General features: G+C 73.2%; 102 protein-coding genes and 2 pseudogenes (1 of these 104 only partly in view). 46 read left to right on the top strand and 58 right to left on the bottom strand.

Annotation, left to right across the window (positions count from 1 at the left end):
* Positions 1-33 precede the first annotated feature (33 nt).
* Positions 34-375, top strand: a complete 342-nt coding sequence (locus OG552_RS03605; protein WP_329129514.1) for an STAS domain-containing protein — start codon at positions 34-36, stop codon at positions 373-375.
* Between the two features lie 15 nt (positions 376-390).
* On the opposite strand, the gene OG552_RS03600 is transcribed toward OG552_RS03605, so the two are convergent.
* On the bottom strand, positions 391-1,632 hold the full coding sequence (locus OG552_RS03600; RefSeq protein ID WP_329129512.1) for an MFS transporter: 1,242 nt from the start codon (positions 1,630-1,632) through the stop codon (positions 391-393).
* Positions 1,633-1,728: 96 nt separating this feature from the next.
* Between OG552_RS03600 and OG552_RS03595 the strand changes: the two genes are divergently transcribed.
* Entirely contained in the window at positions 1,729-2,499 is a 771-nt protein-coding gene (locus tag OG552_RS03595) for a DeoR/GlpR family DNA-binding transcription regulator (protein WP_329129510.1), read from the top strand.
* 15 nt (positions 2,500-2,514) lie between these two features.
* Here OG552_RS03595 and OG552_RS03590 read toward each other — a convergent pair whose 3' ends face one another.
* Both OG552_RS03590 and OG552_RS03585 read right to left on the bottom strand, forming a co-directional pair.
* The gene (locus OG552_RS03590) at positions 2,515-3,396 is read right to left on the bottom strand and encodes a hypothetical protein (protein ID WP_329129508.1); all 882 of its coding nucleotides are present in this window, start codon (positions 3,394-3,396) and stop codon (positions 2,515-2,517) included.
* A 95-nt stretch (positions 3,397-3,491) separates the two neighbouring features.
* A complete protein-coding gene (locus OG552_RS03585; protein WP_329129506.1) occupies positions 3,492-5,267 on the bottom strand; it encodes a protein kinase domain-containing protein in 1,776 nt (591 codons plus the stop codon).
* A 305-nt stretch (positions 5,268-5,572) separates the two neighbouring features.
* Between OG552_RS03585 and OG552_RS03580 the strand changes: the two genes are divergently transcribed.
* Positions 5,573-5,797, top strand: coding sequence for a DUF5133 domain-containing protein (locus tag OG552_RS03580; RefSeq protein ID WP_329129504.1), 225 nt, complete (start codon positions 5,573-5,575; stop codon positions 5,795-5,797).
* Here OG552_RS03580 and OG552_RS03575 read toward each other — a convergent pair.
* Positions 5,706-7,100 carry an MFS transporter gene (locus OG552_RS03575; protein WP_329129502.1) on the bottom strand — a complete coding sequence of 465 codons (1,395 nt, stop codon included), beginning with the start codon at positions 7,098-7,100 and terminating at the stop codon, positions 5,706-5,708. The genes OG552_RS03580 and OG552_RS03575 overlap by 92 nt on opposite strands.
* 188 nt (positions 7,101-7,288) lie before the next feature.
* Between OG552_RS03575 and OG552_RS03570 the strand changes: the two genes are divergently transcribed.
* Together OG552_RS03570 and OG552_RS03565 are read left to right on the top strand one after the other, a co-directional pair.
* Complete coding sequence (locus tag OG552_RS03570) at positions 7,289-8,263, top strand: helix-turn-helix domain-containing protein (RefSeq protein ID WP_329129500.1); 975 nt, start codon at positions 7,289-7,291, stop codon at positions 8,261-8,263.
* Between the two features lie 413 nt (positions 8,264-8,676).
* Entirely contained in the window at positions 8,677-9,183 is a 507-nt protein-coding gene (locus OG552_RS03565) for a DoxX family protein (RefSeq protein ID WP_443071138.1), read from the top strand.
* A 61-nt stretch (positions 9,184-9,244) separates the two neighbouring features.
* Here the strand turns inward: OG552_RS03565 and OG552_RS03560 are convergent, their stop codons facing one another.
* Entirely contained in the window at positions 9,245-9,481 is a 237-nt protein-coding gene (locus OG552_RS03560; RefSeq protein ID WP_329129498.1) for a DUF5133 domain-containing protein, read from the bottom strand.
* 345 nt (positions 9,482-9,826) lie between these two features.
* Between OG552_RS03560 and OG552_RS03555 the strand changes: the two genes are divergently transcribed.
* Positions 9,827-10,495, top strand: coding sequence for a PhzF family phenazine biosynthesis protein (locus OG552_RS03555; protein WP_329129496.1), 669 nt, complete (start codon positions 9,827-9,829; stop codon positions 10,493-10,495).
* Positions 10,496-10,525: 30 nt separating this feature from the next.
* On the opposite strand, the gene OG552_RS03550 is transcribed toward OG552_RS03555, so the two are convergent.
* From OG552_RS03550 to OG552_RS36375, 6 genes and pseudogenes are all read right to left on the bottom strand, one after another.
* Complete coding sequence (locus OG552_RS03550; RefSeq protein ID WP_329129495.1) at positions 10,526-11,389, bottom strand: LLM class F420-dependent oxidoreductase; 864 nt, start codon at positions 11,387-11,389, stop codon at positions 10,526-10,528.
* A 137-nt stretch (positions 11,390-11,526) separates the two neighbouring features.
* Positions 11,527-13,275 carry an MOSC and FAD-binding oxidoreductase domain-containing protein gene (locus tag OG552_RS03545; protein WP_329129494.1) on the bottom strand — a complete coding sequence of 583 codons (1,749 nt, stop codon included), beginning with the start codon at positions 13,273-13,275 and terminating at the stop codon, positions 11,527-11,529.
* A 115-nt stretch (positions 13,276-13,390) separates the two neighbouring features.
* Entirely contained in the window at positions 13,391-14,302 is a 912-nt protein-coding gene (locus tag OG552_RS03540; RefSeq protein WP_329129492.1) for a pyridoxamine 5'-phosphate oxidase family protein, read from the bottom strand.
* A complete protein-coding gene (locus tag OG552_RS03535; protein WP_329129490.1) occupies positions 14,299-14,901 on the bottom strand; it encodes a CGNR zinc finger domain-containing protein in 603 nt (200 codons plus the stop codon). The genes OG552_RS03540 and OG552_RS03535 overlap by 4 nt, the downstream gene beginning before the upstream one ends.
* Before the next feature lie 124 nt (positions 14,902-15,025).
* Complete coding sequence (locus OG552_RS36380) at positions 15,026-16,276, bottom strand: FAD-binding oxidoreductase (protein ID WP_443071137.1); 1,251 nt, start codon at positions 16,274-16,276, stop codon at positions 15,026-15,028.
* 357 nt (positions 16,277-16,633) lie between these two features.
* Positions 16,634-17,311, bottom strand: a pseudogene (locus OG552_RS36375) (LLM class flavin-dependent oxidoreductase); the annotation flags it as partial.
* A 65-nt stretch (positions 17,312-17,376) separates the two neighbouring features.
* Between OG552_RS36375 and OG552_RS03525 the strand changes: the two are divergent.
* Complete coding sequence (locus OG552_RS03525; protein WP_329129487.1) at positions 17,377-17,727, top strand: winged helix-turn-helix transcriptional regulator; 351 nt, start codon at positions 17,377-17,379, stop codon at positions 17,725-17,727.
* A 43-nt stretch (positions 17,728-17,770) separates the two neighbouring features.
* On the opposite strand, the gene OG552_RS03520 is transcribed toward OG552_RS03525, so the two are convergent.
* Positions 17,771-18,352 (bottom strand): GNAT family N-acetyltransferase, encoded by a 582-nt coding sequence (locus tag OG552_RS03520; protein WP_329129486.1) that lies wholly within the window; start codon positions 18,350-18,352, stop codon positions 17,771-17,773.
* 296 nt (positions 18,353-18,648) lie between these two features.
* Between OG552_RS03520 and OG552_RS03515 the strand changes: the two genes are divergently transcribed.
* Positions 18,649-19,110 (top strand): DUF5709 domain-containing protein, encoded by a 462-nt coding sequence (locus OG552_RS03515; RefSeq protein WP_329129485.1) that lies wholly within the window; start codon positions 18,649-18,651, stop codon positions 19,108-19,110.
* 97 nt (positions 19,111-19,207) lie between these two features.
* Here the strand turns inward: OG552_RS03515 and OG552_RS03510 are convergent, their stop codons facing one another.
* The gene (locus OG552_RS03510) at positions 19,208-19,552 is read right to left on the bottom strand and encodes a GNAT family N-acetyltransferase (RefSeq protein WP_329129483.1); all 345 of its coding nucleotides are present in this window, start codon (positions 19,550-19,552) and stop codon (positions 19,208-19,210) included.
* Between the two features lie 79 nt (positions 19,553-19,631).
* Positions 19,632-21,584, bottom strand: coding sequence for a transglycosylase domain-containing protein (locus OG552_RS03505; RefSeq protein WP_329129481.1), 1,953 nt, complete (start codon positions 21,582-21,584; stop codon positions 19,632-19,634).
* A gap of 320 nt (positions 21,585-21,904) precedes the next feature.
* Between OG552_RS03505 and OG552_RS03500 the strand changes: the two genes are divergently transcribed.
* Positions 21,905-23,200, top strand: a complete 1,296-nt coding sequence (locus tag OG552_RS03500) for a hypothetical protein (protein ID WP_329129480.1) — start codon at positions 21,905-21,907, stop codon at positions 23,198-23,200.
* 94 nt (positions 23,201-23,294) lie between these two features.
* On the opposite strand, the gene OG552_RS03495 is transcribed toward OG552_RS03500, so the two are convergent.
* On the bottom strand, positions 23,295-25,493 hold the full coding sequence (locus tag OG552_RS03495; protein WP_329129479.1) for an alpha-L-rhamnosidase-related protein: 2,199 nt from the start codon (positions 25,491-25,493) through the stop codon (positions 23,295-23,297).
* A 403-nt stretch (positions 25,494-25,896) separates the two neighbouring features.
* Between OG552_RS03495 and OG552_RS03490 the strand changes: the two genes are divergently transcribed.
* The 3 genes from OG552_RS03490 (at position 25,897) to OG552_RS03480 (ending at position 31,778) form a co-directional block, all read left to right on the top strand.
* Positions 25,897-29,880: a family 78 glycoside hydrolase catalytic domain gene (locus OG552_RS03490; RefSeq protein ID WP_329129477.1), complete on the top strand. Its 3,984-nt coding sequence runs from the start codon at positions 25,897-25,899 to the stop codon at positions 29,878-29,880.
* A 177-nt stretch (positions 29,881-30,057) separates the two neighbouring features.
* On the top strand, positions 30,058-31,119 hold the full coding sequence (locus tag OG552_RS03485; protein WP_329129475.1) for an NAD(P)-dependent oxidoreductase: 1,062 nt from the start codon (positions 30,058-30,060) through the stop codon (positions 31,117-31,119).
* Positions 31,116-31,778 (top strand): HAD-IA family hydrolase, encoded by a 663-nt coding sequence (locus OG552_RS03480; protein WP_329129473.1) that lies wholly within the window; start codon positions 31,116-31,118, stop codon positions 31,776-31,778. Before OG552_RS03485 ends, OG552_RS03480 begins: the two co-directional genes overlap by 4 nt.
* Here the strand turns inward: OG552_RS03480 and OG552_RS03475 are convergent.
* The 8 genes from OG552_RS03475 to OG552_RS03440 form a co-directional block, all read right to left on the bottom strand.
* On the bottom strand, positions 31,762-32,001 hold the full coding sequence (locus OG552_RS03475; RefSeq protein ID WP_443071136.1) for a LutC/YkgG family protein: 240 nt from the start codon (positions 31,999-32,001) through the stop codon (positions 31,762-31,764). The two genes, OG552_RS03480 and OG552_RS03475, sit on opposite strands and share 17 nt — an antisense overlap.
* A 412-nt stretch (positions 32,002-32,413) precedes the next feature.
* Positions 32,414-34,060, bottom strand: coding sequence for a lactate utilization protein B (locus OG552_RS03470; RefSeq protein ID WP_329129471.1), 1,647 nt, complete (start codon positions 34,058-34,060; stop codon positions 32,414-32,416).
* Positions 34,057-34,872 (bottom strand): (Fe-S)-binding protein, encoded by an 816-nt coding sequence (locus OG552_RS03465; RefSeq protein ID WP_329129469.1) that lies wholly within the window; start codon positions 34,870-34,872, stop codon positions 34,057-34,059. Before OG552_RS03465 ends, OG552_RS03470 begins: the two co-directional genes overlap by 4 nt.
* Before the next feature lie 121 nt (positions 34,873-34,993).
* The gene (locus OG552_RS03460) at positions 34,994-35,221 is read right to left on the bottom strand and encodes a hypothetical protein (protein WP_329129468.1); all 228 of its coding nucleotides are present in this window, start codon (positions 35,219-35,221) and stop codon (positions 34,994-34,996) included.
* Positions 35,222-35,230: 9 nt separating this feature from the next.
* Positions 35,231-36,355, bottom strand: coding sequence for an NAD(P)-binding domain-containing protein (locus tag OG552_RS03455; RefSeq protein ID WP_329129466.1), 1,125 nt, complete (start codon positions 36,353-36,355; stop codon positions 35,231-35,233).
* A gap of 103 nt (positions 36,356-36,458) precedes the next feature.
* The gene (locus tag OG552_RS03450) at positions 36,459-40,445 is read right to left on the bottom strand and encodes an Ig-like domain-containing protein (protein WP_329129465.1); all 3,987 of its coding nucleotides are present in this window, start codon (positions 40,443-40,445) and stop codon (positions 36,459-36,461) included.
* Positions 40,446-40,861: 416 nt separating this feature from the next.
* Positions 40,862-41,677 (bottom strand): glycoside hydrolase family 3 N-terminal domain-containing protein, encoded by an 816-nt coding sequence (locus OG552_RS03445; protein WP_329129463.1) that lies wholly within the window; start codon positions 41,675-41,677, stop codon positions 40,862-40,864.
* A gap of 150 nt (positions 41,678-41,827) precedes the next feature.
* Complete coding sequence (locus OG552_RS03440) at positions 41,828-43,012, bottom strand: LLM class flavin-dependent oxidoreductase (RefSeq protein ID WP_329129462.1); 1,185 nt, start codon at positions 43,010-43,012, stop codon at positions 41,828-41,830.
* Between the two features lie 511 nt (positions 43,013-43,523).
* Here OG552_RS03440 and OG552_RS03435 point away from each other — a divergent pair.
* On the top strand, positions 43,524-43,946 hold the full coding sequence (locus OG552_RS03435) for a secondary thiamine-phosphate synthase enzyme YjbQ (protein ID WP_329129460.1): 423 nt from the start codon (positions 43,524-43,526) through the stop codon (positions 43,944-43,946).
* A 35-nt stretch (positions 43,947-43,981) separates the two neighbouring features.
* Here OG552_RS03435 and OG552_RS03430 read toward each other — a convergent pair whose 3' ends face one another.
* A complete protein-coding gene (locus tag OG552_RS03430; protein ID WP_329129459.1) occupies positions 43,982-45,046 on the bottom strand; it encodes an ATP-dependent DNA ligase in 1,065 nt (354 codons plus the stop codon).
* Positions 45,047-45,128: 82 nt separating this feature from the next.
* Between OG552_RS03430 and ligD the strand changes: the two genes are divergently transcribed.
* Positions 45,129-46,133 (top strand): non-homologous end-joining DNA ligase, encoded by a 1,005-nt coding sequence (gene ligD, locus OG552_RS03425; protein WP_329129458.1) that lies wholly within the window; start codon positions 45,129-45,131, stop codon positions 46,131-46,133.
* A 124-nt stretch (positions 46,134-46,257) separates the two neighbouring features.
* On the opposite strand, the gene OG552_RS03420 is transcribed toward ligD, so the two are convergent.
* Complete coding sequence (locus tag OG552_RS03420; RefSeq protein ID WP_329129457.1) at positions 46,258-46,755, bottom strand: Lrp/AsnC family transcriptional regulator; 498 nt, start codon at positions 46,753-46,755, stop codon at positions 46,258-46,260.
* 515 nt (positions 46,756-47,270) lie between these two features.
* On the opposite strand from OG552_RS03420, the gene OG552_RS03415 reads away from it, so the two are divergent.
* Positions 47,271-48,311, top strand: coding sequence for a lactonase family protein (locus tag OG552_RS03415; RefSeq protein ID WP_329129455.1), 1,041 nt, complete (start codon positions 47,271-47,273; stop codon positions 48,309-48,311).
* A gap of 84 nt (positions 48,312-48,395) precedes the next feature.
* On the opposite strand, the gene OG552_RS03410 is transcribed toward OG552_RS03415, so the two are convergent.
* From OG552_RS03410 to OG552_RS03390, 5 genes are all read right to left on the bottom strand, one after another.
* Positions 48,396-49,280, bottom strand: coding sequence for a sirohydrochlorin chelatase (locus OG552_RS03410; RefSeq protein WP_329129453.1), 885 nt, complete (start codon positions 49,278-49,280; stop codon positions 48,396-48,398).
* Between the two features lie 98 nt (positions 49,281-49,378).
* Positions 49,379-50,368, bottom strand: coding sequence for an N-acetylglucosamine kinase (locus OG552_RS03405; RefSeq protein WP_329129451.1), 990 nt, complete (start codon positions 50,366-50,368; stop codon positions 49,379-49,381).
* Positions 50,369-50,382: 14 nt separating this feature from the next.
* Positions 50,383-51,240: a phospholipid scramblase-related protein gene (locus OG552_RS03400; protein ID WP_329129450.1), complete on the bottom strand. Its 858-nt coding sequence runs from the start codon at positions 51,238-51,240 to the stop codon at positions 50,383-50,385.
* 26 nt (positions 51,241-51,266) lie between these two features.
* The gene (locus tag OG552_RS03395; protein WP_329129449.1) at positions 51,267-51,944 is read right to left on the bottom strand and encodes a uracil-DNA glycosylase; all 678 of its coding nucleotides are present in this window, start codon (positions 51,942-51,944) and stop codon (positions 51,267-51,269) included.
* Between the two features lie 70 nt (positions 51,945-52,014).
* A complete protein-coding gene (locus tag OG552_RS03390) occupies positions 52,015-53,115 on the bottom strand; it encodes an NADH:flavin oxidoreductase/NADH oxidase (RefSeq protein WP_329129447.1) in 1,101 nt (366 codons plus the stop codon).
* Positions 53,116-53,206: 91 nt separating this feature from the next.
* Between OG552_RS03390 and OG552_RS03385 the strand changes: the two genes are divergently transcribed.
* Positions 53,207-53,608, top strand: coding sequence for an ArsR/SmtB family transcription factor (locus OG552_RS03385; RefSeq protein ID WP_443070862.1), 402 nt, complete (start codon positions 53,207-53,209; stop codon positions 53,606-53,608).
* Between the two features lie 16 nt (positions 53,609-53,624).
* Here OG552_RS03385 and OG552_RS03380 read toward each other — a convergent pair whose 3' ends face one another.
* From OG552_RS03380 to OG552_RS03365, 4 genes are all read right to left on the bottom strand, one after another.
* Positions 53,625-54,296, bottom strand: a complete 672-nt coding sequence (locus OG552_RS03380; RefSeq protein WP_329129444.1) for a TetR/AcrR family transcriptional regulator — start codon at positions 54,294-54,296, stop codon at positions 53,625-53,627.
* A gap of 148 nt (positions 54,297-54,444) precedes the next feature.
* Positions 54,445-55,383: a M56 family metallopeptidase gene (locus OG552_RS03375; protein WP_329129442.1), complete on the bottom strand. Its 939-nt coding sequence runs from the start codon at positions 55,381-55,383 to the stop codon at positions 54,445-54,447.
* Positions 55,384-55,506: 123 nt separating this feature from the next.
* Positions 55,507-56,064 carry a DUF5134 domain-containing protein gene (locus OG552_RS03370; RefSeq protein ID WP_329129440.1) on the bottom strand — a complete coding sequence of 186 codons (558 nt, stop codon included), beginning with the start codon at positions 56,062-56,064 and terminating at the stop codon, positions 55,507-55,509.
* Between the two features lie 111 nt (positions 56,065-56,175).
* Positions 56,176-57,162, bottom strand: coding sequence for a DMT family transporter (locus tag OG552_RS03365; protein ID WP_329129439.1), 987 nt, complete (start codon positions 57,160-57,162; stop codon positions 56,176-56,178).
* On the opposite strand from OG552_RS03365, the gene OG552_RS03360 reads away from it, so the two are divergent.
* Together OG552_RS03360 and OG552_RS03355 are read left to right on the top strand one after the other, a co-directional pair.
* Complete coding sequence (locus OG552_RS03360) at positions 57,161-58,612, top strand: aminotransferase-like domain-containing protein (RefSeq protein WP_329129437.1); 1,452 nt, start codon at positions 57,161-57,163, stop codon at positions 58,610-58,612. The genes OG552_RS03365 and OG552_RS03360 overlap by 2 nt on opposite strands.
* A gap of 10 nt (positions 58,613-58,622) precedes the next feature.
* Positions 58,623-59,162: a GNAT family N-acetyltransferase gene (locus OG552_RS03355; protein ID WP_329129435.1), complete on the top strand. Its 540-nt coding sequence runs from the start codon at positions 58,623-58,625 to the stop codon at positions 59,160-59,162.
* Between the two features lie 30 nt (positions 59,163-59,192).
* Here OG552_RS03355 and OG552_RS03350 read toward each other — a convergent pair whose 3' ends face one another.
* The 4 genes from OG552_RS03350 to OG552_RS03335 form a co-directional block, all read right to left on the bottom strand.
* A complete protein-coding gene (locus OG552_RS03350; RefSeq protein WP_329129433.1) occupies positions 59,193-60,029 on the bottom strand; it encodes an amino acid ABC transporter ATP-binding protein in 837 nt (278 codons plus the stop codon).
* Complete coding sequence (locus OG552_RS03345) at positions 60,026-60,904, bottom strand: amino acid ABC transporter permease (RefSeq protein ID WP_329129432.1); 879 nt, start codon at positions 60,902-60,904, stop codon at positions 60,026-60,028. The genes OG552_RS03350 and OG552_RS03345 overlap by 4 nt, the downstream gene beginning before the upstream one ends.
* A gap of 31 nt (positions 60,905-60,935) precedes the next feature.
* On the bottom strand, positions 60,936-61,859 hold the full coding sequence (locus OG552_RS03340) for an ABC transporter substrate-binding protein (protein ID WP_329129430.1): 924 nt from the start codon (positions 61,857-61,859) through the stop codon (positions 60,936-60,938).
* Between the two features lie 230 nt (positions 61,860-62,089).
* On the bottom strand, positions 62,090-62,758 hold the full coding sequence (locus tag OG552_RS03335; RefSeq protein ID WP_329129428.1) for a glycerophosphodiester phosphodiesterase: 669 nt from the start codon (positions 62,756-62,758) through the stop codon (positions 62,090-62,092).
* A gap of 261 nt (positions 62,759-63,019) precedes the next feature.
* On the opposite strand from OG552_RS03335, the gene OG552_RS03330 reads away from it, so the two are divergent.
* The 3 genes from OG552_RS03330 to OG552_RS03320 are packed head-to-tail and all read left to right on the top strand — an operon-like array spanning position 63,020 to position 66,278.
* Complete coding sequence (locus OG552_RS03330; protein ID WP_329129426.1) at positions 63,020-64,417, top strand: DUF6421 family protein; 1,398 nt, start codon at positions 63,020-63,022, stop codon at positions 64,415-64,417.
* Between the two features lie 23 nt (positions 64,418-64,440).
* Positions 64,441-65,199 (top strand): SDR family oxidoreductase, encoded by a 759-nt coding sequence (locus OG552_RS03325; RefSeq protein ID WP_329129425.1) that lies wholly within the window; start codon positions 64,441-64,443, stop codon positions 65,197-65,199.
* Positions 65,178-66,278, top strand: a complete 1,101-nt coding sequence (locus OG552_RS03320) for a threonine aldolase family protein (protein WP_329129424.1) — start codon at positions 65,178-65,180, stop codon at positions 66,276-66,278. The genes OG552_RS03325 and OG552_RS03320 overlap by 22 nt, the downstream gene beginning before the upstream one ends.
* 97 nt (positions 66,279-66,375) lie before the next feature.
* On the opposite strand, the gene OG552_RS03315 is transcribed toward OG552_RS03320, so the two are convergent.
* Positions 66,376-66,783 (bottom strand): DUF4395 domain-containing protein, encoded by a 408-nt coding sequence (locus OG552_RS03315; protein ID WP_329129422.1) that lies wholly within the window; start codon positions 66,781-66,783, stop codon positions 66,376-66,378.
* 160 nt (positions 66,784-66,943) lie between these two features.
* On the opposite strand from OG552_RS03315, the gene OG552_RS03310 reads away from it, so the two are divergent.
* The 5 genes from OG552_RS03310 (at position 66,944) to OG552_RS03290 (ending at position 71,468) form a co-directional block, all read left to right on the top strand.
* Positions 66,944-67,366: a thioredoxin family protein gene (locus OG552_RS03310; RefSeq protein ID WP_329129420.1), complete on the top strand. Its 423-nt coding sequence runs from the start codon at positions 66,944-66,946 to the stop codon at positions 67,364-67,366.
* Between the two features lie 91 nt (positions 67,367-67,457).
* Positions 67,458-67,985, top strand: coding sequence for a flavin reductase family protein (locus OG552_RS03305; protein ID WP_443070861.1), 528 nt, complete (start codon positions 67,458-67,460; stop codon positions 67,983-67,985).
* Between the two features lie 236 nt (positions 67,986-68,221).
* A complete protein-coding gene (locus OG552_RS03300; protein WP_329129418.1) occupies positions 68,222-69,007 on the top strand; it encodes an electron transfer flavoprotein subunit beta/FixA family protein in 786 nt (261 codons plus the stop codon).
* Positions 69,008-69,112: 105 nt separating this feature from the next.
* Entirely contained in the window at positions 69,113-70,075 is a 963-nt protein-coding gene (locus OG552_RS03295) for an electron transfer flavoprotein subunit alpha/FixB family protein (RefSeq protein WP_329129416.1), read from the top strand.
* A 136-nt stretch (positions 70,076-70,211) separates the two neighbouring features.
* On the top strand, positions 70,212-71,468 hold the full coding sequence (locus OG552_RS03290) for a DUF6986 family protein (RefSeq protein WP_329129414.1): 1,257 nt from the start codon (positions 70,212-70,214) through the stop codon (positions 71,466-71,468).
* A 71-nt stretch (positions 71,469-71,539) separates the two neighbouring features.
* Here OG552_RS03290 and OG552_RS03285 read toward each other — a convergent pair whose 3' ends face one another.
* Entirely contained in the window at positions 71,540-72,529 is a 990-nt protein-coding gene (locus OG552_RS03285) for a LacI family DNA-binding transcriptional regulator (RefSeq protein ID WP_329140518.1), read from the bottom strand.
* Between the two features lie 198 nt (positions 72,530-72,727).
* Between OG552_RS03285 and OG552_RS03280 the strand changes: the two genes are divergently transcribed.
* Both OG552_RS03280 and OG552_RS03275 read left to right on the top strand, forming a co-directional pair.
* Positions 72,728-73,699: an ROK family protein gene (locus tag OG552_RS03280; RefSeq protein ID WP_329129412.1), complete on the top strand. Its 972-nt coding sequence runs from the start codon at positions 72,728-72,730 to the stop codon at positions 73,697-73,699.
* Between the two features lie 504 nt (positions 73,700-74,203).
* A complete protein-coding gene (locus tag OG552_RS03275; protein WP_329129410.1) occupies positions 74,204-75,355 on the top strand; it encodes an NUDIX domain-containing protein in 1,152 nt (383 codons plus the stop codon).
* 130 nt (positions 75,356-75,485) lie between these two features.
* Here OG552_RS03275 and OG552_RS03270 read toward each other — a convergent pair whose 3' ends face one another.
* Positions 75,486-76,865: a dipeptidase gene (locus tag OG552_RS03270; protein WP_443070860.1), complete on the bottom strand. Its 1,380-nt coding sequence runs from the start codon at positions 76,863-76,865 to the stop codon at positions 75,486-75,488.
* A 167-nt stretch (positions 76,866-77,032) separates the two neighbouring features.
* Here OG552_RS03270 and OG552_RS03265 point away from each other — a divergent pair, with 167 nt between their 5' ends.
* Positions 77,033-78,277 carry a geranylgeranyl reductase family protein gene (locus OG552_RS03265; RefSeq protein ID WP_329129409.1) on the top strand — a complete coding sequence of 415 codons (1,245 nt, stop codon included), beginning with the start codon at positions 77,033-77,035 and terminating at the stop codon, positions 78,275-78,277.
* Between the two features lie 84 nt (positions 78,278-78,361).
* Here OG552_RS03265 and OG552_RS03260 read toward each other — a convergent pair whose 3' ends face one another.
* A complete protein-coding gene (locus OG552_RS03260) occupies positions 78,362-78,826 on the bottom strand; it encodes a nitroreductase family deazaflavin-dependent oxidoreductase (RefSeq protein WP_329129407.1) in 465 nt (154 codons plus the stop codon).
* Between the two features lie 170 nt (positions 78,827-78,996).
* Between OG552_RS03260 and OG552_RS03255 the strand changes: the two genes are divergently transcribed.
* From OG552_RS03255 to OG552_RS03245, 3 genes are read left to right on the top strand one after another with little or no spacing between them, the layout of a single operon-like run.
* Positions 78,997-79,713, top strand: a complete 717-nt coding sequence (locus tag OG552_RS03255; protein WP_329129406.1) for a TetR/AcrR family transcriptional regulator — start codon at positions 78,997-78,999, stop codon at positions 79,711-79,713.
* A 58-nt stretch (positions 79,714-79,771) separates the two neighbouring features.
* On the top strand, positions 79,772-81,196 hold the full coding sequence (locus OG552_RS03250; RefSeq protein WP_329129405.1) for a sensor histidine kinase: 1,425 nt from the start codon (positions 79,772-79,774) through the stop codon (positions 81,194-81,196).
* The gene (locus tag OG552_RS03245; RefSeq protein ID WP_329129404.1) at positions 81,193-81,858 is read left to right on the top strand and encodes a response regulator transcription factor; all 666 of its coding nucleotides are present in this window, start codon (positions 81,193-81,195) and stop codon (positions 81,856-81,858) included. The genes OG552_RS03250 and OG552_RS03245 overlap by 4 nt, the downstream gene beginning before the upstream one ends.
* On the opposite strand, the gene OG552_RS03240 is transcribed toward OG552_RS03245, so the two are convergent.
* Both OG552_RS03240 and OG552_RS03235 read right to left on the bottom strand, forming a co-directional pair.
* The gene (locus OG552_RS03240) at positions 81,819-82,169 is read right to left on the bottom strand and encodes a DUF6332 family protein (RefSeq protein WP_329129402.1); all 351 of its coding nucleotides are present in this window, start codon (positions 82,167-82,169) and stop codon (positions 81,819-81,821) included. The genes OG552_RS03245 and OG552_RS03240 overlap by 40 nt on opposite strands.
* A gap of 118 nt (positions 82,170-82,287) precedes the next feature.
* Positions 82,288-83,856, bottom strand: coding sequence for an MFS transporter (locus OG552_RS03235; RefSeq protein ID WP_329129401.1), 1,569 nt, complete (start codon positions 83,854-83,856; stop codon positions 82,288-82,290).
* A gap of 86 nt (positions 83,857-83,942) precedes the next feature.
* Here OG552_RS03235 and OG552_RS03230 point away from each other — a divergent pair, with 86 nt between their 5' ends.
* Positions 83,943-84,338, top strand: a complete 396-nt coding sequence (locus tag OG552_RS03230; RefSeq protein ID WP_329129400.1) for a MarR family winged helix-turn-helix transcriptional regulator — start codon at positions 83,943-83,945, stop codon at positions 84,336-84,338.
* Positions 84,339-84,365: 27 nt separating this feature from the next.
* Here OG552_RS03230 and OG552_RS03225 read toward each other — a convergent pair whose 3' ends face one another.
* Positions 84,366-85,679: an MFS transporter gene (locus tag OG552_RS03225; protein ID WP_443070859.1), complete on the bottom strand. Its 1,314-nt coding sequence runs from the start codon at positions 85,677-85,679 to the stop codon at positions 84,366-84,368.
* A 17-nt stretch (positions 85,680-85,696) separates the two neighbouring features.
* Between OG552_RS03225 and OG552_RS03220 the strand changes: the two genes are divergently transcribed.
* Positions 85,697-86,920, top strand: coding sequence for an ROK family protein (locus OG552_RS03220; RefSeq protein ID WP_329129399.1), 1,224 nt, complete (start codon positions 85,697-85,699; stop codon positions 86,918-86,920).
* A 155-nt stretch (positions 86,921-87,075) separates the two neighbouring features.
* Here the strand turns inward: OG552_RS03220 and OG552_RS03215 are convergent, their stop codons facing one another.
* Positions 87,076-87,963, bottom strand: coding sequence for a DUF2797 domain-containing protein (locus OG552_RS03215; RefSeq protein ID WP_329129398.1), 888 nt, complete (start codon positions 87,961-87,963; stop codon positions 87,076-87,078).
* Between the two features lie 206 nt (positions 87,964-88,169).
* Between OG552_RS03215 and OG552_RS03210 the strand changes: the two are divergent.
* Positions 88,170-88,491, top strand: a pseudogene (locus OG552_RS03210) (SHOCT domain-containing protein).
* Between the two features lie 133 nt (positions 88,492-88,624).
* Here the strand turns inward: OG552_RS03210 and OG552_RS03205 are convergent.
* Both OG552_RS03205 and OG552_RS03200 read right to left on the bottom strand, forming a co-directional pair.
* Positions 88,625-89,128, bottom strand: coding sequence for an ATP-binding protein (locus OG552_RS03205; RefSeq protein WP_329129394.1), 504 nt, complete (start codon positions 89,126-89,128; stop codon positions 88,625-88,627).
* A 265-nt stretch (positions 89,129-89,393) separates the two neighbouring features.
* Positions 89,394-90,734 carry an aminotransferase-like domain-containing protein gene (locus OG552_RS03200; RefSeq protein WP_329129392.1) on the bottom strand — a complete coding sequence of 447 codons (1,341 nt, stop codon included), beginning with the start codon at positions 90,732-90,734 and terminating at the stop codon, positions 89,394-89,396.
* Between the two features lie 128 nt (positions 90,735-90,862).
* Here OG552_RS03200 and OG552_RS03195 point away from each other — a divergent pair, with 128 nt between their 5' ends.
* From OG552_RS03195 to OG552_RS03175, 5 genes are all read left to right on the top strand, one after another.
* Positions 90,863-91,711: an alpha/beta fold hydrolase gene (locus OG552_RS03195; RefSeq protein WP_329129390.1), complete on the top strand. Its 849-nt coding sequence runs from the start codon at positions 90,863-90,865 to the stop codon at positions 91,709-91,711.
* A 63-nt stretch (positions 91,712-91,774) separates the two neighbouring features.
* Positions 91,775-92,548, top strand: coding sequence for a molybdopterin-dependent oxidoreductase (locus tag OG552_RS03190; RefSeq protein WP_329129387.1), 774 nt, complete (start codon positions 91,775-91,777; stop codon positions 92,546-92,548).
* Entirely contained in the window at positions 92,532-93,227 is a 696-nt protein-coding gene (locus OG552_RS03185) for a cytochrome b/b6 domain-containing protein (RefSeq protein WP_329129386.1), read from the top strand. The genes OG552_RS03190 and OG552_RS03185 overlap by 17 nt, the downstream gene beginning before the upstream one ends.
* A 108-nt stretch (positions 93,228-93,335) precedes the next feature.
* Positions 93,336-94,745: a hypothetical protein gene (locus OG552_RS03180; RefSeq protein WP_329129384.1), complete on the top strand. Its 1,410-nt coding sequence runs from the start codon at positions 93,336-93,338 to the stop codon at positions 94,743-94,745.
* A 237-nt stretch (positions 94,746-94,982) separates the two neighbouring features.
* Positions 94,983-95,444 (top strand): hypothetical protein, encoded by a 462-nt coding sequence (locus OG552_RS03175; protein WP_329129382.1) that lies wholly within the window; start codon positions 94,983-94,985, stop codon positions 95,442-95,444.
* A gap of 29 nt (positions 95,445-95,473) precedes the next feature.
* Here the strand turns inward: OG552_RS03175 and OG552_RS03170 are convergent, their stop codons facing one another.
* A complete protein-coding gene (locus OG552_RS03170; protein WP_329129381.1) occupies positions 95,474-96,316 on the bottom strand; it encodes a DeoR/GlpR family DNA-binding transcription regulator in 843 nt (280 codons plus the stop codon).
* A 116-nt stretch (positions 96,317-96,432) separates the two neighbouring features.
* Here OG552_RS03170 and OG552_RS03165 point away from each other — a divergent pair, with 116 nt between their 5' ends.
* Complete coding sequence (locus OG552_RS03165; RefSeq protein WP_329129379.1) at positions 96,433-98,793, top strand: hypothetical protein; 2,361 nt, start codon at positions 96,433-96,435, stop codon at positions 98,791-98,793.
* Here OG552_RS03165 and OG552_RS03160 read toward each other — a convergent pair.
* From OG552_RS03160 to OG552_RS03145, 4 genes are all read right to left on the bottom strand, one after another.
* Positions 98,763-101,180 (bottom strand): right-handed parallel beta-helix repeat-containing protein, encoded by a 2,418-nt coding sequence (locus OG552_RS03160; protein WP_329129378.1) that lies wholly within the window; start codon positions 101,178-101,180, stop codon positions 98,763-98,765. The genes OG552_RS03165 and OG552_RS03160 overlap by 31 nt on opposite strands.
* Positions 101,181-101,285: 105 nt before the next feature.
* On the bottom strand, positions 101,286-101,873 hold the full coding sequence (locus OG552_RS03155) for an Rv1733c family protein (RefSeq protein ID WP_329129376.1): 588 nt from the start codon (positions 101,871-101,873) through the stop codon (positions 101,286-101,288).
* 114 nt (positions 101,874-101,987) lie between these two features.
* Positions 101,988-102,845, bottom strand: a complete 858-nt coding sequence (locus OG552_RS03150) for an MOSC domain-containing protein (RefSeq protein ID WP_329129374.1) — start codon at positions 102,843-102,845, stop codon at positions 101,988-101,990.
* 33 nt (positions 102,846-102,878) lie between these two features.
* Positions 102,879-103,475 (bottom strand): DUF6643 family protein, encoded by a 597-nt coding sequence (locus tag OG552_RS03145; RefSeq protein WP_329129372.1) that lies wholly within the window; start codon positions 103,473-103,475, stop codon positions 102,879-102,881.
* 194 nt (positions 103,476-103,669) lie between these two features.
* Here OG552_RS03145 and OG552_RS03140 point away from each other — a divergent pair, with 194 nt between their 5' ends.
* A complete protein-coding gene (locus OG552_RS03140; protein WP_329129371.1) occupies positions 103,670-104,896 on the top strand; it encodes a TerD family protein in 1,227 nt (408 codons plus the stop codon).
* 2 nt (positions 104,897-104,898) lie between these two features.
* Here OG552_RS03140 and OG552_RS03135 read toward each other — a convergent pair whose 3' ends face one another.
* Positions 104,899-106,059 carry a glycosyltransferase gene (locus OG552_RS03135; RefSeq protein WP_443071135.1) on the bottom strand — a complete coding sequence of 387 codons (1,161 nt, stop codon included), beginning with the start codon at positions 106,057-106,059 and terminating at the stop codon, positions 104,899-104,901.
* Positions 106,060-106,451: 392 nt separating this feature from the next.
* On the opposite strand from OG552_RS03135, the gene OG552_RS03130 reads away from it, so the two are divergent.
* Entirely contained in the window at positions 106,452-107,258 is an 807-nt protein-coding gene (locus OG552_RS03130) for a glutamate racemase (RefSeq protein WP_329129370.1), read from the top strand.
* Positions 107,259-107,271: 13 nt separating this feature from the next.
* The gene (locus tag OG552_RS03125) at positions 107,272-107,826 is read left to right on the top strand and encodes a hypothetical protein (RefSeq protein WP_329129369.1); all 555 of its coding nucleotides are present in this window, start codon (positions 107,272-107,274) and stop codon (positions 107,824-107,826) included.
* A 30-nt stretch (positions 107,827-107,856) separates the two neighbouring features.
* On the opposite strand, the gene OG552_RS03120 is transcribed toward OG552_RS03125, so the two are convergent.
* On the bottom strand, positions 107,857-108,954 hold the full coding sequence (locus OG552_RS03120; protein WP_329129367.1) for an O-antigen ligase family protein: 1,098 nt from the start codon (positions 108,952-108,954) through the stop codon (positions 107,857-107,859).
* Between the two features lie 192 nt (positions 108,955-109,146).
* Between OG552_RS03120 and OG552_RS03115 the strand changes: the two genes are divergently transcribed.
* Together OG552_RS03115 and OG552_RS03110 are read left to right on the top strand one after the other, a co-directional pair.
* Complete coding sequence (locus tag OG552_RS03115; RefSeq protein WP_329129365.1) at positions 109,147-109,656, top strand: NUDIX hydrolase; 510 nt, start codon at positions 109,147-109,149, stop codon at positions 109,654-109,656.
* A gap of 363 nt (positions 109,657-110,019) precedes the next feature.
* A complete protein-coding gene (locus tag OG552_RS03110; protein ID WP_443070858.1) occupies positions 110,020-110,319 on the top strand; it encodes a hypothetical protein in 300 nt (99 codons plus the stop codon).
* Between the two features lie 132 nt (positions 110,320-110,451).
* Here the strand turns inward: OG552_RS03110 and OG552_RS03105 are convergent, their stop codons facing one another.
* The 3 genes from OG552_RS03105 to dhaK all read right to left on the bottom strand — a co-directional run.
* Positions 110,452-110,862 (bottom strand): PTS-dependent dihydroxyacetone kinase phosphotransferase subunit DhaM, encoded by a 411-nt coding sequence (locus OG552_RS03105; RefSeq protein ID WP_329129362.1) that lies wholly within the window; start codon positions 110,860-110,862, stop codon positions 110,452-110,454.
* 183 nt (positions 110,863-111,045) lie between these two features.
* Positions 111,046-111,711 carry a dihydroxyacetone kinase subunit DhaL gene (gene dhaL / locus OG552_RS03100; RefSeq protein ID WP_329129360.1) on the bottom strand — a complete coding sequence of 222 codons (666 nt, stop codon included), beginning with the start codon at positions 111,709-111,711 and terminating at the stop codon, positions 111,046-111,048.
* A gap of 55 nt (positions 111,712-111,766) precedes the next feature.
* On the bottom strand, positions 111,767-112,531 hold the 3' portion of the coding sequence (gene dhaK / locus OG552_RS03095) for a dihydroxyacetone kinase subunit DhaK (RefSeq protein ID WP_329129358.1). It continues 228 nt past the right edge of the window; the window shows 765 of its 993 coding nt (coding positions 229-993); the start codon falls outside the window, past its right edge; the stop codon is at positions 111,767-111,769.

Genomic DNA, 112,531 nt, shown 5'->3' with positions numbered 1-112,531 from the left:
TTGAACTCCCGGTCCCGGGGCAGACTCCCGCGCATGACGATCAACGAGGGTGCCGGCGCGTCGCAGACCGCCGCCACCGACATCGAGGTAATTGTTCCCCAGGGCGAACTCGACCTGGACAACCTCCTGCCGCTCACCCTCCAGCTGGAGCGGGCCGCCCTCGCCGGACCGGCCGTGGTGCTCGACGCGAGCGGCATCACCTTCGGCGACTCCAGCTTCCTGCGCGTGCTGCTCTCCGTCGGCCGCCAGACCGATCTGCGGATCGCCGCGCCGCGTCCGGTACTGGAGCGGCTGATCCGCATCGTGGGCATGGACCAGGTGCTGAAGGTCTATCCGACGGTCGAGGCGGCCAAGGCGGCGCCGGTCCCGGTCTGACCGCCCGGTGGCCGGTCAGGAGGTGGTCGGTGCGGTCCGCGCCCGCTCCGGCCGGTCGAGGTCGTGGACGGGGGAGGGCACACCGACCAGACCGGAGGCCGCGGCGGCGATGACGCAGAAGCCCAGCGGGAGCAGGAACGTCACATTGAGCGGCATCAGACGGGTCAGGGCGCCGATGATCGCGGGGCCGGCCAGCATGCCGAGGTAGCCGAGCCCCGCCACCCGGGAGACATGGGCGCCCGCCGCGTCCTTGTCGGTGTGCCCGGCCGCGCTGAACAACTGCGGCACACAGCCGGACAGGCCGATGCCGAAGACGGTCCAGCCGGCCAGCGCCAGCGGGATCCAGGGCGAGCAGACCACCGCGGCCATGCCGGCCGCCGCCGTCGAGGCTCCGTAGCGGACCACGGCGACCGGGCCGAAGCGGGCCGCCACCCGGTCGGTGACGAACCGGCCCGCGGTCATCGCGGTCGAGAAGGCGCCGTAGGCGAGGGCGGCGGTGGCCGCGGACGCGTCCAGCACGTCGCGCACCGACAGCACGCTCCAGTCGTTGGCGACGCCCTCGCAGAGCATGACCATCAGCGCGATCGCGGCCAGCCCCCAGATCCGCGGCGGGGTGCGGCGCCGGGCCGTCCGCGGCGCACCCTCCGCGGCGGTGCCCTCGCCGGCCTCGCCGGGCTTGCCGGGCTTGCCGGGCGACGACGCGCGGGGCAGCAACGCCGGTGCGGCTGCCGCGGCAGCCGCGATGCCCACCAGCGCGGTGCCGCCCAGCGTCACTGGCGCGCTCCATCCCCAGCTCAGGGTCCGGGCGCCGACGAGGGACGCGGCGACCGCGCCCAGCGAGTAGACGGCGTGGAAGGAGGACATCACCGGCCGGCGGTAGCCGTGTTCCACCTGGACGGCGTGCGCGTTCATGCTCACGTCGAGGCAGCCGTTGCCGAGGCCCAGGGCGAGCAGCGCCGCACCGAGGGTCCAGCCGCTGCGCGCGAGGCCGGGCAGGACCACCGCCGCCGAGCAGAGCGCGGCGCTGAGCGGCACCACCGTACGGGCGCCGAAGCGGTCGGCGAGCGGCCCCACCAGCTGCATGCCCGCGAAGGCCCCGCCGCCGAGCAGCAGCAGGAGCGAGCCGAGGACCGCGTGACTGATCCCGGCCCGGTGCTCGATGGTGGGGATGTGGACCACCCACATGCCGAGCACGAGCCCGTTGAGGGCGAAGTAGGCGAAGGTGGCGATCCGCGCGGCACGGAGGGATCTCTGCATGCCGGCGAACATAACAAACACTGGTGCTGTTCGTTAAGGCTCTTTTTGAACAATCCTGGTGTTTGGTCGGGCGCATTCGGTGCTTCAATGGGCGGCATGGTGAGCACCGAACGACACCGGCGGATCGCCGAGGCCGTGGGCGAGGCGGGCCGGCTCAGCGTCACGGAGCTGGCCGCCATGACCGGCGCTTCGGAGATGACCGTCCGCCGCGACCTGGAACTCCTCGCCGACCAGGGCGTGCTGGAGCGCTACCGCGGTGGCGCCCGCAGCCTGATGCTGCGCGGCGAGGAACCGCCCTTCGCCCTGCGTGCCACCGAGGGACTGGCGGCCAAGCGCCGGATCGCCGCCGAGGTGGCCGGGCTGATCGGCGACGGCGAGACCGTCCTCATCGACAGCGGCACCACCTGCCTGGAGGTCGCCCGCGCGCTGGAACACCGCCGGCTGACCGTCATGCCGCTCTCCCTGCACGCCCTCAACGCCCTCACCGGCGCCCCCCGGATGCGGCTGCTGGTCCCCGGCGGCGAGCCCCGCCCCGGGGAACTCGCGCTGACCGGACCCCTCACCGAGGCGTCGCTCGCGGCGCTGCGCTTCGACACCGCGGTCCTCGGCTGCTGCGGCCTGACCGCTGCCGACGGCCTGACCGCCTACGACCTGGCCGAGGCCGCCACGAAGCGGGCAGCCATCACCTCGGCCCGCCGGGTGATCGCCGTCGCGGAGGCGGCCAAGCTCTCCCGCACCGCCCTCGCCTTCGTCGCGCCGGCCACCGCCCTGCACACCGTGGTCACCGAGGAGGGCGCGCCACAGGAGGAGACCGAGGCGCTGGCCGCGGCCGGGGTGACCGTACGGACGGTGCGGGTCACCGGATAGCCGCGGCCCTCCGGTTCACGCCGTGGGCTCCTCGGTGAACCACCCCGCCAGCGAGGCCCACTGGAAGGACTCGCGCCAGGCCACCTCGCCCGCCACCCAGCCGGTGAGCGCGGCGATGACCTCCTCCACGGAGCCGGTCCGGGTCCAGTAGTGCTCGGCGGGGCTGCGGTCCCGGTACTCCAGCTGGTACGTCCCGTCCGGCCGCAGCCAGACCTGGGCGTAGCACTGCAGGTCGGTGGCGCACTCCAGCACCAGGTGCCGGTCGTGTGCCAGCCGCAGCACGGCCGCCTCCAGCGCGGCGCCCCGCGGGACGCGCGGGTCGGCGCGGTGACCCGGGTGGGCGGGTACGTCCGGCTCGCCGGCAGCCGCCGGGCCCGGGCCGGCCGGGGGCAGCCCGCAGGCGTCGACCAGCTCGCGGAACAGGTCCGCCGCGAACGGATCGGCCCGCCTGGTCAGGACCGACAGCAGGGCGCCGTGATCAGCGGCGCACCCCGCCTCCGCGGCCCAGGCGGCGATCCGCCGCGCGGTGCGGGGCACTTCGGCCGCGTCCGGGACGGGTATGCCGTGCCGCGCGGCCAGCACCGGATCGAGGAAGGTGGTCCAGGAAGCCCCGGAGACCGCCGTCCCCCAGACCTGGCACAGGCCGCTGTCCGCCACCCGGCCCAGCAGGGCGGGGGCGCCGGTGGCCGCCGCCAGCGTGTCCAGCCAGGCCGGCACGTCGTCCGTCATCGGTCCGTGCTGGATCCGGAGGGTCTGCCAGCCTCCCGGCCGGACCTCGTACGGACCTGAGCAGTCGTCGCCTCCGCACGTCCCGCACACGGCGCCCGCGGCGAACGGCGGCAGCTCCAGCAGCGGCTGGTCGCTGCGGGCCACGACGAAGTCACCGGAAAACCCCATGTCCCCTCCCCGGGTCGGTGGTTCCCACGCTAGCGCCGCCCACCGACAACGGCCCCTGAAATACCCGCACCCTGCGGCCCCCGGCCGCTCGGGGGTCACTCCGCCTGGAAGGTGCCCCGGGCGATGGCGAAGGTGTTCCGGGCCCGCCCGGCATTCGCCGCCGGTCCCGACAGGGCGATGTCGTACATCCGGCCGTGCTCGGTCCAGCACAGCTCGAAGGTGCGGCGCGCCCCGGCGTCGGTGGAGGTGAACTCCCAGAGCGCGGCCGGCTGTCCGTGCTGCTGGGTCCTGGTGACCGCCGCGTCCCGGTAGCCGGGATAGGTCCTCGGGCCGGCGAGATGCCGGGCGCGCAGGGCCGCGTACGGGCCGTGCGGATCCGGCCGCGAGGTGCGCTCGGCGAACCGGACGGAGTGGTCGGGGGACCAGTAGTACGTGTCCGGCGGCCGGGCGTCGCGCGCGAAGGCGGGCGGCAGGATCACCGAGAAGCCCGCCGGGTCGGTGACGCGCTGGAAGCCCGGCGGCAGCGGCGGTGCGCCGGACGCCCCCGGCGGCGGTCCCTGGCCGTCCGGTGGCGGGGTGGGCGGTCCGTCGCCGCTCCACGGGGGCGGATAGCCGCCGGGCGGCGCTGCGAAACCGCCCGTCGGCGGCGGGGGAGAGGCGGTGGCCGGCGGCGCTCCCGCGTCGTCGCCCGAGTGCTGCCGGCTCAGCAGGAAGGCCGCCGCCGCGCCGGCGCTCACCGCGAGGACGACGAGGGCGCCGACCGCGGCCACCTGGAGACCGCCGCCGCGGCGCCGCTCCCGGGCGCGGTGCGGTGCGGGGCCCGCGTCCGGCAGCACGGCCGGGACCTGGCGGTCGCCTGCGGACTCCTGAGGGGGCGGGCCCTGCGGGGCGGCGGACGTGCCGGGCTTCTCGCGCGGCCCCGGCTCCGCCGCGGCTTCGGACCGCGCTACCGCGGCCGGCTCCCGGGCCGCCCGCTGGTGGACCGCCGGCTCCGCGACGGGGGCGGCCGGCTCCTCCCCGGTCTCCGCGTAGGTCCCCAGCAGCCGCCGCGCCGTCACCGCGTCCATCCGCCGTTCCGGATCGCGTTCCAGCAGGCCCAGCACCACCGGCAGCAGCGGGCCCGCCTCCTTCGGCGCGGTGAACGCGTCGATCGCGACGGCGTGCACGATCTCGCCGATCGAGTCGCGGCGGAACGGCGACTCCCCGTGCAGCGCGGCGCACAGCAGCGCGCCCAGCGACCACAGGTCGGCGGCCGGACCGGCGCCGCGCCCCGACATCCGCTCCGGCGCGGTGTATTCGGGGGAGCCGATGAAGGCGCCGGTCTCGCTGATGGTGCCGCTGCCCGGCACCCGGGCGATGCCGAAGTCGGTCAGCACCACCCGGCCGGAGTTCCGCTCGATCAGCACATTCGCGGGCTTCACGTCCCGGTGCTGGATGTCCTGTTCGTGAGCGGCGCGCAGCGCGCCCGCGATTGCCGCCCCCACCCGGGCCGCCTCGCGCGGGGGCAGGGGTCCTTCGGTCTCCAGGATGTCGGCCAGCGACCGGCCGTCGATCAGTTCCATCACGATCCACGGGTGGCCCTGGTGCTCGACCACGTCGTGCACCACGACCACGTGCGGGTGCCGGATCAGCCCGGCGGTGCGGGCCTCGCGCAGCGCCCGCTCGCGCCGTAAGCCGATCTGACGCGGACTCAGACCCTCGCCGGGAAGGTGCAGTTCCTTGACCGCGACCTGCCGCCACAGCAGTTCGTCGGTGGCCCGCCACACGGTGCCCATGCCACCGCGGCCCAGCCGTCCGGTGATGCGGTACCGGTCCGCGACCACATCGCGCGGCGGTGAGGAAGGGGCCGTCTCTCCCCCGTCGCTTGCCATGCGGTCATCATGCCTCAGCTCGTACCCGTATGCCTGTTCTCATCCGAACCGGGCGCGGTGGCGCAGCCGTCATCCGACCGTCCGGCCCCATCTGTCCAGAAGCTGCGCCGTGTTCCGGCCGTGGACATGATGGTGCGGCGCAATGGGGACCTGAACGTCCTCCGGCGTTCCGCGGGTCCGACGACGCTCCGCTTGTGATCCGGCCTGTGATCCGGCCCACTCCGGTGCGTGGACGCGCGGCGGCCGGGCAGACGGCCCGGTGGCCGTATACGAAGCCGGCGGGCGGCCACGCATGGGAGGCAGAGATGATCTGGGCCAGCCCCACCACACTGCGGACGCTCGTCGAACGCTACGAGCGGCTGCGTCAGCTGGAGCTCGCGGGTCCGCCCGAGCCCCAGCTCCTCGCCAAGCTGCGCGACACCGCCCACACCCTCTGCCTCAGCACCGGCACCCGCCATGCCGGCCTCGCCCTCGCCGTGGCCCGCGACCACCTCGCCCGCTCCACCGCCGAAGCCGCGACGGCCGCGTAGGCCGGTCCGGCCCGGCCGGGGCGCCGTCGTCGCGGCCGGTCGCCGCGGCCGGCCGGTCCTGGACCCCTTGGGCGTGGGGCAGGCGGCGCACCGCGGCGGAAGCCAGCGGGGCCAGCGCCGCGGCGGCCAGCACGACGCCGGCCGCCGCGGTCACCCGGAAGCCACCGAAGCGCGCGGCGAGCGGCCCCACGCTCAACTGGCCGACAGGGATGGCCAGGTAGGACAGCAGGTCGTCGAAGGACGACACCCGCGACAGGGCGTGCGGCGGGACGTGCTCCTGCAGCGAGGTGTCCCAGCCGACGGCCGCCGCGCAGGATCCCAGGCCGGCGGTGAAGGCGGCGGCGACCAGCCAGGGGGCGGGCAGGCGCGCGCCCAGCGCGAGGAGAGGCAGCGCGCCGAGCGCGGCCGCCGGCAGGACCACCCGCAACAGGTGCCGGACCGCGAGCCGGTACATCAGCGCGCTCATCACCAGCAGACCCGCGCCGCGGGCACTGAGCACGAACCCCCAGGCCGCCTCGCCGTCGGCCTGCCGGGTGAGCACCGGGCCGAGGATCTGCCAGCTGCCGACCTGCACCAGATTGATCACGCAGAAGCAGAGGGACACCGAGCGGACCCAGCGGATGCGGCGGTACTCCGCCCAGCCGTACCTGATGCCGGTGAGCAGGCCCGGCGGACGGCCGGCCCCGGCCGGCCGGGCAAGCGGTGACATCCGGGTGAGGCACCCCGCCGCGAGGAGGTACGTCAGCGCGTCGAAGGCGATGGCCGGGCCGCCGCCCACGGCCACCACCAGCAGGGCCGACAGGCTCGGGCCGAGGACCTTCGTGCCGTTGCGCACCGATCCGAGCACCGCGTTCGCCTGCCGGATCCGGTCCCCCGGGACGAGGTGCGGCACGATGCCGCGAAGGGCCGGCGTGGTGAAGGCGGCGAGCACACCGCCCAGGAACTCCAGTACGGCCACCGGCAGCAGGGCGTAGCGGCCGGTCAGCAGCAGCGCGGCCACGCCGCCCTGGGTGAGCGCGGCGCCCAGGTTCGCGGTCACCAGCACCGTCCGGCGCGGAAAACGGTCGGCGGTGGCGCCTCCCACCAGGAGGAACACCAGCAGCGGCACCATGCGGGCGGTGAGGACGACCCCGAGGTCGCCGGGGTCCGCGGAGGCGTCGAGGACCGCGAACGCCAGCGCGACCGGCGCCAGCGCAGTGCCGAGCAGCGACACCGACTGTGCGCCGAGGAACCAGCGGAAGTCCCCGCGCGCAGCGGTTCCGAGCGGCGGGAGGGGCCGGGGCGGTGTGAGGGGTGGGTGCACGGGCCGGAGTCTGCTGACGGCACGGGGGCGGCCACTATCGTTTCGGCGGGTGGCGAAAGGTCCGGCGGCGAAAGGTCGGGCGGCGAAAGGTCCGGCGGCGAGGTCGGGCGGTGAAAGGTCCGGCGGCGAGGTCGGGCGGTGAAAGGTCGGGCGCCGAGGTCGGGAGGCGGAAGGTGACACTGCTGCGGATGAGTTCCCTGGCCCTGTCGCGGTCCCGGTTCGCCCTGTCGCCGCTTGCCGAGACGCTCGCGTCGATGATGGCTCTGGACGCGCCGTACGGCGACCCGTGGCCGGCCGCCTGGTACGCCCGCCACCACGGTGCCTTCCGCGCCGCCCTCGACGCCGACCCCTTCGCCGGCGGGATGGTGCGACTGCTGGGCTCGACGAAATGGCTGCCCGGTCACGTCACGCCTCCGCCGGCCGGCGGCATGCGCACCGCCCTGGAGAGCGAACTCCCGTACGTGGCGGGCATGTCCGACGACCAGGTACGCGCCGAGCTGGAGAAGTCGGTGGCGTACAGCTGGAAGACCCACGACCTGGACAGCTGGCTGACCGGCCGCGCCTGGGCCGCCAGGACGGCGGACCTGTTCCGCTCCACCTGGACCGCTCATGTCGCCCCCGACTGGCCACGCCGCCGGGCGCTGCTGGAACGGGACATCACCTACCGGGCCGGGCTGCTGGCCGCCTACGGCTGGCCGCGCGCGCTGCGGCAGATGAGCCGCCGCAGCGCCTGGGCCGGCACCGACGCGATCCGCTTCAGCGACCACGGCTCCCCCGACCGCGTGGTCGGCGAGGACGGCATGCTGTTCGTGCCGGTCGCCGCCGTGTCGAGGGGCACGTGGCTGTGCGAGCGCGCGCCGGCGACGTACGCACTGGTCTACCCGGCCCGCGGGTCCGCCGCGGCCTCGCCGCACCCGGTCCCGGGCGGGGCCCTGGGGCGGCTGATCGGCGCAGGCCGCGCGGCGATCCTGCACGAGCTGGAGCGCCCCGGGACCAGCAGCGAACTCGCCGCCCACCTCCAACTGTCGCTCGGCACCGTCGGAGGTCACCTGGCCGTACTGCGCGAGGCAGGTCTCGTGGCCGGCACCAGAGTCGGCCGGCGCGTGGTCTATCGCCGCACCGAGGCCGGTGACCTCCTCGCCGGGCGGACCGGGGAGAGCTGAGCGCCCGGAGCCGCGGCAGCCACCGCGCCCGCTTCGGGCGAGCCGGCGGGCACGTGGCACTTCGGTGGAGCGAGGTGTCCGCATCGACCTCACCGGCGAGGTGCCTCGCCATCCGCGTGCGGCCGCCGGCTGACGGAGATCCCGGCTGACGGAGCCCGGCTGGGCGCCCGTAAAGCGAAACGCGGGCAGGCGCGGGCCGACTCGCCGCACAGATCCGCTCGCCCGGTGGCCGAAGACGGCCGCTCTAGGATGGCCGGAAATCAACTCTTGTCACTTGAACACCACGGGTCCCGCTTCCGTACTCAGTGGCGCACGGACCGTCACCCGGCGGAAGCCCTCCTTCCGTTCGGGCCGGTCGTCCCGTCCGTCCGAGCCAGTGCCGCACCCGACTCCTAGGAGATCCCGTGTCACCTGTGTCAGACCTCGGCAAGAGACTTGACGACGCCAGCCCATCCGTCCTGTCGCTGTACCGCATGGTGATCAGCCTGCTCTTCGCCTGCCACGGAGCCTCGACCGTCCTGGGTGCCTTCGGCGGCGACGGCGACCGGCCGTCCGTCGGCGCCTGGCCCGGCTGGTGGGCAGGCCTGATCCAACTTACCGGCGGCATCCTGGTGTTCCTCGGCATCGGGCAGACCGGCACCCGCGTCGCCGCGGTGATCAGCTCCGGTTCCATGGCCTACGCCTACTTCACCGTCCATCAGAAACACGCGGTGTGGCCGATCCAGAACGGCGGTGAACTCTCGGTCGTCTTCTGCTGGAGCTTCCTGCTGCTCGCCATCACCGGCCCGGGCACGTGGACCCTCTCCTGGCTGATGGCGAAGGCCACCACGAAGACCCCGCCCGGCCCTGTCACCGGCCCTGTCACCACCCACGTCACCACCCACGTCACCGCCCCCATCACCGGTACCGAGACCGGCTGAGACCACCCCGGGTGCCTCCGGCCTCGCGGTGCCGCCGACGGCGCCGGTACCGCGGGACCGTTCAGACCGCGCCCGCCGTGCTGTGCCCTCCCGCCTCCTCCGCACCGTCCAGCCTGCGCCGCGCGGCACGCAGCGCCGCCTCGACGTCCCGCGTACCGGTGGACACGCACAGCGTGTAGGCGGTGTCCCGCAACTGGCTGGTCACCTGCGGTGTCGCGCCCCCGCCCTCGGCCTGCGCGGTGAGCCGTTCGTAACGCTCGATCAGTTCCTGCAGCACCGCAGGGTTTGCCCACATCATGACTGCCTCCTCAGCGTCGGCCGCTCGCAATGCGTCCACGGCCGCATGAGTTGCCTGCCCCTCGTGCGCCGCCCGCACGCCTCTGCACGCCCCCGTGCCCCCCGCCCCGGTATCCGGCCCCACCCGGCGAACCCGCCAAACGGAACCTCAAACCTCCGCCGCCCACCGACTTCCCGCACCCCCTCCCACCTGCGCGGTCACCGGCGCGGCAGCGGCTGCCCGCACCTGCCGGACGACGCCCGGCACGAGGCCCGGCGAAGCCGTGGCATGTAACGAGGATCACGTCGGGTCCGCACGGCCACTGAGGGGTGGGGGAGTGTCGCCGGCGCCTGTTTCAATGCCCCTGTGAACAACGCTCGCACCGACATCGACGTGTTGCGTGTCTTCTGCGGTCCCGCCGGCGACCACGGCAACGCCCTCGGCGTCGTCCGTGACGGCCGGCGCTTCCCCGACGAGGGGTCCCGGCAGACGCTCGCCAAGGAACTCGGCTTCAGCGAGACCGTGTTCGTGGACGACCCGGAGCGCGGGAAGCTGGAGATCTACACCCCGGGGCTGCGGCTGCCGTTCGCCGGACATCCGCTGGTCGGCGCGGCCTGGCTGCTGGACGTGGAGATACTCGAACTCGCCGTCGGGGACGTCTTCGCCCGCGGTGACGGCGAGTTCACCTGGATCACCGCCGAGGCCGGCTGGGCGCCGCCGCGCACCCTGCGGCAGTACGGATCCGCGCAGGAGGTCGACGCGCTGGCCGTGCCCGAGCCGGGGGAGTGGGTGTACGCCTGGAGCTGGCAGGACGAGGCGGCCGGCCGGGTCAGGGCCCGGGCGTTCCCCGGCCGCGGCGACGGCATCGACGAGGACGAGGCCACCGGCGCCGCCGCGCTGCTGCTCACCCACCGGCTCGGCCGGTCGCTCAACATCAGCCAGGGCCGCGGCTCACAGATCCTGACCGCCCCGGGCGCCGACGACACGATCGACATCGGCGGCCGGGTCCGGCTCCAGGAGACCGTGCACCGCTGACCGGCCCGGTTGCCCGCGGCCACGCCGTGGTCAGTCCTCGGCGATGTCCGGCAGGACGGAGGCGAGCAGGTCGATCGTGATCCGCGGATCGGTGATCTCCGAGCCGAAGATGTAGGTGACGGTGAATCCGAGCGCCCGCATCGCGTTGAGCTGCGTGAGCAGGTCCTCCCGGGTGGTGCTGGGGTTGACGGTCAGCAGGGTGGTCTTCTCGATGCTGTCGTAGTCCCTGCCGAGGGTCTGGCAGTGCTCCCGCAGCACATCGAGCTTGTGCCCGGCCTCCGGGCCGCCGAAGATGTTGCACGCGTCGGCGTACTGCGCCACCATCCGCAGCGTCTTGCGCTCCCCGGCGCCGCCGATCAGCAGATACGGGTGCGGCGAGCTGAGCGGCGCGGGCACGTTCAGCGTCCGTTCCAGCCGGTAGTGCTTCCCCTCGTAGGGGCTCTCGTCGTCACCCCACATCTGCAGACAGATCTGCAGCGTCTCCTCCAGCCGCTCGAAGCGCTCCGCGGTGGGCGGGAACGGCAGTCCGAGCCCCTTCGCCTCGCCCTCGAACCAGGCGGCGCCGATGCCCAGGCCGCCCCGGCCGCCGGAGAGCACGTCCAGGGTGGTGATCTGCTTGGCCAGCAGCCCCGGCTCCCGGTAGACGACACCGGTCACCAGCGTGTGCAGCAGCACCCGTTCGGTGTGCGCGGCCAGGAAACCCAGCGTGGTGTACGCCTCCAGCATCTCGTGCTCGGTCGGCCCCACCCCGGTGATCTGCCACAGGTGGTCCATCACGGTCAGCCGGGCGATGCCCGCCGCTTCCGCCTCCCGTGCCGCCCGCGCCAGGTCCGCCCCCAGCCGCGGCGCCCCGCCCGTCCAGGTGAAGTCGGCGATGTGCAACCCGAGTTCCATCAGTGCCATCCCTTGCGTGTGCGGTTTCCGAAGCAGTCCGGTCCGCAGGCCACGGTAGACCAGCTCTCCTGCCGCCGGCCGGGCCGTACCCGCATCGGAGCGCCGAACACCCCCGTGCGGCGCAACCGAGGGCGCCGTCAGAGGTCGAGCACCAGGTCGGTGGTGGGGTCGGAGCAGCAGATCAGCAGATCACCGGGCGCCGGGGGTTCGAGCGGTTCCGGGGAGTAGCGCGCCTGCCCGGACAGCAGCGGGGTGGTGCAGGTGTGGCAGACGCCGTTGCGGCACGACCAGCGGGTGGGCACGTCGCAGGCTTCGGCCAGTTCGAGCAGCGAGCCGTACCGCGGTGACCACGGGGTGGACAGGCCGCTGCGGGTGAAGGTGACCAGCGGGCCGGTGCCGGCTTCCCCCGGCGGCTGGTGCGGTGCGGCGGTACTGGCACCGCTGACGCCCGGGTTGATCGAGGCCAGCGTGCCGAAGAGTTCGCTGTGGACGCGCTCGCCGGGCACACCGAGATCGCCGAACGCGGTCCGCAGGTCGGTCATGAAGGCGTCGGGCCCGCACAGATACGCGTCCGCGTCGGCCGGCAGGCCCAGCCCGGCGAGGGCGTCCGCGGTCAGCCGCCCGTACGTCGCCGAAGGCACCGGCGCGCGCCGCGGGTCGGCGGGCGCGGTGTAGAAGACGTGCTCGTGCGCGTCGGGCAGCGCGGCCAGCAGCTCCCGCACCTCGTCGGCGAAGGCGTGCTGGTCGGGACTGCGTGTGGTGTGCAGCCACCACACCGGGCGGATGCTTTTCGCCGCCGCCAGATGGTGGAGCATCGCGAGTACGGGGGTGGCGCCGATCCCGGCCGAGACCAGCACGACGGTGCGCTCGCTCGCGGTGTCCAGCACGAAGTCGCCGCGCGGGGCGGCCGCCTCCAGCAGCGCGCCGGGCCGCAGCCGGGTGTGCAGGTAATTGCTGACCAGACCGTGGACCTCGCGCTTGACGCTGATCCGGTAGCTCTCGGCGCCCGGCGCGGAGGAGAGCGAGTAACTGCGCACCGGCGGCGGCGCGGGCGCGTCGGACACCCGGACGGTCAGGTACTGGCCCGCCCTGGCAGGCGGCAGCGGACCGCCGTCGGCGGGGACGAAGTAGATCGAGTCGACCGTGCTGCTCTCCGGCACGATGCGGGTGACCCGCAGGCGGCGGAACCCCGGCCACCCCGAGGGCTCCTGGCCGGGCTTCGGGGCCGCCGCGCCGGGCGCTCCGGCGGTCTCGGCCAGCTCACGGAAGGACTGCTGCCAGCCCGGGCTCAGGGCCTCGATGGTCAGCGCGGTCCTGATCATCTCCGGGTCGCGGTCCGGCAGGTAGAGCAGCGCGTCGATGGCGGCGACGCTCAGCGCGCCGGGGCCGGTGCGGACCCGGGTGATCTCGTCGCCCGCCCGGACCTCGCCCTCGGTGATGACCCGGAGGTAGAAGCCGGGCCGGTGGTGGGAGACCAGCAGCGACGGCATGGACGGCTCGCCCAGCCGCATCCCGACCCGGTAACAGGTGACCCGCGGCTGGGTGACCTCGAATTCCGCGTCGCCGATGCGATAGCGGTCCCCGATGCACACCTCGTCGTCGGACAGCCCGTCGACGGTGAAATTCTCGCCGAAGTGACCGAATTCCAGATCGTCGCGGCCGAAGTGCCGGCGCCAGTACGCGTAGGAATCCGCCTGATACACCAGCACGGCCCGCATTTCCCCGCCGTGGCCCTGCAGATCGCCCTGGCCGTCACCGTCGATGTTGAGCCGTCGCACCATGCGCGGGCCCTCGACCGGGGCTTTCCAGATACCGGTGTGAACGGTCCTGCCGCTCCAGGACACATCCTTGGGCTTTCCGACATTGAGGGAGAGCAGCGTCGCCATCGTGCGGCCTCCTGGCGTGGAATCGACAAGGACCCGCCTGCTGATCAAGGCTATATCGCCGGGGCGTGCGGAGGGCGACCGACAACTGCCACGCCGGCGGGGAAAACGTCCGCGGTCAGCCCGCCAGGGGCGGGTTGTACGGCGAATAACCGACGCCGGGCGCGCCGCGCAGCGGGAGCGCGGTGCCGGCGAACCGCTCCGGGTGGAAGCGGACCCGCCGGCCGGTCCCGCCGTCGTCGCCCGGGGCGCCGGGGGCGGTGAACTCCAGCGCCGCGGTCCCGGACAGCTGCAGCGCGCTCCCGGTGCCGAAGTCGATGAAGAGCAGCGCCGCCGCGGGATCCACCGCGAGGTTGCCCAGGCTGTTGAACATGTTGTTGCCCGCGTAGTCGGGCCACCACAGGTCGTCGCCGTCGATCCGGACGAAGCCGGGGGAGCCGCCGCGGTGCGAGGCGTCGGCGCCGCGGGTCGGGTGGCTGGTGCCGAGGAAGAAGGTGTCGGCGGCGGTGATGAGGCGGGTCCGGCCGGCGGTGAATCCCGGGGCGCGGGAAGCCGTCCCCGGCGGCGGGCCGGGCTCCGCGCCGAGCCGGAGATCACGCCGCTGGATGTACTGCGGGCAGTTGCCGTACGCCTGCTCCGCGTCGATCTCCAGGCCGTCGGCGCCGACGCCGGTCAGTGTCCCGTTGACCCGCACCCGGCGGCGCAGGGAGAGGTCGATGGCCAGCAGCCCGACCTCCTGGCCGGCCGGCAGGTCGTGCAGCGGGTCGCCTCCCACCGGGACGGTGCCCACCCTCAGGGTCGTACCGGAACCGTCGAGGAAGCCCGGGTGTCCCGGCAGGGCCGAGACCCACAGCTGCCCGGCACGGTCGCGGCCGGTCAGGACGGCCAGGTCCCGCTGTGCCAGGAAGGCGGCCGCGCCCCCGGTGAGCAGGGCCGGCCGGAGCATGCCTTCGAGGCGGGCGGCGTCGTGTTCGACGCCGGCCCGGCGCTGGACCTCGCGTTCGCCCTCGTGGAATCCCCTGCTGCTCATCGCTGCTCCTGCCTGTGGGTGCGGTCGTAGTGCCGGGCGACGCGGATCCGGTTGCCGCAGAGGTTGGCCGTGCACCACTTGCGGCGCCGGTTCTCGGCGAGGAAGAGCATCGAGCAGTCCGGGTTGGCGCACCGCCGCAGCAGCTCGGCGCGGGCCGGGGAGGTCAGCAGAGCGATCACCTCGGCGGCGATCGCGGCGAGCCGGGCGTTCCCGCCGTACTCGGTGTGCCAGCGGGTCCCGGCGTGCAGCCCGTCCCCGTCCGCCACCAGGCGCGGGCTGCTCGGGGCCGAGGCAGCCGCCGCGTTGATGTCCTCAAGCGCGGCCGGATCGGCGGCGCGCCCTTCCAGGCGCGCGTCGAGCACCTCGCGCACGGCCGTCCGCAGCCGGCGTACCGCCACCGGTTCCGGCACCGGTCCCGGCGGCAGCCGCCGCGCCTGCAGCTCCCACCAGGCCGCACCGGCCGCGGGTGCGGCGATCAGGTCCGCCGGCGGGTCGCCGACGGTGATCAGCGTGTCCGCGAGGTCCAGCGCGACCAGCGGTTCGCCGCCCATGGGGAAGCCGGCGGACTGGAAGTCCTCGACGCCGGTGCTAATGTTCACGCCTCAAGCTTACACATTAGGCGCTGTGTGCTGCGCTGTCGGCGCCCGGCCGGGAACGCGCCGCGGCGCCCGGCCGGATGCTTCCCGGTGGGCGCCGCGGTGCCGGAGGAATGTCAGGGGGATGTCAGGGGGACGGTGTCACGTCGTCCCCGGTCAGGATGTTGAAGTTGTCGCGGAAGACGTTGTCCGGGTCGTACTTCTCCTTCAGGGCGCGCAGCCGGACAAGCGCCTCGCCGGGGAACGCCTGCTGGACCAGTTCCGGTGCGCGGCCGGTCTCGAAACTGAGGTACATGCCGTCGAAGTGGTGGCGCAGCCGCTCCCACTGCTCGTCGAGGCCCGAGGCATTCGTGCCGAAGGAGGCGACCGAGAAGTTCGCCGAGCGGTTCGGGTACGCGGTGGCACCGGCCGGGACGTCGGACACCGCGCCGCCGACCGAGCGGATCTGGAAGAAGTAGGTCGCCCCGGTGGCGATGAGGTCCGCCGCCCGCGCCGCGAACTCCGGCGTGATGTGGTCGATCAGACCGGAGTGCGCGTGCGGCTCGCCCTGCCCCTGATGGTCCCCGCCCTGCACGTTGTGGGCCATGACGGTCGCGTACGGCACGATCTGGATCGACTGGTCCAGCAGCGGCGCGACCGCCGCGAGCGGCTTGAGCCGGTCGAGCACGGTGTCCGGGTCGTCGGAGTCGACGACCGTGAGGACCTGGGCGTACGCGGGCTGCCCGGGCCGCCGGCCGCCGAGGATCACCGAGCTGGTCAGATCGCGCGGCGCCGCCTCGACCGCGGCGCCCCAGGACTCCAGGAACTGCGCGGTGTCGCTCGCGTCGAAGACCAGCTGCGCCCAGGCCACGTCACCGACGACGTCGACCTCGAACTCGAACGCCACCACGATCCCGAAGTTCGCCCCCGCGCCGCGGACTGCCCAGAACAGGTCCGGGTTCTCCTCCGCGCTCGCCCGGGCCGCCGTGCCGTCGGCGAGCACGATGTCGACCGCCCGCAGATGGTCGATGGTGAGTCCGTGTTCGCGTACCAGCCATCCGATCCCGCCGGTGGTGGCGAGCCCGCCGACACCGACCCCGCCGTAGTCGCCGGAGCTGAGCGCCCAGCCGTGCGGGGCCAGCGCGGTGGCGACGTCCATCCACCGGGCGCCCGGCCCGATGCGGACCCTGCGGGTCTCCTCGTCCAGGACCTCGATGGTGTTCAGCGCGGACAGGTCGATGACGATCCCGCCGTCATTGGTGGAGCGCCCGCTGATCCCGTGGCCGCCGCTGCGGACGCCGAGCGGGACCCCGGGCTGCTTACGGGCGAAGGCGAGCGCCTCCGCCACCTCGGCCGCGTCGCGGACCCGCAGCACGAGCCCGGGTGCCCCGCCGCGCATGTACGTGGACCGGACCCGTCCGTAGGCGGTGTCGCCGGGCTCGACCGCCCGCGCCGCCAGGGACGCGGGCAGCCCGTCGTAGTCGATGCCGGGACGCCGCTTCGCGCGGGCACCGGAGCCGCGGACCGTACCGACGGCCGCCCCCGCGCCGCGTTCGGCCGCCACGGCCTCGCGCAGCGCCGGGGCGACCTCCTCCGCGAACTCCTGGAGGACCGCGGGGTCGTCCGAGGCCAGGATGAAGGTGCTCACCCCGTCCTCCAGGACCAGCGGCAGAAGCTCCTCCACCCAGGTGCCGGCCGGACCGGTCAGCGGGCCGGTTCCGTCTCCGGTGAAGGAGCCGGAGATGTTGAGCAGCCGCCGGATCTCCCGCGGGTCGCGGCCGGCCCCGGCCGCCGCCTCGTCGATGATCGCGTTGCCGGTGCGCAGATCGCCGGGTTGCAGTGCGAAGAGGCTGGGCAGCCAGCCGTCTCCCTTGCGCCCCACCAGCCGCTGCATCCGCGGTTTGTACGCGCCGATCCAGAGCGGGATGTCATGCGCCGGCGCCGGTCCGCGCTTGGCGCCGTCGACCTGGTGGTACGTGCCGGGTACGCGCAGCGGGGAGCGTTCCTCCGCGGCCCAGACACCGCGCATGATGTCGATCGCCTCACCGAGGGCGTCGACGGCCTGCCCCGGGGTGAGACGCCGGCCGCCCATCGCCTCGATGGCGTCCCAGAAGGCCCCGGCGCCCAGCGCGAGGTCGAGGCGCCCGCCGGAGAGCAGGTCGAGACTCGCCGCCGCGCGGGCGGTGACGGCCGGAAGGCGCAGCGGGGTGTTGAGCACGTTCGGCGCGACATGGATCCGCTCGGTCCCGGCGGCCGCCCAGGTCATGAGCGTCCAGGTGTCGTGGAAGGACGGCTGGTAGGGGTGGTCCTGGAACGTCACCAGGTCGTAGCCGAGCCGCTCGCTCAGCCGGGCGAGCGCCGGGGCCGTACCGGACGGACTGTTCGTCGGCGTGATGAAGGATCCGAAGCTCAGCGGATGGCGGTAATCGGGCATGGCTCCAGCGTCCTGGCGGGCCGGCTTCCTTGACAAGCGACAGATAAGCGACTTACTTTTCGTAAGTGATTTCCGACTGGCAGCACATCGACGACGAGGAATGCCGCCGCGCGACGTCCGCGATGGAACTGGTGGGCAAGCGGTGGACCTCCGGCGTCCTGCTCGCGGCGACCCGCGGCGCCGAGCGCTTCACGGAGTTCATGGCGATGATCCCCGGGCTCTCCGACCGCCTGCTCACGCTGCGCCTCGGCGAACTGCAGGCGGCCGGGCTCATGGAGCGGGAGGTGATCCCGTCCACCCCGGTCCAGGTCCGCTACCACCTGACCGACCGGGGCCGTGACCTCATGGAGTCCCTGGCGCCGCTGGTGCAGTACGGCCAGCGCTGGGCTGACCGGCACGAGCCGCAGCCGCAGTGATCGCGCGCCGCCGGGGGTGACCGCGACCCCGCCGGCGACGGGCTCAGCGCGGCTTGGGACCCGACGTGTCCAGCTCGCCTTTGCGCAGCCGGTACACCTGCAGCCGCAGGTCGTAGTACTTCTCGGTCTCGCCCACCCACTCCATGCCGACCCGCCGGGCGGTCGCCGCCCCGCGCTCGTTGCGCGGCCGTACCACCGCGAAGAGCTCGTCGATGCCCGCGTCGAAGGCGTAGTAGGCCACCGCGTGACCCGCCTCGGCGGCGTAGCCCTGGCCCTGGGCCGCCTTGGCGAGCTGCCAGCCGATCTCCAGGTCGACACCGTAGGGCGGCAGCGGGAGGAGCGCGGTGCCGCCGATCAGCGCGCCGGTCTCCCGCAGCTCGATCGCCCAGCGGCCCGCCGGACGCTCCAGCACCTCGCAGTTCGCGGTCCAGCAGCCGAGGAGTTCGCGCATCGCCGCCACATCGGTGGTACGCGTCATCGCCGGGGCCAGCCACCGGGTCACGTCCTCGGACCCGTAGACCTCAAGCGCCGCCTCCGCGTCCTCGACCGACCACGGCCGCAGGACCAGCCGGGGGGTGAGGATCCGGGACCCGTCGAGGACGACACCGTGCTCATTACCGGACATGTTCTACGACCGCCTGCCTTCGAAGGTGCTCTGACGGCGGCCGGTGCTCCGGCCCCCGCACGGGTCAGTGACGCGCCCCGCCGCGCCCGGCGGGTCTGTCCGCAGCGTATCCGGGCACCCCGGGGGCGGGCCTTCCGCGGCCCGCCCGATCCGGCCGGTGGGTGGAATCCGGACCCGGCTTCGGTACCGTCGTGCTGTCGTGGCGGGAGCCGGACAGCAGCACGGGCCGCCCGGCCCGGTGCCGGCGTCCGGGCAGGGCGAAGAAGAACGAACAAGAGCGAAGGAAGAGGCCGACAATGACCACACAGGACGACGGCATAGGCCTGGACGGTACGGACGACCCCGGTCTCCTTCCGCCCGAGGAGGGGCTGGACGACGAGGAGACCGACGGCTACCAGGACCAGGGCTACTCACCCGTGGAGCGTCCGCTGGCGGTCGCCGAGTGGGGTCTCACCGCACGGGAGGCGGCCTCGCACGAGGACCTCGGCCACCGGCTCGACCGCGAACTCAAGGACGACGACGCCGGAGCGGACTGGGACGGCCTCGGCGACTCCCCTGACTCCGACGGCGAACTCATCGACGGCGAGGTCGGCGACGTACGGGCCGGCCGGCTGACCGCGTGGGACAGCGAGGACACCGGTCTCGGCCGTACCGAAGCCGACTACTGGGCCCGGGACATCGGCATCGACGGGGGAGCGGCGTCCGCCGAGGAGGCCGCCGTCCACATCGTGCCGGACACCGACGGCGACGCGTACTGAGCCGGCCGGCCCCGGCGTCCCGCCGCGAGTGACGCGCGCTGCCGCTGCCGCCGGTTCGCGGACGGGGGATGACGCCCCTCCGCGAACCGGCGCGCGCTCAGCGGCCCTTGTGGCCGGCGCCCGGCTGTTCCGGATCGATGAGGTCGGCGTACTCCGGATGGGCCTCGATGAACCGGTCCACGACCTCGCAGTAGCTCGTGACGGTGTGGTGCCGGGCCCGCAGATCGTCCAGCGCCGCCCGGACCAGCCGCCCGGAGAGCCCACGGCCCTGGAAGCCGCGCTGGATCACCGTATGGGTGATCACCCGGCGCGAGCCGGCCGACTCGTAGACGAGCACCCCCGCCGGCTCGCCGTCGACACGGAGTTCGTAGAACCGCTCGGCCGGGTTGTCGACCACCTCCACGTGCCCGTCACCAGCGGTGTCCTGCGGTGTGTCAGCCACCCCGAATCCTTTCGTCGGCCTGTCGGGACGACGATACGGGCACCGCGGGGCCGCCGCCGCGAGTGCCGCGGGGACCGGGTCAGCGGATCGACGCCATGTAGCGGGTCCAGATGGCGGCAGGGAAGGCGCCGGCCGCCTTCGCGCCGGGTTCACCGGCCATTCCGGTGAGCGGCCGGACCTCCTGGGAGGCGGGGTCGATCCGGAAGACGGACACGGCCGACGCCACCGTCCGGTCGTAGCCGACGAACCAGCCGGCCCGGTCGCCCAGCGCGGTGCCCGGTGTGCCGGCCAGGCCGGGGCCGGCCGCCGCGACGGATTTCGCGGCGCCCGAACCGACCGCCTGGCGCAGTGCGCCGTCCACCTGTGAGGCGACCTTAGGGGTGAACGGATGGGTGACCCGGGGCTGTTCGAGGCCGATCCGTTCGCCGTCGCGGGTGACCCGCAGCACCGAGTACGGGTCGGTGTGGGTGCCGGCCGCCGCGAAGGTCGCGTAGGCGCCGGCCATCCGGATCGGACTCGGCGTGGAGGTGCCCAGGGAGAAGTCCGGGATCTGCTCCCCGAAGCCGGAGTCGGGCAGCAGTCCGGCGTCGATCGAGGCCCGGCGCACCCGGTCGAGTCCGACGTCCATGCCCAGTTGCACGATCGGGCCGTTGACCGAGTCGGCCACCGCCTGGCGCAGCGGGATCATGCCCCAGGAGCGGTTGCCGGCGTTGGCGGTCCTGACGATCTGCCCGTTGCGGCTCCAGTACGGCCCTTCGGGTGTCTGCACGGGCACCTTGTTGTCGCCGTTGTAGGGCGTGTCCGGGGTGACCCGGGCGCGGGGGGCGCCGCGTTCGCGCACGATGCCGTCGCGCAGGGCGGCGGCGTACACGAAGGGCGCGTACGCCGGGCCGGCCGGCACCACGGAGATGTTGGCGTCGTCGAAACCCTGCTTGATGTAGTCCGGGCCGCCGTACAGGGCCAGGATCCGCCCGTCGGTGGCGACCGAGGCGGCGCCGACCCGGACGTCACGGTCGGCCGGCCGGGTGCCCGGGCGCAGCGTGCTCAGCTGCTGCTTCACCGAGGCCGCAAGCGCGTCCACCTTCGGCTTCTCGAAGGTGGTGAAGATCTGGTAGCCGCCCAGGTCGAACCGCGCGTCGGAGATGCCGCTGTGCGCGGAGACGTAACTGCGCGCGGTGTCCACCAGGTAGCCGGTCTGTCCGGCCAGGCCCGGCGGGGCGGCCGGCGCTATCGGTTCGGGGAAGACCTTGTACGTGGCGCGTTCCTTCGCGGAGAGCCGGCCGATCTCCACCATCCGGTCCAGCACTGTGTTCCAGCGCGCCACCGCCCGGCGGTGGTTGGCCGGACCGATGGACGGGTCGTACATCCCCGCGCCCTTCAGCAGCGCGGCCAGGAAAGCGCCCTGACTGGTGGTCAGCTGGGAGACGTCCTTGCCGTAGTACGCCTTGGCGGCGCGCTGCACCCCGTAGGCGCCGCGGCCGAACCAGCTGGTGTTGAGGTAGCCCTCCAGGATCTGCTTCTTGCTGACCTTGTCGTCCAGCTTGATGGAGATGAAGATCTCGTTGATCTTGCGGGAGACCGTCTGGTCCTGGTTCAGATAGACGTTCTTCACGTACTGCTGGGTGATGGTGGAGCCGCCCTGCGCGTCGCCGCCGGTCGCCATCTTCGTCACCGCCCGGGCGATGCCCTTGGGGGAGACACCGTGGTCGTTGTAGAAGTTGGCGTTCTCGGTGGCCAGCACCGCCCACTGCACCGAGGAGGGGATACGGTCCAGCGGCATCGTCTGCCGGTCGATCGGTCCGACCCGGGCCATCTCGGTGCCGTCCGCCCAGTAGTAGACGTTGTCCTGCTGGACCGCGACGGCGTTGAGGTCGGCCGGGATCGCGGTGCGCGCGTAGGCCACGCCGATGACGGCGACCAGGGCGAGGAACCCCCAGGTGAACAGGAGCAGCGTCTGCCGGAGCGACGGCAGCCAGCGGCGGTACCCGGTGCGCCCCGGCCGCGGGTAGCGCGGGCGCAGGCGCCGCCACACGCTCCGACCCTTTGGTGTGAACAGCCGCGCGAACATTCCGGTCCCCTGCTGGTCATTTGCTGGTCATTTGTTGGTCATTGGCTGGTCATTCGGACACCGGGCCCTCGGGCCCAGGACCGCTGGAGCCTAGGGAGAGCGTCGGACCGTCCCGCGATGAGATCGCCACAGATCTGTAACAGGCACCGGGCGGTCTTGACGGTCACCGTCAACAGCCGTGCGTACGGCGGCAGTTACGGTTCCGTGACCGTTCGGTCCAGTGATCATCACCCGTGGACCGCAAGGTGAGGACTCCGCAGTTCCGTCCGTCAAGAGGTCTCTCCATGCCCCGTTCCTGGATCCGCATCCCCCTGGCGCGCCCAGGACGCCGCACCTATGTCGGCTGCGCCCTGCTGGCCCTGTGCCTGACCGGCGTGCCGGCCGTCGGGGCCGGCGGGGGGAGAGGTGATGCGGCGGACCGCGCGTCCAGTGCCGCCCCCCGGGCGAAGGAGACCCCGGTGCGGCACGCGCCGAAGCCCGGCCCCGCCCCGGCGACGTCCCGCGCGCACACGGTGATCGGCGACGGCTCCACCGCCTACACCGGGCCGCAGCCGGGGCAGCCGGCGCCGGAGAAACTGAAACCGGGTCAGAAACCCCCGCAGTTCGTGGTCTTCTCCTGGGACGGCGCGCTGGAGAACGACGACCACTACTTCTCCCGCTTCCGCGAACTCGCCCAGGCGAACAACGCCGACATGACGTTCTTCCTCAGCGGGATCTATCTGCTCCCGAAGGCGAAGCGGACCCTCTACCACCCCCCGCAGCACGCGCCCGGCGCGTCCGCCATCGACTTCCCCACGGACCAGCACATCAAGTGGACGCTGGAGCAGCTGCGGCTTGCCTGGGAGGAGGGCGACGAGATCGGCACCCACTTCAACGGCCACTTCTGCGCCCCGGACAAGGGCGCCGGCCTCGACTGGAGCACCCAGGAGTGGAAGAGCGAGATCTCCCAGGCGTACTCCTTCGTGCAGAACTGGAAGACCAACACCGGCTTCACCGGCATCCCGCCGCTGCCCTTCGACTACGCCCAGGAACTCGTCGGTGGCCGGGCGCCGTGCCTGGAGGGGCAGGACAACCTGCTGCCCGCCGAGAAGTCGCTGGGCTGGCGGTACGACGCCAGCTCGCCGGGTGACTTCCAGCAGTGGCCGGCGAAGAAGGACGGGGTGTGGAACTTCCCGCTGGAACTGGTGCCCTACCCGGGGAAGGACTTCCAGGTGCTGTCGATGGACTTCAACTTCCTCTACAACCAGTCCGGCGGCGATGTCACCGAGGGGGATCCGGCGAAGTACCCGTTGTGGGAGCGGGAGACCCGGCGGGGGTATCTGAACGGTTTCGAGCGGGTCTACAACGGCAGCCGGGCGCCGCTGTTCATCGGCAACCACTTCGAGACCTGGAACGGCGGCATCTACATGCAGGCCGTCGAGGACGTCGTCAAGGACGTGTGCAAGCGCGAGGACGTGCGCTGTGTGTCCTTCAAGGAGCTCTGCGACTGGCTGGACGTCCAAGACCCCGCGGTGCTGGCGCGGTTGCGGAACCTGGACCCGGGGGAGTCACCGGACTGGACGACCTTCATCACGAAGTAGCGCCTGCGGCGCGGTGGGCGGCCCGGCCGCTCCGGCCGGGGAGTCCGCGGGCGGCGCGCCCGGCCGGGTGGGCCGCGCCGCCCGCGGGGGCGGGTCAGCGGCGGCGGACCGTCACCGTACGGCTGCCGGCCGGGACGCCGGTGAGGACCACGGAACCGGCTTCGGCGCGGGCCCCGTAGGCGCGGGAGGTGCGGTCCCAGGCGGTCCTGCCGTCGACCCGGACCACGAAGGACCTGGCGTCGGTCACCGGGACGGCGATCTCACCGACCGCGCCGGCGGGAGCGTCGGCGGTGAGGTCGAACTCGCCCCGGCCGCGGTCGCGCCAGGACACCGCGATGACGCCGGCCGGGGTGGTCAGCTGCCCTTCGGCCCGGCCCACCCCGCCGGGCTGCGGGGCGATCCGGTAGGTCGCGCTGCCGTCCGCGGCGGGCGCGATGCCGAGCAGACAGAAGGTCAGGGCGGAGGTCGGTCCGGTGGACCAGCCGTGCGCCGCGCTCATGTAGGAACCGGAGTAGTCGGAGGTGCCGTCGGTCCGGTAGCCCTCCCAGAACGTACTGGCCGTGCCCTGCGGGGCGTTGAGCATGTAGCCCCACTCCAGCCGGATCAGGTCGAGCGCGCTGCGGCTGCGGCCGGCCGCGAAGTGCGCGTGCACCTCCATCCCGCCGGGGAAGGGATGCACGGCGGAGTCGCTCTTCTCCGGGGACAGCGCGCCGACGGACGTCCACCGCTTGGTCAGCGCCGTGCTGATGGCGGCTGCCCGGTCCGGGTCGTCCACCAGGCCGAACCAGACCGCCAGCGCGTTCCCGTCCTGCGGGTAGAGGGTGCTGCCGGGCTTGTCGCGGTAGAGGCCGGCGCTCCCGTCCCAGTAGCCGGCGGTTCCGACGGCGGCCTTGAGCGCCGCGGCCTTCGTGGCGGCGGCCGTGGCGGTCGCCGCGTCACCGGCCGCCCGGGCGAAGGGGCCCGCGCCGGTCAGCGCGCGGTACATGATCGCGTTGGCCTCCAGGTTCTTCCCGTCGGAGTCGGCGCGTGCCCAGTCGGCGGCCTGGGTGACGTTCAGCAGGCCGTCGGAGTCGATCTTGGCGGTGATGTAGTCGAGCGCCGCCTTGTACTGGGGGTAGATGGCCGTCGCCCACGCGATGTCACCGGAGAACTGCAGATAGGAGGTCGTCCCGATCAGCGTCCACAGGTGGTAGGCGTCGGAGTTGCCGATGAAGTTCACCGCCGGACCCGCGTACGGGAGGGCCCCGTTGCCGGACTGGTGGTTGTAGAGGGTCTGCAGCGAGTTCCGCACCGTCTGCAGGTCGCCCAGCGAGACATAGTCGGTGAGCACCGAGATGCCCAGGTCGCCCGGCCACACTGTACGGTCCCGCTTGGCCCCGTCCACCAGGACCGTGTCGCCGGACTCGCCGATCCTGGCGCTGTTGTTCCAGCCCACGCCGGGCGGCCCCCAGACGCGGCCCTGGTTGCTCGCCACGATGTTGGTCTGCACGGTGTAGGCGCCCGCGTACCAGATGCGGGTGAGCAGATCGTCGTCGCAGGAGAAGTAGTTGGGGTAGGCCCGCAGGTCCGCGACGTTGGGCGCGAAGGCGATGTTGACCGAGATCCCGGTGATGTCCACCGTCCCGGCCGTCTGGTTGACCACCGTCAGATAGCGGAAGCCGCCGCGCAGCTGGCTCGCCGGGTTGCCGGCCGCATCGGTGCCGGCGGTGGGCACCGAGGTCTGGGTGCTGATCCGGCCGCCCGGCGCCGCCGAGTAGCTGACCGGGGGCTCGTTGTTCGAGCCGCCGTTGGAGCCGTCGCTGGCCGTGGTGCTGATGTAGGTGGACAGTTCGGAGTACGTCAGGCCCACGCTCTGGCCGGGGTCGGAGGTGTCGCCGAAGGTGAGCGTGACATGGCCGCCGACCTCGCGGCCGAAGTCGAGGGTGACCGAGGAGCCCTGGCCGCGCAGCCGGGTGTGGGCCGAGCCGGACTTCTTGATCAGGTAGGCGGGGTTGCCGACGCTGCCGGTGGTGGTGTGGACCGCGACCGGGACGACCGTGCGGCCGGCGGGGGACAGCTTGAAGGTGTCCCACCGTCCGCTAGGCGCCGCACGGCGGGCCGCCGGGCCGCCGCCGTGCGAAGCGCCGTCCGCGGTGGCGGCGCCGGCCGGGGGCAGCGCTGGGGCGCCGTCCGCGGGCGCGGCCACGGACGGGGTGCCGCGCATCCCCGCGGCCACGGCCACCGTGGCCGCGCCCGCTCTCAGCAGCGCGCGCCGCTTCGGCCCCGCGCCGCCCTGCTCCGTGCTGTTCGCCATGCTTTGCTCCCGCTCGCGTAGGTACGGTGCCGCCCGGCCGACCCTCATCAGGCCGCGGCGGCTCGCCTGGCGGCTGGGGTACACGGGGGGCGTCCTGAGGAACTGCCACGGCGCGGCGCGCGCGGACGACCGCCGGGCATCGCACTGTGGATTGAAATGATTCACACCTGGATGCGGCACACGCTATCGACGCCCTGGCCGGAACGGCAACCATGATGCGGGACCAAATTTTCGCGGCAACTCCTCGGAAATGCCAGTAAGTACGGCGAAATCTGCGCCACGTCGCGCCGGTGTCCGGGCAGTTGGCGGGCGGCGATCTTTGTCCTGAGTATTGCCCAGGCGTCGGGCGGCGGGTAAGACATGCCAGGGCAGTGAAACGTTTTTGTGCTGAGGAGGCGTCACCATGGCCGCACCCGGACAGCGAAGAGGCAAACGGAAACGGGCGGTGGTACTCGCCGCGTTCGTCGCGACGGCACTGGCCGTCCCCACCGTCGCCACGGCCGAGCCGTCACACCAGGGAGGAGGTTCCGGCACACCCCTGGCCCCCGCCCAACTGCGGGCCGACGGGCAGGCGTCGGACGTACTGCTCGACCGGACCCGGCCCACTTTCGCCTGGACCGTGCGCGACACGGGACGCGCCGAGGCGCAGACCGCGTACGAGATCCGCGTCCAGCCCCGCCCGGCCGGCCGCGACGACCACCGGGCAGCCGGCTGGGACTCCGGCCGGGTCCGCTCCGCGAACTCCACCGACGTGGCCTACGCCGGACCCGCGCTGGTCAGCGACCACACCTACACCTGGTCGGTCAGGACCTGGAACAAGCAGGGCAAGGCCTCCCCGTGGTCGGCGCCCGCCTCCTTCGACACCGGACTGCTCAACGCGTCCGACTGGTCCGCCTGGTGGCTGCGCACCGACGACGGCGCGCTGACCCGGGGCGACTTCGACGTGTCCAAGCCGGTCGCCCGGGCCCGGCTGTACTTCGGCGCGCAGGGCATCGCCGAACCCCACCTCAACGGCGCCCGGGTCGAACCCTCAGAAGTCCTCGACTCCTCGGTCACCGACTACAACTCCCGGGTCCTCTACCGCGGCCTGGACGTCACCGGGCAGCTCCACAAGGGCCGCAACACCCTCGCCCTGATGACGGCGAAAGGCCAGTTCAGCGGCCAGCCGGTGGTCATCGCGCAGATCGACGTCACCTACACCGACGGATCCACCGCCACCTTCGGCACCGGCCCGTCCTGGAAGACCTCGGCCGGCCCGGTGACCGGCGAGGACTTCTGGTACGGCGAGACCTACGACGCCCGCAAGGCCGCCCCCGGCTGGGACACCACCGGCTACGACGACTCCTCCTGGGCGCCGGTGCACGCGCTGTTCCCCGCCGCGCACCCGCGGAGCCTGGCCCAGGGCAAGCCGGTCACCGCCCTGGACACCACGACCACCGCCGGCTGGTCGCCGGCCGCGCTCACCGACGGCGTCGACGCCTCCACCGACGCCTCGGAGGGCTACCACTCGGCGATCGAGTCGACCCCGGACACCACCAAGTGGGTGCAGACCGACCTCGGCTCCGACCAGAAGCTGCGCACCATCCGGCTCTTCCCGGCCCGGCCCACCAACGACACGGGGGGCGACTTCCCCGGCGCCGGCTTCCCGGTCCGCTACAAGGTCCAGGTCAGTGACGACCCGTCCTTCGCCACCGCGACCACCGTCGCCGACCGCACCGGAGCCGACCAGCCCAACCCCGGCACCTCACCGGTGGACATCAGCACCGACGTCACCGGCCGCTACCTCCGGGTCACCGTCACAGAACTGCGCTGCATCGGCACCAGCTGCACCTTCCGGCTGGCCGAACTCGGCGCCTACGGCGCCCACTCCACCACGGTCCTCGACGCCATGACGGACCTGCGGGCCGATGTCTCCCCGCCGGCCCGGGTCGTGCAGACCCTCAAGCCGGTCAAGGAGACCCGCCCCGCGGCGGGCAAGCGCGTCTACGACTTCGGCCAGAACCACACCGGCTGGGCCACCCTCCAGGCCACCGCGCCGGCCGGCACCAAGGCCGACATCACCCAGGGCGAGATACTCGACGCGAACGGCAACGTCTCCACCACCAACATCAGCTTCTCCGCCTCCGACCCGCCCCGGCAGACCAACCACTACACCTTCAGCGGCGCCGGCACCGAGACCTACACCCCGCACTTCACCTATGCCGGCTTCCGCTACGCCGAGCTCAGCGGGCTGCCCGACGACGCCAAGGTCACCGTGACCGCCCAGGTCGTCCACACCGACGTCCCCACCACCGGACAGTTCAGCACCTCCAACCCGCTGCTGAACAAGATCCAGGACGCGGTCACCCAGACTCAGCTCAACGACCTCGAGTCCATCCCGATGGACTGCCCGACCCGCGAGCGGCACGGCTGGCTCGGCGACGCCGGCGACTCCGACCAGGAGGCGATGAGCAACTTCGACATGCAGTCCTTCTACGACAAGTGGCTGGGCGACATCGTCACCAGCGCCAACGCCGACGGCAGCCTCCCGTCGGTGGCCCCCACCAACGGCAGCCAGGGCTGGGCCACCGACCCGGCGTGGGGCTCGGCCTACCCGCAGATCATCTGGGACTCCTACACCCAGTACGGCAGCAAGCAGCCGATCACCGATAACTACAGCCAGGTCAAGGCGTGGGTCGACTACCTCGCCACCATCAGCGACACCGACCACATCGTGGTCGGCTCGCCGACCTCGTGGGGCGACGACTGGCTGGCCTCCGTCAGCACCCCGCACAGCTACTACCAGACCCTCTTCTACTACCTCGACGCGAACCTGCTGGCGAAGATGGCCGCCGTCACCGGCCACACCGCGGACGCGGCCCACTACTCCGCGCTCGCCGACCAGGTGAGGACCGGCTTCCTCAAGCGGTACTTCAACGCCGCGACCGGCGTCTTCGGCAACGGCTCACAGCTCTCCTACGCGATGCCGCTCGTGCTCGGCCTCGTCCCGGCGGGCCACGAGCAGACCTCACTCGACCGCCTGGTCCAGGACATCGCGGCACACGGCAACCACGTCACCACCGGATTCGTCGGCACCACCTACGTCTTCCAGGCACTCGGCGCCTTCCACCGCAACGACGTGGCGCTCGCCATCGCCGAACGCGACGACGCCCCCAGCTTCGGATACATGGTCGAGCAGGGCCCCGGCACCATCTGGGAGAAGTGGCCGAACTCCACGGCCCCCGACGGCACGTCCTCCAAGGACCACATCGGCCTCGGCGGCTCCATCGGCCAGTGGTACTACCAGCAGCTCGCCGGCATCCAGCCCGGCACCAGCGGCTCCGGGTACAGCAGCCTCACCCTGGCGCCGAGCGTCGTCGGCGACCTGACCCATGTGACGGCCGAACAGCAGACCGTCCGCGGCACCGTCAAGAGCTCCTGGCAGCGCGACGGCAGCACCCTCACCTACCATGCCGTCGTCCCGGTCGGGGCGACCGCCACGATCGAACTGCCGCTGCTCGGCGGCACCGGATCCACCGTCAAGGAGAGCGGACACACCCTCTACGCCGGCGGCCGCCACGCCCAGTCCGCCCCGGGCCTGACCACCGGAAAGGCCACCGACCGGGCGCTGACCCTGACCGCGGGCTCCGGCGACTACACCTTCACCGTCACCGCCCCCCGCACCCCGGTCTCCCACCTCTCGGTGACCGCGGGCACCGCGTCATCGGTCAAGGCCGGCTCCGCCGCCGACGTCAGCGCCGTGATCGGGGCGTCCTCCACCACGCCGGGCTCCGCCGAGCTCACCGCCCAGCTGCCGGCCGGCTGGACGGCGACCACGACCCCGGCACGTATCCCGCTCACCCCGGCCCCGACGGAGACACTCGCCACCGTGCGGATCAGCGTCCCCGCCGACGCCACCGGCGGCGACTACGACATCCCCCTGAAGCTCAGGGCACCGGACGGCACCGTCGCCACCACCACCGCGCACCTTTCCGTCTTCGGCAACTGGCCGGCCGGCACCACCGTGACCGCCTCCAGCTTCCACGCGCCCAACGTGGTCGACGGCGCGACCCGCACCTACGACCCCGCCAACGCCATCGACGGGAACACCGCGACCTTCTGGAACGACGACACCGACAGCGTCTATCCCGACACCCTCACCCTCACGACCCCGTCCCCGGTGACGCTCGGCAGCGTGGCCCTCATCTCGTTCCCCGACGGCGTCCCCACCGACTTCACCGTCCAGAGCTGGGACGGCACGCAGTGGACCACCCGGGCCACCGTGTCCGGCAACACCGCGGTCACCCAGCGCATCCCGTTCACCGCCCCGGTGACCACCACCCAACTGCGGGTCGTGGTCACCGGCGCCCAGAACAGCTTCACCCGGATCGCCGAACTCGCGCCGTGAGCGAGACCCGGAACTCCTGACGCACCCACCACCAACGGGAGCGGCCCCCGCCACACGGGGCCGCTCCCGTTCCCCTGTGCGCCCCCGGCCGCGCCGGCGGCTCGTACGCTGGTCACAGCCGGCCGGCGGCTGCGACGCCGGCCCGGTACGCACCCGCCAGGACGAAATGGGACCGACTTGCCTGCCACAGACCGCCAGGAAAGCGCCGCCACGGCGCCCGGCACACCGCCCAAGCCCTTGGTGGTGCTGCGGCCCGCCCCGCAGAAGACCGACCGCATCTTCACACCCGACACGCTGAACCTGCTCAACGAGGCATTCGACGTCGTCGACCTCTCAGGACGGCCGGAGGCGGAACTCGACGCCCACCTCCCCGACGCCTTCGCCATCGTGGGGCAGCCCGACCTCCCCCGCGAACGGCTGCTGCGAGCCGGGAAACTCAGGGCGCTGCTCAACGTCGAGGGCAACTTCTTCCCGAACGTCGACTACGCGACCTGCCACGAACGGGGCGTGCACGTCCTGGGCTGCGGCCCGGCCTACGCCCAGGCGGTCGCCGAACACGCCCTCGGTCTCGCCCTCGACCTCGCCCGCGGCATCAGCCGCGAGGACCGCGCCTTCCGGGCCGGCCGCGAGTCCTACGTCTTCGCCGGCACCCAGGACTCGATCCTGCTCCGGCACGCCGACGTCGGCCTGATCGGCTTCGGCAACCTGGGCCGGGCGCTGCGCCCGCTGCTGGCTCCCTTCGCACCCACCATCAGGGTGTACGACCCGTGGCTGCCCGACGCCGTGCTCCGCGGCCACGACGTCCTGCCGGCCACGCTGGCCGAGACCCTGGAGGCCAGCCGGTTCCTCTTCGTGCTCGCCACCGTCACCAGCGAGAGCGAACACCTCCTGGGGCCCGCCGAACTCGACCGGATCCCCTCCGGCGCCCGGGTTGTCCTGGTCAGCCGGGCCGCCGTCGTCGACTACGACGCCCTGCTCGACCGGGTCGCCGACGGCCGGTTCCTGGCCGGCGTCGACGTCTGGCCCGAGGAACCCCTGGCCGCCGGGCACCGGGCCCGCGGCATGGAGGGCCTGGTGCTCTCCCCGCACCGGGCCGGCGGCATCCCGCAGGCGTTCACCGAGATCGGCCGGATGGTCCTGGACGACCTCCGCCTCGTCCAGCGGGGGATGCCGCCGGCCCGGATGCAGGTCGCCGCCCCGGAACTCGTCGGCCGCTACCGCAATCGGCCCGTCTCATGACCGTGCTCACCCCCCGCGGCCTGCTCTTCGACTGCGACGGCGTACTGGTGGACTCCGATGCCAGTGTCCAGTCCGCGTGGACCCGGTGGGCCGAGCAGTACGGCTTCGACCCGGAGGTGGTCAACGCCCTGGTACACGGCCGCCGTTCCGCCGACACCGTCGCGGCGCTCCTCCCGGCCGACCGGGTGCCGGACGCGCTGGCGGCCATCGACCGGTACGAAGTCGAGGACGCGGCACAGGTCACCGCGCTGCCCGGCGCCGCCGACCTGCTGTCCTCGCTGCCCGCCGGCACCTGGGCGGTCGTCACCTCAGGGGTACGGGCGCTGGCCAAGGCCCGCCTGGCCGCCGCGGGGATCCCGGAACCCGCCGTCCTGATCACTGCCGACGATGTCCGCCACGGCAAACCGGACCCTGAGGGATATCTCGCCGCGGCCGGCCGGCTCGGTCTCCTGCCCGCCGACTGCGTCGTCTTCGAGGACGCGCCCAGCGGCATCCGGGCGGCCCGGGCAGCCGCCGTCGGCAGTGTCATCGGCATCGGGCCGCGCAGCCGCGAGGCGGAGGTCGACCTGACCATCGACGACCTGCGGCAGGCCCGGTTCACCGCGGGCCGGCTGCACCTCGCCCGTCCTGCGGCGGAGCGGTTCAGCGACTCACGATGATGACGTCGAGGGCGCGGGGGCCGTGGACGCCTTCGATGCGGGTGAGTTCGATGTCGCTGGTGGCGGAGGGGCCGGAGATCCAGGTTTGGGGGCGGGTGGGGTTGAGGCGGGGGAGGGCTTGGGGGAGGGATTCGACGATGTGGTCGGGGGTGATGATGCAGATGTGGTGGTCGGGGATGAGGGTGATGGCGCGGTGGCCTTGGTCGGGTGAGGCGTCGAGGATGATGGTGCCGGTTTCGGCGATGGCGAGGGCGCTGTGGGTGATGACGGTGTCGATGGTGTCGAGGGTGTGGGGGTCGGGGTGGGTGTCGGTGGTGGTTGTGGTGAGGGGGTGGTGGTGTGGGTGAGCCAGTGTGGGGGGAGGCCGGGGGGTGTGATGGCTCGTTGGGTGCCGTGGTGGGTGAGGAGGTTGGCGATGGTGTGGGGGAGGTGGGTTTCGGTGGTGCGGTGGACGGTGGCGCGGTAGTCGGTGAGGTTGTCGGCGAGGAGGTCGGTGGTTTGTTGGGGGGTGCGGTGGGCGTGGGTGGTGAGGTAGTTGCGGGGGATGGTGGTGGGGTCGGGTGGGGTGGTGGGGGTGGGGGTGCCGAGGGCTTGGCGGATGCGGCGGAGGATTTCGTCGCGGCTGGTGTTGGTGGTCATTGCTGAGGTCCCCCGTCGGTTTGCGTGTTGGTGCCGGTGCCGGTGCCGGTGCCGGTGCCGGTGCCGGTGCCGGTGCCGGTGCCGGTGCCGGTGCCGGTGCCTGCTGTGCCGGTGTCTGTGCCGGGGCCTGTTGCTGTTTCTGATCTGGTGTCTGTTCCTTTTCCGGTGTTGGTGGTGGGGGGTGTTTGGTGGTGGTGTTGCCACCAGTGGCGGAAGGTGTGTGGGGGGAGTGGGGGGAGGTTGCGGGTGTCGGTCCAGTGGTGGGCGGGGCCGGGGAGGTGTTGGGGGTGGAGGTGGCGGGTGTGGGTGGCGAGGTTGTGGGCGTGTTGGAGTGCGGTGGGGTGGTTGAGGGTCCAGCGGGTGGCGCGCATGGTGGTGCGTTCGAGGCGGTGGCCTTTGGCGGGTTGGATGGTGGTGCGGGTGCCGTGGGTGGTGGTGGGTCCGCCTTGGGTGATGCGTTCGCGGAGGTGGACGAGGACTTGGGGGATGTTGATGGCGACGGGGCAGACGTCGTAGCAGGCGCCGCAGAGGGTGGAGGCGTAGGGGAGTGAGGTGTCGAGGGGGGTGGTGGTGCCGCGGAGTTGGGGGGTGAGGATGGCGCCGATGGGGCCGGGGTAGGGGGAGCCGTAGGCGTGGCCGCCGGCGCGTTCGTAGACGGGGCAGACGTTGAGGCAGGCGGAGCAGCGGATGCAGCGGAGGGCTTGTTGGCCGGTGGTGTCGGCGAGGGTGTCGGTGCGGCCGTTGTCGAGGAGGATGAGGTGGAAGGTGTGGGGGCCGTCGTGGGGGGTGGTGCCGGTCCACAGGGAGGTGTAGGGGTTCATGCGTTCGGCGGTGGAGGAGCGGGGGAGGGTTTGGAGGAAGACTTCGAGGTCTTGGTAGGTGGGGATGATTTTTTCGATGCCGGCGATGGTGATGAGGGTGTCGGGGAGGGTGAGGCACATGCGGCCGTTGCCTTCGGATTCGAGGATGACCATGGTGCCGGTTTCGGCGATCATGAAGTTGGCGCCGGAGATGCCGATTTTTGTGTTGAGGAATTTTTCGCGGAGGTGGAGGCGGGCGGCTTCGGCGAGGTCGGTGGGGTTGTCGGTGAGGTTGTCGGGTGCGGGGCGTCCCCAGTGGGTCATGTGGGTGGTGAAGATGTCGCGGATTTCGGTGCGGTTTTTGTGGATGGCGGGGACGAGGATGTGTGAGGGTTTGTCGTTGGCGAGTTGGACGATGAGTTCGGCGAGGTCGGTTTCGTAGGCGTGGATGCCGGCGGTTTCGAGGGCGTGGTTGAGGCCGGTTTCCTGGGTGGTCATGGATTTGATTTTGACGACTTCGGTTTCGCCGGTGTTTTTGATGATCTGGGTGGCGATGGTGTTGGCTTCGTTGGCGTCGAGGGCCCAGTGGACGGTGCCGCCGGCTGCGGTGACGGCTGCTTCGAGTTGGAGGAGGTAGTGGTCGAGGTGGTGGAGGGTGTGGTCTTTGATGGCGGCGCCGGCGGCGCGGAGTTGGGGCCAGTCGGTGAGTTCGTTGATGGCGGTGGCGCGTTTGGTGCGGATGGTGTGGGTGGCGTGGGTGAGGTTCGCGCGGAGTTGGGTGTCGCGGGTGGAGTCGTGAGCGGCTTTCGGGAACGACGGCAACCCCAGATACGTACCGCTCATCGCTGTTCTCCTACGGTGCTTCCGGTGGTCACATGGACGGGCCCGGCCTGATCGGGCAGTTCCAGCGGACGCTGCTCCGTACTGGCCAGGATCTCCGCCAGGTGCACCGGGCGGACGCGGCTCTTCTGCCGGGACATCATGCCGCCGAGGTGCATCAGGCAGGAGTTGTCGGCGGCGCACAGCACCTCGGCGCCGGTGGACTCGGCATTGCGGACCTTGTCGTCACCCATCGCCGCCGACACATCGGGATTCTTCACCGAGAACGTGCCGCCGAAGCCGCAGCACTCCTCCGCGCCCTCCAGTTCACGCAGTTCGATGCCCTTGACCGCTTCCAGCAGCCGCCGGGGCCGGTCGCCCAGACGCAGCATCCGCAGCCCGTGGCAGGAGGGGTGGTAGGTGACCGTGTGCGGGAAATAGGCCCCCACATCGGTCACCTTGAGCACATCCACCAGGAACTCGGTCAGTTCGTAGGTCTTCGGCACCGACAGCGCGGCGGCTTCGGCGAGTTCGGTGCCACGTCCTTCCGCCGCGGCCTTCGCACCGATCAGCGGGTAGTTGTCGCGGACCATCGCGGTGCACGAACCCGACGGCGTCACCACGTAGTCGTAATCCGCGAAGGCGGCGGCGTACCGGCGGACCAGTGGCTCGGTCTCCCACCGGTAGCCGGTGTTGAACTGGGGCTGTCCGCAGCACGACTGGGCCGGCGGGAAGCCGACCTCGACGCCGAGCCGTTCCAGCAGGGTGACGACCGCCCGCCCGGTGTCCGGGTAGAGCAGGTCGTTCACACAGGTCACGAAGAGGGCTACGCGCACGGGCACTCCCCGGCGCTCAGGGGCGGGCCGGGCAGATGACGATCACACATGCGCCCATACTGCCGCAACGGTTGGCTGCTGGGAAGCAGACATCCGATGTCTCTTCGGGGTATTCGGTGGCCTACTGATGCCGGCCCTCGGGACGGCCGCCGCCGCTCCCGCCAGGACCGGACTCCGCCAGCAGCGACAGTGCCGCGCTCAGTACGGCGACCGCCGCCGGTACGACCACGGCGGGCCACCCCACCGCACCCAGCAGGGCCGCCACGACCAGCGCCACCGCGGCCAGTGCGGCGACCGCGGACACCCCCGACAGCACCGACAGCACCGTCTTCCAGCTGTGTGTCCCCATCCCCACAACCTAGAGGCTGGCGCCCTCCCGCGCCGGGGCAATACGGGGACGATCTCCGCCGGCCTTCCGGGCCGCCAGCAGATCGCGGATCTCACGGACGGCGGTGCGGCCGGCCCGGTTGGCGCCGATGGTGCTCGCCGAGGGGCCGTAGCCGACCAGGTGGATCCGCGGGTCCTTCACCACCCGGGTGCCCTCCATCCGCACGCCGCCGCCCGGCTCGCGCAGCCGCAGCGGCGCCAGATGGTCGAGCGCGGCCCGGAAGCCGGTCGCCCACAAGATCACGTCCGCGTCCAGGGTGCGGCCGTTCGCGCAGGTCACACCGTGCGGTGTGATCCGTGCGAACATCGGCTCCCGGTGCAGGATGCCGCGGGCCTGCGCCTTCCGTATCGCTTCGGTCGCCGCGAGCCCGGTGGCGGAGACCACGCTCTGCGGCGGCAGGCCCCGCCGGACCCGCTCCTCGACCCGGGCGATCACCGCCCGGCCCCAGTCCTCGTCGAACGGCATGTCCTGGAAGACCGGCGGCCTGCGGGTCACCCATGTGGTCCTGGCGACCTCGGCCAGCTCGATGAGCAGCTGCACGGCGGAGGTGCCGCCGCCGACCACCACCACATGCCTGCCGGCGAACTCGGCCGCTCCCCGGTAGCCCGCGGTGTGCAGCTGCCGCCCTTCGAAGGTCTCCTGACCCGGGTAGTACGGCAGGAACGGCCGGTCCCAGGTGCCGGTGGCGTTGATCAGCGCCCGCGCCGACCAGACGCCCGCGTCGGTCTCCACCCGGAGCCGGCCACCGACATCGTCCCGTACCGCGAGCACGTCCACCGGCCTGCGCACCCGCAGATCGAAGGCGGCCTCGTACCGGGCGAAGTACGCGCCGACCACCTCGGCCGACGGCCGGTCGGGGTCCGCGTCGCCGAGCGGCATGCCGGGCAGCTCGTGGACGCCGTGCGCCTTGGCGAAGGTCAGCGACGGCCAGCGGTACTGCCAGGCGCCGCCCGCGCCGGGAGCGTGGTCCAGCACGACGAAGCCGGTGCCGGGCTCGTAACCCGTCCGGCGCAGGAAGTACGCCGCCGACAGCCCGGCCTGCCCGGCACCGACCACCGCCACCTCGACGTTCCGCACGCCACCCGAGTCGTCCATGTCTGGTGCAACTTCGGTCTCCGGGGAAACCTTCCCGGAAGAAGCGGTCCGGCCGGGGCCCCTCGCGGAGGACCCAGGCCGGACCGGCACCGGCAGGTGAGCGCTACCGCACGGTGACTGCCACGGTGGCCTCCTTCGCGGGTGTCGAGGTCGGGTCCGCGGCCGTGGCGGTGAGGGTGTGCGGACCGGCGGCCAGGGCGGTGGACGGGGTGCAGGTCCATGTCCCGTCGTCGGCCGCGGTGACCGTGCAGAGCGTGCTGTCCTCGGCCTTCACCGTCACCTCCGCGTCCGGCTCACTGGTCCCGGAGACCGCCGGGCCGGAGGTGACGGTCGCTCCCGCCGCCGGCGAGGTGATCGTCACCGGCGGCGCGAAGTCCGTGACGTCCGGTACCCCGTCCCCGCTGATCTTCACGGCGACGCTGTGCACCGTCACCTGGCCGCCGCCGTTGCGCAGCCGGAAGTCGGCCGCGGAGTGCTGCTGACCGCCGAAGAAGGCGTCGGAGACGCTCACCGTCGCGGTCTTCCAGGTGTTGGTGCCGGTCAGCGGGATGCCGGCCGCCGACTTGTACGGGTCGGAGCTGCCGTTGTCGTACTGCACGGCGAAGGACCCGGACCCCTGGTCGTAGTAGGAGACGGTGAACTGCGCCGTGTAGTAGCCGGCGTGCGCCACCGCGTCGTCGATGTCGAAGTAGATGTTGCTCTGGGTACTGGTGCGCGCGGTCAGACCGTCGATCACCGAGGCGGTCGTCGGACCGTCGAAGCCGCCCGAGGGCCGCTCGTCCTGGCTCATCCCGTAAGCGAAGTCGACCGGTCCGATGACCGAGCCCACCACGGCCGTGCCCGGCGGCAGGTCGGAGGCGTCGAAGCTGAGCCCGGCGGAGGCGTCACTGACCAGGCCGCTCGGGTCGGCCACCGTGACGGTGATGATCTGCCGCCCCGGCGTCAGCCCCCCGCTCGGAGCGCAGCTCCAGGCGCCGGTGTCGTCCGCGCCGGCCCCGCACAGGACCGCGGTCCCCTCGTGCACGGTCACCGTGCCGTCGGGGACCGTGGTGCCGGAGACGGCCGAGGCGAGCTTGACCGTGGCACCGCTGCGCGGGGTGGTGACCGTCGGCGACGGCGGGAACCGCCGCTCGCCGGGCACCCAGGGTCCGGTGACGGTCAGGCCGGCGCTGTGCACGGTGATGCTGCCCGCCGCGTGCAGCCGGAAGTCGGCGCCGGCGCTCTGCAGCCCCCCGAAGTAGGCGCCCTTCACGGCGACTTCGGCCGACTTCCAGGTCCGGCTGCCGGTGAGTGCGATGGTGCCCGCGAGACGGTCGGGATCCTTCGGCCCGGCGTCGTACCGCACCGCGATGGAGCCGGTGCCGCTGTCGAAGTAGGAGAGCGCGATCGTCCCGTCGTACACTCCGGTCGCGGCGACGTCGTCGGAGACGTCGAAGTACATGTCGCTGCTGCCGTGCCTGCCCGGGGCCGATGTGGTGCGCGCGGTCAGGCCGTCGACGTCGCCTGCCGTGGTGGTGGCGCCGGCCGAGCCGCTGTCGTCGACCTGGGTGAGACCGTAGGCGTGGTTGGTGGTGTCGAGCACGGTGCCGACCGTGGCGGTGCCGGACCGCGCGGTCGTGTCAAGACCGAGCTGCACCCCGCCGAGGTGCCGCGCCGCGGTCGGTGCGGTACCGGTCACCTGCGCGTACGGCAGGGCGCCGGTGGGCGCGGAGACCCGCTGCACGAGGTACGACCTGCCCGCGCGCACCGGGACCTTGAGGAGGTCGCGGGTGGAGGGCGCCACCACCACATGCCCTGTGCGGCCGTCCACGACCTCCACCCGCTGTCCCGCCCACGGGTTCTTGACCCGCAGGGTGCCGTTGCCGCCCGCCTCGATCGCCGCGGTCACCAACTGGCCGCCCCGCACCTGGACATCGACCTTGCCGTTGTCCTGGATGTAGACGCTGCCGGAGCCGTCCCAGTCGGCCGGCCAGGCCGGTGCGAAGCGGATGATGCCGTCGTAGTCCTGCGCGAGCGCTTCGGCGACCGCGGTCGCGACGCCGGACTCCTGCTCGATGTAGGGCTGGTAGCCCACGGAGTTACCGAGGTCGGCGAAGCCGTTCGGATAGACCTGGTGCCCCTCGGTGAGGGAGATCAGATCGCTGCGGACCTCGGCGGGGTTCTGCAGCCGGGCCGCGTCGATCGCGTCCATCGACCAGTCGTTGCCGCCCTTGTTGGGCCGGTGCGCGTAGCTGCGCTGCTCCAGTGCGAAGAGGTTGCTGTCCTGGTCGCTCACCGTGTTCCACGGCCAGAGCGGCTCCAGCTCGATGTTCTCGCCGTTCTGCCGGGCCGCGGTCGGCTGGTAGGAGATCGCGATCATGTCGGTGCCGGTCGCGTCCGCGGCCGCCGTCTCGGCCTGGGTGTAGTGCGGGTTGAGCAGCGCCGTCCTGGTGGCCTGGTCGGTCCGCGGGTACGGCGGTATCTCGCTCTGTGCCTGGTGGACCCGCTTGACCAGCGCGGCGTCCGTGGTGCGGGCGGTGCCGAGTTCCTTCGCCGCCTGCTCGATGATGGGGAAGAGCGTACGGTCCACCGCGATGTCGGTGGTCGGGTCCTGGACCGCCCACTGGGTCTCGTGCGCGTTGGCGTTGGCGTGCAGCAGCCCGTCGGGACCGACGCTCTGGTAGGCGAGCTGGAACACCGCGGTCGATTTCATGAAGGGGAAGTACTTCTTCAGCGTCTTCCGGTCGCCGGTGGCCTGGTACTGCTGCCACATGTAGAGCGCCACCTCGGGGCCGCTGGAGATGTCCAGCGCGTTCCAGTTCGGGGAGCTGGCCTCACTGCAGTTGCCGGTCGGGATGTCGAGGCCGTTGCCGTTGAAGCGCATGGTCTCCGGGACGCAGGAGCCCGGCCGGCCGCCCATCGCGAGCTTCGTCCAGGCCTCGATGGCGGCGGTGTCGTTGGCGTACATGTCGAAGATCGGCGTGTTGAGGTCGTAGTTGCCCGAGCTCATGTTCGCCGAGATCTGCGTACGCAGGTTCCACAGCCAGTACGCGGACGGCGTCCATGTCTGGGTGTCCTTGTTCCAGGCGAACATGTCCGCCTCACCGGCCTGGCTGCCCGGGTAGATCCCCTTCTTCATCGACGCCGCTTCCTCGTAGAGGTAGAGCGTGCGGAGGTTCTCGATGTAGGCGGCGCTGCCGTCCGCGGAGTTCATCTCGATCAGGCCGGAGTGCGTCCAGTACCGGTCCCACCAGCGGTCCTGCGCGGACATCAGGGAGGACGCGCGGGCGGTGGCGTCGTCGCCGATCAGCTTCGCCGCGGTCCTTGCGGCGTTGCCGCCGGTCCAGCCGGGGGACGCGACGACGACGCGGAAGGTCCCGTCGGCGTGCGGCGTGAAGCTCACCTTCACCTGGGTCGGGCCCGCCACGGTGGCCGACACGTGCCGACCGCCGGCGGTGATGGCGGCGAGCGAGCCGAAGGTCTGGCCGCTCCCGATCGGCGGACCGCCGTCCACCCAGGTCTCGGCCAGCGTGCCGACCTTGCCGGAGACCGCGGCGGCCGGCTTCCGGCCTGACCACAGGTTGATCGTCGCCGTCTGGGGGATGTGCGGATCGGCGCCGGCGACCTCGACGATCAGCTCGTCCTTGCCGGTGGCCACCCACGCCTTCATCGACATGCCGCCGCCGGACTCGTGGAGCACGCCGTCGGTCAGGTCGAGCCGCCCGCTGAAGTCGGCGGCGTGCGAGATCACCGACAGGCCGGGGATGTTGAGCTGCCCGGGGGACTTGCGGTCCGGCATGGTGTCCGACCGGTTCAGCTGGGCGGTGAAGCCGCCGGCCGCCCAGGCGGCCACGCCCAGCGACCCGTTGCCCAGCGGCATGGACGCGGTGGGGTCGAGGTTCGGCGCTCCGAGGACGACGTCCGAACGGCTGACGACCCCGGCCGGATCGAGCTGGAAGGCCCCGTGGCGCCACGCGGTCGTCGCACCCGTCGCGGCCCCGGCGGGTCCTGAACCCGCCAGGACCATGCCCGCGAGCGCGGCGAGCATCGCCGACCAGAGCGCGAGGGCGCGCCGGAGCCGCGCCCGCCGGTACAGGGGGATGATCTGCACAATGCCCTCCAGGGCTGTACGACACACGATCGGGTTGCGAGGCACGAAAAGGCGCGCAAGGGCTTGGGGAAGCGCGAGAAAGCACGGCACGGAGCAGTGATCCGATGAATGGGCCGTGCTCTGGGCGCGTTTGACCACTGACGTGGATGAACTAAGTGAGGAGGCCGACGAACATCGGACGACTGACGTTCTAATCCATGCGTGGCGGTTACGTAAAGACCCGTGACACGCCAAGAACCGCCACGAGGGCGGCGGTTGCCCGGGCGGGCGGACGTGAGAGGCGCGCGTTCACGCTGGGCCGCGTGGGGGCCGGGGGGCCGGGGGGTGTGCGGCGGTGGCCGGCGCGTGTCAGGCGGCGCGGCCGGGCGTATACGGCCCGGCGAGCGGGCGGCGCACCCCGGTTCGGCGCTCCCGGGTCAGCGCTTCCTGGTCACCGTGACCGGTGCCGCGGGCATCCTCGGCTCCGACGCCCAGCGGCGCAGCCGGGAGACGCGTTCGGCGGCCTCTTCGAGGCGGGCCAGCGGGAGGTCACCGTCGGAGACGGCGCGGGCGGCGGCGGTGTGGATGGCGTCGTGGACACCCTCGCTGCTCGCCGGGCCGAGCCGGAGCAGGTCGACGCCGGCGATCCAGGCGAGGACGGCGGCGCCGGGTACGCCCCAGCCGTCGACGATCGATGGGGTGTCGAGGGCGTCGCTGACGACGACGCCCCCGTAACCGAGTTCCCGGCGCAGGATGCCGGTGATGGCGGTCGTGCTGAGCGCCGCGGGCACGCCGTCGGGCACGGGGGAGTGGCCGGCGGTGATGGCCCGCACGCCCGCCGCGGCGCCCTCGGCGAACGGCCGCAGGCTGCCGGTGCCGGTGAAGGGCCCGAGCGCCGCGGCCACGCCGTGCGTCTGCAGGTCGGTGACGAAGACCCGGGTCTCGTCGGCGCGCGGTCCCGGCCGTACGCCCAGGTGCAGATTGGCGCCCGCGGCCACGAGTTCGGCTGCGGCGGCGCTGCCGCCGCCCGCCCGGCGCGGACCGGGGTGGCCGGTGAGCGCGTCGGGGAGAGCCGCGCGCAGGGCGTCGGTGGTGGCCCGGGCGGCCGGTCCGTAAGCGTGTACGGTCGCGCCCGGTGTGCCGCGTTCCAGGCCGCGCAGCAGCCAGTCCGGCAGCCGTACCTGGTGGCCCGCGACGGAGGGCAGCAGGCATGAGTCGACCAGCGCGGCGAGCCGGTGATGCAGGGCGTGCACGTCGGTGTCCCCCTTCCGGACGCGGCAGTGGAGGGCGATGTCCCAAGGCCCGCTGAATGGTACAGACCAATCGCCGTACACGGCAATCGGGTCACACCAGTCCCGCCAATCCCCTTACGGGCAGGGTGAGTTGCCGGACGACTCCCAGCCTCACCTCCCCCCGGCGAAGAGCACCGGCGCCCCGGCCGGCGCGGGCACCGGCCGCGGGTTCCCGGCCGGCGCGGGCGCCAGCAGCCCGCGGGCGGCAAGCTCCGGCAGCACGCCCTCGCCGAACCAGTACGCCTCCTCCAGGTGCGGGTACCCCGACAGGATGAAGTGGTCGATGCCCAGCGCGTGATACTCCTCGATCCGGTCCGCGACCTCGCCGTGGCTGCCGACCAGCGCCGTACCCGCGCCGCCGCGGACCAGGCCGACGCCCGCCCACAGGTTCGGCGTGATCTCCAGCTTGTCCCGCTGCCCGCCGTGCAGCGCCAGCATCCGCTGCTGGCCCACCGATTCGCTGCGGCCCAGCGCCTGCTGGGCGGCCGCCACGGTGTCCGCGTCGAGGTCGCCAAGCAGCCGGTCGGCCGTCGCCCACGCCTCCGCCGCCGCGTCCCGGGTGATCACGTGCAGCCGGATGCCGAACCGGACGGTACGCCCCTCGGCCCTGGCCAGGCCGCCGATCCAGTCGATCTTCTGCTTCACCTGCTCGGGCGGCTCGCCCCAGGTCAGATAGACATCGCTGTGCCGGGCGGCCACCGGACCGGCGGCGGGCGACGACCCACCGAAGAAGATCTCCGGCAGCGGGTCGGGCGGCAGCGCGGTCAGGCCGCCCCGCACGTCGAAGTGCTCGCCCTGGAAGTCGAACGGCCGGCCCTCCCACGCCCCCCGGAGCACCGCGAGGAACTCGTCGGTGCGCGCGTACCTGCTGTCGTGGTCCAGATGGTCGCCGAACCGCTTCTGCTCGGTGGCGTCACCGCCGGTCACCACATTGAGCATCAGCCGGCCCCGGGTGAGCCGCTGGTACGTCGCCGCCATCTGCGCCGCAAGCACCGGGGAGATCAGCCCCGGCCGGAAGGCCACCAGGAACTTCAGCCGCTCGGTGTGCTGCGACAGCGCCGCCGTCATCACCCAGGAGTCCTCGCACCACGTGCCGGTCGGCGTCAGCACCCCCTCGAAGCCCAACTGGTCCGCGGCGCGCGCGATCTGCGCCAGATAGTCGATGTCGGGCGGCCGGATCCCGGTCACCGGGGTGATCCGGGACCGCTTGACGCCGCCGTCGGTGTAGGCGTGCCGGTCCACCAGCGTACGGCCGTCGCCTCCCGTGGGCAGGAACCAGTGCAGATGTACGGACATGAGGCGTGAGCCTTTCCTGGACATTCGGGCGGCGAACGTGGGCTGGGGCGAGGAGCCCGCACGCGGATGGGGGCGGCGGGCCCGGTGCGCGGAGCCTCGGGGAGTCTCGGGGAACGGCCGGACCGCGGGGCACCGGAGGCGACCGGAACGGCGGCGGGACGCGGGAGAGCGGCGGGAGAAGTCGTACGTCAGCGGCCGGCGGGACACGCGGCCGACGCCACCCGCAGCAGGTCGATGTGACCGCGCGTGGTGAGCAGGCAAGGACGTGACATGCAGCGACGGTAACGAGCGGCCCGACGGCCGGTCAATGGCGTCTCGGCACGCGGATGGTGCGGTGACACCGCCGGTACGGGCGGCTTCCGGGCCGGTGCCGTTCCGGTGGCGTGCCGGTGGCGCGGCCCGCCTTCCGTGCTGGTGCCGTGCGAGTGGCACGGCCCGCCTGCCGCGCCGGTGCCGTCCGGGTGGCGCGGCCCGCGCGCACGGCCGCCGCGCGATGCGTGACCATGGACGTATGGCCGACACTTTCACCACGCGCGTCCTGGACATCACCACCGGCTCGTCCGAAGCGGTGCACGACCTCACCGACGCCTGCGCGTCGTTCCTGAGCGAGGCGGCGCGCGGCCGGGACGGACTGCTCCATGTCTTCGTGCCGCACGCCACCGCCGGCATCGCGGTGATCGAGACCGGAGCCGGCAGCGACAGCGACCTGCTGGCCGCGCTGCGCGAGCTGCTGCCCGCCGACGACCGCTGGCAGCACCGCCACGGCCACCGCGGACACGGCCGCGACCACGTGCTCCCCGCGTTCGTGCCGCCGCACGCCACCCTCCCGGTGATCGGCGGCCGGCTGGAGCTCGGCACCTGGCAGTCCGTCGTCCTGGTGGACACCAATGTCGACAACGCCCGGCGCAATGTGCGGCTCAGCTTTCTCGGCTGACCGCTGAGTTTCCCCGGCCGACCGCCGCGGCCCGGTCACGGACCGCCCAGCACCTCGGCGAGGTCGTAGCTCACCGGCTCCTCCAACTGCGCGTACGTGCACCCGGCCGGTTCGCGGTCGTCCCGCCAGCGCCGGAACTGGGCGGTGTGCCGGAACCGGCTGCCCTGCATGTGGTCGTAGGCGACCTCGATCACCCGCTCCGGGCGCAGCGGCAGCCAGGACAGGTCCTTCGTGCCGGTCCACCGGCTCGGGCCGCCCGGCAGACGGTCCGCCGCCTGCGCCTCCTCGCTGGCCCAGCGTTCCCACGGGTGACCCTCGACCGTCGCCATCCGCAGCGGCTCCAGCTCGCCCATCAGCGCTTTCCGCCGCGCCATCGGGAAGGAGGCGCAGACACCGACGTGCTGCAGGTGCCCCGCTCCGTCGTAGAGCCCCAGCAGCAGCGAGCCGACCACCGGACCGCTCTTGTGCAGCCGCAGGCCCGCCACCACACAGTCCGCGGTCCGCTCGTGCTTGACCTTGACCATCGCGCGCTCACCCGGCCGGTACGGCAGGTCCGGCGGCTTGGCGACCACCCCGTCGAGTCCCGCGCCCTCGAACTGCTCGAACCAGCCGCGGGCCACCTCGATGTCGTCGGTCGCGGGCGCGGTGAAGACCGGCGCGGAGGCGTCCCGCAGCGCCGCGACCAGGGCCGTCCGCCGTTCCCGCTGCGGGGTGTCCATCAGCGACGCGTCGCCCAGCGCCAGCAGGTCGAAGGCGACGAAGCCGGCGGGTGTGACCTCGGCCAGATGGCGTACCCGCGAGTCGGCCGGGTGGATCCGCTCCAGCAGCGCCTCGAAGTCCAGCCGGCCGTCGCGGGCGATCACGATCTCGCCGTCGAGCACGCAGCGCACCGGGATACGGTCCCGGAGCGCGGCCACCACCTCGGGGAAATAGCGGGTCAGCGGCTTTCCCGAACGGCTGCCCAGCTCGATCTCGTCGCCGTCGCGGAAGACGATCGCCCGGAAACCGTCCCACTTGGCCTCGTACAGCATGCCGGACGGGATGGCCTTCGCGGCCTTCGCCAGCATCGGCCGCACCGGGGGCATCACAGGAAGGTCCATGGAGGAGAGTGTGCGGCTCGCGCCGCGCCCGCGCCCGGTGGAAAAGGGGCGCCGGCGCGCGGTGCGCCCTAGCGTGGGTCCCATGGCAGAGTCGCTGGAGCTGACCGTCGGCGAGCGGACCGTGCGGGTGTCGAACCCCGGCAAGGTGTACTTCCCGCAGCGCGGGATCACCAAGGGCGACGTGGCCCGTTACTACGCGAGCGTCAGCGAGGGCGCGCTGCGCGCCCTGCGGGACCGGCCCACCACGCTGCAGCGCTTCCCCGAGGGCGTCGAGGGCGAGTTCTTCTTCCAGAAGCGCGCCCCCAAGAACCTGCCGGACTGGATCCCGACCGGCCGGATCGCCTTCCCCAGCGGCCGTCACGCCGACGAGATCTGTCCCACCGAGCCCGCCGCGGTGGTGTGGGCGGCGAACCTCGGCTGCCTCACCTTCCACCCCTGGCCGGTCCGGCGCGCCGACACCGAGCACCCGGACGAACTGCGCATCGACCTCGACCCGCAGCCCGGAACCGGCTACGCGGACGCGGTCCGCGCCGCCCTCGAACTGCGGGGCGTGCTCGAAGACCTCGGACTGGCCGGCTGGCCGAAGACCTCCGGCGGGCGCGGGCTGCACGTGTTCGTACCCATCGCCCCCGAGTGGACCTTCACCCAGGTACGCCGCTCGGCCATCGCGGTCGCCCGGGAACTGGAACGGCGTGCCCCGGAGCGGATCACCACCGCCTGGTGGAAGGAGGAGCGCGGCAAGAAGATCTTCGTCGACTACAACCAGACCGCCCGCGACCGCACGATCGCCAGCGCCTACTCGGTGCGGCCCTTCGCCCACGCCCCGGTGTCCGCCCCCCTGCGCTGGGACGAGGTGCCCGACGCGGTGCCGGAGGACTTCGACGTGGTGACGATGCCGGACCGGTTCGCCGAGATGGGCGATGTGCACGCCGACATGGACGACCACGCCTTCCGCCTGGAGGCAGCCCTCGAACTCGCCACCCGCGACGAAAGCGAGCACGGCCTCGGCGACCTGCCCTACCCCCCGGAGCACCCCAAAATGACCGGCGAACCCAGGCGAGTCCAACCCAGCCGCGCCAAGAAGTAAGGCCCCCGCTCGGCGGGGAGGACACCCGGGATGCCGCCGAGGCGTTTCAGCTTGCTGTGGAGTACGACCCGCAGCCGCCGTTCGAGTCCGGGTCTGTTGGCAAGGCGTCGCAGGCGGCCAAGGACTACTTGGCCGGGCGCTGAGAGGGTGGGAGGGCGGCGTGGCCGACTGATTCGACGAGGGGGAGCATCCGGTGCGGTACCCGTTCGCGCAGGGCGATCTCGGTGCGGGTGCGGACCACGCCGGGCAGCTGGATCAGCCGCTGGATGATGTCCTCCAGGTGGGCGTTGTCCCGGGCCGCGACCCGGGTGAGAAGGTCACCGCCGCCGGTGATGGAGAATGCCTCGATGATCTCGGGAACCGCGGCCAGCGCGTCCCCGACCTCGTCCAGGCGCCCCTGGGTGACCTCGATCCGGACGAAGGCCAGCACGGGGTGGCCGAGCGCCGGCGCCGATATCCGGGGACCGGCCACCGTGAGCACGCCGTCGCGCTCCAGCCGGTCGAGCCGGGCCTGGAGGGTGCCGCGGGCCACCCCGAGGATGCGGGCGTACTCGCGGACGCTGGTACGCGGCTGCTGAAGCAGGAGCCGCAGGATGCGCGCATCCAGGGCGTCGACTGGCATGGGGCAACGGTCCCCTCGGGTTCAGGTCTCTGGCATATGCAAACTACCAACGGCCCAGCAGGGACGGATCAATTCGAGCCATTGACCGGTCAGTTGCGGTCATGAAGCAACGATGGCACCGCGGATCCGCGTCGGTGCCTTCGCCACGGCGCCGGAGAGGCCCGCTCCCGGCAGCCGGGGGACGGGAATCGTTCGCACGCCGAGGACGGCGGGCGCGCACCCGCCCGGCCCCGACAGGCCCGCCGCGGGCCGGGATCGCCCACCTCCCCCCGCCGCCGAACACCCGTACGGCGTGGCCGAAACCAGCCCCCCGCCCGCACGCCGGAGACGCCCCAGGGCGCCCGCAAAGACCGCGGCCGGCCCTCGCCGACCCGGCCGTACCGCCGTACGCGCGGCCACGGGCGCCGCCCGCGGCCCGCGCCCCGGCCCCGTCCGCCGGGCCCCGGGGGCGACGGGACGGCCGTCAGGTACTACTCTCAGCCGCCGTACAGACATCAGGCGGAAGAGGTACGGCAGTGGCCGGGCACGTTTACATCGGGTCGTTCACTTCGGCGGGGGGCCGCGGGCTCACCGCGGCCACGGTGGACCCGGACACGGGAGCGCTCACCGCGCTCGGGCACACAGCCGAGGTGCCGAACCCGTCCTTCCTCACGCTGTCCGCGGACGGACGGACCCTCTACGCCGTCAGCGAGTCCGAACCCGAAGGCGCCGCCGCCGCGTTCGGCCTCGCCGACCCCGCCGCGCCACGCCTGCTGGGCGACCCGGTGCAGGTCCACGGCGGCGCCCCGACGCACCTCACGGTCCATCAGGGGCACCTGCTGACCGCGAACTACTCCGCCCCCGGCAGCGTCAGCGTCCTGCCGCTGAAGGAGGACGGCTCGCTCGCACCGGTGCTGTCGGTGCTGGAGCACGAGGGCGACGGACCCAACCAGGAACGCCAGGAAGGCCCGCACGCGCACGCGGTGCTGCCCGACCCCACCGGCCGCTGGGTGCTCAGCGTGGACCTCGGCACCGACTCGGTGCGGGTCTGCGAACTGGACCCGGAGACCGGCGAGCTGGAGATCGAACGCGAACTCGGCCTGCGCTCCGGCATCGGCCCGCGCCACATGGCCTTCCACCCCAACGGCACCCACGCCTACGTGATGAACGAGCTCGACTCGGTGGTCACCGTCTGCCGCTGGTACGCCGACAAGGGCAGCCTGCGCCCGCTCGCCGAGACCCGGGTGCTGCCCGAGGGCGCCGAGGGCGAGAACTACCCCTCGGAGCTGGTGGTCTCGCCCGACGGCCGGTTCGCCTGGGCCGCCAACCGCGGCCACAACAGCATCGCGGTGCTCGCCATCGACGAGGACGGCGAGAGCCTGGAACTGGTGGAGACCGTGAGCTGCGGCGGCGACTGGCCGCGCCACCTCACCCTCGACCCGGCCGGCCGCCGGCTCTACGCGGCCAACGAGCGCTCCGGCGACGTCACCTGGTTCGACGTGGACCCGGCCACCGGCATCCCCAAGCAGGCCGGCTCGCTGGCACTGCCCGCGGTCTCCTGCGTGCTGTTCGCCTGACCCGCGCGCGCCCCGCGCACACGACGGCGGGCGGCCCCCCAGGTGGGGCCGCCCGCCGTTCCCATGTGCCTCATGCCGCGCGGTTCACTGCGCCGAAGCACCCCGCGACGACTCCGACGCGACACCCACCGCGGCGGCGTACTGCGTCACCACCAGCTTGCCGACCGCCGGGTACGGGCCGAGCGCGTCGGCGCCCGAGCAGCCGGCCTCGGCCGCGGCCGTGTGCAGCAGCTGGGGCGCGATCTCCGGACCGATCAGGTACGGCGCCAGCGCCAGCGTCGTGGACCCGGAGGACCGCAGCTGCTCGGCCGCCGAAGCGATGGCCCCGTCCTCGTCCAGCGCCGCGGCCAGCACCGGCACGGCGAGCCGGGCGGCCAGCAGCAGCCCGGTCACCCCGGCGGCCTGTGCCGCCTCCTCGCCGCCCACGGTGGCCAGGATGATGCCGTCGGCCGCGGTCGCCACGGTGAAGAGCCGGGCCCGGTCGGCGCGGGCCAGGCCGGCCTCGGAGAGCCGCACGTGCACCGCCTCGGCGAGCAGCGGGTGCGGGCCGAGCACGTCGGTCAGCTCCACCTGCGCCTTGCTGTCGGCGATGGCCTGCCGGATCCGGCGCAGCACGGACGCCTCAGGACCGGCCAGCAGCGGCACCACGACCGCTGAGGTGTCCTCTCCGGGGCGATCGGCGGCCACCTGGTCGAGAATGCCGCGCAGCCCCGGGAACTCGTCCTGGTCGCCCTCCTCGCCGTCGACGAAGGCTATCCGGGGATCGAGGCCGGACAGTTCGGAGCGGGCGATGCTCACGACCTCCTCGGCCAGGCTGAGCGCCGCGGCCGTCGGGGTCCCGGGGACGGCAAGGACAAGCACCGGCGCGCCCTCGGGCGCCGAGAGCGCCTCCGGCCGGCGGTGGCGTCCGGGCTGTTGACGCGGCGTGCGAACGGGGAGGCCGGGAGGGGGCCCTGGTGCAGTGCTCATGGCGACGCATGCTAACGCCTTACGGCGCCTGCGCGTTCGGGCGGGTACGAGGTGGGTCAGACCTGTCCAGAAGTGTCCGTTTCACCGGTGACGTTCGGTCATCGGACGAGTCTGAGCAGTACCGGATCCACCGGCAGGGTGAGCTCTCCGCGGTGCACCGCGCCCGCGATCAGCAGCGCGCCGTGCAGCGGATCCCCGGCGGCCGGCACCAAAGTCGCCTCCGGCAGCAGCCACTCCGCCTGGTCGCGCAGCGGGCCCAGCAGCGGCTCGCCCAGCTTGAACAGGCCGCCGGTCAGCGCCACATCGACCGGCCCGGGCCAGGGCCGTACCGCCGCCGCCGACTCCAGCATGTGCGCCGCCGCCCGGCGCAGGATCTCCGACGCCACCGGGTCCTCGTGCGCGCAGCGCGCCACCTCGGGGGCGAAGGAGGCCAGCACCGCGGGGCGGTCGGGCCGCGGGTACAGCTGCCCGGGCAGTGACTCCACCGGCCCGAACATCGCCTCCGCCCGGGCCAGCAGCGGCCGTGAGCCCCTGGCCCGCCCGTCGTGGGCCCGCAGCGACGCCTCCAGGCCCGCCCGGCCGATCCAGGCGCCGCCGCCGACGTCACCCAGCAGATGGCCCCAGCCGTCCGCCCGGCGCCAGCCTCCGCCGTCGGCCGCGGTACCCAGCGCGATCATGCCGGTGCCGGCCGCGACCACCACGCCGGGCCGCAGCCCGAGCGCGCCCGCGTACGCCGTCACCGCGTCGCCCGCCAGGGCCACTTCCGCGACCCCCAGCGCCTCGGAGAGGCCCTGCGGCAGCCTCGCCCGCAGATCGTCGCCGAGCGAGGCCATACCGGCCGCTCCGACGCAGGCTGCGCCGATCCGGCGGGCGCCCGCCGCACGCATCAACTCCCGGGCCCGCGGCACCACGAGGTCCAGCAGGCTCGCCGCGTCGATGCCGCGCTCGCCCACCACGGCGGGGGTGTCGCTGCGCGCGGGAGCGGTCGCCTGCGAGCCGTCGGCGCGGGCCAGGGCCACGCGCACGCCGGAGCCCCCGGAGTCCACCCCGAGCACCCAACAGTCCTCGGGGACCGCTTCCGGCTTCACCTTGGCCGCGCCCCTCAGCCGAACCCGCGGGAATCCTGCTTGAGGGCGGTGTCCACGGTGAGCGCGGAGGCCACCACCATGCTCAGCAGCGGGTCGGCGAGCGGGCGGTGGATCTGCAGCACGTAGTTGTCCGCCGTGGTGAACATGGTCTTGGCCAGGCCCTCCCACGTCTTGGTGATCCGGGCGATCTCGGTCTCGGTGTGGTCCACGATCGCGAAGTTCCAGGCCCGCCAGTTCTCGGCCTTGATGGCACCGATCTGCCGGCCGTCGTACATCAAGCCGAACTTGATCTTGCCGAAGGCGTTCTGCTGCACGATCTCGCCGAGCGGCTCACCGTTCGGCCGCTGCACCAGCACCTTGGACTTGACGAACTTCGCCGGCCGGGTCAGCACCAGCTGCGGCCGGCCGTGGGCGTCCCTGACCTCCAGCTTGTGGGTGAGGAACTGGTCCACGCTGGAGACGAAGCGCAGCACCTTCTTCGCGGTGCTCTGGCCGACCTCGACCACCGAGCCGAGGGTCTGGCCGTTCTGGTCGAAGACCGTGTACTCATTGACGAGTTCGATCAGCTTGGCCTTCTGGTTCACCACCAGGATCGGCTCGGTGAAGAGCGTGCCGCCGCCGTAGCCGCCGGGGGTGATGCCGGCCTGCTGCTGCACCTGCCGCTGAACGCGCGCCGGGTCGGGCGCCCCGCTGACGTTCACCTCCCAGGCACTGCCGCCCTCCTGCTTCTGCATCCCCTGGCCGGGCTGCTGGGGGACCTGTCCGGGGTTGGTGTGCTCGGTCCACCGGGTGCCGTCCCAGTACCGGAGCAGATTCGGAGTGCCTTGCGGGTCGGCGTACCAACCCGCCGGGGTATTGGAATGCGTCGTCACCCGGGCAGACTACCGTGGGGCGCCGGTCAGGGGAGCTGCCAGTTCACCGGCTGCGCCCCCTGCCGCACCAGCAGCTCGTTGGCCCGGCTGAACGGCCGGGAGCCGAAGAAGCCCCGGTCGGCGGACATCGGCGACGGATGCGCGGACTCGATGGCCGGCAGCTCGCCGAGCAGGGGGCGCGCGTTGCGTGCGTCACGCCCCCACAAGATGGACACCAGCGGGCGGCCCCGGGCGGCCAGCGCCCGGATCGCCTGCTCGGTGACCTGCTCCCAGCCCTTGTCCCGGTGCGCCGCCGGCCGCCTGGGCGCGGTGGTCAGCGCCCTGTTGAGCAGCAGCACACCCTGCCGGGTCCACGGCGTGAGATCGCCGTTGGACGGCCGGGGCACGCCGAGGTCGGTGCCCAGCTCCCGGTAGATGTTCTCCAGGCTGCCCGGCAGCGGCCGGACGTCCGGGGCCACGGAGAAGCTGAGCCCCACCGCGTGCCCGGGCGTCGGATACGGGTCCTGGCCGACGATGAGCACCCGCACCTCGTCGAACGGCTGCTGGAACGCACGCAGCACATTCGGTCCCGACGGCAGATACGTACGCCCCGCGGCGATCTCCGCGCGCAGGAAGTCGCCCATGGCGGCGATCCGGTCCGCCACCGGCTCCAGCGCCTTGGCCCAGCCCGCTTCGACGGTCTCGTGCAATGGTCGTGCAGTCACGGTCCGTCACTCTACTGGGTCAACACCCGTGCTCCGTACGGGCGTCCGCGATCCGGTCGGTGCCGGGAGCTCAGCGTGCGGGGCGCGCGTACGCCCTGGCGTACTGCGGCGGTACGGCCGCCGCGGACGGCGCGCCGAGTTCGTAGGCCGCCCGCAGCGGCCAGGACGGCTCCCGCAGCAGCGCGCGGGCCAGCAGGACGGCATCGGCCTGGCCGGTGGCGAGGATCGTCTCGGCCTGATGCGGCTCGGTGATCTCGCCGACCGCGGCGACCGGGAGTTCGGTCTCGGCCTTGACCCGCGCCGCGAAGGGCACCTGGTAGCCGGGGCCGGCCGGGATGCGGACACCGGCCACGTTCCCGCCCGTCGAGACGTCCAGCAGGTCGACCCCGCGCACCAGGAGTTCCTTGGCGAAGCGGACGGTCTCGTCCGCCGTCCAGCCGGCCTCCTCCAGCCAGTCGGTCGCCGAGATGCGGAAGAACAGCGGGAGTTCGGCCGGCCAGACCGCGCGGACCGCGTCGACCACCTCCAGCGCGAGGCGGATCCGGTTCTCGAAGGCGCCGCCGTACCCGTCGGTCCGGTGGTTGCTGTGCGGGGAGAGGAACTGGGCGATCAGATAGCCGTGGGCGCCGTGCACCTCGGCCACCTGGAAGCCCGCGGTCAGCGCGCGCTCGGCGGCGGCCGCGAACTGGCCGACCACCTCGGCGATCTCGTCCGTGGTCAGCTCGTGCGGGACCGGATGGCCGTCGGCGAAGGGCACCGGGCTGGGCGCGACCGCCGGCCAGCCGTGCGCGTCGGGCCCGACCGGGGCGCCGCCCCGCCAGGGCGCGTCGGTCGACGCCTTGCGCCCGGCGTGGGCGAGCTGGACGCCGGGGATGACGCCGTGCTCCTTGAGGAAGCGGGTGATCCGGCTGAACCGCTCCACCTGGTGGTCGTTCCAGATGCCGAGGTCGTAAGGGCTGATCCGGCCCTCCGGGCTGACCGCGGTGGCCTCGGTGAGGATCAGGCCGGCGCCGCCCACCGCGTGCGAGGTGTAGTGCTGGAAGTGCCAGTCGTTCGGGGCGCCCTGCTCATGGCCCTCGGGGAGCGCCGAGTACTGGCACATCGGCGCCATCCAGACACGGTTCCGCGCGGTCAGGGACCGCAGGGGGATGGGCTCGAACAGTGCGCTCACGGCACGCTCCTCGTCGGCAGGGCTCGGGAATGGCATTCCTACGATAAGCGCCGTAGTACGGTGAACGTCAAACTACGAGATGCATCGTAATATGACGTTCATGACCTCCCCGGCGCGTCCGCCCACCGCCTCCGCCCAGCCCGGCCGGGCACTGGAGCACCCGGCCGCCGCGGACATCCGGCTGGAGGAGGTGCTGCACGCGCTCTCCGACCCGATGCGGCTGACCGTGGTCCGCCGGCTGGCGGGCGGCGGCGGGGAGCTGTCCTGCTCCGACGTACCGCTTCCGGTCACCAAGTCGACCACCACCCACCACTACCGGGTGCTGCGGGAGGCCGGGGTGATCAGCCAGACCTACCGGGGCACGTCCAAGATGAACGCCCTGCGGCGCGCCGACCTGGACCGGCTCTTCCCCGGTCTGCTGGACCGGGTGCTGGAGGCCGCCGACGCCCAGGCCGGACGGCTCGGCGAGGAGCTCGGGCCCGGCGGGCCGTGAGGCGGACGGGCCCGCTTCAGTGCGAGGGCGACAGCTCCGGGAGCGCGTCACCGCTGCCGTCCTCGGCCTCGGGGCCGGGCCGGGCGCTCCCGGCCTCCTCGGGCGGCGCGCCGGCCGTCCACGGCAGGCCGTAGCGCTGGAAGAGTTCCGCCCGCAGCCGGGCCACCGGCATCGGCGCGCCCGGCAGCAGCAGCGCCACCGTCGCCCCCATCAGCAGGGCCCGCAGCAGCCGGTACTCCTCCTCCGGGTCCGCCGCGCCCCAGGCCAGCACCGATCCGCGCAGCAGCGAGGCGAGTTGCTGCTGCTCGGGGCACTGGATGAAGCCCTCCTCCTGGAGGATCGAGGCCATGTGGGTGCGCATCAAGGTGGTGTGGGTCTGGGTCAGCGTCAAAATCGCGTCGATCGCCCGCGCCAGCTGCTCCTGCCCGTCGTCGCTGCGCGGCTCGCGCTCCAGCGCCTGCGCCAGTTCACGGGCCATCAGCCGGTGCACCGCGGACTGCAGCAGCGCGCGCTTGCCGGAGAAGTAGTAGGAGACCAGGCCGCGGGCGCTGCCCGCGCGCTTGGTGATGTCGGCGAGCGTGGTGGCCTCGTAGCCGCGCTCCTCGACCAGTTCCACCGTCGCCTGCAGCAAGCGCTCCCGGGAACGCTGACGCATCGCTTCATTGACCGATGCGCTGCGAGGGGACATCATTTACTCCTGCGTTGACTGGCTCCGAGCCAATATACTCAGCGCGGCCCGCCGAGCCATGCCCGGTGGGACGGTGACGGGCGGCGGACCCGGCGACGCGGGGGATCGTCGGGTCCGGTGCCCGTTCGTCGTCCATGCCGCCGGCCGGTCATGTGAGCGCGTGCAGCCCGGGACCGAAGGCGATCAGCAGCGGTACGGCGGGTGCCAGCAGCGCGAGCACCGTCACGCGCAGCCTGCGGCCCACGGTCAGCCGGGGCGCGCCGTCCAGCAGCCTGTTCACCCGGCCGGGCAGCGCGGCCAGCGGCGCCGGGCCCGGCCCGAACACCCCGCGCTCCTCGTTCAGTTCCACCAGGGCGAGCGCGGTGGTCAGCCGGCCGAAGCGGCGGGAGGCGGTGTCGTCGGCGGCCAACTCCACCAGGTGGTGCACCTGGTCGCGGAAAGCGGCGAAGACCGGCACCTGCGGGAAACCGCCGGCCAGCGCCCCCGAGCAGTGCAGCAGGACGTCGTGCCGGGCCCGGGCGTGGCCTTGTTCGTGCGCCAGCACCGCGTCGAGGCTGCGGCCCTTGAGCCGGCGCAGCGCTGCCGTGGTGATCACCAGTTGCGGCTCGGCGCCGGACAGCCACCAGGCGTCGGTGCGGGGGTCCTCCAGGACCACGAGGCGCTCACCGGCCGGCACGTCCTCACCGGGCAGCCGGGGCGCGCGGGTGCGCAACTCGCCGCGCCGCTGCCGGCGCCTGGCCCGCGCGACCCGTACCTCACGGGTGAGCATCGCCGCCGTCCACAGTCCGCACAGGGCGAGACCGATCGCCATGCCGCCGGACCACCAGCCGTACTCGGCGAGCCCGTAGGCGTCCACCACCCCGCGCGGCGCGAAGGCGAAGACATTCCCGCGCACGGCGGCCCAGGCGGCCGACGCGGTGAGCGCCATCGCCAGCACGCAGCACAGCAGTACGGCGGCGACCACGCACTGCCAGACCCACAGGGCGAGCACCGGCTCGCGCTCCGGCCATTCGGCACGGGCGAGCAGTCGCGGCGCCATCGCCGCCGCCAGTGCGCCGAGAATCAGCAGCACGAACGGGACCGTCATACGGTCACCCTAGGAGCCGCCGGTGATCGCGCGGTACGAGACCGCATCCGATGTGACGCATGACTCACACCTGACTCACGCCTGCCCCACACCGCCCGCGGGCGGTCCCCGCCGGGCCGTCCGCTACAGCGCCAGAAGCATCGCGAACATGCCCAGTGCCATCGACACCCGGCAGGCCATCGCCACCTCGGGAGCGTCCCGCAGCGGGACGGTGCCGCGGGCCGCCGGTATCGGGGGTATCGCGGACACGGCCGCCGTCCGGCCGGCCGTTCCGGGGACCAGTGCCATGCCGGTGCGCAGCACGTACCCGGCGAAGTAGAGCAGCAGCGCCCCGGTCAGCAGCGGCACCCCGGCGTCGAGATGGGCCGTGTGCCCGGCGGCTCCCGAGCCCGCCGCGGCCATCGCCACCGCCATGTAGACCATCGCGCCGGAGCAGACCGCGTGGTGGACGCGGTGCGGGGCACGGCCGGTCAGGGAGTACACCCCGGCCAGCGTGAAGACCGCGGCCAGTGCGGCGGCGCCCCAGGGTCCGGGGTCGAAGAGGGACATCGGTACCGCCATCACCGCCATGCCGGCGCCGGTCACCGCTTCCGCCTTGGCCTCCCGGCGCAGCAGACAGGACGCGGTGACCGCGACGCCGAGTGCGACGAGCAGCCACGCCACCATCGGTGTTCCGTGCATCGGGCCTCCCCCGTCCGTACCCCTGGCCGTACCCCCGGATCGCAGCGTCCCGCGAAGGACGATCCGCGGAAGGCTGCCCAGCGACGAGGGTGCACACCCGGGCGCGCGGGATCACTCGGGGGAGTGCACCGTGCTGTTCCGCGCTCCCGGGCCCAGTGGGGCGGAGGCGGACCGGGGCGGCTTCGGCCCGGTCCTTGCGCTCCCGGTGCCGCCTGCCCGCTGCGTCACCGCCACGCACACCAGCACCGCCACGGCGGCGGGCCAGGTCGCTGCGGCCAGCTTCTCATTGAGCAGCGCGGCCGACCAGACCAGTGTCATGACGGGTTGAGCCAGTTGCAGCTGGCTTGCCCGCGCGACCCCGATCAGGGCCATGCCCCGGTACCAGACCAGCAGCCCCACGAACTGCGACACCACAGCCACCCAGACCAGGCCGCCCACCGACTCCCCGGTCAGCCGGACCGGCTCCGCCAGGAGCGAGCACGCCGCGGCCGGGACGGTCAGCGGCAGTACGCCGACCAGCGCCCAGCCGACCACCTGCCAGCCCGGCATCAGCGCCGCCAGCCGGCCGCCCTCGACGTATCCGGCCGCGCACACCAGCAGCGACGCGAAGAGGTAGCCGTCCCCGGTGGTCGGCGCCCCGCCGCTCTCGGCGAGCGAGAAGCCGACCACCACCGCGGCGCCCGCCACCGCCGCGGCCCAGAACATACGGGAGGGGCGGGCGCCGGTCCGCAGCGCGCCCAGGGCCGCGGTGCACAGCGGGAGGGCCCCGACCACGACCGCCGCGTGCGAGGTGTCGGTGGTGCCCAGGGCGAGCGTGGTCAGCAGCGGGAAGCCGATGACCACCCCGGCGGCCACCACCGCAAGTCCCGGCCAGTGCGCGCGGGCCGGCACCCGGGCCCGCCCTGCGGCAAGGAAGACCCCGGCGACCGCCACGGCCAGGACCGCCCGGACGGTGACCGTCGACCAGGGGCCGAAGCCGCTCAGCGCCCAGTGCGTGGAGGGGAAGGTGAGGGAGAAGGCGGCGACGCCCAGCGCGGCCAGCGCGGTGCCGCCGACCGCTATCCGACTGCTCGCGGTAGCGCTATCTTGTGCTCTCATGAATGACGATAGCAGTGCCGCCGCGCTGGCCGGATCGCTGCGGAAGGAGCTGGACCGCTACCCGCCCGACGGGAAACTCCCCTCCAGCCGGGTGCTCGTCGAGCGCTTCGGGGTGAGTCCGGTGACGGTCTCCCGCGCGCTGGCCGCGCTCGCCGCCGAAGGCCTGGTCGTCACCCGGCCCGGCGCCGGCACCTATCGGGCGGCCGAACCCGCCGGCCGGCCGCGTACGGTCGACACCTCATGGCAGCAGGTGGCGCTCACCGCCGAGGACCCCGACGCGGCACCGCGGGTGGTGGACGCCTCCGCGGTACTGGCCACCCTCGCCGCACCACCGCCCGGCGTCATCGCCTTCACCGGCGGCTATCTGCACCCCTCCCTCCAGCCCGAGCAGGCGCTCGGGGCGGCCCTGGCCCGGGCCGCCCGCCGTCCCGGCGCCTGGGAACGGCCCCCCGTCGAGGGCCTGGCCGCGCTGCGTGCCTGGTTCGGCCGGGAGGCCGGCGCCGGGCCCGCGCAGGTGCTGATCACGGCCGGCGGCCAGGCCGCGCTCACCACCGCGCTGCGCGCCCTCGCCCCGCCCGGCGGCGCGGTCCTGGTCGAGTCGCCGACCTACCCGGGTGCGCTCGCCGTCGCCCGCGCGGCAGGACTGCGGCCGGTGCCGGTGCCGCTGGACGCCGACGGGGTCCGCCCCGACCTGCTCGCCGACGCCTTCGCGGCGAGCGGCGCCCGGGTGTTCCTGTGCCAGCCGCTCTTCCAGAACCCGACCGGGGCGGTGCTGGCGGCCGGCCGCCGCCGGCGGGTGCTCGACCTCGCGCACGCGGCGGGCGCCTTCGTGGTCGAGGACGACTTCGCCCGCCGCCTCGGCCACGGCGGTCCGCTGCCACCCCCGCTGATCGCCGACGACCCCTACGGCACCGTGGTGCATGTCGCCTCGCTCACCAAAGCGACCTCGCCGAGCCTGCGGATCGGGGCGCTGATCGCCCGCGGGCCGGTGGTGGAGCGGCTGCGGGCGATCCAGGTGGTGGACAGCTTCTTCGTGCCGAGGCCGCTCCAGGAGGCCACCTTGGAGCTGGTCGGCGCGCCCGCCTGGCCGCGCCATCTGCGGGCGGTCGCGGCCGGCCTGAGGGAGCGGCGTGACGCGATGCTGGCGGCGCTGCGCCACCGGCTGCCCGCGCTCGTCCCGGACCCGGCGCCGTCGGGCGGCTACCAGCTGTGGCTCCGGCTGCCCGACGGCACCGACGAGACCGCGCTGACCACCGCGGCCCTGCGCAGTGGCGTCGCGGTGGCCGCGGGCCGCCCGTACTTCCCCGCCGAGTCCCCGGCCCCCTACGTCCGTGTCACCTTCGCCGACACCACCGGCGCCGAGGAGATCACCGAAGGCGTCCGCCGGTTCGCCCTCGCCCTCGCTCTCACCGGTGAGGGCGAGGGCACCCACTCCGGGCGGTACGGCTAGCCTTTTCGGCATGGAAACCGCCGCCGCTCAGCCCACCTTCCGGCCCGCGACCCTCGACGACGTGCCCGCGCTCGTCGACCTGATCGAGTCCGCCTACCGCGGCGACGCCAGCCGGGCCGGCTGGACCACCGAGGCGGACATCCTGGAAGGCCGGCGGACCGACCCCGAGGGCGTCGCCGCCGTCATCACCAAGCCGGACAGCCGGCTGGTCGCGGTGGAGCACGGCGGCACGCTCGTCGCCTGCTGCCAGCTCGAACACCGCGGCAGCCACGCCTACTTCGGGATGTTCGCGGTACGCCCCACCCTCCAGGGCGCGGGCCTGGGCAAGCTCATCATCGCCGAGGCGGAACGCTTCGCCCACCAGGAGTGGGGCGTCGCCGAGATGCACATGACGGTGATTTCGGTGCGTGAGGACCTGATCGCCTGGTACGTCCGGCGGGGCTACGTCCGCACCGGTGAGACGAGCCCCTTCCCCTACGGACAGGAGCGGTTCGGCCTGCCGACCCGCGACGACCTGGAGTTCGAGCTGCTCACCAAGAAACTCAGCTGACGCCTGCTGTGACGGTGTGCCGGGTGGGGGTCAGAGGCGGCCGGCTTCGGTGATGCGGCGGAGGAAATCACGGGTGCGCGGCTCGGCCGGGGCGCCGAACACCTCGGCGGGGGTGCCCCGTTCCAGGACGACCCCGGCGTCCAGGAAGCACACCTGGTCGGCGACCTCGCGGGCGAACGCCATCTCGTGGGTGGCGATCACCATCGTCATGCCCTGCTCCTTGAGGTCCCGCACCACCGCCAGCACCTCGCCGACCAGTTCGGGGTCGAGCGCCGCGGTGATCTCGTCGAGCAGCAGCAGCCGGGGCCGGGTGGCGACCGCCCGCAGCAGGGCCACCCGCTGCTGCTGGCCGCCGCTGAGCCGGTCCGGGTACTCGCCCGCCCGGTCGGCCAGCCCCAGCCGGGCCAGCAGCTCCCGCGCCTCCTGCTCGGCCCGCTCCCGCGGCACCCGGTGCACCCGGCGCGGGGCCAGCGTGATGTTCTCCAGCACCGTCATGTGCGGGAAGAGGTTGTACGCCTGGAAGACCACACCGATCCGGCGGCGCACCGCGTCCTGGTCGGTCCGCGGGTCGGTGATCTCCTCGCCGTCGAGGAAGACCGCCCCGTCGTCGACCTCCTCCAGCAGATTCACGCAGCGCAGCAGCGTCGACTTGCCGGAGCCAGAGGCGCCGATCAGCGCGGTCACCGTGTGCGGGGGCACCGCGAGATCCACGTCGGCCAGCACCACCGCGGAGCCGTACGTCTTGCGGACCGCGTCGAGCCGCAGCACCGGCTCCGCGGCGAGGCCCGGCGAGGGCAGCGGCCGGTCCCGCGCGGCTGTCCGGTCCTCGCCGAGCGGCTCGCTCTTGGAGAGCGGATCCGCGCTCATACCGCGCCTCCTTGCGACTGCCGCCGGTTCATCCGGGCCGCCACCCAGTCGGTGAACCGCGTCATCGGGATGGTGATCGCCACGAAGATCAGCCCGGCGATCACATAGGGCGTGTAGTTGAAGCTGCGGCTGGCGGTGATCTGCGCCGCGTACACCGCGTCGACCGCGCCGCCGATGGACACCAGGCCGGTGTCCTTCTGCAGCGACACCAGGTCGTTGAGCAGCGCCGGCACCACCCGCCGCACCGCCTGCGGCAGCACCACGTACCGCATCGTCCGGGCACTGCTCAGACCGAGCGAGCGGGCCGCGGCGCGCTGGCTCGGGTGGACGCTCTCGATGCCCGCCCTGAAGACCTCGGCCACATAGGCGGTGTAGGTCAGGCACAGGGCGAAGCCGCCGAGCAGCACCGGGTCGGTGGTGACACCGCTCAGCCGCAGCGCCGGGATGCCGAACACGCTGATCAGGATGCAGATGATCAGCGGCAGCCCGCGGAAGAAGTCCACGTAGGCGGTGGCCAGGGCACGCAGCGGGAAGAGCACCGGGCCGCGCAGCGTACGCAGCAGTGCCATCAGCAGCCCGGCGGCCAGGACGACCGCCCCGCAGACCGCGAGCAGCCGCAGATTGAGCCAGAGCCCTTCCATGACCGGAGCGAAGGACACCCGCGCGTAGTGCGCGCTGAAGAAGGTCTCGCGGGTGCGCTGCCAGCCGGGGGAGTTGACGATCAGCTCGTAGAGCGCGAAGGCGGTCACCGCCGTGCTGACCCCGGCCACCAGGTAGGAGCGGCGGGTGCGGGCCCTGCGGTAGCGCTCGCGCTCGATCCGCCGCGCCGACGGGCGGTAGACCTCCGGCGGCGCGGACCCGTCCCGTACGGTCATCGCCTGACCCGCCCGCGACGGTCGCGCCGGGTCACTTGAGCACCGGTGCGTCGACCGCGTCGGAGAGCCACTGCTTCTCCAGCGCGGCGAGCGTGCCGTCCGAGCGCAGCACGGTGACCGCCCGGGAGACGCACGGTGTCAGCTTGCTGCCCTTGTCCAGCACCAGTCCGAACTGCTCGGGCGTGCCCCCGGTGGAGTCGAACTGCCCCACCACCTTGGCGTCGGTGACCTCGGCGCCGGTGATGTAGAAGGCGGTCGGCAGGTCCACCACGATCCCGTCCACCTGGCCGTTCTTCAGCGCGGCCACCGCGAGGTCGTTGCGCTGGTAGACGGCCGGCTGCTTGGCCGGCCGTACGACGTCGGTGATCACGTCCAGGCTGGTGGTGCCCACCTGGGCGCCCAGCTTGGCGTTCTTCAGGTCGGCGATGGAGTGCGCCCCGAAGATCTTCGAGCCCTTGGGCGCGACCAGTGCCTGCCGCACGTCGTAGTAGCCGGGCGAGAAGTCCACCGACTTCTTGCGGTCGGCGTTGATGGACACCTGGTTGATGTCGAAATCGAAGTTCTTGACGCCGGGAGCGAAGGCGCTGTTGAACGGCACCTTCTGCCAGACCACCTGGCCGGCGGCGTAGCCGAGCTGCTTGGCCACCGCGTAGGCGACCGCCGACTCGTAGCCCTTCCCGTTCGACGGCTTGTCGTCGGAGAACCAGGGGTCGTAGGCGGGGTTGTCGGTGCCGACGGTCAGCTTGCCTGCCGCGTGGGTGGCGAGCGACGCGGGGGAGCAGGCGGCGGCCGACGGCGAGCCAGCGCCGGACGCGCCGGACGCGGTGGCGGGGGACGACGGGGCGGCCGGGGCGGAGTCGTCGTCCTGGGGCGAGCAGCCGGCCAGGGCGAGCGCGAGCAGGGCGGCCGCGGCCAGGGCGGCGCGGCTGGGGGACAGCTGGATCGCGGGGCGCATGGCGGGACCTTGGCACCAGGTGGGCGGATCTGTCCACGTGATTCGGTCTGTTGTCCGGATGCCGGACCATTGTGTCCGCGGTGTTGCGGACCGGTCCGGTCCGGTGCCCGGCCGGCGGCACGGCGGGTGGCACGGCGGGTGGCGGCGATCGCCGGTGGGGCGTCACCGGTGGGCCGTCGCTGGTGGGGTGTCACCGGTGAGGCGGCACCGCTCAGGTCGCGGCCCGGGCTTTACACGGCCGGTTCGGCCGGCAGGTCGGTGGCGGCGCCGTCCAGGCCGAGCGCGCGGGCCACCGCCCACTCCTGCGCGGTGTTGACGGTCCAGGCCATCACCTTGATGCCCGCTTCGTGGCAGCGCCGCACCGTGTCGAGGTTCAGCTGCCGCAGATCCAGGCTCACCAGCCGGGCGCCCACCGCCTGGGCGCGGGGCACGATGTGCGGGCCCAGTTCCTCGGCGACCAGCACCGTGGCGACCTCGGGCAGCAGCGTGCGGATCTCGGCCAGCGCCTCGTCGTGGAAGGAGAGCACGCTCACCCGGCCGGTCTCGCCGCGCTCGCGGAGCACCTCGGCGAGTACCCGGGCGGCGGCCACGTCCTTGATCTCGGCCTGGAGGGGCCGCGACACCGTGTCCAGCACCTCCTCGAAGACCGGCACCCGCTCGCCCAGCCCGGCGTCCAGGCCGCGGATCTCGTCCAGCGTGAGCTCCCGGATCAGCCCGCTGCCGTCGGTGGTGCGGTCCACCTCCGGATCGTGCATGACGATCAGCGCGCCGTCCTTGCTCAGATGCAGATCGAGCTCGATCTGGTCATGGCCCGCCTGCTCGGCACGGCGGAAGGAACGCAGGGTGTTCTCGGGCTCGGCGCCCATGACCCCGCGGTGACCGACGGTGAGGAAGCTCATGCCCGGAGCCTAGCGAGCGCAGGCGTCCGCGGGCCGAACGTGCCGTGACGCGTCGGCGTCCGCCGCCGCTGCCGCCAGGGGTTCAGTTCCGTCCCGCCGTCGGCGGAGGACGCAACATTTAGTGAGCCATTCGGGTTTGAGCCGGGAGGAATTGCGGTTGGCGGACCATACGGCAGGATGTTCTCCATGGGGCCGCCTTGATGTGGAGCCAACGGCATGGATACGGTGGCTTGACGACAGTTTCTCTTGTGGAGGTGGGTCATGACTGAAGTTCTTTCGCCGCGGACGCCGGGCAAAGGCGAGATATCCGGCGAGGACATCATCGACCACCCCCAGTGGGCGGTGCTGAAGCAGGCGGTCGAGGCCATCAGGCCCTGGCAGTCCAAGGACGGCTCGATCGACTTCGAGGCCGAGGGCGCGCCCAGCCGGGATGACGCCGCCCGCACCCTGGGACGCGTCGTGGACGCGGTCGAGCAGCTCGCCCCGCTGCTCCCGCACGACGCCGCCTACCACCAGGCCCTCGTCGCCGACCTGCGCCGCTGGTCCGACGGCGGCTTCGGGGTGCCGGACTTCCTCGACTCCCTGCTGGCCTTCCAGCCGGCCGCCGACCGCCGGGACGGCCTCCAGCACCTGGTGCTCTTCCCGATGTACACCCAGAACGGCAACCCGGACCGCAACCTGGAAGCCGTCGCGCTGCGGGTGGTGTGGCCGCAGTGGCTCGCCGAACTGGAGCGCACCCGGTACGACAACCCGCTGTTCGTACCGATCACCTTCCAGGACTTCACCCCGGGGTACGACACCAACTCCGCGGTCCTCTTCCCCGAGACCGTCGCCGTCCGTGAGGCGCCCTCGCGCTGGACCTGGGGCGCGATCTTCTGCGACCGCGAGGCGGCCCGCTTCCGCGCGGTGACCGAGGCCGCCGTGGACACCCTCGGGCTGAAGCTGCCCGAGGAGGCCGCCAAGCTGGTCCAGGACCAGGACCTCGCGGAGCAGACCTTCGTGCTCTGGGACATGATCCACGACCGCACCCACAGCCACGGCGACCTCCCGTTCGACCCGTTCATGATCAAGCAGCGGGCGCCGTTCTGGATGTACGGCCTGGAGGAGCTGCGCTGCGACCTCACCTCCTTCCGCGAAGCGGTCAAGCTCCAGGCCGAGGGTCACCCGATGGGCCTGGGCGTCCAGTACGCGATCCTCTTCGACCGGCTCTTCCGCTTCCCGGTCACCGGGGCCCGCACCCGCAACTACGACGGGCTCGGCGGACAGCTGCTCTTCTCGTACCTGCACAAGCACGACGCCGTACGCTGGACTGACAACACCCTGCGCATCGACTGGGAGCGCGCACCGCAGGTCACCAACCAGCTCTGCGCGGAGATCGAGACGCTCTACCGGGACGGCATCGACCGGCCCAAGCTCGTGCACTGGTTCGCCGCCTACGACCTGGTGGCGACGTACCTCTCCCCGCACCCCGGCTCGGTCTGGGCCAAGGGTCCCGAGGCCCTGGACCTGTCGCTCCCGCCGCGCAAGCTGGTGGACGACGTGCTGCCGGACGAGTTTCCGCTCAGCATGTTCTACGAGGCCCTTGCGAAGAAGCTCCGTGAAGTGATCGCCTCGACCAAGGGCATCACCGGCGACAGCGCGGTGCGGAGCGCCGCGTGACCGGAGCAGCCGAGGAGGCGGACATGACGACCGACACGTACACCGGCGGTCTTGACGGCGCGGTGATCGCGGTGGCGGGCGCGGGCGGGCCCGCCGGGCGCGCGGTACTGCAGCGGCTGGCCCGGGCGGGCGGCCATGTGATCGCCGCCGACGCCGACCCCGAGCGGCTCGCCGAGTCCGTGGACGCGGCCCGTTACGACGCCGGCGGCGCCGACATCACCGGGGAGATCGTGGACCTGCTCGACCTGGAGGCCACCGAGGACTGGGCCGGCCGGATCGAGAAGGACCACGGCCGGGTCGACGGTCTGGTCCACCTGGTCGGCGGCTGGCGCGGTTCCGCGTCCTTCCCGGAGACCGACCTCGCCGACTGGGATGTCCTTCACAAGCTGCTGATCCGTACCGTCCAGCACACCTCGCTCGCCTTCCACGACGGCCTGATGCGCAGCCCCGGCGGCCGCTATGTGCTGATCAGCGCGTCCGGCGCCAGCAAGCCCACCGCAGGGAACGCCGCCTACTCCGCCGCCAAGGCCGCGGCTGAGGCCTGGACGCTCGCCCTGGGCGACTCCTTCCACAAGCTGAGCGGTGACGGCGCGCTCTCCGCGGCGGCCACTGTTCTGGTGATCAAGGCGCTGGTGCACGATGAGCTGCGGGCCCAGCGCCCGAACGCCAAATTCACCGGCTTCACCGACGTGACCGACCTCGCCGAGGCCATCGCGGAGATGTGGAACCGGAGCCCTACGGAAGTGAACGGGACCCGACAGTGGCTGACGCCCCGACCGTGACAGAACAGCTCGCCTCGGACGCCGTACGGCGTCACGATCCGCAGGTCCGCGGATTCGCCAGTGACAACTACGCGGGGGCGCACCCCGAAGTCCTCACCGCGCTCGCCCTCGCCAACGGCGGCCACCAGGTCTCCTACGGCGAGGACGCGTACACCGCCCACCTCCAGGAGGTCTTCCGCGGACACTTCGGGCCCACCGCCGAGGTGTTCCCGGTCTTCAACGGCACCGGCGCCAATGTCACCGCGCTCCAGTCGGTCACCGAACGCTGGGGCGGGGTGATCTGCGCCGAGTCCGCCCACATCAACACCGACGAGTGCGGCGCCCCCGAGCGGGTCGGCGGCCTGAAACTGCTCACCGTGCCCACCCCCGACGGCAAGCTCACCCCCGGACTGATCGACCGGCAGGCGTTCGGTTTCACCGACGAGCACCGGGCACAGCCGCAGGTGGTCTCGATCACCCAGACCACCGAACTCGGCACCTGCTACACGCCCGAGGAGATCAAGGCGATCTGCGACCACGCCCATGAGCTGGGCATGGCGGTGCATCTGGACGGCGCCCGGCTCGCCAACGCCGCCGCCTTCCTCGACGTCCCCGCGGCCCGTTTCACCACCGAGGCGGGGGTCGACATCCTCTCCTTCGGCGGCACCAAGAACGGTCTGCTCTTCGGCGAGTGCGTGGTCGTGCTCAGTCCTGAGCGGGTCCGCGCGATGCCGTACCTGCGCAAGGCCGGGATGCAGCTCGCCTCCAAGATGCGCTTCGTGTCGGTGCAGTTCGAGGCGCTGCTGGCCGGTGACCTCTGGCTGCGCAGCGCCCGGCACGCCAATGCGATGGCCCGCCGGCTGGACCGGGCGGTACGGCAGATCCCCGGTGTGCAGGTCGTGCGGCCGGTGGAGTCCAACGCGGTCTTCGCGGTGCTGCCGCGCGAGGTCAGCGAACGGCTGCAGAAGCGCTACCGGTTCTACTTCTGGAACGAGGCCACCGGCGAAGTGCGCTGGATGTGCGCCTTCGACACCACCGAGCAGGACGTGGACGGCTTCGCCGCGGCGATCGCGGAAGAGCTGCAGGAGTACGCGCTCTGACGAGCATGGACCACGTGACGGGCCAGTGGCTCGCCGGGGAGCGGCGCATGCCGCGGGCCCCGGCGGGCCACCGCGGCCGGCCGGGGCGCGGTGGGACTCAGGCCGTCGCGCGCTTCAGCAGCAGGTACATCTCGCAGCCGAGGCAGTACGCGAACGCCGCGTTGAGGAACGCGGCGGCCAGGGCGCACGCGGTCGCCGCGGTACCCAGCCACTGCGGGCCGACGAGGTAGCCGATCACGCCGATCACGGAGAAGACCAGCCCCACCGCCTGCGCGAAGCGCGGGGGCGCGGCGTCCTCGGTGGCCGGCGGCGGGCCGAGCCGGGGCCGTATCAGCGTTCGGAACACCCAGCCGTACGGCGAGTTCTGCACACCGGCGCCCGCGCCAACGGCGAAGAACACCGCCTGCACCAGCAGCAGCCAGCCACTGCCGGTGATCAGCGCGACCGCCAGCACCACGGTGGTGAGGGCGGCGCCGAAACGCGGCCCCCGGACATCGATCTCCATGGGGAAATCATCACGCAGACCGGACCGCGTGTGTGCCCCGGGAATCATTGCGGTCACGTGAACGCTGCAAACCTATTGACCGCGGTGCGGTGGTGAGGACCGCGCGCGGGTAGGCAAGTGACCGGATACAAGCAGGGACGACCAAGCGGATGGCGGGGCGATGACCGGACTGATCGTGTGCCTGGCCGTGCTCGCCGCAGCGAGCGTCTACGGCGTCGTGCACCGGCGCAAGGACGGGAGGGTCCGGGTGCGGGCGAAGGACGGCGACGAGCGGCTGACGGCCGGCGACCTCGGTGAGCCGCTGGGGGAGCGGGCCACGCTGGTGCAGTTCTCCAGCGCCTTCTGCGCCCCCTGCCGGGCCACCCGGCGGGTGCTGGACGAGGTCGCGGGCATGGTCCCGGGGGTACGGCACGTGGAGATCGACGCCGAGGCGAACCTGGAGCTGGTCCGGCGGCTGAATGTGCTCAAGACCCCCACGGTGCTGGTGCTCGCCGCGGACGGTTCGATCGTCCGCCGGGCGGCGGGCCAGCCGCGGCGCGCGGACGTGATCGCCGCGCTCGGCACCGCCGTGGAGCCGGTGTGACCCGTACCACCGCGGATGCGGCCCGGGCCGGCGCATCCCCGACAGGAGCGGGCCGGCGCGCTCCAGGAGGCATCAGGCTCGGAGGCGTCCGGTGACCGCGATCATCGACCTCGGCTCCGTGGCGGGGCAGCCGGAGGACTCCGGCTTCGACCCGGCGCGCTTCCGTTCCGTCTTTCGCCGGCACGCCGCCGGTGTGGCCGTGATCACCGCCATGGGCGCCGGCGGCCCGGCCGGCTTCACCGCCACCTCGCTCACCTCGGTCGCGGCGCAGCCCCCGCTGCTCTCCTTCGGCATCAGCGTGACCTCCTCGTGCTGGCCGACCGTGGCCCAGGCGGACTTCGTCGGCGTGCACATACTCGGCGAGCACCAGGAGGCGCTGGCCGCCGTCTTCGCCCGCAGCGGCGCCGACCGCTTCGGCCCGCCCACCGCCTGGTCGGTGGGACCGCACGGTGTCCCGCTGCTCGACGCCGTCTCCGCCTGGCTGGTCTGCCGCGTCGAGGCCCTGGTGCCGGCCGGTGACCACCGGCTCGTCATCGCCCGGGCGGTGGCCGGTGACCCGGACGGTCCCGGCGGCCCGCTCCTGTACCACCAGGGCGACTTCCACCGGCTGCCGAGCTGATCACCGGCTGCCGCGCCGACCACGGGCTGCCGCGCCGACCACGGGCTTCGCGGGCGTCGGGCAGGTCACAGTGCGAGAACCTTGCGGATGGGTAATAGGCTCTGTGTACTGACGAGTAATATTCCGGTCGGGGCGGTTGCCGCGTCCTGGCCGGGGACCGCCACCGCAGGCGCCTATGCTGCCGTTACCGGGGCAGTTCACGAAGACGTGTACGACGAAGCAGTAGGAGACCAGGCGTGAGCTTGAGGATCGTAGTCGCAGTGAAATATGTGCCCGATGCCACGGGTGACCGTCACTTCGCCGAGGACCTGACCACCGACCGTGACGCGGTCGACGGCCTGCTGTCGGAGCTGGACGAGTACGCGGTGGAGCAGGCGCTGCAGATCGCGGAGGCCGCGGACGACGCGGAGGTCACTGCGGTGACGGTGGGCCCGGAGGACGCCAGGGGTGCGGTGCTCAAGGCGCTGCAGATGGGTGTCGCCAAGGGTGTCCACGTGGAGGACGACGCCCTGCACGGCACCGATGTGATCGGTACGTCGCTGGTGCTCGCCAAGGCGATCGAGCACATCGGCTACGACCTGGTCGTGACCGGTATGGCCTCCACCGACGGCACCATGGGTGTGCTGCCGGCGCTGCTGGCCGAGCGGCTCGGCGTTCCCGGTGTCACTCTGCTCTCCGAGGTCGCGGTGGCGGACGGCAAGGTCACCGGCCGCCGTGACGGTGATGTGGCCAGCGAGCAGCTGGAGGCGTCGCTGCCCGCGCTGGTGTCGGTCACCGACCAGTCCGGTGAGGCCCGTTACCCGTCCTTCAAGGGCATCATGGCCGCCAAGAAGAAGCCGCTGGAGTCGCTGGACCTGTCCGATCTGGGCATCGACCCGGCCGAGGTGGGCCTGGCCGGCGCGTGGACCGCGGTCGACGACGCCACCGCGCGCCCGCCGCGGACCGCGGGCACGATCGTCAAGGACGAGGGCGAGGGCGGCAAGCAGCTCGCGGAGTTCCTCGCGAGCCAGAAGTTCATCTGACCGGGACCGGGTTGTGGGCCCCCGCGCCGCCGGCCGGCGCGGACGGGCCCGGCCCGGGCACCGGACGCCCCCCGCCCCGCAGACCTTTCGCAGGAGTGCATTCTCATGGCTGAAGTCCTCGTCTACGTCGACCATGTGGACGGTGCCGTCCGCAAGCCGACCCTCGAACTGCTCACCCTGGCCCGCCGGATCGGCGAGCCGGTCGCGGTCCACCTCGGCCCCGGCGCCGACACCGCGGCCGCGGTGCTCGCCGAGCACGGCGCGGTGAAGGTGCTCACCGCCGACGCGCCCGAGTTCGCCGACTACCTCGTGGTGCCCAAGGTCGACGCCCTGGAGGCCGCCGCCAAGGCGGTGTCCCCGGCCGCGGTCCTGGTGCCCTCCTCCGCCGAGGGCAAGGAGATCGCCGCCCGCCTCGCGCTGCGGCTCGGCTCCGGCGTCATCACCGACGCGGTGGACCTGACCGCGGGTGACAGCGGCCCGGTCGCCACCCAGTCGGCGTTCGCCGCCGCCTTCACCACCAAGTCCCGTGTCAGCAAGGGCACCCCGGTGATCACCGTGAAGCCCAACTCGGCGCCCGTCGAGCCCGCCCCCGCGGCCGGCACCGTCGAGCAGCTCGCGGTGACCTTCGGGCCGCTGGCCACCGGCACCAAGGTGGTCCAGCGCACCGAGCGCAAGGCCAGCGGGCGCCCGGAGCTGACCGAGGCCGCGATCGTGGTCTCGGGCGGCCGGGGTGTCAACGGCGCCGAGAACTTCTCGGTCATCGAGCAGCTGGCCGACTCGCTCGGTGCGGCCGTCGGCGCCTCGCGCGCCGCGGTGGACGCCGGCTGGTACCCGCACAGCAACCAGGTCGGCCAGACCGGCAAGTCGGTCTCGCCGCAGCTGTACATCGCCAACGGCATCTCCGGCGCGATCCAGCACCGGGCCGGCATGCAGACCTCGAAGACCATCGTGGCCGTCAACAAGGACGCGGAGGCCCCGATCTTCGACCTGGTCGACTTCGGCGTCGTCGGCGACCTCTTCCAGGTCGTCCCGCAGCTCACCGAGGAGGTCAAGGCCCGCAAGGGCTGAGACCGCCCGGCCGCGGCGGCCCCCGCCCCACCCCGCCGGGTGGGCGGGGGCCGCCGCGTACCGGGACCTGTTGACCCCCGCCCCGCGTCCCGGTTAGCTTTCGTTTCAACTTTTTGTTGAATCCGGGAGGGCGCAGATGGCTGCCGTGACGACACTCGCGGACGCGGTACGGAGCGGTGTCGCCGCCTCACTGGCGGCCACCGACGCCGAACTGGCCCGCCGCTACCCCGGCGACCCCGGCACCCGCCAGCCCGTGCACACCGTCTATGTGCCCGCCGACGCCTTCACCGCCGGGACCGTACGCGCCTGGGGAGACCAGGCCCTGGCCGCGCTCGACGCCCACGCCCCGGACGCCACCGCCCTCGCCGCGGTCCTCGGCCTGCCGGGGAGCCTCGCCGGGCAGGTGCACGACCGGGTGCGGGCCAAGCTGCGCCGCGAACCCGTCGAAGACCTGCGGATCGACTTCGAGGACGGCTACGGACCGCGTCCTGACAGCGAGGAGGACGCCGCCGCCCTCGCTGCCGCCCGCACCGTGACCGCGGCCGTCGCCGACGGCACCGCGCCGCCGTACCTCGGCATCCGGATGAAGTGCATGGAGGCCGCCGTACGCGACCGTGGCATCCGCACCCTCGACCTCTTCCTCACCGCGCTGTTCGACGGCGGCGGCCTGCCGGCCGGGCTGGTCCTGACGCTGCCCAAGGTCACCTTCCCGGCGCAGGTGACCGCGATGGTGCGGCTGTGCGACGCGTTCGAGCGGGCCGCCGGGCTGCCGGCCGGGCGGATCGGCTTCGAGATCCAGATCGAGACCACGCAGGCCATCCTCGGCCCGGACGGCACCGCCACGGTGCCCCGGCTGATCGACGCCGCCCAGGGCCGCGCCACCGGACTCCACTACGGCACCTTCGACTACAGCGCGGCCTGCGGAATCAGCGCCGCCCACCAGTCGCTCGACCACCCGGTCGCCGACTACGCCAAGGCCGTGATGCAGGCCGCCGCCGCGGGCACCGGGGTACGGCTCAGCGACGGCTCCACCAATGTGCTCCCGGTCGGCCCCGCCGCGCAGGTGCACGCCGCCTGGCAGCTGCACTACGGCCTGGTCCGCCGCTCGCTGGCCCGCGGCTACTACCAGGGCTGGGACATGCACCCGGCGCACCTGCCCACCCGGTACGCGGCCACCTACGCCTTCTACCGCGAGGGACTGGACACGGCCGCCGCCCGGCTGGCCGCCTATACGGCGAAGACCGGCGGCGACGTGCTGGACGAGCCCGCCACCGCCCGGGCGCTCAGCGGCTATCTGCTGCGCGGCCTGGACTGCGGCGCGGTCGACATGCCGGAGGTGGCCGACAGGACCGGCCTGACCCGGGCGGCGCTCGACGGGCTGGCCGGGCGGTAGGAGGTTCGGGAGCGGGAAGGGCGGGGCGGGGCCCGGACGGATCCGTCGGTCCGGACGGTGTCCGCCGGCGGTCAGGAAGCGGGCGGGATCTCGCCGGAGCCGCGGACGATGAGCCGGGCCGGCAGCTCGATCCGGGTCGGCTCCTCGTCACCGATGCCGTCCAGCCGGCGGAAGAGCAGCTGCGCCGCGGTGCGGCCGAGGCCCGGCGCGTCCTGCGCGACCACGGTCACCGGCGGGTCGAGCAGGTCGGCGAGTTCGAAGTCGTCGAAGCCGACCAGGGCGACCGGCCGGGTCAGCGCGGACAGGACACGTACCGCGGTGACGGTGACCCGGTTGTTGCCGGCGAGGAGCGCGGTGACCGGCTCCGGCCCGTTGAGCATCACATCGAGGGTGGCGCGGACCCGCTCGGGGTTGGTGGGGCCCATCGCGTACCAGTCGGGACGCACCGTCAGCCCCGCGGCGGCCATCGCCTCCCGGTAACCGCGCAGCCGCTCGCCCGCAGTGTGGATGCCGGGCAGGTCGCCGATGAAGCCGATCCTGCGGTGGCCGTGCGCGACCAGGTGCGCCACGCCGGCCCGGGTGCCGCCCGCGTTGTCGGTGAGCACTACATCCGCGTCCAGTCGGCCGGCCGGCCGGTCCACGAAGACGGTGGCGACGCCCGCCTCGATCTCCGGGCTCAGATAGCGGTGGTCGTCGGCGGCCGGCACCACCACGAGACCGTCCACCCGGCGGGCGCAGAAGGCCAGCACCAGCTCCTGCTCGCGGCGCGGGTCCTCGGCGCTCGACCCGGTGAAGAGCAGCGCCCCGTGCGAGCGGGCCACGTCCTCCACCGCCCGGCTGAGCGCGGCGTAGAACGGGTCCGCGAGGTCCTCCAGCACCAGCCCGACGCTTGCGGTGCGCCGGGTGCGCAGCAGCCGCGCACTGTCGTTGCGGCGGAAGCCCAGCGCGTCGATCGCCGCCTGCACCCGGGCGACCGTGTCCGGTGTGACCCCGGCTTCCTCGTTCACCACCCTGGAGACCGTCTTGAGACCGACGCCCGCGCGGGCGGCGACATCTTTCATCGTGGGGCGGGGGGTACGGCCAGGTGTCTGGGTCACGGTCGTAGTATTCCCTGCGGCAAGAGATGGACAACGTTGTCAGGGCTAAGCGAGACTACCTCCGGTACGGTTCCCGCGGAACCCTGCAGACCAAAGCCGCGCCGCGGCGGCCACGCCCTCGTCCGGTGCGCCCGGCGAACGACCAGAGGAGACCCCCGACAGATGCAGCCCTTCGGCGCGACAGGTCCACTCGTGGCCGCACTGGACATCGGCGGTACGAAGATCGCCGGGGCGCTCGTCGACGCGCAGGGACGGCTGGTGGCGCGGGCGCTGCGGCCGACGCCGGCGGCCGAGGACGGCGAGACGGTGATGCGGGCGGTCGGCGAGGTGGTCGCCGGGCTCCGGGCCGCCCCGCAGTGGCCCGCGGCGGTGGCGGTCGGCATCGGCAGCGCGGGACCGGTCGACGCGGCGCACGGCACGGTCAGCCCGGTCAACGTGCCCGGCTGGCGCGAATTCCCGCTCGTCCCGAGGGTCGCCGAGGCGGCCGGCGGGCTCCCGGTCGTGCTCACCGGTGACGGTGTCGCGATGACCGCGGCCGAGCACTGGCAGGGCGCCGCCCGCGGCTACGACAACGCGCTGTGCATGGTGGTCTCCACCGGCGTCGGCGGCGGCCTGGTGCTGGGCGGCACGCTGCTGCCCGGGCCGACCGGCAACGCCGGCCACATCGGCCACATCAGCGTTGACCTCGACGGTGACCCGTGCCCCTGCGGGTCGCGCGGCTGTGTCGAACGCATCGCCAGCGGCCCCAACATCGCCCGCCGCGCCGTCGAGTCCGGCTGGCGCCCGCCGCAGGGGACCGCCCCCACGGCCGCCGCGGTCGCCTCTTCCGCGCGTGCCGGGGACCCGCTGGCCATCGCCTCCTTCGACCGTGCCGCGAAGGCGCTGGCGGCGGGTATCGCCGCGACCGCGACGCTCGTCGAGATCCACGTCGCGGTCATCGGCGGCGGCGTCGCCAACGCGGGCCCGCTCCTCTTCGACCCCCTGCGCGACCACCTCACCCACTACGCCACTCTCTCCTTCGCCGCCGGGGTCGAGGTCGTCCCGGCGAAGCTCGGCACGGACGCGGGGCTGGTGGGGGCGGCGGCGGCAGCGGCCGAGGCGCTGGGTCTGGAGTCCTTCACGTCGGGGGGCTGAGGCCCGGGCACGAACGGGGGCCATGGACGTGGCCTGTCCGCTGGGTTGGTCAGGTGCTCACCGGGCGGGCCGCAACTTTTCACCGCGGGACGGTGCGGGGCCGCCGCGCGGCGCATCGGGCGCCGCCGGCCGCCCGCGCCTGGGAACGCCGCGCCGCGGGGGCGCGGGCGGAGCCTCGTCATGTACGGACGGCGGCCGGCGCCGCTCCGGCCGCCGGCCCAGGGGGCGCGCGCCGCGACGCGGTGCCGCGACCGGCGCGCCCCGATCCCTTGCCGCCCAGCCGAGGGCCCAGGCATGCCCCGCGCCGGGGTCGCCGCGCGGGACGGGGCCCGGGTGGCGGTGTGTTCGGCGGGTCGCAGGGGGCATACGGAGCACCGGTGCCCGGGCGGCGCGTGCTCCCCGGCGCGGGCGGGGCGCGTTCGCCGGGGGCATGGTGGCGCCCGTCGCGTTTGCCGGGGTCGATGATCCGGGCAATTCGTAGGGGTCTACGGAGAAGGGGGCACCGTGATCATCTGGGTGAACGGGGCGTTCGGCGCGGGCAAGACCACCGCGGCACGCGAAATGCTTGACCTGATACCGGCAAGCACCCTGTACGAACCCGAGGTCCTCGGCGGCTGTCTGCGCCAGTTGCTGCCCGAGAAACGGCTCCAGGAAGCCACCGATTACCAGGAACTCCCCATCTGGCGCCGGCTGGTGGTCGAGACCGCCGCCGCGCTGCTGAACGAGGTCGGCGGGGTGCTCGTCACCCCGATGACCCTGCTCCGGCAGGACCACCGCGACGAGATCTTCGGCGGGCTCGCGGCCCGCGGCATCGAGGTCCGTCATGTGCTCCTCGAGCCTGGAGAAACGATCCTGCGTGAGCGGATCGCCGCACGCCGGGCAGACCCCGCAGCGGATCCCACCAACGTCCCCACCAACGTCCCCACCAACGTCCCCACCAACGACCCCACCAACGACCCCACCAACGACCCGGCCACCGGTCCCACCGACGCCCCCGCCAACCACCCCGCCGACGACCGCGACGAGCCGGCCCGCCGCTGGGCGCTGGACCGGATCGCCGACTACCAGGAGGCGCTGGCCTGGCTCACCGAGGACGCGTACCTGCTGCCCACCGCCGGGCTGACCCCCCGGCAGACCGCCCTCGCGGTCGCCGAGGCGGTCGGCCGCGGCGCCGGTGCCTGCGGGATCGTGCAGACCCCGGAGCCGCGCGCCGAGACCGTGGCCGCCGGGGTGCTGCTCTTCGACGACGCCGACCGGGTGCTGCTGGTCGACCCCACCTACAAACCCGGCTGGGAGTTCCCCGGCGGCATCGTGGAACGCGGTGAGTCGCCGGCCCGGGCCGGACACCGCGAAGTCGCCGAGGAACTCGGCCTGGAACTCACCCGCGGCCTCGAACTCCTCGTGGTCGACTGGGAACCGCCCCAACCACCAGGCCACGGCGGCCTCCGGCTGATCTTCGACGGCGGCCGGGTGCCCACCGCGGACATCGACCGGCTGCTGCTGCCCGACGCCGAACTGCGCGGCTGGCGCTTCGTCACCGAGGACGAGGCCGCAGGACTGCTGCCCCCGCTCCGCCTCGACCGTCTCCGCTGGGCGCTGCGGGCCCGCGAGCAGGGCCGCCCCCTCAACCTGGAAGCGGGCCACCCGGCGGAGTGACCTCCCGCCGGGCCGGGCTCCCACGTCCCGGTCCCGCCGGGCCGGGCTCGCGCGCCCCCCCGCCGGGCGGTCGCCCCGCCGGCGGGGGGCGGGGGAGCGGCTACGGCCCCGCGGACCTCCCCGGGCCGGATCAGACGCCCAGGCCCGCCGACTGGGAGGCGGCGTAGCGCCGGAGGAAGAGCGCCTCGGTCAGGGACATCAGCTCCAACTCCTGCGGTGACACGCTCTCGTTGACCGCGTGGATGCGGGCATCCGGCCCGCTCAGGCCGATCAGCAGGATCTCCGCCCGCGGGTAGAGGGTGGCCAGTGTGTTGCAGAGCGGGATCGAACCGCCCTGTCCGGCGATCGCCATCTCCTGCCCGTACGCCTCCCGCATCGCCTCGGCCATCGCCTCGTACGCCGGGCTGCTGGTGTCGGCGGCGAAGGGCTGCCCGCTGCCGCGCTGCGTCACCTCGACCTTCGCGCCCCAGGGGGCGGCCGACCGGAGGTGGGCGGTCAGCGCCTCGGCGGTCTTCCCGGCGTCGAAACCGGCCGGGATTCGTACGCTCACCAGGGCGGCCGCCGTGGCCTGCACGGAAGGTGTGGCGCCGACCACCGGGGGCGCGTCGATGCCGAGGACGGTCACCGACGGGCGGGCCCACAGCCGGTCCGCCACCTCACCGGTGCCGACCAGCCCCACCCCGTCCAGCACACCGGCGTCCTGCCGGAAGTCCGCCTCCTCGTAGGCGATCCCGGGCCAGTGTCCGTCGCCGTCCAGCCCGTCCACGGTGGCGGCGCCGCTCTCGTCGTGCAGCGAGGAGAGGATCCGGATCAGCGCGGCCAGCGCGTCCGGCGCCGCACCGCCGAACTGCCCGGAGTGCAGATTGCCCTCCAGCGTCGCCACCCGTACCTCCATCAGCACCATGCCGCGCAGCGTGGAGGTCACCGTGGGCAGTCCCATCCGGAAGTTGCCCGAGTCGCCGATGACGATGGTGTCGGCGGTCAGCAGCTCCGGGTGCTCCTCTGCGTACCGCTCCAGGCCGCCGGTGCCCTGCTCCTCGGAACCCTCCACGATCACCTTGACGTTGACCGGCACCGTGCCCTGCTCCTTCAGCGCCCGCACTGCGGTCAGGTGCATCAGCACACCGCCCTTGCAGTCCGCCGCGCCGCGCCCGTACCAGCGGCCGTCCCGCTCGGTCAGCTCGAAGGGCGGTGACAGCCACCCGGACTCGTCCAGCGGCGGCTGAACGTCGTAGTGCGCGTAGAGCAGCACCGTCGGGGCGTCGGCTGGTCCTGGCAGGAAGCCGTACACCGACTGGGTGCCGTCGGGCGTGTCGAGCAGAGCGACATCCTGGAACCCCTCCTGCCGCAGCGCACCCGCGACCCAGGCCGCGGCCTTCTCGCATTCGCTCCGGGGAAACTGGCGCTCGTCGGCCACCGAAGCGAACGACACGAGCTGCGTCAGCTCGGCTTTGGCCCGGGGGATGAGGGATGCCACGGTGTCGGCAAGCGGAACGGACGGCAACGGCATAAGAACTCCTCGAAGGGACAGGCGGAAATCTTGCGGCCCTCGCGGTGGTTGCCACCCGCAATGGCTCGCTGCCGATGGTGCCACAGCGACCAGTCGCCGACGGGCGCAATAGGATGCGGCTGAACAGCGAAGACAGCCGAACGGGCCGAGCGGGAGCGGAAACAGACGTGAGCGGTGAAGAGGCGCAGGACAGTGGTGCCGTGGACGGCGAGACCTCCTCGGTCTGGGACGTCGTGGTGATCGGCGCGGGTCCGGCCGGAGCCTCGGCCGCCCACGCGGCGGCCGTGACGGGCCGCCGGGTCCTGCTGCTGGAGAAAGCCGTGCTTCCCCGGTACAAGACGTGCGGCGGCGGCATCATCGGCTACTCCCGGGACGCGCTGCCGCCCGGCTTCGAACTGCCGCTGCGCGAGCGGGTGCACGCGGTCACCTTCAGCCTCAACGGCAGGCTGTCGCGGACCAAGCGCTCCCGGCAGATGCTCTTCGGCCTGATCAACCGGCCCGAGTTCGACGCGGGGCTGGTCGAGGCGGCCAAGACGGCAGGCGCCGAGGTCCGTACCGGTGTCACCGTCAACCGTGTCGAGCAGCACGGTCCCGGTGTTCCCGACCGCCGCACCGTGGCGGTGATAGTCAACTCCGACGGCAAGCGCGGCGAGGAAGAAGAGATCGTCTATGCCCGCGCCGTGGTCGGCGCGGACGGCAGCGCCAGCCGGATAGGAGCACATGTCGGCGTCAAGCTGGACCAGGTGGACCTCGGGCTGGAGTCCGAGATCCCGGTGCCGCCCTCGGTGGCCGAGGACTGGGCCGGCCGGGTGCTCATCGACTGGGGGCCGCTGCCCGGCAGCTACGGCTGGGTCTTCCCCAAGGGCGACTCGCTCACCGTGGGCGTGATCTCCGCACGCGGTGACGGCGGTGCCACCAAGCGCTACCTCGACGACTTCGTGGCCCGGCTCGGCCTGTCCGGTTTCGAACCCAGTGTCTCCTCCGGCCACCTCACCCGCTGCCGCGCCGACGACTCCCCGCTCTCCCGCGGCCGGGTGCTGGTCTGTGGTGACGCCGCCGGGCTGCTCGAACCCTGGACCCGGGAAGGCATCTCCTACGCGCTGCGCTCCGGGCGCCTCGCGGGGGAGTGGGCGGTACGCATCGCCGAGTCGCACGACGCCGTGGACGCCCGCCGCCAGGCGCTCAACTACGCCTTCGCGGTGAAGGCCGGACTCGGAGTAGAGATGGGAGTGGGCCGCCGTATGCTCAACCTCTTCGAGCGGCGCCCCGGCCTGCTGCACGCCGCCCTCACCACCTTCCCGCCCGCCTGGCGGGCCTTCGCTGGGATCACCCGCGGCAAGATCTCGCTCGCCGAACTCGTCCGCACCCACCCGCTGGCCCGCCGTGCGCTGAGCGCGGCCGACCGCGGCTGACCGTCGCCGCGCAGGTCCGGCCGGCGTCGGACCTGCGCGACCGCCCCACTGCCCGGCAGGCCCTGCTCGGTGCGGCAGGCGCCGTCACCTCGCGTCGACGTGGTGGACCTGGAATATCGGGTGATCGGGCGCTATCGCGCGCAACTGCTCGTCGGTGGAATCCGGTCCCACCCCGCCGAAGAAGACGCCGACCTCGGCCTTCCAGCGCTTGAGGTACGCCCGCAGGATGGCCGGCTTGTCGTCGTCGGCGACCTCGGTCGCGGTGAACTCCTCGGTCTTCTTGCCCAGCAGCAGCTCGCCGCCGCCGGCCACCCGCATGTTGTGCGTCCACTGCACGTGGCCGCGCGGGGCCACCAGATAGCGGTTCCCGTCCAGCGTCAGCAGATTGACCGGGGTGCGCCGCCACTCACCGCTCTTGCGGCCGCGCACCGCCAGCACGCGTGAACCCCAGACGCTGATGCCGGCCCTGGTCAGCAGGCTCACGCTCCGGTTCAGGACGTGGACCGTGATCCAGCCGGGCTTCTGCACATGGACGGCCTGCTCGGACATGGTGTTCTCCCCTGTGGTGAAAGGTGTGGACCCCGACCGCATTTGTGAGCGGTGCTCTCGCTTGAGAACAGCCTGACAGGACGCGCGGCGAAAATCAAGAGCACTGATCTCTTTTCTGTGCGCCAATCTCATTCTTGAACGTCGCTCGCCGAATGTGGCACACTGACCGGATGAGCGTGATCCGAGGAGCCAGGGAACGGGCCCGCGTCGAAGTGACCGCGGCCATCAAGGACGAGGCCAGGAAGCAGCTCGCCGCCGAGGGCGCGGCCCGGCTCTCGCTGCGGGCCGTCGCCCGCGAACTGGGCATGGTCTCCTCGGCCCTCTACCGGTACTTCCCGAGCCGGGACGACCTGCTCACCGCCCTCATCGTCGACGCGTACGACGCGATAGGCGCCACCGCGGAAGCCGCACTCGCCGCTGCCGTCGGCGATCAGGCCGACCCCCTCGACCGCTGGATCGCGGTCTGCCGGGCCGCCCGCGACTGGGCGGTGGCCCATCCGCACGAGTACGCCCTGATCTACGGCTCGCCGGTCCCCGGCTACAGCGCGCCGCCCGACACCATCGCCCCCGCCGCACGGGTCGCCCTGGCGCTGACCGAGGTGATCCGCGACGCCCACCGCGCCGGGCGGCTCGGCGAACCGCAGGGCCGCCCGCTGGCCACGCCGGTCCGCGCCGACGCCGGCCGGCTCGCCGCCGATCTCGCTCCCGATCTGCCGATCCCGGTGATCGCCGCCCTGGTCGGCGGCTGGGCGCAGGTCTTCGGCATCATCAGCTTCGAGGTGTTCGGCCAGTTCAACAATGTGGTGGAGGCCAGGAGCGCCTTCTTCGACCAGGCCGCCGCAGCCGTGGCCACCCAGATCGGGCTCCGCGTACTCCCGGGGGAGTAGCCGCGGACCCCTCAGCCGGCGGACGCCGGCCCCCTGGGCCGCGGTCTAGCGTGGACGCATGACGTACGAGGAGCTGCCCGGACCGGCGCGCCGCAGATTCCCCGCCGCCGCACGGCCCGCCTGGCCGGCTCCCCTGGTGATCGCCGTCATCCAGCTGGTCGGCTCCGGGGTGGCCGGACGCCACCAGACGCACCGCGTTGGGCTGGACGCGCTCGGCTGCGTCCTGCTGCTGACCGGCCCCGCCCTGCTCCTGCTCCGCCGCCGCCTGCCGGTGGCGGTCGCGGCCGGCACCTGCGCGGTCACCCTGCTCTACGTCGTACTCGGCTATCCGTACGGGCCGGTCTTCGCCGGTCTCGTCGTCGCCTTCTTCAGCGCGGTCGCCGCCGGGCACCGCCGAGGGGTGCTGATCGTCGCCGCGGTGGGCTTCGCCGGGTATGTGATCGTCGGCGAATGGCTCTACCGGTGGCTGCCGCCGTCCGGTGCCCACCGCATGTCCTGGCAGCAGGTCTCCGCCTCCGGCGCCTGGCTGCTCGCCGTGCTCGCCGCGGCCGAACTGTTCCGGGTCCGCCGGGAGCAGATCGCCAGGGACCGCCGCGAACGCGCCGAAGCCCAGCGGCGCCGGGCGGACGAGGAACGGATGCGGATCGCCCGCGAACTGCACGACGTGCTCGCGCACAGCATCTCGGTGATCAATGTCCAGGCCGGTGTCGCCCTGGCCCTGATCGACGAGCGACCCGAGCAGGCCCGCACCGCCCTCACCACCATCAGGGACGCGAGCAAGGAAGCGCTGGGCGAGGTGCGCCAGGTGCTCAGCACCCTGCGGGCCCCCGGTGAGGCGCCCCGCTCGCCGGCTCCCGGCCTCGACCGGCTGCCGGAACTGGTCGAGCAGGCCGGTTTCGCCGGCCTCACCGCCGAGGTCACGGTGGAGGGCGAGGTCTCCGCACTTCCCCCTGGCGCCGACCTCGCCGCCTTCCGTATCGTCCAGGAGGCGCTCACCAACATCGTGCGGCACTCCGGCTCCCGGACCGCCCGCATCCACCTCACCCACCGGCCGGACGCCGTCGAGGTCCAGGTCGACGACGACGGCCCGGCCGCAGCGGCGGGCGGCGAGAGCGGCGGACTGGCCGGCAGCAGCGGCTCCGCCAGTGGCAACACCAGCGGCAACGCCAGCGCCGGCACCGGCAACGGCCTGATCGGCATGCGCGAACGCGCCGCGGCGCTCGGCGGCACCGTCGAGGCCGGCCCGCGCCCCGGCGGCGGCTTCCGGGTCCGGGCCACACTGCCACTGCCCGCCGTCGGCCGGCGGCCTGACCCGGCTCGTGATCACCCGGCCCCCGCCCACCTCGCCCGCGATCACCCGGCTCCCGATCACTCCGCGCCCGACCACCTCGCCCGCGATCACCCGGCCCCCAACCACCCGGCCCCCGACCGCCTACCCCGCGATCACCCGCGCCACCGCCCTCACGCCGAGGAGCGCCGATGATCCGCGTCCTGCTCGCCGACGACCAGGTCCTGGTCAGGGCCGGCTTCCGCGCCCTGCTCGACGCGCAGCGCGACATCGATGTGGTCGGCGAGGCGGCGGACGGCGAGCAGGCGCTGCGCCAGATCCGTGAACTGGCGCCCGACGCCGTGCTGATGGACATCCGGATGCCGGTACTCGACGGCCTCGCCGCCACCCGCCGGATCACCGCCGACCCCACGCTCGCCGACGTGAAGGTGGTGATCCTCACCACCTTCGAGCTGGACGAGTACGTCTTCGAGGCGATCCGGGCCGGTGCCTCCGGCTTCCTGGTCAAGGACACCGAGCCGGCCGAACTGCTGCGTGCGGTCAGGGCCGTGGTGGCGGGCGACGCGCTGCTCTCACCGGGGGTGACCCGGCGGCTCATCGCGGAGTTCGCGGCCCGTTCGAAGCAGCCCGCCGCCGCGGCGGCCCTCGATCAGCTCACCGAACGGGAGCGCGAGGTGATGGCCCTGGTCGGGATGGGGCTGTCCAACGAGGAGATCGCCCGGCGGCTTGTGGTGAGCCCGCTCACCGCCAAGACCCATGTGAGCCGGGCGATGGTGAAGCTGGGCGCCCGCGACCGGGCCCAACTGGTCGTGATGGCCTATGAGTCCGGCCTGGTGCGCCCCGGCTGGCTCGGCTGACCGCCGGGCCGGCCGGCCGGCTGATCCGCGGGCCCGGCCGGCGGACCCACCGTCACGTCGACCCGTCGCAGCCGGTTCTGCCGCTCGAAGCGCCGCAAGGTGAGTGCCACCCGCCCGCAGAAGAGCCCCGCCGCCACCACGATCGCCGCGGTGAACCACCCCTCGCGCGCGGTGCCGTGCGCCGCGTCGGCCAGCACCGGACTGATCGTCGCCGCGAAGCCCGCGGCGGCCAGCAGCGCCCCGGTCGCGGAGGCGAAGACGATCTCGACGGTCACCGCGTCGCGCTCGTGCTCTGTACGGCTCCTGTGCATACCGGCTCCCTCCCCGGCCGTCTCCCGACGGCCCGTCAAGTGTCCCACGCGGAAAGGGCCGGGCCCCGCGCGTTCACCGCCGCGCGGGGCCCGGCCGGCCTGGAACCGGCAGCCGGGCTCAGTCGCGTACCACGACCTGCTCGGCGGCGGCCTTGTCCCGCTGTGCCGCCGTGTCCTCGGCCGGAGTGGGCTCGGTCGCCGACGACGCCACCAGGACCCCGTACGACGGTGGGCGGCGGCGCAGTCCGGACAGGGTCAGCAGCAGCCCCGCGGCGCCGATGCCGGTGACGACCAGCAGCCCGGGCCGGTAGCTGTCCAGGACCGCCTGCTTGCTGCCCGGGTCGGATCCGGCGTGCGCGGTCACCACGGCGGTGACGACGGCGAGGAAGATGGCGCCGCCGACCTGGAAGGAGGTGTTCAGCAGGCCGGAGACCATGCCCTGCTCCTGGTCCTTGACGCCGTTGGTGGCCTGGATGTTCAGGGACGGGAAGGCCGCGGCGAAGGCGGCGCCGAGCAGCAGCATCGAGGGCAGGATGACAGCGGCGTAGCTCGGGTGCAGGTTGATCCGGAGGAAGAGCACGTAGCCGATGACCAGCGAGGTGAAGCCGGCCGCGATCACCCGCGAGGTGCCGAAGCGGTCCACGATGGGACCCATCCGGGTGGACAGGATGGCCACCAGGGAGCCGGCCGGCAGGAAGGCGAGCGCGGTCTGCATCGCGCTGTAGCCGAGCACGTTCTGCAGGTACTGCGTGACCAGGAACTGGAAGGCCACGTAACTGCCGAAGAAGGTGGCGGCGCCCAGGTTGGCGCGCACCTGCCCGGAGGAGCGCAGCACACCGAGCCGGATCAGCGGGTGGGGCGTGCGCTGTTCGGTGAAGACGAAGGCGGCGAGCAGGACCGCGACCGCGGCGAAGGAGCCCAGCGTGCGGGCGGACGCCCAGCCGGCCTGGGATCCGGAGACCACGGTGAACACCAGCAGCAGCATGGCGCCGGTGCCGGTGAGGGCGCCCGGCAGGTCGTAACCGCGGCCTTCGGTGCGCTCACGCGGGGAGCGCGGGATCAGCTTCAGACCGGCGATCAGCGCGACGAGTGCCACCGGAGCGGGCAGCAGCATCGTCCAGCGCCAGCCTGCCTCGGTGAGGAAGCCGGAGAGCACCAGGCCCATCGAGAAGCCGGTGGCGCCGCAACTGGAGTAGATGGTCAGCGCCTTGTTGCGGACCGGGCCCTCGGTGAAGCTGGTGGTGATGATCGACAGGCCGGCCGGCGCGGTGAACGCGGCGCTGAGGCCCTTGACGAAGCGGGTGGCGATCAGCAGTTCGCCGGAGTCGACGAGGCCGCCGAGCAGCGAGGCCACCGCGAAGACACCGAGCGCGATCAGGAAGACGCGGCGCCTGCCCAGCAGGTCGGCCGCGCGTCCGCCGAGGAGCAGCAGACCGCCGTAGCCGAGGACGTAACCGCTGACCACCCACTGCAGTGAGGACGTGGACAGGTGGAGCTCGTCGCCGATCGAGGGCAGCGCCACGCCGACCATCGACACATCGAGGGCGTCGAGGAAGAGCGCCGCGCAGAGCACGAGGAGCGTGCCCCATTGCAGGGCGCTCCAGCGCTCGTCGGAGCCGGTGCGGGGGACGGGGACCGGCGTGGAAGCCGTTGAAGCCGTGGACGGCGTGGATGACGGAGAGGTCATGGGAGGGAGACTTCCATGCACGCGCATTCAATGCAAGCGCATTTAATGTTTGTGCATATGGGATCGTTTCCTGTTACCCTCCTGACATGAACGGCGACAGGGATGAGCGGGCGCTCGTCACGGAGTGGCGGCAGATCCTCGCCGTCCACGCGCGCACGGCCTGTGAGATCGACCGCGAACTCCACCCGTACGGACTGTGCGCCAGCGACTTCGAAGTCCTCGACGTACTGGCCGGCGGCCAGGCGGAGGACGGCGGTTGCTCGTTCCGGGTGCAGGAACTCGCCGACCGCGTCCACCTCAGTCAGAGCGCGCTCTCCCGGCTCGTCGCCCGGCTGGAGAAGGACGGCCTCGTGGACCGCGGCATCTGCAGTGAGGACCGCCGCGGGGTGCGGGTCGGTATCACCGACGCGGGCCGCGATCTCTACGAGCAGGCAAGGCCCGGCCATCTCGCCGTACTGGAGCGGATGCTGCCCAGGGGCTGACGGCCCTTCGGCCGGCCGCCCCGCCGGTCAGACCACCGCGCCGCTGTTGCGTACCGAGTACGCGATCCCCGCCGCCACCGCGGCAAGCGCCGAGACGGTGAGCAGCGCCGTGGGCAGCCCGAACGCGTCCGCGAGGAAGCCGATCGTGGGCGGGCCGAGCAGCATCCCGCCGTAACCGAGGGTCGAGGCCGCGGCCACTCCGCTCGGACCCGTCAGTTCGCCCGCCCTGGCGATGGCGGTCGGGAAGAGGTTCGCCAGCCCAAGCCCGGTGACCGCGAACCCGATCATCACCAGCGCCACCAGGGGTGCCAGCGCCGCGAGCAGCATCCCGGCGCAGGCCACCAGGCCGCCCAGCACCAGGGCCCGGGTCTGGCCCAGCCGGACCAGCAGCGCCGTGCCGGAGAGCCGCCCGATCGTCATGGCCAGCGTCACGCAGGAGTAACCGGCCGCCGCCAGGCCCGAACCACCGTGCAGATCCTGCTGGATGTGCAGCGGTCCCCACTCGGCGAGCGCGCCCTCGCCGTACGCCGAACAGGCCGCGATCAGGCCGAAGACGGCGACGAGCAGGGCGGATGGCCTGGCCAGGCCCGGCTTCCCGTCTCCCTCGGGCCGGCGCTCGGCCGAGTTCGTTTCCTGCGGGGGAACCGGGCCCGTTTTCCGTGCGGGAGCCTCTTCCCCGCTGCGCACCGCCGCCCTCGCACGCGCCACCGGCCCGCTCAGCGGATGCTTCACCAGGACCCGCCCGGCCAGCGCCACCGTCACCAGGCCGACCGGGGTGAGCAGCAGCAGATGGGTGGCGGGCGAGAGGTGCGGGGCCAGCAGGCCGCCGATGCCGGAGCCGAGCAGGCCGCCCAGGCTGTACGCGGCGTGGAAGCTGGACATCACCGGGCGGCGCAGTGCGCTCACCAGATCGACAGCGACGCTGTTCATGGCGACGTTCATGCCGCCGTAGGAGATGCCGAACAGGAGCAGCACCAGGCCGAGCCCCAGGGCCGAGTGGGTGCGTGGCGGCAGGGCGATGCTCAGCGAGAGCAGGACGCCGGTCGCTACCGTCACCCGCTCGCTGCCGAACGCCCGGCACAGCCTGCCGGTGGTCACCATGGTGGCGATCGCGCCGACCGACACTCCCAGCAGCGCCAGGCCCAACTCTCCTGAGGACGCGCCGACCTGCGCCTTGATCGCCGGGATACGGACGACCCAGCCGGCGAAGAGGAAGCCGTCGACGGCGAAGAAGACGGTCAGTGCGACGCGCAGCCGTCGGAGGGCGGGGTCGGAGGCGGGAGTGTGGTGGGATCGGGGCAGCGTCGCGAAGACGGTCCCTATTTTGTTTAGCGTCGGCACAAAGTCAGAATAGGGGGGTGACACAGATTCGGACAAGGCTTGAGCGAGGCCGGGGCGCGCTCGGCCCCGCGCTCTCCCTGGTGCACACCGGCCGCGCGGCGACCCGCGCTCTGCTCACCGCGGAGCTCGGGGTGACCCGCGCCACGGCCGGCGCGGTCGCCGCGGAGCTGGAGGCGCTCGGGCTGATCCGGGTCGACACCAGGCCCACCGGACCTTCGGGCGCCCAGGGCCGGCCCTCCCACCGCCTGGACGTCGACCCCGGCGGTCCCGTGGTGCTGGCCGCGCAGGTGCACTCCGACGGCTTCCGCGCCGCGCTCGTCGGGCTCGGCGGGGAGATCGTGGCGACCGCGCCGCTCAGCATGACCGTGCCGGCCGATCCGGCCCGCGTCCTGGGGGCGGTCGTCGAGGCCGGGGCCGGACTCCTGCGGGAGTACGGGCGGGTGTGCGTCGGGGCGGGCCTCGCCGTGCCGTCCGCGGTCGCCGAACCCGAGGGCACCGCGCTCAACCCGCTGCACCTGGCCTGGCCCGCGGGCGCTCCGGTCCGTGAGGTGTTCGCCGGGCAGATCGCCCGGGTCGGCATCCTCGGACCTGACGGGGCGCCGGTCTCGTCCTTCGTCGGCAACGACGTCAACGTGGCCGCGCTCGCCGAACACCGCCACGGCGCCGGCCGCGACGCCCAGCACCTCCTCGTGGTCGCCTCCGGGCACCGCGGTGTCGGCGGCGCGCTGGTGCTGGGCGGTCACCTGCACACCGGCAGTTCGGGTCTGGCGCTGGAGGTCGGGCACCTCACCGTGCTGCCCGACGGCCGGCCCTGCCACTGCGGGAGCCGCGGGTGCCTCGACGTGGAGGCGGACCCGCTGGCCTTCCTGGAGGCGGCCGGCCGCGCCCCAGGGCCGGAGGGCTCACTCCTCCAGCAGTCCATCGACCTGCTCCAGGAGGAGTACGCGGATCCGTCGGTCCGGCAGGCCGCGCAGGTGCTGATCGACCGGCTCGGGCGGGGGCTGGCCGGGCTGGTCAACGTCCTGAACCCGGACCGCATCCTGCTCGGCGGGCTCCACCGCTATCTGCTGGACGCCGACCCGGAGGCGCTGCGGGCCGTCGTGGCGGACCACAGCCTGTGGGGCAGGAGCGGGAGCGTGCCGGTGCTGGCCTGCGCGCTCGACCACAACAGCCTTGTGGGAGCGGCGGAGTTGGCGTGGCAGCCGGTGCTGGACGATCCGCTGGCGGTGCTGGGCGGTTAGCGCCGGGCCACACGAGGCGACGTCGCGCGGATCGGGCCCGTGATGGGTGATCAGGGCGGGAACGGGCTGAGGCCGGGACCGCCGCGGCGATGACCTCACGGAGGAGCAGGCGCAGGCGCGCGCCTGGTGGCCACCGCCCCCGGTGGCCGTCCCGCTCAGAACAGCGGCTCCGGCTGCCGCACCGGCCGGGCGAGCGGTGCGGTCGGCGCGTCGGACACCGCGCCGGGGGCGCCCCGCCGCAGCGGCCAGCCGGTGGTCAGCCGGGTGTCGAGCAGGGTCACGGTGCCGCCCGTCATCAGGTGCACGTCGTGCCCCGCGACGGCCAGGACGGTGCCGGCGAGGGTGCGGCCCGCTGGCAGCGCGGTGACCTCGGCGGTCGGCGGCGCCGAGGGGAGCCCGAAGCGGGCACCGTGGTCCACGGCCTCGAACGGGCGCAGGCGCAACGACTCGGGCAGCCGGCCGCGCAGCGCCGTCACCTCGTCGTACAGGCCCTTGAGTTCGTCCGCACGGGCGCCCGCGGCGGGCAGCTCATGGCGGGCCGCCCGCTTCGCCGCCGCCGGTATCCGGTCCGGCACGCGCAGCGCCGTGCCCAGCACGGCCTCGGTACGCCGAGCCGTCATCAGCGGGCCCTCGCCGAGGAAGGTGAAGCACACCGCGGCCTGCTCCAGCAGCCGCGCCGGACCCCGCCGCACCGCGGTGATCCCCACCTTGAGCAGACCGGGACCGAAGTACGCCAGATAGACCGCGTACGGCTGCGGGTCGTCGGCCCGGGTGTCGGCGGCCACCGAGAAGGAACGGTCCAGTGCGGCGCACGCCTCGCACTGGTCGCGCCGCGCCGCCGGCGGCAGCACGGCACCGTGAGGACACGCCGTCAGGCGCCCGGCCCGCCAGACGCCGCCGCACAGCCGCACCGCGTCCGGAGCCACCGTGAAGGACAGGGCGTCGCCGATCAGCAGCGGACTCTCCCGTCCGTCCAGTTCCGGATGCGCCCAGGTCCATACGGGTGAACCGTCCCGCCACCGAACCCCCGAACCGCGCCACATGCCTCTCACCGTAGCCGCACCCTCCGACAGCGCACCGCCGGCCGGCGGGGCAGCCGCGGCGAAGCAGCCCGCCCTGCCCCGGCTACTCCCGGCAGAGCAGGCCAGGTGCCGCCGGCCGTACGACGACCGCGGGCCGCCGGAGGACCAGGCTCGGTGGGGTCGGAGGAACCGGCACGTGACGACGAACGACGAGGAGATGGCGAACGATGGACACCCTGGCGTGGCACGGCGGCGGGCCCGGCCCCTGGATCCTGTTCTTCCCGCTGATCTGGGTCTTCGCGGTCGCCGCGGTGATCACGGTGCTGCGGCGGACGGTGTGGCGCGGGCGGGGCGGCGGACCCTGGCAGACGCCGGGCGGCCCGTGGCAGCAGCACCGGGCGGTGTCCGGTGAGCACTCACCGGTCGCGGTGCTCGGGCGGCGGTTCGCCTCGGGCGAGATCGACGAGGACGAGTACTGGCGCCGGATGTCCGTACTGGACGAGGCACTTCGGACCTGACTCGCGCGGCGGGAGGGGCGGCCGGGCGTGACCGGCGGCGGTGCGGGGGCGGCGTACGACCGGACCGGCGGCGGTGCGGGGGCGGCGTACGACCGGACCGGCCGCCGTCCCCGTGCGGGGGACAGCGGCCGGTCCGGGTCAACGGCCGTCGCGCGGGGCGGCCGTCAGGCGACCGAGGCCGCCACGGCGACGAGTTCCGGAGCGGTCCGCTCCAGCGGCACCGCGGCCGTCTTCAGCGGTACGAGCTTCGGTGCTGCCGACGGGGTGCGCAGCACGAACCACACCACCTTGCCCGTGTCGTCCGGCAGCAGGTCCGTACCCCAGCTGTCGCTCATCGCCTCGACCATGGCCAGACCGCGGCCGGTGGTGGCGGTCGGCTCCATCGGCTGCAGATGCGGCAGCCGTGGGTCGTGGTCCGCGACGGCCACCGTGAGGCGGTCAGGAGCCAGGGTGAGCTTCACCGCGCACTCCTTGTCGGGCTTGGCGTGCCGGTGGACGTTCGCCAGCAGCTCGCTGATGCCGGTCGACGCCGCGTCGATGAGCGGGTCGAGGCGCCAGTAGCGCAGCTGGGCGGACACGATGCGCCGGATCTGCTGGATCCGGTACGGGTGCGCTTCCAGTTCGAGCGCACACTCTCGGGCCGCTGGATCGGTTTGGTCGGCTTGCATGATCACGGCTGCGACTCCCTCCGCGGCGAGGGCCGGCCACCGCACATGCGGGGGCCGGGGCCTGACGCCGCTCCTATGGGAACACTTGAGCGAAATGCGTAGAGTGACTGCTGCAGTACTCCGTGATGCGTCTTCAGAGTGACCCGGCGCCGGACGTGGCGCAACTTCCAGCGTGACGTTCCGTGGGGCTCAGGCGGCGGCGGAGCCATCGTGGCTGGTCGGGCGGGCGCCGGACGGCGGGAGCCGACCTGCTTCGCCCCGCAGCTCAGTCCGGTGCTGCGTCGTCGGGGTCGGTGCGCGCCAGCGCCGCGAGGGCGGTCAGGGTGCGGCGCAGCAGCGGCGGCGGGGGAGAGGCCAGGCCGAGCCGGAGCGCGCTGGGGGTCCGGTGGGGGAGTACGGCGAAGGAGGCGGCCGGGGTGACGGCGATGCCACGGCGGGCGGCCGCGGCCACGAAGGTGTCGGCCCGCCAGGGGTCGGGCAGCTCCCACCAGCAGAAGTAGGCCCGGGGGTCGGTGCGCAGGGTGAAGCCGCGCAGGGCGTCCGCGGCGATGCGCTGCCGCTCCGCCGCGTCGGCCCGCTTGGCGGCGGCGATCGTCTCCGCGGTGCCGTCGGTGAGCCAGCCGGTGGCGGCCTCCAGGGCGTATCCCGTCGCCGTCCAGGCGCCGGAGCGCAGCCCCGCGGCGAGGCGGTCGGTGAGACCGGGCGGGCTCACCGCGAAGCCCGTGGTGAGGCCGGGGGCGAGGCGCTTGGAGAGGCTGTCGGCATGGACCACCCGCTCGGGGGCGTACGCGGCCAGCGGGGGCGGCGCGTCCGGGCGGAGGAACGACCAGATCGCGTCCTCCACCGCCACCAGGTCCAACTCCCGCAGTGCCTGGGCGAGTTCGGCCCGGCGGTCGGCCGGCATCGTGACGCCGAGCGGATTGTGCAGGGTCGGCTGGAGGTACACCGCACTGAGCGGGGCGGCGCGGTGGGCGGACCGCAGCGCGTCCGGGACCAGGCCCGCGGCGTCGCAGTCGACCGGTACGAGGGTGACGCCGAGTCGCCCGGCGAGTGCCTTGACCACCGGGTAGGTGAACGCCTCGACGCCCAGCCGGCCACCGGCGGGCACGAGCGTCGCCAGCGCCGCGGCGATGGCCTGCCGGCCGTTGCCGGCGAAGAGCACGCACCCCGGATCGGGTTCCCAGCCGGACCGGCCGAGCAGTGCGGCAACCGCCGCACGGGCGGCCGCCGTACCCGCCGCGCCGACCGGGCGCAGCGCCGCGGCCAGCACATCCGGGCGGGCCAGCCGGGCCAGGCCGGTGCCCAGCAGCTCCGACTGGCCCGCCACCACCGGGTAGTTGAGCTCCAGGTCCACCCGCGCGTCCGACGGCTCGGCCAGCGCGGGCGAGGCAGCCGGCGGCGCCGCCCTGACGAATGTCCCCCGCCCCACCTCGCCCACCACCAGACCGCGCCGGGCCAGTTCCCCGTAGACCCGGCCCGCGGTGGACTCCGCGATCCCGTGCCGCCGGGCGAACGCCCGCTGCGTCGGCAGCTGTTGGCCCGCCTTCAGCTTCCCCGCGGTGATCTGCCCGGCCACCGCGTCCGCCACCCGCCGGAAGTCCCGCACGTCCGCGCCCCCTTGACCCGGCCTGCCCGGGCCGCCCGCCGATTGCACCGAGGTCAATATAAGGATTGCCCTCCCAAAAGGCCACCCATAGCATCGAGTTGTCGGCCCGGCGGAGGGAAAGAGCACAGGTGAACACGGTATTCGTCCACGGCATCAGCATCGCGTACGAGGACACCGGGCTCGGTGGACTCGGTGGGCGCGGCGGCCCCGGCGGGCAGGAGGACCCGCCGGTGCTCTTCGTGCACGGCCATCCCTTCGACCGCACGCTGTGGCATCCGCAGACCGCGCACCTCGCCGGAGCCGGCGCCAGAGGGGTGGCCCCCGATCTGCGCGGCTACGGCCGGACCACCGTCGTGCCCGGGGTGACGCTGCTGGACACCTTCGCCCGCGACCTCGCCGCGCTGCTCGATCATCTGGCGGTGGACCGCGCGGTGGTGGCCGGACTGTCGATGGGCGGGCAGATCGCGCTGGAGTTCCACCGGCTGTTCCCCGAGCGGGTCGCGGGCCTGCTGCTCGCGGACACCTTTGCCCAGGGCGAGACACGGGGCGGGAAACGGGCACGCAAGGAGCGGGCGGACCGCCTGCTCGCGGAGGGCATGGCCGGATACGCGCACGAGGTACTGGACTCGATGATCACGCCCGCCAATGTGCGCCGCAGGCCGGAAGTGGCCGCGCACGTACTGGAGATGATGACCTCGACGCCACCGGAAGGGGCAGCCGCGGCACTGCGCGGGCGGGCGGAACGCCCGGACTACAGCAGGATGCTCGCGGACATCGCCGTGCCGACGCTCGTCGTGGTCGGCCGCGAGGACGTGTTCACTCCGGTCGCGGACGCGGAGTTCCTGCGGGACCGGATCCCCGGCGCCCGGCTCGCCGTCATCGAGGAGGCCGGGCACCTGCCGAACCTGGAGCGGCCCGCCGCCTTCAACCGGGAACTGACCGCACTGCTGGCGGCCGTGACCGCCGCACGGATATGACGAAAGTCTGACGTTTCCCGCCCGGCGCTGGCCCGCCCGCCGCGCACGTGCTCGAATCGACTCATGAATGACCGTCCGTCTCCCCCGGTGAAGACACCGGAACCGCTCCGCGAGCGGGAACCCGAGGAGCCGGGGCGCGGCACCCCCGTCGGCCGCCGGCTGGTCCTCGCCATGCTCGGCCTCGGCGCGGCGGGCGTCTATGTGGGCGGCGACGTACAGGACAAGCTGGACGGCGTCCTCGCCTCGGTCACCGCCAAGGACCCCACCGGCGTCACCGACCTGCTGCCCGGCGGCGGCGGATTCCGCTTCTACTCGGTGTCCAACTCCATCCCGCACCGCGGCGAGGCCGACTACCGGCTCACCATCGGCGGCCTCGTCGACAGACCCGTCTCCTACAAGCTCTCCGACCTGCGCGCGCTCCCGCAGGTCCGGATGGTGCGCGATGTGCAGTGCGTCACCGGCTGGCGGGTGCCGAAGACCGCCTTCTCCGGGGTGCGGCTGTCCACCCTGCTGGACGCGGCCGGCGTCCAGGGCAAAGGCACCGCACTCCGCTTCACCTGCTTCGACGGGGTCTACAGCGAGAGCCTCACCCTCGATCAGGCCCGCCGCAGCGACATGCTGGTCGCGCTGACCATGAACGACAAGCCGGTGACCGACGCGCACGGCGGGCCGGTGCGGCTCTATGCCGCGCCCATGTACTTCTACAAGTCCGCGAAGTGGCTGTCCGGCATCACGGTCACCAAGGACGTCGAACCCGGCTACTGGGAGCACTACGGATATGACGTGGATGGCTGGGTCGGCAAGTCGAACGGCCGCCATGATGACCCGACTGCATGAGGCGATGGCCCGGGCCGAGGAGTCCCGGGCGGCCGGCGGTGTCCGCCGGTTCACCCGCGCCGAGACCTGGGTGCACCGCTCGCTTGCCTGGCTGATGGGCATCTGCGTCTTCACCGCCGTCTGCCTGTACTTCCCGCCGCTCGCCGAGATCGTCGGCCGCCGGCGGCTGGTGGTCACCATCCACGAGTGGTCGGGCATCGCGCTGCCGGTGCCGCCCCTGCTCGGCCTGGCCTCCCGGGCCTTCCGCAGGGACGCCGGCCGGCTGGGGCGGTTCTTCCCGCACGACTGGAGCTGGCTGAAGATCGCGCTGCGCCGCAGGCGCCGCGAACCGAACCTGGCCGGCAAGTTCAACGCGGGACAGAAGCTCTACGCCGCCTTCACCGTCGGCTCGATCCTGCTGATGGTCGGCACCGGCCTGATCATGTGGTTCCCCCGGCTGACCCCGCTGGTCTGGCGCACCGGTGCCACCTTCGTGCACGACTGGCTCTTCCTGCTGATCATCGTGGCCATCACCGGACACGTCCGGTTCGCCGCCCAGGATCCCGAGGCCCGCCGCGGCCTGCGCACCGGCTACGTGACCCGCTGGTGGGCGGACCGGGAGCACTGGCTGTGGCGCACGGAGCAGGACCAGCCGGTGAAGAAGGCCCGGCCCCAGCAGAAACAGCCGCCCGTCGCGTAACGGGCACCGCGTCGCGGTCGCGCTTCGCAGCCGTTCCGTTACATCCGGGACACCCTGCGGTCGCCGTCGGGCCACTGCCCCTTCGCCGGGCGAACCTACGTTCGCGGCATGACGACGTCACAGGTGACGACCCGGTCGGCGGCGGGGGGCGAGCCCCCGGTGGCGCCCGTGACGGTGGCGCCCGCGCCGGTGCCGGAACCCTACCGTCCGCCCCGGCCCCGGACGGGCCGTTCGGGGCCGCGCCGGCTGGGGGTACGCGCGGTGGTCTCGCTCCTGCTGCTGGGCGCGGTCTGCGCGCCGGCGGTCATCGGCTCGGTGGCGGTCCGCCGGGACACCGACGCGCTGCGCACCACCGTCACCCAACGGGCCGCAGTGGCGGGCGAGTTGAGGTTCGCACTGGCCGATCTGGACGCCCAGCGGGCGGACACCCTCGCCCCGGGGCAGTCCGCGACCGACCCCGAGGTGTCCGTCGGCAACCAGCTCCTCGCACTCATCACCGCCCAGCAGCGGCGGGCCGAGATCAGCGACCTGCTCCGCCGGCTCGGCTCCGACGCGGCCCAGGGCCCGCAGGTCCGCTCGCTCCTCGACGCGCTCGGCCGCTACGACGACCTCAGCGGGCGCGCCGCCTACGTCGACGAGCAGGAGCCCGCCCGGATCGCCGGCCACCCGCCGCAGGTCGCGGTCTCCATGAACGTCCAGGCGGGCCAGGTGATGCGGGACGACCTGCTGCCGGCCGCCGCCGCACTCTCCTCCGTCTACCAGCAGCAGGCGGCCGACGGGCAGGCCCAGGTCCACGACGCCGCCCTGCGATGGGCGCTCGTGGTCGGCCTGCTCGGTCTGCTGACGCTGCTCTTCCTGCTCTGGTGGCAGCGCGAACTCGCCCGCGACTACCGCCGGCTGCTGAGCCTGCCGCTGGTCGCCGGCACCGCCGCGGTGCTCGCCGTCACGCTGGCCGGCACGCTCGCGCTGACCGCCTGCGCCAGCGGCGTCGAGGCCGCGGTCGGCCAGGGGCTGCGCCCGTGGAACCGGCTGGCCGAGGCGCGCGCGGTGGCCGCCCAGGCCGCCGCGACCGAGAGCCGCTGGTTCGTGCACGACTCGGCCTACGGGGCCGCCGACGCGACCGAGTTCACCGCGCTGACCGGGCGCCTCGACGCGCTGCTGGCACCCGGCGGCTATGCCACCGCCGCCGAACGCCCCGCCTATCAGGACGTGTTGACCCGCTACGGGCACTTCCGGGCCGACGACAGGCGGCTGCGCGCACTGAAGGCGGCCGGCAACACCGACGAGGCGGCCACCGTACTCACCGAAGTCGGGCGCGGTGATGTGGCCTTCGACTTCTGGGACTTCGCGACCACTCTCGACCGGCTCGCCCAGCAGCAGTTGGCGGACTTCAGCGTGCACGCCTCCGACGCCCGGGGCTCGTTGGACGGCTGGCCCGCGGTGCCCGCGGGCGCGCTCGGTCTTGCCGGGGTGCTGGTGCTGCTGTCGGTACGGCCCCGGTTCGCCGAATACCGCTGACAGCGCCGGCCGTACTGACAGCGCTGACGGCGCCGGCGGAGGGGCGAAAGGGCGGCGCGGCGGCAGGACGGCAGCGTTGGCCGGGACGCCGGCCGGGATGCCCGGCCGGAACGAATTTGTGGCTTCGCGCGTTCGACCGGTAATAGTGGCCCTCGAACTGTTGATCCGCCTGTGGGGGGCGCCGTGCGACCGGCTCGCCGCCCGTGGCCACGCCTGGACGAGACGGGGACGCGCACCGTGACCACCGATTCATCACCCGCTCCCGAGGGGGAGCCGTCCCTCCCGGACGAGGTGTGGGACCAGTTCCTGCAGGACAGCGAGCGGGATATCCGGGCCAGTGACGCTCCCAAGGAGCCCTCCGCGCGGGCCAGGCTCGTCGCCCGGCGGCTGCGTGAGGAGGAGGCGCGGGCCGAGGCCGAGCGCAGGAGCCGGCGGGGCAGGACACGCCGGCGTGCCATCTCCCCGCCCGGCCGGTGGTCCGGCGGCAGCGACGCCGCCGAGGGCCGGGCGCGCCGCCGCACCAGGCTGCGCGGCGTGGCGGGTGTCGTGGTGGTGGTGATCCTGCTGCTGGTGGTGCTCGCGCCGGGCCGCGCCTGGTCCTTCCTGCGCGGTAACGGAGATCACCACGACGGCAACCCCGGGCCGGTGCCCACGACCGTCGTGCCGCAGCCCGACCCGCAGCGGACCATCCGCACCTGACCGGTGCGGCCCGGTGCGGACGGGCGGTGTCAGCTGTCGGCGCTCTCGGCGCTCGGGGGATCGCCGGCGACGATCAGGTCCGCCAGGTGCTCGGAGATCTCCGCCCGCAGCACCTCGGGGATGCCCGCGTCCGTCACCAGGGTGTCCACGTCCTCCAGGGACGCGAAGGAACTCAGGCCCACCGTCCCCCACTTGGTGTGGTCGGCGATCACCACCACCCGCCGGGCGGAGCGGACGAACTGGCGGTTGGTCTCGGCCTCCGCGAGGTTCGGCGTGGACAGCCCGGCCTCCACCGAGATGCCGTGCACCCCCAGGAAGAGCAGGTCGAAGTGGAGTGACCGGATCGCCCGGTCCGCCACCGGTCCGACCAGTGTCTCCGACGGTGTACGCACCCCGCCGGTGATCACCACGGTCGCCGACGCGTCGCCGTGACCGGCACCCGGGCGCCGCTGCACGGACTGGAACACATCCGCGACCCGCACCGAGTTGGTCACCACCGTCAGGTCCGGCACCTCCAGCAGGTGGTGGGCCAGCGCGAAGGTGGTGGTGCCCCCGGCCAGCGCGATGGCACTGCCCGGGGCGACCAGGTCCGCCGCCGCCCGGGCGATGGCCTCCTTGGCGCCCAGCTCCAGGCCCGACTTCGCCTCGAAGCCCGGCTCGTGGCTGCTGGCCTCCACCACCGGCACCGCGCCGCCGTGCACCTTCTCCACCACACCCTGCCGGGCCAGCGCGTCGAGATCGCGCCGGACCGTCATGTCCGAGACATTCAGCCGCCGGGTGAGCTCATTGACCCGGACGCCGCCACGCCGTCGTACCTCGTCCAGGATCAGGGCCCGTCGCTGCTCTGCGAGGAGGTTCTGGTTGTCGCTCACCCGTGACCCCGTCCCGTCCGTTTTCGTTGTCCAGCATGCCGCACGCCGAAGTGCTGCGGTCATCCTTCCACGCGCGAGGCGGCCGGTGTACGCCGGATGAACCGGAGGGGAGCACGATGACCGCGGACACGACAGCGGAGAATCCGGCGGTGCTCCCTCCGCTCGCCCTCGAACTCCTGGTGCACGGTGTCGGCGGCGCCACCCCGCAGCATATGCTCGCCGACCCCCGGACGGTCCGGCTCGCCGGGGACGAGACAGCCGGCATCCACCGGCGGGCCTGCGACGCCGACGCCGAGGAACACCCCGGCAGATACCGCGACCAGCCGGTGCCCGAGGCGTACTGCTGGTCCAACCTCACCTCGGGCAACGGCAGTCGCGCCCTGTGGCTGCTGCTCCTGCCGTTCATGGTGGCCAACCTCGCGCACTGGATGCGGCCCCCCTCCACCCGCACCCGGCTCGCCCGCGGCTACGAACAGCTGGTCCGGCTGCTCGCCCTCACCCTCACCGTGCTGCTGGTCGCCGCCGTCTGCGAGGTGGCGATGGACATCGTCGGCTGGCAGTGCGCCGGGCGGGCCGCCTGCACCCGCGACACGACCTGGCTGGGCTTCGCCGCCCCCGGCCGCGGCGGCTGGTGGAGCCTGCCCGGGCGCCGGCTGGCACTCGCCGCCGCCGCCCCCGTGGCGCTCACCGTGCTGCTGTGGTCGCTCTCCCGCCGCACCTGGTACGCGTACGAGTCGCACCGCCCCGCGGACCGCGACCCGCCGCCACCCGGCACCGCCGCCCTCTCGCTGCCCGGCTTCTGGTACGGCCGCAGGTCGGTGGCGCGGCTGCGCACCGCCCACACCGCGGCCGGCCTGCTCACCGTCGCCACCGCCCTGTGCGTGCCCACCCTGCGTCACGACACCGGACGCGCCCGGCCGGCGCCGACCGTGACCGGCTGGGTGCTGGCGGGCCTGCTGGTCCTGCTCGGTGCGCTCGCGGTGGTCACCGTCTGGCGCGCCGACCGCGCCGAGAGCGGGCTGGACGACGCCACCGACCGGCTCAGCACCCACACTCTGCTCGGCGGTTCGGCCGGCCTGCTCGCCGCCACCGCGGTCTACAGCGGCTGGCAGCGGCCCTCCTGGACCTCCGACGGACGGCTGCCCTCCGCGCAGGCGTTCAGCGGCCTCACCGTCCTGCAGGGCGCCCTGATCGCCGCGCTCGCCGTCACGGCCTTCGCGCTGCGCCGCGCCCTGCCGCCGGGTTTCGCGGCCGGCGACGCGGGGGTGCTGCGCGGCCAGGCGGGACCCGCCGTGGCGCTGCTCGGCTGCGCGCTGGGCGGTGTCCTCACCGGTGGTGTCGCCCAGCGCGCCGCGGACTGGCTCGACCGGGGCCGTACCCCCGGTGAGAAGGGCAGCGCGCTCGCCGGACCGCCGGCCGTGCTCACCTGGGAGGCGTCGGTGATCCCCGCGGTTCTCGTCCTGCTGCTCCTGGTGGCCGCGGCCGTCGCCGTCCGGCTGTGGCGCCGGGAGCGAGCGCTGCACCGCGAGGTCGAGGCGCTCTACCCCGGCGAGCAGCACCACCCGGTCCGCACCGGGCAGATCGCCGCCGCCATCGCCCGCGCCGGGCTCACCGACCGCGCCCCGCTGCTGATCGCCGTGGTGTGCGCGGCGGGCTTCGTGCTGGGCGGCGGGGCGGTCGCCGGGGCCTGGGCCGGCGGCGGCACCCCCGGTGAGGTCACCGACGGGGCGCCGGGGCCGCTCGCCGCCGTCGCCGACACCGCCCAGGCGCTCGGCTCCTGGCTGGTGGGCGCCGGCGTCGTGGCGCTGATCGCGCTGGGCCGCCGTGCCTATCAGGACGCCTCCGCCCGCCGTACCGTCGGCATCCTCTGGGACGTCGGCACCTTCTGGCCGCGCGCCGCCCACCCCTTCGCACCGCCCTGCTACGCCGAGCGCGTGGTGCCCGACCTCAGCTGGCGGATGGCGTCCTGGACCGCGCTGACCGGCGGCCGGATCGTGCTCTCCGGGCACTCCCAGGGCAGCGTGCTGGCCGCCGCCGCGGTCTGGCAGCTCGATCCGGCGGTACGCGGCCGGGTCGCGCTGCTCACCTACGGCTGCCCGCTGGCCCGGCTCTACGGCCGCTGGTTCCCGGCCCACTTCGGCCCCGCCCGGCTGCGCGCGCTCCACGACGACATGCACACCTGGTGCAATCTGTGGCGGCGCACCGACCCGATCGGCGGCCCGGTGGACATCGTGGCCGCGGACACGCCCGCGGGGAGCCGCGTCGACTGCGGGCCGCTGCTTGACCCGGCCGCCTACGGCCGCAGCACCGGGCACCCGCTGCCCGAACCGATCCTCGGCCACTCCGACTTCCAGGCCGACCCGGCCTTCGCCGCCCAGCGGGCCGCACTGCTCGGCCGGCTGGGCCCGGCGCCGCCCGGCGCGGTGCCCGCCCAGCCGGGGCCGGCTCAGGGCAGCTCCGGCAGATCCTCCGGGTAGAGCAGCTGCAGCTCCTCGTGGGTGGGCTCGGCGACATGTGCCAGCCGTACCGCGTGCCGCTCCACCATCGCCTCGAACGTCTGCCGCGCCGACCTGCCGTTGCCGAAGGCCGGCCCCTTCGGCAGCGCCGTGAAGTACTTCAGCAGCGCGTCCCCGGTGTCGTCGCCGAGCCGGTACTGGTGCTCGGCGGCCTGCGACTCCACGATCCGCAGCAACTCCTGCGAGGAGTAGTCGCCGAAGGTGATGGTCCGTGAGAAACGTGACGCCACCCCGGGGTTGGAGGCCAGGAAGCGGGCCATCTCCTCGGTGTAGCCGGCCACGATCACCACCACCGCGTCCCGGTGGTCCTCCATCAGCTTCACCAGGGTGTCGATGGCCTCCCGGCCGAAGTCCCGCCCCGCGTCCTCGGGCGCCAGCGCGTACGCCTCGTCGATGAAGAGCACCCCGCCGCGGGCCCGGTCGAACGCCTCCTGGGTGCGGATCGCGGTGGAGCCGATGTGCTCGCCCACCAGGTCGACCCGGGACACCTCCACCAGGTGCCCGCGCTCCAGCACGCCGAGCGAGGCCAGGATCTCGCCGTAGAGCCGTGCCACGGTCGTCTTGCCGGTGCCGGGGGAGCCGGTGAAGACCAGATGCCGGCGCGCCGAGGGCGCCTTGAGCCCGGCCTGTTCACGGCGCCGGCCCACCGAGATCAGATCGATCAGGGTGCGCACCTCGCGCTTGACGCTGTCAAGACCGACCAGCGCGTCGAGGTCGCCCAGCACCTGCTCACTCTCCCGGGCGGGCGGCGCGGGCTGCGGCTCGGCGGGCCGCTGTTCGGGTACGCCGCTGAGCAGGCCGTAGGACTGCGCCGCGGTCGCGTGCCCGAGCACACCGCCGTCGGCCGGCAGGCCGGCCGGCACGGGGAGCGGGAGTTCGGCGGGCGCCGCCTGGTCGCTGGTGCACTCCTCGGTGACCGGCCCCGGCTCGGCGAACTCGTAACCGCCGCGGGCGCAGCGCTCGGTACGGCACCGGGTCAGCGTGGAGCGGCAGCCGTCGATGATGTGGAAGCCGTAGCCGCGGCTGCCGGTGACCCGGCAGTCGGTGAAGGTGCCGCGGCCCTCCGCGGAGACGTAGACCCCGGACTCCACCGGGTTGGTGACCGTGACGCGCTCCAGCGCCGGATCCGCGCCCTTGGTGACGATCACGCCGGTCGCGGTCTCGTCGATGGTGACCTGGGCGAGGGTGCCGCCACTGCCGTGGTCGCGGAACCAGGCACCGGTCGCGGCCTTGCTGATCCGGCAGTCGTCGAGCTGGATGTCCGCGCCGTCGCTCACCGACACCGCGGTGTTACGGATCTGGCTGAAGTCGCTGTCCACCACGTCCGCCCGCGAGCCGCGGTCCAGTACGAACAGGGCGTCGGGCACGTCGTGCACCCGGCAGGAATCCAGTATGGCCACCGCGCCGTCGCTCACCCACACCGCCGGATAGTCACCGGTGCTGTCGTGGATCTCGCAGCTGTCGGCGTCCACCCGGGTCCCCGGGTCCCAGACCGACAGGCCGTTGCGGCCGAAACGGCGGACCGTGCAGCGGGTCAGGGTGAGCACCGAACGGGCCCGCAGATCGACCGCGTTCTCCGGGATGTCGTGGATGTCGCAGTCGGCGAGGGTGAGCACCCCGTCGGTGTCCAGCGTGATGCCGTCCCCGGTGGTGCGGTGCACCTGGCAGTCGGTGAAGTGGCCGGTGGCCCGGGCCGAGACCTGCACGCCGGTGCCGCGGATCTCGAAGACCTCGCAGCCCACGGCCTCCAGCGAACTGTTCTCACCGGTCACCGCGATCCCGGCCCCCGAGGTGTGGTGCACCCGGCAGCGCTCCAGCCGCGGCCCGGCCCCGCCGCGTACCGCGACACCGCTCTGGCCGGCCGCGACCACCTCGCACTCCTCGAAGAGGCCGCCCGCGCCCTCCAGCACGCTGATGCCGAGCCCGGCCGGATTGTCCACCGAGCAGCGCCGTACGGTCGGGCGGGCGCCGTCCCGCACCTCCAGACCCACCGCGGAGCGGGTGTTGATGCGCAGCCCGGACAGCTCCGGGGTGCTCGCCTCCACCAGCAGCGCGGCGGAGGCGGTGTCCTGGCCCTCCACCAGCAGGTCCTGCACGACGGCCGCGGCCCGCAGGGTGAGCGCCACACCGGAGGCTGGGGCGATCCGTACGGTGCCGGGGCCGTCTGCGCAGCGCAGGGTCACCGGCCGGTCCAGTACCAGATTCTCCCGGTAGGTACCCGGGCTCACCGACAGCACGTCTCCGTCGCCCGCCGCCTCCAGCGCGGCTGCGAGAGTCTCGTACTCACCAGTGCGGCGGCGCCACCGCGAGCTGTTCTGATTGGTGACCTGCACCACGCCATGTGCCATCGGGCTGCTCTGCCCCCACCTCTTGCGTCGGCCGACCGGGGATGCAACCGTAGCGCGCGCCGGGGCCCGGTGTTGACGCCCGCCGGACGGCCCGCGGCGCCACGGTCACCCGTCGGCGCCCGCGCGGCCCCAGTCCTGGCCCACCCGGGCCCACTCCTGCTCCCAGGAGACGAGTCTGCGGCGCATCAGACGCCACATCAGCACCTGCCGGGTGATCAGCAGCAGCCCGCCGGCCGACGTGGCGGCGGCGGTGCCGGCCAGCACCGAGTGGGTGGCCGCGGTCGCGGAGTCCAGCGGCGGCGGCACCAGATGGCCGGAACGGTCCGTCCACAGCTGGATTTTGCCCTGGTGCCAGACTTCGAGATCCACCGAGACAGTCGTGCTGTGCGACGAGTGGTCGGGTGCGGTCCAGCGCAGGACGTCGCCCTGCCGCTGATCGGCCGGCCGCGCGGTGGCGCCCGAGGGCTGCTTTCCCGACGTCCTGGGCACCACGGTCGCGCTCACCAGGAACCGCTCGGAGCGCTCGGTGCGCACCACTCGCTGCAAGGTGCGGTCCACCGACGCGCCGACCCACCAGCCGAAGAGCGGCAGCAGGCAGAACAGCAGCGTGGTGAGCAGTCCCAGCCATGTCTCGATCACATCGGTGCGCCGGCGCAGGGCATTGCGCCGCCACTGCCATCCGAACTTCTTCATCCGCCGGCGGCGGCGCACTGACGGGTTCGCTGACCGGCCCACTGACAGCCACCCCCTTCACACCCGTTCGGTTTCCGCGAACGGAGCGACTCATGCACGCACACCCGGGGTGCGTTACTCCACCACCAAGAACGGGTCACCGACCCGCAGGGTTCCGGAATGCTCGGGAATCAGATTCTGACCGAAAACCAGTTGGGACCCGGACTTGCGGTGCCGGGCCAGTGTCCGCAGCGGCTCCTTGCCGCGTTCGCCGGTCGCCTGGTCGGTAGTGGTGATCACGCAGCGTCCACAGGGCTTGGGCGCGCGGAACTCGATCCCGCCGATCCGCACCCGGCGCCACTTGTCCTCCGCCCACGGCTCGGTGCCGTCGATGACCACATTCGGCCTGAACCGGTTCATCGGCAGCGGGCCCTCCTGCGGCCGATCGCCCTGGGCGATCAGCGAGTTGAGGGCGGCCAGCGAGGCCGTGGTGGTGATCAGCAGCGGGAAACCGTCCGCGAGGCTCACCGTCTCCCCGGGCCTGGCGTACTGCGGATCGACCTGGCGGCGCACCGCCGGGTCGTCCATGTACACCAGCCGCACCGGCGCGTCCAGGAACTCGCCGAACCACCGGTCGGCGGCGCCGCCCACCGGCAGTACCTCGAACTTGTTCGCGAAGAGCCCGACCGTCTCCAGCGGACCGGGCGGCGGCACCGCGACGGTCAGCGTCTCCCGCCCCGGGGCACGCACCAGCAGGCCGTCACCCCCCACGGGTTCGGCGGCCAGCAGTGCCAGGCGGGCGTTCTCCCGCTGTGTCACGGCCTTCTGGGTACGGACGTCGACCAGCATCCAGCGGCGGTCCCCCGCGAGCCCCCACGGCTCGACGACCGCCTCACCGGGACTGATCCCGTGCAGCGACTTCACCGGATAGACATGCAGCGCGCTCACGGCGGGCGCGGTCGTCCGGGGCGCGGGCGGGGGAGGTGTGGTCATACCGGCCATCCTCGCAGGCGCCGTACCATGCGGTCAGCCCTGGTAGTAGCCCCCGCCCTGCTGCTGGGCCGGGGGGACACCGAGGCCGAGGTTGCGCCGCGGGTACTGCTCCTCCGGGTGGCCGCCGGGCATCTGGCGCGGCTGCGCGGGACGCGGCGGCACCGGGCGCGCGGCCTCGTACCCGCCGGGCGCGGGCTGCGGGGCCTGTGGCTGGTAACTGGCCCCGTTCCCGTATCCGTTATAGCCGCCGGCCCGCGGAGCCGGCTGCTGCTGGGGTATGTAAGCGGTCTGCTGCTGCGGCTGGTAGCCCGCGGGCTGCGGATAGCCGTTCTGCATCGCGTTCTGCATCGGCATCGGCGCCTGCGGCTGCGGGTACTGCGACGGCGCGGACGGGCCGGGCGGCAGTGCCGGAAGAGCGGCGGGCAGCGCCGGCAGATTACTGCCGCCACCGTAGGAGTTGTAGCCGCCCGACTCGTACGGAGAGTAAGCAGCGGGCACGCGGATGGGGGCGATCTGCGGGGTGCCGCGTTCGGCGACGAGGCTGTCGTAGATCGGGGTGTCCGGGAAGGACGAAGACGAGGGGTAGTAGCCGCCGTAGCCGCCACCGTACGAACCGCGGGGGGTGGTCATGAGCCATAAGTTAAGCCCACGATGTGGTCGTTGGGGAGACCGATTAGAAGGTTGTTTGATGCGCAGTGAGTGCCCTCCTGTCCTCAATATGAGCGAATCCGCGAAAAACGGTCAGCGAGTCGTGATGTGATCAGGTAAAACGCATGCGTCGAGGGGGTTGCCGGGGGTCTCGGCGCGCCGGGGAGGGGGAGCGGATGAGCCTGCGCAAAGGGGAGAACACGGGCCTGCCGACGGCGGCCGTGCGGGTGGAGTTCGGGCGGCGGGCGGAGCCGGGAGCGCCGCGGGCCCATGTGTGCGCTCTGTTGCTCAGTGAGACGGGTGCGCTGCGTGATGCCGGCGACCTCGTCCACCCGGGCGCCCCCGTGCACGCTTCGGGGGCCGTACGGCACGAAGGCAGCGCGGTCCGCGCGGAGTTCACCGTCGACACCCTCACCGTCGACTTGGCCGCGCTCGGCCCCGGGACCCACGCGGTGCTGGTGGTCGCCCGCGGCGACGGCGGCTCCTTCGGCTCGGTCCCGGAGTTGTGGGTACGGGTCGGCGCACCGGGCGCGGAGCCCGCGCAGTTCGACTGCACGGGAGCGACCACCGAGACCGCGTACGTCCTCGGCGAGTGCTACCGGCGGGCCGGCGGCTGGCGGTTCCGGGCGGTCGGGCAGGGGTACGACGGCGGGTTCGCCGAACTCGCCGGGACGTACGGGCTGTCGCAGGTCCCGCCGTTCGAGGCGACGGCCTCACCGGGGACCGGGACCGGGACCGCCGGGCCGCAGCCGGGGGGTGCGCCCGTCGCCCCGGTCGAGCCTGTCCTTCCTGCCGCGCCGGTGTCGCTCTCCAAGGTGACCCTCACCAAGAGCGCGCCCGCGGTGTCGCTGGCCACGCAGGGCGCCACCTCGGGTGCGCTGCGAGTCGGGCTCAACTGGCAGGCGCCCAGCGGTCATTGGCGCGGCGGCATCGATCTTGACCTGTGTGCGCTCTTCGAGCTGACCGACGGCAGCAAGGGCGTCGTCCAGGCACTCGGCGGCGCCCTCGGCTCCCTGCACCAGCCGCCGTTCATCCTGCTCGACGGCGACGACCGGACCGGCGCCGCCGCCGGGGGCGAGAACCTCACCGTCAACCTCGACCACCTCGCGTACTTCCGGCGGATCCTCGTCTTCGTCACCATCTACGAGGGCGCCGACAGCTTCGCCGGCCTGCACGCGAGCGTCACACTGCGCCCGCAGCACGGCGCGCCCGTCGACTTCGCACTCGACGAGTGCACCGTCGACTCCAAGGTGTGCGCGCTCGCGCTGATCACCCGCGAAGGGTCCGACCTCGTCGTACGGCGGGAGGCGCGCTACCTCCTGCCGCGCACCGGGGTGAGCCCGCAGCGGACCGTCGACTACGCGTACGGCTGGGGACTCAACTGGACGCCCGGCCGGAAGTGACGTCAGACCGTGGCGTCCGGCCGGGCGTAGGTGCGGCCCTTCCAGGCGGCGCCCCGGCCGCGGTAGTGCTCGAACGCCGAGTACACCGTCATCAGCAGGTACAGCCCCGCGGTGTACGGCAGCAGCGGCGCCAGCCACAGCGGCTGCCCGTAGTAGCGCAGCATCGGCAGATAGCTGCCGGTCATCACGGCCCACGCCGCGAACCCCAGGGCGCTCAGCGGCCAGGCGCCGGCCAGCGCGCCGCCGATCGCGGCGACCGGCGGCACCAGGTAGATCAGCGCCAGCCCGAGGACCGTGCCGGCCAGTACGGCGGGGTTGTGCCGCAGTTGGGCGTAGGCGCTGCGGGACACCATCCGCCACAGCTCGCCGAGGCCGGGGTAGGGGCGGACGCTGTCCACCTGCTCGGCCAGGCCCAGCCAGATCCGGCCGCCGGAGCGCTTCACCGCGCGGGCCAGTGCGACATCGTCGATCACCGACTGGCGGATCGAGTCCGGGACGCGGGCAGCGGTGACCGCGGTCGAGCGGATCAGTACGCAGCCGCCTGCCGCGGCGGCGGTACGGGAACGGGGGCGGTTGATCCGGCGGAAGGGGTAGAGCTGGGCGAAGAAGTAGACGAAGGCGGGGACGATCAGGCGCTCCCAGCCGGTCTCCACCCGCAGCCTGGCCATCTGCGACACCATGTCGAGGTCGGCGCCGACCGCGCCGGCGACCAGTGCGCGCAGGCTGTCCGGGCGGTGGGCGATGTCGGCGTCGGTGAGCAGCAGGTAGTCGGCGCCGGTCCGTTCGCGGGCCAGGGCGATGCCGTGGCGTACCGCCCACAGCTTGCCGGTCCAGCCGGCCGGAGGTTCGCCCGGCGAGGTCACGGTCAGCGGGAGTCCGCCGTGGCTCGCGCCCAGCTTCTCGGCGAGTTCTCCGGTGCCGTCCGAACTGCCGTCGTCCACCAGGAAGACCTCGGCCTCGCCCGGGTAGACCTGCGCCAGCAGGGACGGCAGGCTCACCCCCAGCACCTCGGCCTCGTCCCGCGCCGGGACCACGACGGCGACCTTCGGCCACCGCGCCGGCTCAGTGCCCTCGGGCAGCCGCACGTCCGTACGCCAGAAGCCCCCCTGCCCCACCAGCAGCCACACCCAAGCGGCGAGGGACACCCCGGCAACCACCCACATCACCATCACGCCCCGCAGTCTGCCATCCCCTGCGGGGCGCCTGACCGGGACACGTCCCCTGCGGCCCACGCATGCGTAGTGGCGATCTGTTGGTTGGGCACCGCTGGGGTGCTTTCGTCTCACGTCCCGCCGTTGCGGCGGTTGGTGGGGTGCGGTGCTTCGCGGGCTCGGGTTGGTGATCTGTGGTTCGGCACCGCCGGGATCCATTCGTTCGCGTCCCGCCGTTGCGGCGGTTTGTCGGGTGCCGTTCTGCGGGGGCTCGGGTTGGTGATCTGTGGGTTGGGCGCCGCCGGGGTGCTTTCGTCTCGCGTCCCGCCCGCTGCGGCGGTTGGTGGTGGTGGTGGTGGGCCGTCGCGTTGGGGGGCGGGGTGGGGGCGCTTAGAGTAAGAGCCGTGAAGATCGGGCTGGTGGATTCGGGGATCGGGTTGCTGGCCGCGGCTGCGGCGGTGCGGGAGGCGCGGGGGGACGTGGAGCTCGTGCTCGCGTCGGACCCGGAGGGCATGCCGTGGGGGCCGCGGTCCGCGGAGGACGTGACGCGGCGGGCACTGGCCTGCGCGCGGGCCGCCGCGGAGGAGGATCTCGACGCGCTGATCGTGGCCTGCAACACCGCGACCGTGCACGCGCTGCCCGCCCTGCGGGCCGCGTTCGAACCCGGGCTGCCCGTCATCGGCACCGTCCCCGCGATCAAGCCGGCCGCCGCCGAGCACCGGGCCGTGGCGATCTGGGCCACCCCCGCCACCACCGGCAGCGCCTACCAGCGGGGCCTGATCGCCGACTTCGGCAACGGCGCCCGCGTCACCGAGGTGCCCTGCCCCGGCCTCGCCGACGCCGTGCAGCGGGCCGACACCGACGCCGTACGCGCCGCCGTGGACGCCGCCGCCGCCCTGACCCCACCGGACGTGACCGGCGTCGTCCTCGGCTGCACGCACTACGAACTCGTCGCCGGCCGGATCGCCGCCGCCGTACCGGACGCCGAGCTCTACGGCTCCGCGCACGCCGTCGCCGCGCAGGCGCTGCGCCGGATCGGTGCGACGGGCGTCACCCCGGTCGGCCCAACCGGCGCCGTGACCGTGATCCTCGGTGGGCACCGGGCCGCGGCGCTTCCCGCGGCGGCCCTGGCCTACCCCGAGGGCGCGGCGCTCAAGCGCGACTCCCGCCACAACCTGAGGAAGATGGGTGCCCCTCTCCCGAGCGCTTAGTACGCTTCGTGCCATGAAGCACGCGCCCCGGCATCAGACCGGCGCGTCCCAGGAATGGACGGGCCGCGCCAGCAACCGTATGCAGTGGGTGCTCGCCGCGGCGGGCGCCGCCTGTCTCGCCCTGGGCATCGACCTCGCGGTGGACGGCCCCGGCACGTCCGGCCTGGCCCCGCTGGTGATGTCCGTCGTGGGCTGCCTCGCCGTGGGCCTCCTCGTGCTCTTCGGCACGATCGCCTTCACCCACGTGCACGTGACCATCGACTACGACGCGGTGCACGTGCGCTGCGGTCACATCGGAGTGCCGCGGCGCCGTATCCCGCTGGACGAGGTCAGCGGCGCGCAGGTCAGCGCCTGGATCAGTCCGCGTACCTGGGGCGGCTGGGGCTACCGCTGGCGCCCGGAGCTCGGCACCGCCGTGGTCGTCAGACGCGGGCCCGGCCTGGTGATCGACCTCGGCGGCGGCCGGCACTTCACGGTGACCGTGGACGACCCGGAGGGCGCGGTCAAGACGATCAGGGACTGCCTGCTGCTGCGCTCCCGCCCGGCGGCCGGCCCCGGCCGCGCCTGACCCCGGGAGACCCGGGACGCGTCGCCGCCCTCACCCCGCAGGACTCTCCTCCAACGGCCGGGCCGTCGCGACCCCGGCCAGAAAACCCGCGCCCGCCGTCACCACGGCGAAGCTCAGCACAGGATCGACCGTCGCCAGCAGCGCCAGTCCGGTCAGCGCGGCGCCCGCGGTGAGGACCACCGGGGTCGGCCGGGACGAGCGCCACAGGGCGCAGAGCACCCAGCCGTAGGCGAGCGCGAGGAGCGCCACCCCGGGGTAGCCCTGTTCTGCGGCGAGCTGGAGGGGCGCCGACCGCGGCGCCCCCGCCGGGGGCGTGGACACGTCGGTGGGCAGCGCTCCGGCCTCTTCGGTGAACCGCTCGGGCCCCACTCCCCGCACCGGATGGTGCTCGGCGATCGCCATCGCCTCGTGCCACACCTGGACCCGCGGCCGGGTGAGCTGCCCGGTGAGGGAGGCCGACAGACCGGACGGCAGCGTGCCTGCGGCGACCGCGTACGTCCCGGCCACCGCCAGCGCCGCGGCCAGCGCGAGACCGGCCAGCCCCAGCACCCGGCGGCGCTCCATCCGGGCCGCGGCCAGCGAGCAGAGGGTGATGGCGATGCCCGCCGCGAAGCCCGCGGCCGACCCCAGCGCGAAGGCGGCGACCGCGGCAACGAGCCCGGTCAGCCGCAGCAGCGTCCGCCGGACCCTGCCGTGGGCCGCCCAGGCCGCGCAGCAGGCGGCGCCGGCCGCCAGTACCAGCAGCGCCGCGTCGGCGGTGGGACGGCCGAGCGGCGGGCTGTCCGCGGGGGCGGACAGCCGGGACGGCGGGATCAGCACCAGGGCCAGTACGGCCACGGCGGCGGTGGCCGGCGCCAGCACCGGCAGCAGCGCGCCGAGGATACGGCCGGCGGCGTATCCAGCGGTGACGGCGAGCAGGGCAAGCAGTGTCCCCTCCGGCCGCGCGGACCGGCCGGCCGCGGCCACCAGCACCCAGATGGCGCAACAGGCGAGCACCACGATGCCGGCCGCGTCGGTGCGCCCGTGGTGCGGCCGGACGGCAGCCGGCTCCGGGGTGTCCGGGGTGCCCGCGTCGCACGGCAGGCCCGCGTGCGCGGCGTCCGGCGATCCGCCGGCCGTTGTGTCCATCCCCCGGTCCCCCTGCCGTCACCCGGACGTGACGGGGTGCCGTCACACCCGCGGTCCCCGCGTGGGCGCTGTCTCCGGGGTCACCGTAACGGGTGAAGGGGGCGCTGTGGATATGTTGCGCAGGAACCTTGTCCTGCTTGTGAAACCTGGTGCTGATGTGGCGTCCACCCTTTGTCTCGTAGGCTCAGGGGCATGGCGACTCCGAAGTTCATCCTCGACATCCGTGAGAAGGCGGGGGACACCCTGCTGTTCCTCCCCGGGGTGGTGATGGTGGTGTTCGACGCCCGTGGCCGGATCCTGCTCAACCGGCGGGCGGACAGCGGGAAGTGGGCACTCATCAGCGGTATCCCCGACCCCGGCGAGCAGCCGGCCGAGGCGGCGGTCCGGGAGATCCAGGAGGAGACCGGGGTCTCCGCCGTGGTGGAGCGGGTGCTGAGCGTCTTCACCAACGAACCGGTGGTGTACGACAACGGCGACCACGCCCAGTACGTCGACATCGTGCTGCGCTGCCGGGCGGTCGGCGGCGAGGCGCGGGTGAACGACGACGAGTCGCTCGACGTGCGCTGGTTCGCGCCCCACGAACTGCCGCCGCTGGGCCCGATCGCCCGCGGCCGGATCGAGCTGGCGCTGCGCGACGACCCCACCTGGTTCGCCCCGGCGCCGGCGCCCGGACTGGGAGACGGCGGCTACACCGCGCCGTAGCCCGGATCTGCCGGCCGCTCCACTGCCCGTCACCCTGTCCTGGACCGGGTGACGGGCCATTTCCATTTTTTATCAGATTCTTGCGTAAATAACTGTTGAATTTACGCCCGCTTTCTGATGGGATTCTTCTGCTCCGGCGCGACCTGACCCGCGCCGGAGCCCTCGCTCCCCGCGGTGTCACAGCGGGCAGGCGGCTGGAGGCCGCGGGCGGCGCTGTCGGCCCGGGGGTCGGATCCCCCCTTCACCGCGGCTCGGCTGTTCGAACCGCCAGAGTCGGCCAACTTGCCTCTGGCCAGCGGATTTTGTCAGTGCCTGGCGGTAAAATCGACAGTGTTCGAGAGGGTTGGCCGACGCCTCTGGAGGATGCCGATGGCTGCTGCCGTACTGCCCCTGCCGAAGTCCCGAGTCACGCAACCGCCGCTGTTCGCGGCGCCGTTGCCCAAGAAGCCGCTGCCCGCCGGGCTGCCCCGAGAGTGGTACGTCGCGCACAACCGCCGGCTCAAGACCATGCGCCTGGCCATCGCCCTGCTGGACTCGGGGGTGTACGAGCCGGCGCGGGCCGGCAACGCGCGGATCCGGAACACCGCCGAGCGGATCGGTGTCCACCCACCGTCCGACATCACCTGCCGGATGGTGCGGGCGCTGCTCGCCTACGGGCGCTGACCGCCTACGGCGCGACCGGCCCCCTCCTCCGCGGCGCGCGGGGGAGGGGGCCGGTCGTCTCTCGGACGCTGTTGCCCTGGCGGCGAATGTCTTTGTCGACTTATGGGCGGCAGGTCCACGGGCTCCCCGTGGTCAGGTCTTGCGGTAGGTGTACGCCTCGGCCGCCGCCGCTTCGACCGCCGTCAGGTCCGCGCCGGCCGAAGCGGTGACGACGGCGGCGACCGCGCCCTCCAGGAAGGGCGCGTCGACCAGCCGGGTGCCGTCCGGCAGCTCGTCGTCCGCGAGCAGTGCCTTGACGGTGAGGACGGCGCTGCCGAGATCGGCGAGGACCGCGACGCCGGCGCCCCGGTCGACCGAGCGGGCCGCCGACGCGATCAGCTCGGAGCTGGTCCCGAGGCCGCCGTCGGGCCCGCCGCCCGCCGGCTCGACCAGGACGTCGGTGCCGCCGCCGGTCAGGGCGGTCGCCAGTCCGGCGACGGCCTCGGCGACGGCCGCACTGTGCGAGACGAGTACGACACCGACCAGCGGGGTGGGGGCGGTCATATCGCACCTTCTTCCGCCGTGCGTATGGACGGGTGGTCAGGGTCGACCGCGCGGGCGGCCGGTTCGGGTCCTGCGTGCTCGGTCATACGGCGGCTCCTTCGGCGCTTCCGAGACGGCGGGAGGCGGCATTTACAGCATTTACGGCATCGGCGGCATCGGCGGCACGGACGGCACAGCCCCAGGTCACGCGGCTGTCCCCGTCGCCGTGTCGGACAGGGCGTTGAGGAGGAGGGCGGCGGACGTGGCGCCCGGGTCCTGATGGTCGATGCTGCGCTCGCCGAGGTAACTGGCACGGCCCTTGCGGGCACGCAGCGGGATGGTGGCCGTCGCGCCCGTGTCGGCGGCCGCGGCGGCCGCCGACAGGGCGTCGGCGGTGGACGCACCCGCGTCGAGGGCGCCGGACAGGGCGTCCAGGGCCGGGTAGAGCGCGTCCAGCATGGTCTTGTCGCCGACGGCCGCGCCACCGAGCTGGGCCACCCCGTCCACCCCGGCTTTCAGCGCGTCCCGCAGCCGTGCGGCGGACACCGCCGGCTCGTCGCCCAGTTCCTTGCCCGCCCGCCGCAGCAGCGTGCCGTAGAGTGGCCCCGACGCGCCGCCGACCGTACTGATCAGCTGCCGGCCCACCGCCACCAGCACACCGCCCGGTGTGTCCGGCGGCTCCTGCCCCACGGCCGTGCGGGCGGCGATGAATCCACGGCGCATATTGCCACCGTGGTCGGCGTCGCCGATGGGCGAGTCGAGGTCGTCCAACCGGGCGGCCTCGCGCTCGATGACGTCCGCCGCGGTGTCGAGCCAGCGGCGCAGGAAGGCCGCGTCGATCTCCGGGCCGTCCGCGGGAAGCGCGTTCATGGGGTGCCTTTCACCGAGGGGAACCGAGCAACGGGGACATGGGCGGTACCGGGACTCAGCAGCCCCAGCGCAGGCCCGGGGTGGAGACCGGCGCGTCCCACAGCCGCAGCAGCTCCTCGTCGACCTGGCAGATGCTCACCGAGCAGCCGGACATGTCGAGCGAGGTCACATAGTTGCCGACGAGGGTACGGGCCACCGGGATTTTCCGCTCCCCCAGCACCCGGTGCACTTCGGCCGCGAACCCGTACAGCTCCAGCAGCGGGGTGCCGCCCATCCCGTTGACCAGCACGAGCAGCGGGCCGTCGGGCTGGAGGTCGTCCACGACCGCCTCCACCGAGGCGTCGGCGATCTCGCCGGAGGTCATCATGGCGCGCCGCTCACGGCCCGGCTCGCCGTGGATGCCGACGCCCAGTTCCAGTTCGCCGTCGGGCAGGTCGAAGGTCGGGCCGCCCTTGGCCGGGGTGCTGACCGCGGTCAGCGCCACTCCGAAGCTGCGGGACAGCTCGTTGACGCGCCGCGCCACCGCCGCCACCTGGTCCAGCGAAGCGCCCTCCTCCGCGAGGGCGCCGGCGATCTTCTCGACGAAGAGCGTGGCCCCGGTCCCGCGCCGGCCGGCTGTGAACGTGCTGTCCATGACCGCCACGTCATCATTGACCAGCACCTTGGCGACCTGCACGCCCTCGTCCTCGGCCAGCTCGGCCGCCATGTCGAAGTTCAGCACGTCACCGGTGTAGTTCTTCACGATGAAGAGCACGCCCGCCCCGCTGTCCACCGCGGCCGCCGCCCGCACCATCTGGTCCGGCACCGGCGAGGTGAAGAC

Origin of the sequence: Streptomyces sp. NBC_01476 (genome assembly GCF_036227265.1) — a bacterium.
In the GTDB taxonomy this organism is placed as follows: domain Bacteria; phylum Actinomycetota; class Actinomycetes; order Streptomycetales; family Streptomycetaceae; genus Actinacidiphila.
Note: the sequence above shows the minus strand (reverse complement) of the source record. Positions and strands in the feature narration are given on the sequence as shown.

What these genes read in the sequence shown, in the direction of transcription:
- OG552_RS03165 (WP_329129379.1), top strand. Translation starts at nt 96,433, where the DNA reads ATGACCGCGGACACGACAGCGGAGAATCCGGCGGTGCTCCCTCCGCTC.
- OG552_RS03335 (WP_329129428.1), bottom strand. Translation starts at nt 62,758, where the DNA reads ATGAGCTTCCTCACCGTCGGTCACCGCGGGGTCATGGGCGCCGAGCCC.
- OG552_RS03355 (WP_329129435.1), top strand. Translation starts at nt 58,623, where the DNA reads ATGGAAACCGCCGCCGCTCAGCCCACCTTCCGGCCCGCGACCCTCGAC.
- OG552_RS36380 (WP_443071137.1), bottom strand. Translation starts at nt 16,276, where the DNA reads ATGCGCGGCGGGGCACCCGGGCTCGTGCTGCGGGTCCGCGACGCGGCC.
- OG552_RS03595 (WP_329129510.1), top strand. Translation starts at nt 1,729, where the DNA reads ATGGTGAGCACCGAACGACACCGGCGGATCGCCGAGGCCGTGGGCGAG.
- OG552_RS03580 (WP_329129504.1), top strand. Translation starts at nt 5,573, where the DNA reads ATGATCTGGGCCAGCCCCACCACACTGCGGACGCTCGTCGAACGCTAC.
- OG552_RS03325 (WP_329129425.1), top strand. Translation starts at nt 64,441, where the DNA reads ATGACGACCGACACGTACACCGGCGGTCTTGACGGCGCGGTGATCGCG.
- OG552_RS03190 (WP_329129387.1), top strand. Translation starts at nt 91,775, where the DNA reads ATGAATGACCGTCCGTCTCCCCCGGTGAAGACACCGGAACCGCTCCGC.
- OG552_RS03230 (WP_329129400.1), top strand. Translation starts at nt 83,943, where the DNA reads ATGAACGGCGACAGGGATGAGCGGGCGCTCGTCACGGAGTGGCGGCAG.
- OG552_RS03605 (WP_329129514.1), top strand. Translation starts at nt 34, where the DNA reads ATGACGATCAACGAGGGTGCCGGCGCGTCGCAGACCGCCGCCACCGAC.
- OG552_RS03315 (WP_329129422.1), bottom strand. Translation starts at nt 66,783, where the DNA reads ATGGAGATCGATGTCCGGGGGCCGCGTTTCGGCGCCGCCCTCACCACC.
- OG552_RS03240 (WP_329129402.1), bottom strand. Translation starts at nt 82,169, where the DNA reads ATGCACAGGAGCCGTACAGAGCACGAGCGCGACGCGGTGACCGTCGAG.
- dhaL (WP_329129360.1), bottom strand. Translation starts at nt 111,711, where the DNA reads ATGAACGCGCTTCCCGCGGACGGCCCGGAGATCGACGCGGCCTTCCTG.
- OG552_RS03385 (WP_443070862.1), top strand. Translation starts at nt 53,207, where the DNA reads ATGACGTTCATGACCTCCCCGGCGCGTCCGCCCACCGCCTCCGCCCAG.
- OG552_RS03440 (WP_329129462.1), bottom strand. Translation starts at nt 43,012, where the DNA reads ATGTCCGTACATCTGCACTGGTTCCTGCCCACGGGAGGCGACGGCCGT.
- ligD (WP_329129458.1), top strand. Translation starts at nt 45,129, where the DNA reads ATGGCAGAGTCGCTGGAGCTGACCGTCGGCGAGCGGACCGTGCGGGTG.
- OG552_RS03410 (WP_329129453.1), bottom strand. Translation starts at nt 49,280, where the DNA reads ATGAGCACTGCACCAGGGCCCCCTCCCGGCCTCCCCGTTCGCACGCCG.
- OG552_RS03455 (WP_329129466.1), bottom strand. Translation starts at nt 36,355, where the DNA reads ATGGACGACTCGGGTGGCGTGCGGAACGTCGAGGTGGCGGTGGTCGGT.
- OG552_RS03500 (WP_329129480.1), top strand. Translation starts at nt 21,905, where the DNA reads ATGCCCCGTTCCTGGATCCGCATCCCCCTGGCGCGCCCAGGACGCCGC.
- OG552_RS03150 (WP_329129374.1), bottom strand. Translation starts at nt 102,845, where the DNA reads ATGACCACACCTCCCCCGCCCGCGCCCCGGACGACCGCGCCCGCCGTG.
- OG552_RS03105 (WP_329129362.1), bottom strand. Translation starts at nt 110,862, where the DNA reads ATGACCGCCCCCACCCCGCTGGTCGGTGTCGTACTCGTCTCGCACAGT.
- OG552_RS03470 (WP_329129471.1), bottom strand. Translation starts at nt 34,060, where the DNA reads ATGAGCGGTACGTATCTGGGGTTGCCGTCGTTCCCGAAAGCCGCTCAC.
- OG552_RS03290 (WP_329129414.1), top strand. Translation starts at nt 70,212, where the DNA reads ATGGCTGCCGTGACGACACTCGCGGACGCGGTACGGAGCGGTGTCGCC.
- OG552_RS03115 (WP_329129365.1), top strand. Translation starts at nt 109,147, where the DNA reads ATGGCGACTCCGAAGTTCATCCTCGACATCCGTGAGAAGGCGGGGGAC.
- OG552_RS03255 (WP_329129406.1), top strand. Translation starts at nt 78,997, where the DNA reads ATGAGCGTGATCCGAGGAGCCAGGGAACGGGCCCGCGTCGAAGTGACC.
- OG552_RS03285 (WP_329140518.1), bottom strand. Translation starts at nt 72,529, where the DNA reads ATGAAAGATGTCGCCGCCCGCGCGGGCGTCGGTCTCAAGACGGTCTCC.
- OG552_RS03260 (WP_329129407.1), bottom strand. Translation starts at nt 78,826, where the DNA reads ATGTCCGAGCAGGCCGTCCATGTGCAGAAGCCCGGCTGGATCACGGTC.
- OG552_RS03490 (WP_329129477.1), top strand. Translation starts at nt 25,897, where the DNA reads ATGGCCGCACCCGGACAGCGAAGAGGCAAACGGAAACGGGCGGTGGTA.
- OG552_RS03515 (WP_329129485.1), top strand. Translation starts at nt 18,649, where the DNA reads ATGACCACACAGGACGACGGCATAGGCCTGGACGGTACGGACGACCCC.
- OG552_RS03550 (WP_329129495.1), bottom strand. Translation starts at nt 11,389, where the DNA reads ATGGAACTCGGGTTGCACATCGCCGACTTCACCTGGACGGGCGGGGCG.
- OG552_RS03585 (WP_329129506.1), bottom strand. Translation starts at nt 5,267, where the DNA reads ATGGCAAGCGACGGGGGAGAGACGGCCCCTTCCTCACCGCCGCGCGAT.
- OG552_RS03360 (WP_329129437.1), top strand. Translation starts at nt 57,161, where the DNA reads ATGAATGACGATAGCAGTGCCGCCGCGCTGGCCGGATCGCTGCGGAAG.
- OG552_RS03330 (WP_329129426.1), top strand. Translation starts at nt 63,020, where the DNA reads ATGACTGAAGTTCTTTCGCCGCGGACGCCGGGCAAAGGCGAGATATCC.
- OG552_RS03600 (WP_329129512.1), bottom strand. Translation starts at nt 1,632, where the DNA reads ATGCAGAGATCCCTCCGTGCCGCGCGGATCGCCACCTTCGCCTACTTC.
- OG552_RS03120 (WP_329129367.1), bottom strand. Translation starts at nt 108,954, where the DNA reads ATGGACACAACGGCCGGCGGATCGCCGGACGCCGCGCACGCGGGCCTG.
- OG552_RS03460 (WP_329129468.1), bottom strand. Translation starts at nt 35,221, where the DNA reads ATGGGGACACACAGCTGGAAGACGGTGCTGTCGGTGCTGTCGGGGGTG.
- OG552_RS03180 (WP_329129384.1), top strand. Translation starts at nt 93,336, where the DNA reads ATGACGACGTCACAGGTGACGACCCGGTCGGCGGCGGGGGGCGAGCCC.
- OG552_RS03420 (WP_329129457.1), bottom strand. Translation starts at nt 46,755, where the DNA reads ATGCCAGTCGACGCCCTGGATGCGCGCATCCTGCGGCTCCTGCTTCAG.
- OG552_RS03155 (WP_329129376.1), bottom strand. Translation starts at nt 101,873, where the DNA reads ATGAAGAAGTTCGGATGGCAGTGGCGGCGCAATGCCCTGCGCCGGCGC.
- OG552_RS03435 (WP_329129460.1), top strand. Translation starts at nt 43,524, where the DNA reads ATGGCCGACACTTTCACCACGCGCGTCCTGGACATCACCACCGGCTCG.
- OG552_RS03185 (WP_329129386.1), top strand. Translation starts at nt 92,532, where the DNA reads ATGACCCGACTGCATGAGGCGATGGCCCGGGCCGAGGAGTCCCGGGCG.
- OG552_RS03380 (WP_329129444.1), bottom strand. Translation starts at nt 54,296, where the DNA reads ATGTCCCCTCGCAGCGCATCGGTCAATGAAGCGATGCGTCAGCGTTCC.
- OG552_RS03160 (WP_329129378.1), bottom strand. Translation starts at nt 101,180, where the DNA reads ATGGCACATGGCGTGGTGCAGGTCACCAATCAGAACAGCTCGCGGTGG.
- OG552_RS03370 (WP_329129440.1), bottom strand. Translation starts at nt 56,064, where the DNA reads ATGCACGGAACACCGATGGTGGCGTGGCTGCTCGTCGCACTCGGCGTC.
- OG552_RS03570 (WP_329129500.1), top strand. Translation starts at nt 7,289, where the DNA reads ATGAGTTCCCTGGCCCTGTCGCGGTCCCGGTTCGCCCTGTCGCCGCTT.
- OG552_RS03590 (WP_329129508.1), bottom strand. Translation starts at nt 3,396, where the DNA reads ATGGGGTTTTCCGGTGACTTCGTCGTGGCCCGCAGCGACCAGCCGCTG.
- OG552_RS03520 (WP_329129486.1), bottom strand. Translation starts at nt 18,352, where the DNA reads ATGTCCGGTAATGAGCACGGTGTCGTCCTCGACGGGTCCCGGATCCTC.
- OG552_RS03345 (WP_329129432.1), bottom strand. Translation starts at nt 60,904, where the DNA reads ATGACCGTACGGGACGGGTCCGCGCCGCCGGAGGTCTACCGCCCGTCG.
- OG552_RS03375 (WP_329129442.1), bottom strand. Translation starts at nt 55,383, where the DNA reads ATGACGGTCCCGTTCGTGCTGCTGATTCTCGGCGCACTGGCGGCGGCG.
- OG552_RS03560 (WP_329129498.1), bottom strand. Translation starts at nt 9,481, where the DNA reads ATGATGTGGGCAAACCCTGCGGTGCTGCAGGAACTGATCGAGCGTTAC.
- OG552_RS03250 (WP_329129405.1), top strand. Translation starts at nt 79,772, where the DNA reads ATGACGTACGAGGAGCTGCCCGGACCGGCGCGCCGCAGATTCCCCGCC.
- OG552_RS03365 (WP_329129439.1), bottom strand. Translation starts at nt 57,162, where the DNA reads ATGAGAGCACAAGATAGCGCTACCGCGAGCAGTCGGATAGCGGTCGGC.
- OG552_RS03110 (WP_443070858.1), top strand. Translation starts at nt 110,020, where the DNA reads ATGCCGATGGCTGCTGCCGTACTGCCCCTGCCGAAGTCCCGAGTCACG.
- OG552_RS03235 (WP_329129401.1), bottom strand. Translation starts at nt 83,856, where the DNA reads ATGACCTCTCCGTCATCCACGCCGTCCACGGCTTCAACGGCTTCCACG.
- OG552_RS03430 (WP_329129459.1), bottom strand. Translation starts at nt 45,046, where the DNA reads ATGGACCTTCCTGTGATGCCCCCGGTGCGGCCGATGCTGGCGAAGGCC.
- OG552_RS03205 (WP_329129394.1), bottom strand. Translation starts at nt 89,128, where the DNA reads ATGCAAGCCGACCAAACCGATCCAGCGGCCCGAGAGTGTGCGCTCGAA.
- OG552_RS03245 (WP_329129404.1), top strand. Translation starts at nt 81,193, where the DNA reads ATGATCCGCGTCCTGCTCGCCGACGACCAGGTCCTGGTCAGGGCCGGC.
- OG552_RS03295 (WP_329129416.1), top strand. Translation starts at nt 69,113, where the DNA reads ATGGCTGAAGTCCTCGTCTACGTCGACCATGTGGACGGTGCCGTCCGC.
- OG552_RS03540 (WP_329129492.1), bottom strand. Translation starts at nt 14,302, where the DNA reads ATGAGCAGCAGGGGATTCCACGAGGGCGAACGCGAGGTCCAGCGCCGG.
- OG552_RS03140 (WP_329129371.1), top strand. Translation starts at nt 103,670, where the DNA reads ATGAGCCTGCGCAAAGGGGAGAACACGGGCCTGCCGACGGCGGCCGTG.
- OG552_RS03135 (WP_443071135.1), bottom strand. Translation starts at nt 106,059, where the DNA reads ATGTGGGTGGTTGCCGGGGTGTCCCTCGCCGCTTGGGTGTGGCTGCTG.
- OG552_RS03545 (WP_329129494.1), bottom strand. Translation starts at nt 13,275, where the DNA reads ATGGCGACGCTGCTCTCCCTCAATGTCGGAAAGCCCAAGGATGTGTCC.
- OG552_RS03480 (WP_329129473.1), top strand. Translation starts at nt 31,116, where the DNA reads ATGACCGTGCTCACCCCCCGCGGCCTGCTCTTCGACTGCGACGGCGTA.
- OG552_RS03310 (WP_329129420.1), top strand. Translation starts at nt 66,944, where the DNA reads ATGACCGGACTGATCGTGTGCCTGGCCGTGCTCGCCGCAGCGAGCGTC.
- OG552_RS03145 (WP_329129372.1), bottom strand. Translation starts at nt 103,475, where the DNA reads ATGACCACCCCCCGCGGTTCGTACGGTGGCGGCTACGGCGGCTACTAC.
- OG552_RS03215 (WP_329129398.1), bottom strand. Translation starts at nt 87,963, where the DNA reads ATGTGGCGCGGTTCGGGGGTTCGGTGGCGGGACGGTTCACCCGTATGG.
- OG552_RS03125 (WP_329129369.1), top strand. Translation starts at nt 107,272, where the DNA reads ATGAAGCACGCGCCCCGGCATCAGACCGGCGCGTCCCAGGAATGGACG.
- OG552_RS03350 (WP_329129433.1), bottom strand. Translation starts at nt 60,029, where the DNA reads ATGAGCGCGGATCCGCTCTCCAAGAGCGAGCCGCTCGGCGAGGACCGG.
- OG552_RS03270 (WP_443070860.1), bottom strand. Translation starts at nt 76,865, where the DNA reads ATGCCGTTGCCGTCCGTTCCGCTTGCCGACACCGTGGCATCCCTCATC.
- OG552_RS03340 (WP_329129430.1), bottom strand. Translation starts at nt 61,859, where the DNA reads ATGCGCCCCGCGATCCAGCTGTCCCCCAGCCGCGCCGCCCTGGCCGCG.
- OG552_RS03495 (WP_329129479.1), bottom strand. Translation starts at nt 25,493, where the DNA reads ATGGCGAACAGCACGGAGCAGGGCGGCGCGGGGCCGAAGCGGCGCGCG.
- OG552_RS03280 (WP_329129412.1), top strand. Translation starts at nt 72,728, where the DNA reads ATGCAGCCCTTCGGCGCGACAGGTCCACTCGTGGCCGCACTGGACATC.